The organism is bacterium (assembly GCA_024742285.1).
Lineage (GTDB): Bacteria > Myxococcota_A > UBA9160 > UBA9160 > UBA4427 > UBA4427.
The window spans coordinates 173,015-287,819 of sequence record JANSYR010000006.1 but is presented as its reverse complement, the minus strand read 5'-3'; the positions used below and the strand labels follow the sequence as shown (position 1 = coordinate 287,819).

At 69.0% G+C, this 114,805-nt stretch carries 106 protein-coding genes (2 of these 106 cut by a window edge); 71 read left to right on the top strand and 35 right to left on the bottom strand.

Annotated features, from left to right (window positions below):
• The 11 genes from NXI30_13610 to NXI30_13560 form a co-directional block, all read left to right on the top strand.
• Positions 1-968: the 3' end of a glycosyltransferase family 4 protein gene (locus NXI30_13610; protein ID MCR9095252.1), read on the top strand. The gene continues 1,111 nt to the left of window position 1, outside the view; only the last 968 of its 2,079 coding nucleotides appear in the window; its start codon lies off the left edge, out of view; its stop codon occupies positions 966-968.
• A complete protein-coding gene (locus tag NXI30_13605; protein ID MCR9095251.1) occupies positions 965-2,083 on the top strand; it encodes a hypothetical protein in 1,119 nt (372 codons plus the stop codon). The genes NXI30_13610 and NXI30_13605 overlap by 4 nt, the downstream gene beginning before the upstream one ends.
• A complete protein-coding gene (locus NXI30_13600; GenBank protein MCR9095250.1) occupies positions 2,080-4,239 on the top strand; it encodes a glycosyltransferase in 2,160 nt (719 codons plus the stop codon). Before NXI30_13605 ends, NXI30_13600 begins: the two co-directional genes overlap by 4 nt.
• Positions 4,240-4,285: 46 nt before the next feature.
• Positions 4,286-4,756, top strand: a complete 471-nt coding sequence (locus NXI30_13595; GenBank protein MCR9095249.1) for a hypothetical protein — start codon at positions 4,286-4,288, stop codon at positions 4,754-4,756.
• Positions 4,757-4,895: 139 nt separating this feature from the next.
• Complete coding sequence (locus NXI30_13590) at positions 4,896-5,531, top strand: TetR/AcrR family transcriptional regulator (protein MCR9095248.1); 636 nt, start codon at positions 4,896-4,898, stop codon at positions 5,529-5,531.
• A gap of 67 nt (positions 5,532-5,598) precedes the next feature.
• Positions 5,599-6,474 (top strand): SDR family NAD(P)-dependent oxidoreductase, encoded by an 876-nt coding sequence (locus NXI30_13585; GenBank protein ID MCR9095247.1) that lies wholly within the window; start codon positions 5,599-5,601, stop codon positions 6,472-6,474.
• 91 nt (positions 6,475-6,565) lie between these two features.
• Positions 6,566-7,828, top strand: a complete 1,263-nt coding sequence (locus NXI30_13580) for an amidohydrolase (GenBank protein ID MCR9095246.1) — start codon at positions 6,566-6,568, stop codon at positions 7,826-7,828.
• An 81-nt stretch (positions 7,829-7,909) separates the two neighbouring features.
• Positions 7,910-9,160, top strand: coding sequence for an amidohydrolase (locus NXI30_13575; protein MCR9095245.1), 1,251 nt, complete (start codon positions 7,910-7,912; stop codon positions 9,158-9,160).
• A gap of 58 nt (positions 9,161-9,218) precedes the next feature.
• Complete coding sequence (locus NXI30_13570) at positions 9,219-10,028, top strand: acetoacetate decarboxylase family protein (GenBank protein ID MCR9095244.1); 810 nt, start codon at positions 9,219-9,221, stop codon at positions 10,026-10,028.
• Between the two features lie 176 nt (positions 10,029-10,204).
• Entirely contained in the window at positions 10,205-11,635 is a 1,431-nt protein-coding gene (locus NXI30_13565) for a phosphotransferase family protein (GenBank protein ID MCR9095243.1), read from the top strand.
• Between the two features lie 25 nt (positions 11,636-11,660).
• Positions 11,661-12,932, top strand: coding sequence for an acyl-CoA dehydrogenase family protein (locus NXI30_13560; GenBank protein MCR9095242.1), 1,272 nt, complete (start codon positions 11,661-11,663; stop codon positions 12,930-12,932).
• A gap of 27 nt (positions 12,933-12,959) precedes the next feature.
• On the opposite strand, the gene NXI30_13555 is transcribed toward NXI30_13560, so the two are convergent.
• Positions 12,960-14,069, bottom strand: coding sequence for a hypothetical protein (locus NXI30_13555; GenBank protein MCR9095241.1), 1,110 nt, complete (start codon positions 14,067-14,069; stop codon positions 12,960-12,962).
• A 124-nt stretch (positions 14,070-14,193) separates the two neighbouring features.
• On the opposite strand from NXI30_13555, the gene NXI30_13550 reads away from it, so the two are divergent.
• From NXI30_13550 to NXI30_13485, 14 genes are all read left to right on the top strand, one after another.
• Entirely contained in the window at positions 14,194-14,754 is a 561-nt protein-coding gene (locus NXI30_13550; GenBank protein MCR9095240.1) for an RDD family protein, read from the top strand.
• A 71-nt stretch (positions 14,755-14,825) separates the two neighbouring features.
• Positions 14,826-15,620 (top strand): enoyl-CoA hydratase-related protein, encoded by a 795-nt coding sequence (locus NXI30_13545; protein MCR9095239.1) that lies wholly within the window; start codon positions 14,826-14,828, stop codon positions 15,618-15,620.
• Positions 15,621-15,673: 53 nt separating this feature from the next.
• Complete coding sequence (locus NXI30_13540; GenBank protein ID MCR9095238.1) at positions 15,674-17,095, top strand: amidase; 1,422 nt, start codon at positions 15,674-15,676, stop codon at positions 17,093-17,095.
• Between the two features lie 86 nt (positions 17,096-17,181).
• On the top strand, positions 17,182-17,949 hold the full coding sequence (locus tag NXI30_13535; GenBank protein ID MCR9095237.1) for a class II aldolase/adducin family protein: 768 nt from the start codon (positions 17,182-17,184) through the stop codon (positions 17,947-17,949).
• Positions 17,950-18,269: 320 nt separating this feature from the next.
• The gene (locus NXI30_13530; protein ID MCR9095236.1) at positions 18,270-19,031 is read left to right on the top strand and encodes a sigma-70 family RNA polymerase sigma factor; all 762 of its coding nucleotides are present in this window, start codon (positions 18,270-18,272) and stop codon (positions 19,029-19,031) included.
• A 2-nt stretch (positions 19,032-19,033) separates the two neighbouring features.
• Complete coding sequence (locus tag NXI30_13525) at positions 19,034-19,348, top strand: hypothetical protein (protein ID MCR9095235.1); 315 nt, start codon at positions 19,034-19,036, stop codon at positions 19,346-19,348.
• Complete coding sequence (locus NXI30_13520; protein MCR9095234.1) at positions 19,341-20,162, top strand: mechanosensitive ion channel; 822 nt, start codon at positions 19,341-19,343, stop codon at positions 20,160-20,162. The genes NXI30_13525 and NXI30_13520 overlap by 8 nt, the downstream gene beginning before the upstream one ends.
• 112 nt (positions 20,163-20,274) lie before the next feature.
• Complete coding sequence (locus NXI30_13515) at positions 20,275-21,123, top strand: amidohydrolase family protein (GenBank protein MCR9095233.1); 849 nt, start codon at positions 20,275-20,277, stop codon at positions 21,121-21,123.
• Positions 21,120-23,528, top strand: coding sequence for an efflux RND transporter permease subunit (locus tag NXI30_13510; GenBank protein MCR9095232.1), 2,409 nt, complete (start codon positions 21,120-21,122; stop codon positions 23,526-23,528). Before NXI30_13515 ends, NXI30_13510 begins: the two co-directional genes overlap by 4 nt.
• Positions 23,529-23,614: 86 nt before the next feature.
• The gene (locus tag NXI30_13505; protein ID MCR9095231.1) at positions 23,615-25,390 is read left to right on the top strand and encodes an amidohydrolase family protein; all 1,776 of its coding nucleotides are present in this window, start codon (positions 23,615-23,617) and stop codon (positions 25,388-25,390) included.
• A 370-nt stretch (positions 25,391-25,760) separates the two neighbouring features.
• Positions 25,761-26,765 (top strand): alpha/beta fold hydrolase, encoded by a 1,005-nt coding sequence (locus NXI30_13500; GenBank protein MCR9095230.1) that lies wholly within the window; start codon positions 25,761-25,763, stop codon positions 26,763-26,765.
• A 19-nt stretch (positions 26,766-26,784) separates the two neighbouring features.
• Positions 26,785-28,140 carry an MFS transporter gene (locus NXI30_13495; GenBank protein MCR9095229.1) on the top strand — a complete coding sequence of 452 codons (1,356 nt, stop codon included), beginning with the start codon at positions 26,785-26,787 and terminating at the stop codon, positions 28,138-28,140.
• Between the two features lie 97 nt (positions 28,141-28,237).
• Positions 28,238-29,152, top strand: a complete 915-nt coding sequence (locus NXI30_13490) for a TIGR03620 family F420-dependent LLM class oxidoreductase (protein MCR9095228.1) — start codon at positions 28,238-28,240, stop codon at positions 29,150-29,152.
• 12 nt (positions 29,153-29,164) lie between these two features.
• Entirely contained in the window at positions 29,165-31,636 is a 2,472-nt protein-coding gene (locus NXI30_13485) for an efflux RND transporter permease subunit (GenBank protein ID MCR9095227.1), read from the top strand.
• Here the strand turns inward: NXI30_13485 and NXI30_13480 are convergent.
• The 3 genes from NXI30_13480 to NXI30_13470 form a co-directional block, all read right to left on the bottom strand.
• Positions 31,633-32,484 carry a class I SAM-dependent methyltransferase gene (locus NXI30_13480; protein ID MCR9095226.1) on the bottom strand — a complete coding sequence of 284 codons (852 nt, stop codon included), beginning with the start codon at positions 32,482-32,484 and terminating at the stop codon, positions 31,633-31,635. The genes NXI30_13485 and NXI30_13480 overlap by 4 nt on opposite strands.
• A gap of 28 nt (positions 32,485-32,512) precedes the next feature.
• Complete coding sequence (locus NXI30_13475; GenBank protein ID MCR9095225.1) at positions 32,513-33,379, bottom strand: LLM class F420-dependent oxidoreductase; 867 nt, start codon at positions 33,377-33,379, stop codon at positions 32,513-32,515.
• 66 nt (positions 33,380-33,445) lie between these two features.
• On the bottom strand, positions 33,446-35,857 hold the full coding sequence (locus NXI30_13470; protein MCR9095224.1) for an MMPL family transporter: 2,412 nt from the start codon (positions 35,855-35,857) through the stop codon (positions 33,446-33,448).
• A gap of 126 nt (positions 35,858-35,983) precedes the next feature.
• On the opposite strand from NXI30_13470, the gene NXI30_13465 reads away from it, so the two are divergent.
• The 4 genes from NXI30_13465 to NXI30_13450 all read left to right on the top strand — a co-directional run bounded on the left by NXI30_13465 (position 35,984) and on the right by NXI30_13450 (position 39,842).
• Positions 35,984-37,072: a dihydrodipicolinate reductase gene (locus tag NXI30_13465; protein MCR9095223.1), complete on the top strand. Its 1,089-nt coding sequence runs from the start codon at positions 35,984-35,986 to the stop codon at positions 37,070-37,072.
• A gap of 50 nt (positions 37,073-37,122) precedes the next feature.
• Complete coding sequence (locus NXI30_13460; protein MCR9095222.1) at positions 37,123-38,007, top strand: alpha/beta hydrolase; 885 nt, start codon at positions 37,123-37,125, stop codon at positions 38,005-38,007.
• Between the two features lie 61 nt (positions 38,008-38,068).
• Positions 38,069-38,605 (top strand): hypothetical protein, encoded by a 537-nt coding sequence (locus NXI30_13455; GenBank protein ID MCR9095221.1) that lies wholly within the window; start codon positions 38,069-38,071, stop codon positions 38,603-38,605.
• A 16-nt stretch (positions 38,606-38,621) separates the two neighbouring features.
• Entirely contained in the window at positions 38,622-39,842 is a 1,221-nt protein-coding gene (locus tag NXI30_13450) for a cytochrome P450 (GenBank protein MCR9095220.1), read from the top strand.
• Here the strand turns inward: NXI30_13450 and NXI30_13445 are convergent.
• Positions 39,796-41,046 (bottom strand): MFS transporter, encoded by a 1,251-nt coding sequence (locus NXI30_13445; protein ID MCR9095219.1) that lies wholly within the window; start codon positions 41,044-41,046, stop codon positions 39,796-39,798. The two genes, NXI30_13450 and NXI30_13445, sit on opposite strands and share 47 nt — an antisense overlap.
• A 445-nt stretch (positions 41,047-41,491) precedes the next feature.
• On the opposite strand from NXI30_13445, the gene NXI30_13440 reads away from it, so the two are divergent.
• The 3 genes from NXI30_13440 (at position 41,492) to NXI30_13430 (ending at position 46,301) form a co-directional block, all read left to right on the top strand.
• Positions 41,492-42,256, top strand: coding sequence for a FliA/WhiG family RNA polymerase sigma factor (locus NXI30_13440; GenBank protein ID MCR9095218.1), 765 nt, complete (start codon positions 41,492-41,494; stop codon positions 42,254-42,256).
• A 113-nt stretch (positions 42,257-42,369) separates the two neighbouring features.
• On the top strand, positions 42,370-43,218 hold the full coding sequence (locus NXI30_13435) for an MOSC N-terminal beta barrel domain-containing protein (protein ID MCR9095217.1): 849 nt from the start codon (positions 42,370-42,372) through the stop codon (positions 43,216-43,218).
• Positions 43,215-46,301: an autotransporter domain-containing protein gene (locus NXI30_13430; protein MCR9095216.1), complete on the top strand. Its 3,087-nt coding sequence runs from the start codon at positions 43,215-43,217 to the stop codon at positions 46,299-46,301. The genes NXI30_13435 and NXI30_13430 overlap by 4 nt, the downstream gene beginning before the upstream one ends.
• A 1-nt stretch (position 46,302) precedes the next feature.
• Here the strand turns inward: NXI30_13430 and NXI30_13425 are convergent, their stop codons facing one another.
• From NXI30_13425 to NXI30_13410, 4 genes are all read right to left on the bottom strand, one after another.
• Complete coding sequence (locus NXI30_13425; protein MCR9095215.1) at positions 46,303-46,863, bottom strand: hypothetical protein; 561 nt, start codon at positions 46,861-46,863, stop codon at positions 46,303-46,305.
• A gap of 19 nt (positions 46,864-46,882) precedes the next feature.
• Positions 46,883-47,482: a hypothetical protein gene (locus tag NXI30_13420; protein ID MCR9095214.1), complete on the bottom strand. Its 600-nt coding sequence runs from the start codon at positions 47,480-47,482 to the stop codon at positions 46,883-46,885.
• A 124-nt stretch (positions 47,483-47,606) separates the two neighbouring features.
• Positions 47,607-48,716, bottom strand: coding sequence for an aromatic ring-hydroxylating dioxygenase subunit alpha (locus NXI30_13415; GenBank protein MCR9095213.1), 1,110 nt, complete (start codon positions 48,714-48,716; stop codon positions 47,607-47,609).
• A 17-nt stretch (positions 48,717-48,733) separates the two neighbouring features.
• Positions 48,734-49,258 (bottom strand): hypothetical protein, encoded by a 525-nt coding sequence (locus NXI30_13410; protein ID MCR9095212.1) that lies wholly within the window; start codon positions 49,256-49,258, stop codon positions 48,734-48,736.
• 274 nt (positions 49,259-49,532) lie between these two features.
• Here NXI30_13410 and NXI30_13405 point away from each other — a divergent pair, with 274 nt between their 5' ends.
• Positions 49,533-50,435, top strand: a complete 903-nt coding sequence (locus NXI30_13405) for an SDR family NAD(P)-dependent oxidoreductase (GenBank protein ID MCR9095211.1) — start codon at positions 49,533-49,535, stop codon at positions 50,433-50,435.
• Between the two features lie 69 nt (positions 50,436-50,504).
• Here NXI30_13405 and NXI30_13400 read toward each other — a convergent pair whose 3' ends face one another.
• Together NXI30_13400 and NXI30_13395 are read right to left on the bottom strand one after the other, a co-directional pair.
• On the bottom strand, positions 50,505-52,046 hold the full coding sequence (locus NXI30_13400; GenBank protein ID MCR9095210.1) for an AMP-binding protein: 1,542 nt from the start codon (positions 52,044-52,046) through the stop codon (positions 50,505-50,507).
• A 25-nt stretch (positions 52,047-52,071) separates the two neighbouring features.
• Positions 52,072-53,106, bottom strand: coding sequence for a zinc-binding dehydrogenase (locus NXI30_13395; protein ID MCR9095209.1), 1,035 nt, complete (start codon positions 53,104-53,106; stop codon positions 52,072-52,074).
• A gap of 266 nt (positions 53,107-53,372) precedes the next feature.
• On the opposite strand from NXI30_13395, the gene NXI30_13390 reads away from it, so the two are divergent.
• The gene (locus tag NXI30_13390; protein MCR9095208.1) at positions 53,373-55,928 is read left to right on the top strand and encodes an ATP-binding protein; all 2,556 of its coding nucleotides are present in this window, start codon (positions 53,373-53,375) and stop codon (positions 55,926-55,928) included.
• Positions 55,929-55,964: 36 nt separating this feature from the next.
• Here NXI30_13390 and NXI30_13385 read toward each other — a convergent pair whose 3' ends face one another.
• The 3 genes from NXI30_13385 to NXI30_13375 all read right to left on the bottom strand — a co-directional run bounded on the left by NXI30_13385 (position 55,965) and on the right by NXI30_13375 (position 60,201).
• The gene (locus NXI30_13385) at positions 55,965-57,239 is read right to left on the bottom strand and encodes an aminotransferase class I/II-fold pyridoxal phosphate-dependent enzyme (GenBank protein ID MCR9095207.1); all 1,275 of its coding nucleotides are present in this window, start codon (positions 57,237-57,239) and stop codon (positions 55,965-55,967) included.
• Positions 57,240-57,385: 146 nt separating this feature from the next.
• A complete protein-coding gene (locus NXI30_13380; GenBank protein MCR9095206.1) occupies positions 57,386-58,591 on the bottom strand; it encodes a hypothetical protein in 1,206 nt (401 codons plus the stop codon).
• A gap of 200 nt (positions 58,592-58,791) precedes the next feature.
• Positions 58,792-60,201, bottom strand: coding sequence for an aldehyde dehydrogenase family protein (locus tag NXI30_13375; protein MCR9095205.1), 1,410 nt, complete (start codon positions 60,199-60,201; stop codon positions 58,792-58,794).
• A gap of 206 nt (positions 60,202-60,407) precedes the next feature.
• Here NXI30_13375 and NXI30_13370 point away from each other — a divergent pair, with 206 nt between their 5' ends.
• Positions 60,408-61,931, top strand: a complete 1,524-nt coding sequence (locus tag NXI30_13370) for an acetyl-CoA carboxylase carboxyltransferase subunit (GenBank protein MCR9095204.1) — start codon at positions 60,408-60,410, stop codon at positions 61,929-61,931.
• 48 nt (positions 61,932-61,979) lie between these two features.
• Positions 61,980-63,200 carry a CoA transferase gene (locus NXI30_13365; protein MCR9095203.1) on the top strand — a complete coding sequence of 407 codons (1,221 nt, stop codon included), beginning with the start codon at positions 61,980-61,982 and terminating at the stop codon, positions 63,198-63,200.
• 13 nt (positions 63,201-63,213) lie between these two features.
• Here NXI30_13365 and NXI30_13360 read toward each other — a convergent pair whose 3' ends face one another.
• Positions 63,214-64,407: an acyl-CoA dehydrogenase family protein gene (locus tag NXI30_13360; GenBank protein ID MCR9095202.1), complete on the bottom strand. Its 1,194-nt coding sequence runs from the start codon at positions 64,405-64,407 to the stop codon at positions 63,214-63,216.
• On the bottom strand, positions 64,404-65,534 hold the full coding sequence (locus NXI30_13355; protein ID MCR9095201.1) for an acyl-CoA/acyl-ACP dehydrogenase: 1,131 nt from the start codon (positions 65,532-65,534) through the stop codon (positions 64,404-64,406). Before NXI30_13355 ends, NXI30_13360 begins: the two co-directional genes overlap by 4 nt.
• A gap of 209 nt (positions 65,535-65,743) precedes the next feature.
• Between NXI30_13355 and NXI30_13350 the strand changes: the two genes are divergently transcribed.
• From NXI30_13350 to NXI30_13305, 10 genes are all read left to right on the top strand, one after another.
• A complete protein-coding gene (locus NXI30_13350) occupies positions 65,744-67,381 on the top strand; it encodes an OB-fold domain-containing protein (GenBank protein MCR9095200.1) in 1,638 nt (545 codons plus the stop codon).
• Positions 67,382-67,413: 32 nt separating this feature from the next.
• Complete coding sequence (locus NXI30_13345) at positions 67,414-68,229, top strand: enoyl-CoA hydratase (GenBank protein ID MCR9095199.1); 816 nt, start codon at positions 67,414-67,416, stop codon at positions 68,227-68,229.
• Positions 68,230-68,298: 69 nt separating this feature from the next.
• Positions 68,299-69,495 (top strand): amidohydrolase, encoded by a 1,197-nt coding sequence (locus NXI30_13340; GenBank protein ID MCR9095198.1) that lies wholly within the window; start codon positions 68,299-68,301, stop codon positions 69,493-69,495.
• 31 nt (positions 69,496-69,526) lie between these two features.
• The gene (locus tag NXI30_13335) at positions 69,527-70,729 is read left to right on the top strand and encodes a cytochrome P450 (protein ID MCR9095197.1); all 1,203 of its coding nucleotides are present in this window, start codon (positions 69,527-69,529) and stop codon (positions 70,727-70,729) included.
• A 22-nt stretch (positions 70,730-70,751) separates the two neighbouring features.
• Positions 70,752-72,152 (top strand): amidohydrolase, encoded by a 1,401-nt coding sequence (locus NXI30_13330; GenBank protein MCR9095196.1) that lies wholly within the window; start codon positions 70,752-70,754, stop codon positions 72,150-72,152.
• Between the two features lie 13 nt (positions 72,153-72,165).
• The gene (gene nthB / locus NXI30_13325; protein MCR9095195.1) at positions 72,166-72,798 is read left to right on the top strand and encodes a nitrile hydratase subunit beta; all 633 of its coding nucleotides are present in this window, start codon (positions 72,166-72,168) and stop codon (positions 72,796-72,798) included.
• Positions 72,795-73,403 (top strand): nitrile hydratase subunit alpha, encoded by a 609-nt coding sequence (gene nthA, locus NXI30_13320; protein ID MCR9095194.1) that lies wholly within the window; start codon positions 72,795-72,797, stop codon positions 73,401-73,403. The genes nthB and nthA overlap by 4 nt, the downstream gene beginning before the upstream one ends.
• A 148-nt stretch (positions 73,404-73,551) precedes the next feature.
• Entirely contained in the window at positions 73,552-74,406 is an 855-nt protein-coding gene (locus NXI30_13315) for a mechanosensitive ion channel (GenBank protein ID MCR9095193.1), read from the top strand.
• A 53-nt stretch (positions 74,407-74,459) separates the two neighbouring features.
• Positions 74,460-74,681 (top strand): hypothetical protein, encoded by a 222-nt coding sequence (locus NXI30_13310; GenBank protein ID MCR9095192.1) that lies wholly within the window; start codon positions 74,460-74,462, stop codon positions 74,679-74,681.
• A gap of 21 nt (positions 74,682-74,702) precedes the next feature.
• Positions 74,703-74,978, top strand: a complete 276-nt coding sequence (locus tag NXI30_13305; GenBank protein ID MCR9095191.1) for a hypothetical protein — start codon at positions 74,703-74,705, stop codon at positions 74,976-74,978.
• 21 nt (positions 74,979-74,999) lie between these two features.
• On the opposite strand, the gene NXI30_13300 is transcribed toward NXI30_13305, so the two are convergent.
• Complete coding sequence (locus tag NXI30_13300; protein MCR9095190.1) at positions 75,000-75,902, bottom strand: fumarylacetoacetate hydrolase family protein; 903 nt, start codon at positions 75,900-75,902, stop codon at positions 75,000-75,002.
• A gap of 193 nt (positions 75,903-76,095) precedes the next feature.
• On the opposite strand from NXI30_13300, the gene NXI30_13295 reads away from it, so the two are divergent.
• The 3 genes from NXI30_13295 to NXI30_13285 are packed head-to-tail and all read left to right on the top strand — an operon-like array spanning position 76,096 to position 80,184.
• Positions 76,096-77,655 (top strand): long-chain fatty acid--CoA ligase, encoded by a 1,560-nt coding sequence (locus tag NXI30_13295; GenBank protein ID MCR9095189.1) that lies wholly within the window; start codon positions 76,096-76,098, stop codon positions 77,653-77,655.
• A gap of 37 nt (positions 77,656-77,692) precedes the next feature.
• Positions 77,693-78,694: a glutathione S-transferase family protein gene (locus tag NXI30_13290; GenBank protein ID MCR9095188.1), complete on the top strand. Its 1,002-nt coding sequence runs from the start codon at positions 77,693-77,695 to the stop codon at positions 78,692-78,694.
• Positions 78,691-80,184 carry an arylsulfatase gene (locus NXI30_13285; protein MCR9095187.1) on the top strand — a complete coding sequence of 498 codons (1,494 nt, stop codon included), beginning with the start codon at positions 78,691-78,693 and terminating at the stop codon, positions 80,182-80,184. The genes NXI30_13290 and NXI30_13285 overlap by 4 nt, the downstream gene beginning before the upstream one ends.
• Here the strand turns inward: NXI30_13285 and NXI30_13280 are convergent.
• Positions 80,181-80,690, bottom strand: a complete 510-nt coding sequence (locus NXI30_13280) for a hypothetical protein (GenBank protein MCR9095186.1) — start codon at positions 80,688-80,690, stop codon at positions 80,181-80,183. The genes NXI30_13285 and NXI30_13280 overlap by 4 nt on opposite strands.
• Positions 80,691-80,803: 113 nt before the next feature.
• Here NXI30_13280 and NXI30_13275 point away from each other — a divergent pair, with 113 nt between their 5' ends.
• From NXI30_13275 to NXI30_13245, 7 genes are all read left to right on the top strand, one after another.
• On the top strand, positions 80,804-81,583 hold the full coding sequence (locus tag NXI30_13275; GenBank protein ID MCR9095185.1) for an SDR family oxidoreductase: 780 nt from the start codon (positions 80,804-80,806) through the stop codon (positions 81,581-81,583).
• Between the two features lie 137 nt (positions 81,584-81,720).
• A complete protein-coding gene (locus NXI30_13270) occupies positions 81,721-82,089 on the top strand; it encodes a VOC family protein (GenBank protein ID MCR9095184.1) in 369 nt (122 codons plus the stop codon).
• Between the two features lie 95 nt (positions 82,090-82,184).
• Positions 82,185-83,450, top strand: a complete 1,266-nt coding sequence (locus NXI30_13265; protein ID MCR9095183.1) for an ACS family MFS transporter — start codon at positions 82,185-82,187, stop codon at positions 83,448-83,450.
• A 120-nt stretch (positions 83,451-83,570) separates the two neighbouring features.
• Positions 83,571-84,587 carry an aldo/keto reductase gene (locus NXI30_13260; GenBank protein ID MCR9095182.1) on the top strand — a complete coding sequence of 339 codons (1,017 nt, stop codon included), beginning with the start codon at positions 83,571-83,573 and terminating at the stop codon, positions 84,585-84,587.
• Positions 84,588-84,609: 22 nt separating this feature from the next.
• A complete protein-coding gene (locus NXI30_13255) occupies positions 84,610-85,461 on the top strand; it encodes an LLM class F420-dependent oxidoreductase (GenBank protein MCR9095181.1) in 852 nt (283 codons plus the stop codon).
• A complete protein-coding gene (locus NXI30_13250) occupies positions 85,458-87,011 on the top strand; it encodes an arylsulfatase (protein MCR9095180.1) in 1,554 nt (517 codons plus the stop codon). The genes NXI30_13255 and NXI30_13250 overlap by 4 nt, the downstream gene beginning before the upstream one ends.
• Positions 87,012-87,066: 55 nt before the next feature.
• On the top strand, positions 87,067-88,425 hold the full coding sequence (locus NXI30_13245) for a cytochrome P450 (protein ID MCR9095179.1): 1,359 nt from the start codon (positions 87,067-87,069) through the stop codon (positions 88,423-88,425).
• 34 nt (positions 88,426-88,459) lie between these two features.
• Here NXI30_13245 and NXI30_13240 read toward each other — a convergent pair whose 3' ends face one another.
• On the bottom strand, positions 88,460-89,224 hold the full coding sequence (locus NXI30_13240) for a glutathione S-transferase family protein (protein ID MCR9095178.1): 765 nt from the start codon (positions 89,222-89,224) through the stop codon (positions 88,460-88,462).
• Between the two features lie 143 nt (positions 89,225-89,367).
• On the opposite strand from NXI30_13240, the gene NXI30_13235 reads away from it, so the two are divergent.
• The 8 genes from NXI30_13235 to NXI30_13200 all read left to right on the top strand — a co-directional run bounded on the left by NXI30_13235 (position 89,368) and on the right by NXI30_13200 (position 96,405).
• A complete protein-coding gene (locus tag NXI30_13235) occupies positions 89,368-89,787 on the top strand; it encodes a hypothetical protein (protein MCR9095177.1) in 420 nt (139 codons plus the stop codon).
• Between the two features lie 146 nt (positions 89,788-89,933).
• A complete protein-coding gene (locus NXI30_13230) occupies positions 89,934-91,817 on the top strand; it encodes an aldehyde ferredoxin oxidoreductase family protein (GenBank protein MCR9095176.1) in 1,884 nt (627 codons plus the stop codon).
• Positions 91,818-91,826: 9 nt separating this feature from the next.
• The gene (locus NXI30_13225; protein MCR9095175.1) at positions 91,827-92,090 is read left to right on the top strand and encodes a MoaD/ThiS family protein; all 264 of its coding nucleotides are present in this window, start codon (positions 91,827-91,829) and stop codon (positions 92,088-92,090) included.
• Positions 92,091-92,196: 106 nt separating this feature from the next.
• A complete protein-coding gene (locus NXI30_13220) occupies positions 92,197-92,985 on the top strand; it encodes an enoyl-CoA hydratase-related protein (protein MCR9095174.1) in 789 nt (262 codons plus the stop codon).
• A gap of 41 nt (positions 92,986-93,026) precedes the next feature.
• The gene (locus NXI30_13215; protein ID MCR9095173.1) at positions 93,027-94,226 is read left to right on the top strand and encodes a CoA transferase; all 1,200 of its coding nucleotides are present in this window, start codon (positions 93,027-93,029) and stop codon (positions 94,224-94,226) included.
• Positions 94,227-94,471: 245 nt separating this feature from the next.
• A complete protein-coding gene (locus NXI30_13210; GenBank protein ID MCR9095172.1) occupies positions 94,472-95,791 on the top strand; it encodes an ammonium transporter in 1,320 nt (439 codons plus the stop codon).
• A 138-nt stretch (positions 95,792-95,929) separates the two neighbouring features.
• Positions 95,930-96,070 carry a hypothetical protein gene (locus tag NXI30_13205; GenBank protein MCR9095171.1) on the top strand — a complete coding sequence of 47 codons (141 nt, stop codon included), beginning with the start codon at positions 95,930-95,932 and terminating at the stop codon, positions 96,068-96,070.
• Positions 96,071-96,153: 83 nt separating this feature from the next.
• Entirely contained in the window at positions 96,154-96,405 is a 252-nt protein-coding gene (locus NXI30_13200; GenBank protein ID MCR9095170.1) for a hypothetical protein, read from the top strand.
• Here NXI30_13200 and NXI30_13195 read toward each other — a convergent pair.
• Positions 96,402-97,793: an SDR family NAD(P)-dependent oxidoreductase gene (locus NXI30_13195; GenBank protein MCR9095169.1), complete on the bottom strand. Its 1,392-nt coding sequence runs from the start codon at positions 97,791-97,793 to the stop codon at positions 96,402-96,404. The two genes, NXI30_13200 and NXI30_13195, sit on opposite strands and share 4 nt — an antisense overlap.
• A 27-nt stretch (positions 97,794-97,820) precedes the next feature.
• Complete coding sequence (locus NXI30_13190; GenBank protein ID MCR9095168.1) at positions 97,821-97,946, bottom strand: hypothetical protein; 126 nt, start codon at positions 97,944-97,946, stop codon at positions 97,821-97,823.
• A gap of 121 nt (positions 97,947-98,067) precedes the next feature.
• Here NXI30_13190 and NXI30_13185 point away from each other — a divergent pair, with 121 nt between their 5' ends.
• On the top strand, positions 98,068-98,994 hold the full coding sequence (locus NXI30_13185) for an L-threonylcarbamoyladenylate synthase (protein MCR9095167.1): 927 nt from the start codon (positions 98,068-98,070) through the stop codon (positions 98,992-98,994).
• A 3-nt stretch (positions 98,995-98,997) separates the two neighbouring features.
• Here the strand turns inward: NXI30_13185 and NXI30_13180 are convergent, their stop codons facing one another.
• Positions 98,998-100,275, bottom strand: a complete 1,278-nt coding sequence (locus tag NXI30_13180; GenBank protein ID MCR9095166.1) for an amidohydrolase — start codon at positions 100,273-100,275, stop codon at positions 98,998-99,000.
• Positions 100,276-100,560: 285 nt separating this feature from the next.
• Between NXI30_13180 and NXI30_13175 the strand changes: the two genes are divergently transcribed.
• Positions 100,561-101,445, top strand: coding sequence for a hypothetical protein (locus NXI30_13175; GenBank protein ID MCR9095165.1), 885 nt, complete (start codon positions 100,561-100,563; stop codon positions 101,443-101,445).
• The gene (locus tag NXI30_13170) at positions 101,442-102,803 is read left to right on the top strand and encodes an MFS transporter (GenBank protein MCR9095164.1); all 1,362 of its coding nucleotides are present in this window, start codon (positions 101,442-101,444) and stop codon (positions 102,801-102,803) included. The genes NXI30_13175 and NXI30_13170 overlap by 4 nt, the downstream gene beginning before the upstream one ends.
• A gap of 72 nt (positions 102,804-102,875) precedes the next feature.
• Here the strand turns inward: NXI30_13170 and NXI30_13165 are convergent, their stop codons facing one another.
• The 7 genes from NXI30_13165 to NXI30_13135 all read right to left on the bottom strand — a co-directional run bounded on the left by NXI30_13165 (position 102,876) and on the right by NXI30_13135 (position 107,214).
• Positions 102,876-103,979 (bottom strand): methyltransferase domain-containing protein, encoded by a 1,104-nt coding sequence (locus tag NXI30_13165; GenBank protein ID MCR9095163.1) that lies wholly within the window; start codon positions 103,977-103,979, stop codon positions 102,876-102,878.
• Positions 103,980-104,074: 95 nt separating this feature from the next.
• A complete protein-coding gene (locus NXI30_13160; protein ID MCR9095162.1) occupies positions 104,075-104,803 on the bottom strand; it encodes a peptidase E in 729 nt (242 codons plus the stop codon).
• Between the two features lie 84 nt (positions 104,804-104,887).
• The gene (locus tag NXI30_13155; protein MCR9095161.1) at positions 104,888-105,160 is read right to left on the bottom strand and encodes a DUF4404 family protein; all 273 of its coding nucleotides are present in this window, start codon (positions 105,158-105,160) and stop codon (positions 104,888-104,890) included.
• 22 nt (positions 105,161-105,182) lie between these two features.
• Positions 105,183-105,308 (bottom strand): CBS domain-containing protein, encoded by a 126-nt coding sequence (locus tag NXI30_13150; GenBank protein ID MCR9095160.1) that lies wholly within the window; start codon positions 105,306-105,308, stop codon positions 105,183-105,185.
• A gap of 338 nt (positions 105,309-105,646) precedes the next feature.
• Positions 105,647-106,096: a hypothetical protein gene (locus NXI30_13145; GenBank protein MCR9095159.1), complete on the bottom strand. Its 450-nt coding sequence runs from the start codon at positions 106,094-106,096 to the stop codon at positions 105,647-105,649.
• Positions 106,097-106,261: 165 nt separating this feature from the next.
• Positions 106,262-106,738 (bottom strand): DUF4920 domain-containing protein, encoded by a 477-nt coding sequence (locus NXI30_13140; GenBank protein ID MCR9095158.1) that lies wholly within the window; start codon positions 106,736-106,738, stop codon positions 106,262-106,264.
• A 50-nt stretch (positions 106,739-106,788) separates the two neighbouring features.
• The gene (locus NXI30_13135; protein MCR9095157.1) at positions 106,789-107,214 is read right to left on the bottom strand and encodes a DoxX family protein; all 426 of its coding nucleotides are present in this window, start codon (positions 107,212-107,214) and stop codon (positions 106,789-106,791) included.
• Positions 107,215-107,334: 120 nt separating this feature from the next.
• Between NXI30_13135 and NXI30_13130 the strand changes: the two genes are divergently transcribed.
• Both NXI30_13130 and NXI30_13125 read left to right on the top strand, forming a co-directional pair.
• Entirely contained in the window at positions 107,335-108,831 is a 1,497-nt protein-coding gene (locus NXI30_13130; protein ID MCR9095156.1) for a YdiU family protein, read from the top strand.
• Positions 108,832-108,890: 59 nt separating this feature from the next.
• Positions 108,891-109,796: a TauD/TfdA family dioxygenase gene (locus NXI30_13125; protein MCR9095155.1), complete on the top strand. Its 906-nt coding sequence runs from the start codon at positions 108,891-108,893 to the stop codon at positions 109,794-109,796.
• Between the two features lie 46 nt (positions 109,797-109,842).
• On the opposite strand, the gene NXI30_13120 is transcribed toward NXI30_13125, so the two are convergent.
• The 6 genes from NXI30_13120 to NXI30_13095 form a co-directional block, all read right to left on the bottom strand.
• The gene (locus tag NXI30_13120; GenBank protein ID MCR9095154.1) at positions 109,843-110,481 is read right to left on the bottom strand and encodes a hypothetical protein; all 639 of its coding nucleotides are present in this window, start codon (positions 110,479-110,481) and stop codon (positions 109,843-109,845) included.
• A gap of 45 nt (positions 110,482-110,526) precedes the next feature.
• The gene (locus NXI30_13115) at positions 110,527-110,721 is read right to left on the bottom strand and encodes a hypothetical protein (protein MCR9095153.1); all 195 of its coding nucleotides are present in this window, start codon (positions 110,719-110,721) and stop codon (positions 110,527-110,529) included.
• 40 nt (positions 110,722-110,761) lie between these two features.
• Entirely contained in the window at positions 110,762-111,337 is a 576-nt protein-coding gene (locus NXI30_13110) for a universal stress protein (protein ID MCR9095152.1), read from the bottom strand.
• Between the two features lie 150 nt (positions 111,338-111,487).
• Entirely contained in the window at positions 111,488-111,778 is a 291-nt protein-coding gene (locus NXI30_13105; GenBank protein MCR9095151.1) for a hypothetical protein, read from the bottom strand.
• On the bottom strand, positions 111,775-112,731 hold the full coding sequence (locus NXI30_13100) for a DnaJ domain-containing protein (protein MCR9095150.1): 957 nt from the start codon (positions 112,729-112,731) through the stop codon (positions 111,775-111,777). The genes NXI30_13105 and NXI30_13100 overlap by 4 nt, the downstream gene beginning before the upstream one ends.
• Positions 112,732-112,994: 263 nt before the next feature.
• Positions 112,995-113,762 (bottom strand): glucose 1-dehydrogenase, encoded by a 768-nt coding sequence (locus NXI30_13095; protein MCR9095149.1) that lies wholly within the window; start codon positions 113,760-113,762, stop codon positions 112,995-112,997.
• Between the two features lie 97 nt (positions 113,763-113,859).
• On the opposite strand from NXI30_13095, the gene NXI30_13090 reads away from it, so the two are divergent.
• Both NXI30_13090 and NXI30_13085 read left to right on the top strand, forming a co-directional pair.
• Positions 113,860-114,723: an SDR family NAD(P)-dependent oxidoreductase gene (locus tag NXI30_13090; protein MCR9095148.1), complete on the top strand. Its 864-nt coding sequence runs from the start codon at positions 113,860-113,862 to the stop codon at positions 114,721-114,723.
• Between the two features lie 62 nt (positions 114,724-114,785).
• Positions 114,786-114,805, top strand: partial view of a nuclear transport factor 2 family protein gene (locus tag NXI30_13085; GenBank protein ID MCR9095147.1) — the start only. It continues 619 nt past the right edge of the window; the window shows 20 of its 639 coding nt (coding positions 1-20); it begins with the start codon at positions 114,786-114,788; its stop codon lies off the right edge, out of view.

Below are 114,805 nucleotides of genomic sequence, written 5' to 3'. Positions count from 1 at the left end.
TCGAGAACCCGGAGCGCCTGGCGGGGCTCGAGAAGGGCACACCGCTCGCGACTGCGCCCCTCGGAGACTTCTACGAGCGGCCTCGAGCGCTCCGCCCGATCGCGCGGGAAACCGAGGTGCGTCTTTACGTCACGACGATCGTCGAGGTGCCGCTCGCGGCGACCGAGCCCCAGATCGAGGCCACCGTCGGCGCCGTCCGCGCGCAGATGGAGGAGGGCGACCGGCTCCTGCTGGCCTATCACGACGAGGACCCACGAGCGCCGGAAGCGGCGAGCGGCGTCCGCTGGCTCGGAGCGACCCGACGTGTCGCGTCCGCGAACGGCGAGCCGGCGGCTCTGGCGAGCGTGAGGACACAGGACGCGCTCTGGCTTCTCGTTGCCGGCGATCATCCGGACGACGACTTCCTCGCGCTCTGTCGGGGCGCCCTCGAACGCAACCCGAGCATGGGCTTTGCCGGCACCTGGTTCCGCGACTTCGAAGGGCGGCTCGTGATCTCGGCGCTCGACCTCGTCCCCGAGCGCTACCCCTTCGACTTCGGTGCGCGCAGGAGTCGAGCGCTGATCCGAACGCGTCCCGAGACGCTCCTCGTCGAGCTCTTCGATTCCCAGGCCGGCCACTACGGGGAAGTCGGCGTCCTCTGGCGTGCCCAGGTCGACTACGGACGCGGCTCCCTGCTCGCCCAGGCCCGACTCACGGCGAGCAGTGCCGAAGAGGAGATCCGCGAGCCCGGGCAGCTGGCCTTCCTCGTTCAGGCCGCGGCGCCCGGCGCGATCCGGGAGAGGCTCTCGCTGCTCGCGCTCTCGGAGGACGGAGAGCGCCCCGCAGCGGTTCCTGCACCGGCGCTCGACGAGGCGCGGGCGCGGAGGATCGCCAGCGATCACCTGAACGGTACGACGTTGCTGCGCATGGCGTGGACCAAGCTCCGCCGAAAGCTCCTGGGGCGCGCGGTCTCGCGGTCGGGAAGATGATCGGCCGCGCGCGCGCAGGCCTGGCTCGTTGGGGCGCTCGAGCTCGGCGCGGACGGGTCGACTGGACGACGGCCGGGATCGACGGCTGCGAGGACGGCACGGTCGCGATCGCGCCGGGCGACTATCTCGGTGTCTCGGCCGCGACGCGGCGCCTGTTTCCGGCGACCGTCGACGTCGATGGGGCCGCGCTCGTCCTCGCTTCCGATCGCCGCGGGCTCGTCGCTGCGATCCTCGATTCCGCCGCCGAGCGGATCGTCTTCTCCGGCTGGGTCGACGGCTACGCGGCGGTCGCGCGCGCGCTCGCAGCGCGCGCGCCGGAACGTTTTCTCGGCGTGCTCTGGCACGGCTCGCCGATGCAGCTCGCCGACGCCGACGAGCGGAGGCACTACGCGGAGGTCATGGCCCTCGCGGCGGAAGGCGTGATCGATCGGATCGGGTTCTTCAAGTCCGGGGAGGGCGGAGCGCAAGCGAGCAGAGGCCTGCCTGCCGTGGACGTCTTCAACCCGCCGCCGACCGGCTCGCCGGAGCGAAGCCCCCGCCCTGGTGATGGGAAGGAGGCGACGCTTCGCCTGGGACTCTTCGTCGCAGGTCCCTCCTGGCGGAAGAACCCCTACGCGATGCTCGCCGCGGTGGCCCGCCTCGAAGAGGCCCGGCTGACGGGCGTACTCGACGCGCCGGCGCAGGCCCACGCGCGAGGGCTCGGGATCGCGCTGGCCCACGTCCGGGCCCATCCCTTCGACGCGCCGGCGCTCGTCGGCCTTCTCCGCGCCCAGGACTGCAATCTCTACGTGACGCTCTCGGAGTGTTCACCGCTCCTGCCGCTCGAGAGTCTCCATCTCGGCGTGCCCTGCCTGATCGGCGCATCCAGTCACCTCTTCGTAGGGACGCCGGTCGTCTCGACGCCCGCGGTGGACGAAGCGGCGCAGCTCCTCGAGACACGTCTCGTGGTGCCGCGCGCCGACGATCCCCGCGCGATCGAGGCCGCGATTCGACGGGCGGTCTCGGATCGGGACGCGATCCTCGACGCGTACGCGGTCTGGGCGCCTGCCTACGCGGAGGTCGCACGGGCTTCGATCGATCGCTTCCTCGCCGACGGATCGGGGCACCGAGCATGAGCCTCACCCGAATCGCCTTCGTGACGGACGAGTGGGGGGGCGAAACGCGCGGCGGGATCGGCGAGGCCGTGCGAGCGGAAGTCGAGCGGGATCCTGCGCGCGCGCTGGTGGTCCTCGATGCGTCGGCCTCCGTCGTGACGCGCGTTCGGAAGAGCGTTCCTGCGGAAGCGCGGGTCGAGCACGTGGCGGCGCGGGGGCAGGGCATGCTTCCCCGGCGCGTCTTCCGATCCCGCGCGCACTGGCGCTCCCATCGCATCTGGCTCGCGCTGTGTTCGATCGTCGAGTCGGAGGCGGTCGAGTCGATCGAGTTTCCGGACTTCGATGGTCCCGGCTTCGTCTCGATCAAGGCGCGCCGGCTCGGACTCGGCCCCCCGCTTCCGCCAGTCACGGTCCGCCTGCACGGAACGGTCGCGCGGGTCTCCGCGGCGGACGATCGGGCCATGCTCTCCCTGGAAGACAAGCAGCGACTCGCGATCGAACGCTATGCGCTCCGCCACGCCGATCGAATCGTCGCGCCGTCGGCGGCGGTCCTCGACGAGTACGCCGACGCGCAGCCGCTCGCGCCGAATCGCGCGATCTCGCCGCCCTCGTTCGAAAGACCGGGAATCGCGTGGTCGCCTCCGCCGATCGCCGAGGGGCGGCCGCTTCGGATCGGGTTCCTCGGCAAGCTGCAGCCGCTGAAGGGGCCGGAGACCTTGCTTCGAGCCGCTTCGAGCGTGTTCGAGGCGCGGGGCGGGGACGCCCTCGAGCTGCATCTGGTCGGCGCGGACGAGCCCGGTCGTTTTCGGGCGAGTCACGCGGAGGAGCTGCGTCGTCTGGTCGCTCCGGAGCACGCGGGCCGGGTCCACTTCCATGGGGCGTTGCCGCGCGAAGCGGCGTTGCGTCGGATGGCCGATTGCCATGCGGCGGTCGTACCGAGTCGAACGGAGACCTTCGGCCTCGCCGCGAGGGAGCTCGCCTCGATCGGGCTCCCGCTCGCCGTGACGGATCTGGGGGCGTTCCGCGATCTCGGAGACGGAGCGTCCGGGGGATCGATCGACCGTTTTCCGGTCGACGCCGTCGATGCGCTCGCCCAGATCCTGGACCGATGGTGCCGCGCGCTCGACGCCGGCGAGTGGCCAGCCGCGCCGCGGGGCGGGGGAGGGGACCCCGTTCGTGCAGTCGATCCCCCGCGCGCTCCCGCGACGCCCGAGCGCGAACCCCCTCGCGCCGAACCGGCGCTCGTGTCGATCGTGATTCCCTTCTACGAGATGCAGGCCTACCTCGAGGCGTGCCTCGATTCGATCGTCGCGGATCCCCATCCCCGCAAGGAGATCCTCCTCGTCGACGACGGTTCACCGTCCCCGGAAGCGCGCGACCTGCTCGATTCGATCGCGTCCACCTTCGACGCGTGCGAGCTGCGAGTCGTGCGCAAGGCCAACGGCGGGCTCGCGAGCGCGCGCAACGCCGGCGTCGCCGAAGCGCGCGGGGAGTTCGTGCTTCCGCTCGACCCCGACGACCTGATCGTGCCCGGCTACCTCGGTACCGCCGTCGCCGCGCTCGACGCGCACGAAGAGCTCTGCTGGGTGAACGGCATCTCGGCGGCCTTCGCCGACGGGGACGATCCGGCCCTCGCCAGCGATTGGGTCGTGCCCTACGACCCGACGCCCGGGATGCTCTTCTACGAGAACGGATGCGGAACCGCAGCCGCCGTCTTTCGGCGTGAGACCCTCGAGGCGTTCCCCTACCGGGAGGAGCTGCCCGCCTACGAAGACTGGGATCTCCAGCTCCGACTCGCGGTCGCGGGGCATGCGGGGGAAGGGTTGCCGGCGGTCTTCCACCGCTACCGCCAGCGCCCCGCCGGACTCGCCGCCGCCGCACACGTGCGGCACGCAGACCTCGTGGCGCGCATCGTCGCGCCCCACCTCGAGACGCTTCCGCCGGAGCTGCGGAGCGCGTTCGAGGTCTATCTGGCGAGCGCTTCCGACCTGCGCGGCCTCGGGGCGGCGCGCGCCGGTCCTTCGGGGCGGGCGTACGCGTGGGCCGCGGACCTGTATCGGCATCACGTGAAGGACGCCCTCGGCAACTGGGTCGGCGAGGTCTCTCGTGATCGATGGGTGCACGCCCTGCGGCGTCGCTGGCTCGAGGCCTCCGCGCGGCGCCGATCGGGGCGCTAGTCTCGCACGGCGGCTCGGTGGACCCGGGTCGAAACGAGGAGGTGACATGAGCGAATCCGTACCCATGGCCAAGCTCGAGATCCGGAAAGGACCCGACGCCGAGGTCGCCGCCGGCGGCCTTCGCTTCGTCGCCTGTCGTCGCGAGGTCGGTGACATCGACGGCGGGATCACGCTCTACGTCTGGGGTCGGGAAGCCGACGCCGCCGACGAAGTCGAGGTCCTGCGCATGGATCTCTTCCGCGAGCGGCCCCACTACCACGCGCCCGCGGAGCGGAAGGAAGAGACCCGGATCGAGGCCGGCGATGCCGTCGACTGGGGCATCGACGCGCTGACGACCCGCGCGCCCGCGCTCGCCGAAGAGGCCGGCTACGCCGGGCTCGGCTCGGCCCTCGATGGCGCGGCCTTGCGAGACTCGGGGCCGCTGCTCCGGGACCTCTTCGCCGGCCTCGAGGAGCCGAACGAGGTCTCGTACTTCGAGATTCCGCAGTCCGTGCTCGATGGGCTGGCCGGCGGCTAGTCCGGAAAGCCTTGATTCGACAGGGGATTCTCGGCCGGCGGGGCGATTCGCCACGAAACGTGGTGCTTCGGGGTTGACGGGGCCGTTCCTGAATGGCATTTAAATGCCACTTGGCGGCTGCTCGCCAAGAGGACCTCGAATGCCGACCGACTCCCCCCTCTCTACCGACGCCGAGGCGTCCTCGCCGCCGGGCCGCGGCGATCGACGCGTCCAGGAGTTTCGCGCGCGTGTCCTGACGACCGCGGAGGAGCTCTTCACGGAGCGCGGGATCGAGGCGACGAAGATCGACGACATCTGCGAGGCGGCGGACGTCGCGAAACGGACCCTCTGCAACCACTTCCCGACCAAGGCCGACATCGTCCAGGCGCTCTCCCGCGAAGCGGTCTCCAGGATGGTCGCGAGCATCGACGAAGCGCGCGTCGCGGGGGCGACGACCCGGGAGCGGATCACCCTCCTCTTCGACGGATTCTTCTCGGGCGATTTCGAGATCGGCCCGGTCCACCGCGAGTTCGTCGGCGCCTTCTTCGGCGCCGCCCACGGCACCCCGGACGCGAGCGAAGGGGAGATCCGCGTCTCGGACGCGATCCAGGCCCTGCTCGCCGAGGGCGGGCCGGATCAGCTCCCGCCCGGCGCCTCGATCGAGACCTTCGCGGAGGTCGTGCTCGGCTCGATCTACGCGACGACCCTCGAGTGGGTCCATCGCGACGACTACGACGTCGAAGCGCGGACGTCGGAAGTCGGCCGCTTCCTGGCGAGCCTGCTTCCGCGCCGTTGAATTCCCGCGTCGGGAGACGCGGGCCCCCTGAGTACGCAGACGTACTCGAACAGGAGACGACATCGAGATGAAGGATTTCAAGGACAAGGTCGCGGTCGTGACCGGCGGCGCCGGCGGGATCGGCAAGGCCCTCGTCAAGGCGTTCGTCGGTGTCGGCATGAAGGTCGTGATCGGTGACGTCGAAGAGCCGGTCCTGAAGGCGACCTGCGAAGAGCTCGGGGACGCGGTCAGCGGCGTCGTGACCGACGTCTCGGATCCGGCCTCGGTCCAGGCCCTCGCCGACTACACGTTCGAGAAGCACGGCGCGTGCCACATCCTCTTCAACAACGCCGGGGTCTCGGCCCCGAACCTGGACGTCTGGGAGACCGAGCCCTCGGACTTCACGTGGGTCCACGGCGTGAACGTCGCGGGCGTCGCCCATGGCATCCAGGCCTTCGTACCGCGCATGATCGCGTCCGGTGAAGAGGGTTACGTGCTGAACACGTCCTCGGGTGACGGCGGGATCTCGCCGCTCGCGCAGCAGGTCGTCTATGCCTCGAGCAAGGCCGCCGTCTCGACGATGACCGAGTGCCTCGCGGCGCAGCTCATCGGCCGCGGGACGAACCTCCGCGCGGCGATCTTCTACCCCTCCGGCGGGATGCTCGACACGGGCATTTGGACGACCAAGCGGAACCGACCCGCGGAGCTCGCGCGCGAGAACGAGGTCGACGCGTCCCAGGAGACGACCTTCGACGCCTTCATGGAGGGCGCGAAGGCGGCGGGCTTCGAGATGCCCGTCCAGGATCTCGACGAGCTCGCGCAGTTCTGCCTCGAGGGCATCCGCAACGAAGACTTCGTGATCATGATCGGTCGAGAGACGATGGAGGCCACGCTCGTCGAGCGGGCGAAGAAGCTCGCCGCCGGAGAGTGCCCGATCGAGCTCGAGCACATGGGGCTTTCCTAGGCCCGAAGCGCGACGAGCGGATCGCCCGTCCCGCTTCTGTTTTCCTGATATCCGAAACGAGTCGCGACCCGAAATTCGAGGAGTCCACGCCATGAGCGCAGACACGAACGATCCCGTCCTGATCATCAGCTCGGACTGCCACGCCGGTACGCTGCCGTCCGGTTACAACGAGCACATGGATCCCCGGTACCACGACGCCGCCAATGCCTGGTGGGTCCAGTACACCCGCGAGATGATGAATCGCGTCGGGACCTTCTTCGACCAGGAGGCGGTCGAGGCCTACAGCGAGGGCGCGGGCGAGCAGGGCGGCAATCGCATGAAGGCGATGTCGGACCCGAACGTCGCTCCGAGCGACCAGGACCTGCTCGACATGCTCTCCGACCCGGCCAATCCCTTCGCGCCGAGGCCGGGGGAGTGGGACGCGACGGTCCGAATGAAGGAGCTCGACGACGACGGCGTCGCAGGAGAGATCATCTTCCCGCAGATGGCGCCCTTCGGCGCGGGGCTCATGCAGTATCGCCACGACGTGAGCCCCGAGCAGAACCTCGAAGGCTGCCGCTCCTACAACCGCTGGCTGGCCGACTTCTGCAGCACCCACCCGGAACGGATGGCCGGCGTGGCCCTCATCAACGTCGACGACATCGACGTGACGGTGCAGGAGATCCGCGACGCGAAGGCGATGGGACTCTGGGGCGGCGTGCTTCTGCCCTCGAGCACGGGGACGCACCCCTTCTACCACCATCCCCGCTACGAGCCGATCTGGGCCGTCTGCGAAGAGCTCGACATGCCGCTCCAGACCCACTCGGGCTGGGCGCCCGACTACGGCGACGTCGAGTGCGCGACGGCGATGTTCATCAGCGAGGTGGACATGTGGGCGCAGCGACCCTTCACCGCGCTCATGTGGTCGGGGGCCTTCGAGCGACACCCTGATCTCAAGTACATCCTGACGGAGGTCGGGGTCGGCTGGATCGTCGAGAAGCTCCGGGTCCTCGAGTTCAAGGCGGCGGACCCGATCTTCAAGCACTTCACGAAGGACCTCTCGAAGAGCCCGACCGGCTACTACGAGCAGAACTGCTTCGTGGGCGCGTCCTTCCTCCGCCCGCACGAGGCGAAGTTCAAGGACGAGGTCGGCGTGGACAAGCTGATGTGGGGCACGGACTACCCGCACCTGGAAGGGACCTGGCCGTCCACCATGAAAGAGCTCCAGGAGACCTTCGGGACGTACCCGGAGCAGGAGATCCGGGACATCCTCGGCCTCAACGCGGCTCGGATCTACGGCTTCGACGAGGACAAGCTCCAGCCGATCGCGAACGAAATCGGCCCGACCATCGCGCAGATCCGCGGCCAGGGCTGACGCCCCGCCGCCCACGGCGCACGTCCTACGCGCCTACCAAGCGCCTCCTCCGCAGCCGCCCGACGCATCCAGGAGACGACCATGACGGATCGCTATCTCGTGATCTCTTCCGATGGCCACGCCGGACCTCGGCCGGAGGTCTATCGCGACTACCTCGACCCGCAGTACCGGGACGAATTCGACCGCCAGAACGAAGCGCGCATGAAGGCGCTCGAGCTCGCCGGCGAGCGCCTCGAGATGCGCCAGGAGAGCCAGCAGTGGGCCTCCGACAAGGCCCACGGCCTGGCGGGCGCGTGGGACGGCGACCGGCGCAACGAGGTCCTGGACGCAGACGGCGTCGCGGCGGAGATCCTCTTCGTCGACGGCCTGACGGAGGAGAACTCGCCGCCCTTCGGCGGCGACCTGGGGCTGATGCCGGTCGGCGTCGACCCGGAGCACCAGTGGGCCGGCTGCCGCGCGCACAACCGCTGGATGTCCGGGTTCTGCTCGGAGAGTCCGGAGCGGCGCTACGGCCTCGCGCTGATCACGCCCTTCTGGGGTGTCGACCAGGCGGTCGCCGAGATCGAGTGGGCGAAGGAGAACGGCCTTCGCGGAATCATGTTGCCCCACATGTTCACGGGCCAGGATCCCTACCACCACCCGAAGTACGACCCGATCTGGCGCGCCTGCGCCGAGCGCGCGATGGTGATCCACTTCCATTCGGGCGCCGCGCCGATGCACGAGTACTACGGGCTCGACATCTTCCGCGCCCGGGATCCGGAGCAGCTCTCGGAGCCGCCGGTCGAGCTGCCCGGGGCGCTCGGCATCTACGTGACCGAGGTCGCGTGGTGGCTCACGCGTCCGCTCGTCTACATGATCTGGGGCGGTGTCTTCGAACGCTTCCCCACGCTCAAGACCGCCGTCACCGAGGGCTCGACGATCTGGGTGCCGGAGCTGCTCCACCTGATGGATCAGCGCTACGGCGACCACCACTTCTCGGCCAAGCTCGGCACGGGATACAAGAAGCACCTTTCGATGAAGCCCTCGGAGTACTTCCGGCGGAACATCAAGGTCGGCAGCTCGGCCATGTCGCGCCGGGAGGCGGAGCTCCGCCACGAGATCGGTCTCGGGACGATCATGTGGGGGTCGGACTACCCCCATCCGGAAGGGACCTGGCCCGCGACGCAGAAGATGATGGTCGAGGTGCTCGGCGGGCTCCCGGAGGAGGAGATCGCCGCGATCCTCGGAGGCAACGCCGCCGAGTTCTACGGCTTCGATGTGGCGGCGCTCCAGCCCCTCGTCGACCGGATCGGCCCCGAGAAGAGCCAGTTCCAGCTGGAGCAGCCGGCCTAGGCCGCACTACACTTCCTTGCGTCGACGCGCCGCGGCGACCCAAGAACAGGAGGACGCCATGTCCATTCCGAACGACGCCTTCAAGATCAACCCCGGCGAAGTGCTCGGTTGGCCCAATCTCCGGATCAAGTATCCGACCGACCCGGCGAAGCTCGCCGAGCTGCTTCCGCCGGGGCTCGAGCCCTCGGACACCTCGAACGTGCACCTCAACATCTATCTGATTCCGGTGCCGGACGAGCCGGAGTTCGGCGTCGTGATCGACGTCGACGCGGACTACCGGGGACAGAAGGGCCGGTACTGCCTCGGGTACGGGATCGACCAGGAGAGCGCGATCTACATCTCGAAGGACATGAACGGGCAGCCCAAGTTCCCCTGCGAGATCGAGTACTACCGGATCGGCGAAGCGGTCAAGGCGCGCTGCACACACCAGGGATACACGTTCCTCGAGTACAAGGGACGGACCGCGGGCGCCCTCGAGATGCCGGAGGAGGAGCACGACTTCCAGTGGTGGATCAAGTGCTCCCGCGCGGTCGGCGGCGCCGAGAAGGCCTACGACATCGAACCCTTCGTCGTCTCCGTCGAGTCGAGGACCCAGCCGGTCTACCGCGAGAAGGTCGAAGGCGAGCTGCTCCTGCGGGAGAGCCCGTGGGACCCGATCGCCGAGCGGCTCCCGATCCTGGGTGAGGTCGAGGCCTATCTCGCGATCGGCAAGCCGATCCAGCGCGAGATCTCGCGCCAGGGCGCGCTCGACCCGGATGCGTTCTGGCCCTTCGTCGACACGATCGGCAGCTCGCGCTGGCCCGGCAAGATGGGCGGGCCGATCCGCGAGATCGACTGGAGCAGCTATCCGGAGGAGTACCGCTCCTGAGCGGAGGAGTACCGCTTCTTCCGAAGCGTACGGGGGAAGCGCCGGCGGCGCGTCGACTTCGGTCGTCGCGCCGCTCGTGTTTCGACCGTCCGCCTGAGCCTTCGCGTCGCGCGGCCGGCGCGTGTACTCCGCGTCCAATGCGGGGGGGCGTGGCGTTCGACTAGAGTCGAACGCCGATGGAAGACTTCGACGCCCGACTCGCCGCGGCGCTCACGCGCGGACTCTCCGACTTCGCCGCGCTCGTGTCCGTTCGTCGACTCTCCGGCGGAGCGAGTCAGGAGACCTATCGCGTCGAGATCGAGGCGACCGGCGGGCCGCGGACCCTGGCGTTCCGCCGCGCGGCCGGTGGTGGTTCGAAGGAGCGCACGGGCGCGAACCCGGGACCCGGTCTCGCGGGCGAGGCGCGGCTCATGCAGGTCGCCCGGCAGGTGGGGGTGCCGGAGCCTGCGGTCGTACTGGTGCTCGAGGAGGACGACGGCCTCGGCGAGGGCTTCCTCATGGAGTGGCTCGAGGGCGAGACCCTCGGCGGAAAGATCCTGAAGGATCCGGCGCTCGAGGCCGTCCGTCCGACGCTGGCCTTCGAGTGCGGTCGGATCCTGGCGCGGATCCACGGTGTCGATCCCGTCGCCGCCGGGCTGTCTTCGTTCCTCGAAGAGCAGTCGACCCGGGCCTACGTGGAGCAGCTCTGGGCGGGCTATCGCGCCTACGACACCCCGCAGCCGATGATCGACTACACGGCGCGTTGGCTGCTCGACCATCTCCCCGAGCCGATCTACGACACGCCGCGCCTCGTCCACAACGATTTCCGGAACGGCAACCTGATGATCACGCCGGACGGGATCATGGCCGTGCTCGACTGGGAGGTCGCCTATCTCGGCGACCCCGTACGCGACCTCGGCTGGATCTGCACCAACTCCTGGCGCTTCGGTCGCCACGACCAGCCCGTGGGTGGCTTCGGCTCGCGCGAGTCGCTCCTCGAGGGCTACGAAACCGAATCGGGGATCCGGATCACGCCGGATCACCTTCGCTGGTGGGAGGTCTTCGGTTCGTTCTGGTGGGCGGTCGGGACGCTGCAGATGGCGGCGATGTATCGGGGCGGCGTGGACGCGAGCGTCGAACGACCGGGGATCGCGCGACGCAGCTCCGAGTGTCAGGTCGACTGCGCGAACCTGATCATCCCCGGTCCCGTCGAGCTCGTCGCGGAGGGACCGGCGGCGAGCTCGCTCGACATGCCGCGGACCGACGAGCTGCTGGAGAGCGTGCGCGACTTCCTGAGGAACGACCTGCGCGGGCGACTGAAGGGGCGGGATGCGTTCCTGTCGCTCGTGGCCTCGAACTCCCTCGACATCGTGCTTCGCGAGCTCACCCGCGGACCCGCCCACGTCGCCGCCGAGCAGGCGCGTCTCGTCGCGCTGCTCGGAGCCGAGGCCGCCGAGCCGATCGACGCGCTTCGGCGACGCCTCGCCGAGGGGCTGCGCGACGGCTCCGTCGCGCTCGATCGTCCCGGTCTCGCGGATCACCTCCGCGTGACCGTCGTGAACCAGCTCGCCATCGACCAACCCCGCTACTCGGGACTCGCCGCCGCGCTCGCGGCGAACGAGGACTGAACCCCGCACGCCGGAGGGCACGATTTTGGATTTCGAGATTCCGCAGGACCTGCAGGACTACCTCGACGAGCTCGACCGCTTCATCGAGGCCGAGATCCGGCCGCTCGAGGAGGAAAACGACAACGTCCGCTTCTTCGACCATCGGCGAGAGGACGCGCGCACAAACTGGGAAGAGGGCGGGCGACCGACCGAGGAATGGGAGGCGCTCCTGAGAGAGGCGAAGCGGCGCGCGGACGCGGCCGGTCATTATCGCTACGCCTTCCCCGAGGAGTACGGCGGCCGGGACGGCACCAACCTCGGGATGGCCGTGATCCGCGAGCACCTCGCGCGGAAGGGGCTGGGGCTCCACAACGACCTCCAGAACGAGCACTCGATCGTCGGGAACAGCGTCGGCCTCCTGCTGCTCCTGCACTACGGAAGCGAGGAGCAGAAGGCGAACTGGCTCGAGGACGCTGCGGCCGGGCGGCGCGGCTTCACGTTCGGCATCACCGAGAGCGCTCACGGCTCCGACGCGACGCACATGGAGACGAGCGGCGTCCGCGATGGCGACGACTGGATCCTGAACGGCGAGAAGAGCTGGAACACCGGCATCCACAACGCCGCCCACGCGATGGTGATGGCGCGGACCGACGGCGGGCCCGGCGACGGCCACGGGATCACCGCGTTCCTCGTGCCGACGGATAGCGAGGGCTTCAAGGTCGAGGAGCTCCTCTGGACCTTCAACATGCCGACGGACCACGGCCGCTTCACGATGCAGGACGTCCGGGTTCCGCACTCGTCGATCTTCGGGGAAGAGGGGCGGGGCCTGCAGGTCGTCCAGCACTTCTTCAACGAGAACCGGATCCGTCAGGCGGCGTCGTCTCTCGGCGCCGCCCAGTTCTGCATCGACGAGTCGATCGAGTATGCGAAGACCCGCGCGCCCTTCGGCAAGCCCCTCGCCACGAACCAGGGCATCCAGTTCCCGCTCGTCGAGCTCCAGACCCAGTGCGAGATGCTCCGGGCGCTGATCCACAAGACGGCCTGGCAGATGGACCAGTACGGGGCCTTCTCGGTCTCGGACAAGGTCTCGATGTGCAACTACTGGTCGAATCGGCTCTGCTGCGAGGCGGCGGACCGCGCCATGCAGGTCCACGGCGGTCTCGGCTACTCGCGCCACAAGCCCTTCGAGCACATCTACCGACACCACCGCCGCTACCGGATCACCGAGGGCGCGGAGGAGATCCAGATGCGGCGCGTCGCGGGCTACCTCTTCGGCTTCATGAAGCAGAGGGCGCCGAAGGGCGTGCAGGAAGACTGAGCGGGCGCGCAGACCCGCCCGCGCGGGTCAGGGCGCCATTGTGCCCGGTTCGTCGAACCCGTAGGGTCGATAGATCCCGACGATGAAGTTCTCGTGCATGCCGTAGCCGACGTCGCCGTTGCTGGCTTCGAAGCGGCAGAGGGTCTCGTTCAGGCCGAAGACTTCGGCGCGCTTCGCCGGGGTCGAGACGTCGTACTTGACGCCCTCGACCTTCTCCTTGCCCTGGTAGACGCCGTGGCCCCAGCCGTCGGTGTTGATGTAGCCCGAGCCCATGCCGAGGTTGACCGTCCGGAGCGGGACGTTCTCGACGGTCAGGTCGCTGTTCGCGTAGCCGATCGTCGCGCCGGCGACCTCCCGCGTGCCCGAGTGGTACCGCATCTTGTGGTTCGGGGAGCCGAGGATCTCGTTGGGCTTGTCGATTCCGTAGTTCCAGACCTTGATCCCTTCCTCCATCTGGCGCTCGCCGTCGGGGCCCTCCTCGATGAAGGTCTTGATCATGTAGTCGTCGAACTGCATCGGCATCCAGTTGTGGAAGAAGCCGTGGGCGCGCTCCTCGGTCACGCGGATGCCCGGCGGCTCGGGCTCGCCCACGCCGCGTACGCCCCAGGAGCGGTCCCGCGCGCCCTTCCATTTCGTGGGCTCGACCGTGTAGTGCTGGCCGTCGATCTCGAGGGAGCCCGTGTAGCAGCCGGTCTGGGCGAAGCGCGCGTTCTCCATGACCGTGCGGTTGAAGCTCTTCTTGATCGACTTGGGCTCCTCGAGCGGAGGCTGCGCGCCGTCCCAGGTCACGTCGAAGGCGAGGCCCCACTCGTTGTCGTCGCACTGGATCCGGAGCTTCTTGAGTCCCTCGAGGACCTCGAACTTGAAGGGGCCGCAGGACGTGTCCATCCGGTCGCTGCCGAGCTCGCGGGACGCGCGAACCGTGTACTGGGTGTCGCCGTGGGAGATCGAGGCGAAGGCGTCGGTCACCCCGAGGTTCGGATACTGGCCGAGGCCGAAGACCATGAAGAGCTCGTCGCTCGACGCGTGGAGATTGAAGTAGTAGCGGTCGAAGAAGTTGCGGTCGCTCGTGAAGACGTGGTCGAAGGTGTCGGTGGTCTGGTGGGCGAGGTAGTCGTCCATGGGGCTGATCGGCATGCTGGATCCTCTGCGCGGGTGTGCGATTCGGGGCGCGCGGGCTCGCGACGTGTCCCGTCGAACGACCGACTCTAATACAGCCGCGGACCGCGGGCAGACCCTCCCTCCTGCTAATCTCGGCGGCGTGTCGGATCCGCTGGACGCTCACGCCTACGACCCCCCGCAGTCCTCTCTGCTCCCCGACGAGGCTCGCACGACCGCGGACGACGCGAGCCGCTCGTCGCGGTTCGTCGCCGCGTCCATCGACGCCGTTCTCCAGATGGCCATCTACTTCCCGCTCATGTCGTTGCTCGGCCGGCTCGAGCTCTCCGAGGCGTCCGCCGTTCCGCCGGAGACGGCCGGAGAGGTGTTCGGGGCGCTGTTCACCTTGCCCGCCCTGGTCGATGTCTTCATCGACAACGCCCTCTCTCTTGCGCTCTTCGTGACGCTCCATGGCTATCTGCTCGCCGATCGGGGTCAGACGATCGGGAAACGCATGCTCGGGATTCGTATCGTGGGTGTCGACGGGCGGCTGGTCTCCTTCACCCGCGTGTTCTGGATCCGAGAGGCCTCGCTCTATGCGGTCGCGGTCGTGCCCGTCGTCGGATCCTTCGTCGTGCTCTTCGAGCTGCTGCTGATCTTCGGCTCGGCTCGCCGCTGCGGACACGACCATCTGGCCGGCACGAGAGTCGTCGTCGCCGACTGATCGAGCGGGACTGGCTACCTCGGGGTGCATCCGCCATCGTTGTCGGCCCGGACGAACCGGACGGAGAAGACATGAGCGACGAATCCCGCGTGCTGACCGACCTCGACGAAGAGGGCGTGCTGCTGATCACGATGAATCGGCCCGAGAAGAAGAACGCCTTCGACGAGGATCAGTGGGACGCCTTCTGTCAGGCGCTGCGGGACGCGGAAGCCGACCCGAAGGTGGCGGTCGTGGTCCTGACCGGGGCCGGTGGGAACTTCTCTTCGGGGGCCGATCTCGGGGGCTTCGGCGGGGGCGAGCGCCCGCCGCGGGAGGACGGCTTCGCGAGCGGCTTCTTCGCCGCGGAGGCGACGGTGCTGGCCTTCGGCAAGCCGCTGATCGCGGCGGTCCCCGGAGTGGCCGTGGGGGGAGGCTGCACGATCGCGATCGCCTCGGACATCGTCTACGTCGGCGAGAGTCTGCGGGCGCGGCTCCCCTTCGCGAACCTCGGCCTCGTGCCCGAGATCGCGAGTAGCTACACGCTCCAGAGCTCGATCGGCCGACAGCGCGCGAACGAGCTGATGTTCACCGCGGAGTGGATCGATGCGGCGAAGGCCGTCGAACTCGGGATGGCGGCGCGGGCCTACCCGGACGACGCGCTCCTGGCGGCGGCCCTCGAGAAGGCCCGCGAGATCGCGCAGTGGCCGATCTCGGCGCTGGTCGCGATCAAGAAGATCATGAACCAGGCCCACCGGGCCGGAATCGCCGCAGCCCTCGACATCGAGCACGACGAGATGTCGAAGGCCCAGGGCTCGCCGGAGAACATCGAGGCGATCAAGGCCTTCATCGAGAAGCGTCCCGCCGACTTCAAACAGTTCCGGAAGTAGGGGCACGCGGGTCGGTCGGGTACGCTGCGGGCATCGATCGGGAGGATCTGCACGTGGATGGCTACGAGGACCATGATGCCCTCGCCCTCGCGGCGCTCGTCGCGAGCGGGGACGTGACGCCCCACGAGCTGCTCGACGCAGCGATCGCGCGGGTCGATGCCCGCGACGAAGTCCTGGGCGCGGTGGTCGCCCGATTCGAGGACGACGCGCGCCGGGCGATCGACGACGGTCTTCCCGACGGGCCCTTCCGCGGCGTGCCCTTCCTCCTCAAGGACCTCGCGCTGGCGATCCCCGGGTCGCCCCTGACCCACGGCAGCGCCCTCTACGAGGGATACGTCCCGACCGTCGAGAGCGAGCTCGTCGCGCGCTACCGCCGCGCGGGCCTCGTCACGTTCGGACGGACCCATTCCCCGGAGTTCGGGTTGACCACGTCCACCGAGTCGCGCCTCTTCGGGCAGACCCGCAATCCCTGGAAGACGACCCACACCTCCGGTGGCTCGTCCGGCGGCGCATCCTCGGCGGTCGCCGCCGGCTACCTGCCTCTCGCGAACGCCAGCGATGGAGGCGGCTCGATCCGGATCCCGGCTTCGTGCTGCGGCCTCTTCGGGATGAAGCCGGCCCGCGGGCGCACGCCGATGGGACCGCAGCTGGGTGAGAACTGGTCGGGGATGAGCACGATCCACGCGGTCTCCCGCTCGGTCCGCGACAGCGCGGCGCTCCTCGACGCGACGTCGGGGGCCGATCCGGGTGCGCCCTATGCCGCGCCGCCGCCGGCCCGTCCGTTCCTCGAGGAGGTCGGGGCGGATCCCGGTCGGCTGCGGATCGCGGTCCAGCGTCTCGGCTTCAACGGTGTGGCACCGCACGAGGACTGCGAGGCTGCACTCGACGAGGCGATCGCACTCTGTCGCGTGCTCGGGCACGAAGTCGAAGAGGCGCCCTTCGAGAACCTGCCGGAAGGGCTCGCCCTGGCCGGCGTCACGATCATCAGCGCGAGCACCCGGGCCTCCCTCGAGGAGCGTGCCGCGGATCTCGGTCGTCCCCTCGAGCAGGGCGACGTCGAGCTCGGCACCTGGGCGATGGTGGAGCTCGCCGGCTCGAGGACGGCCACGGACTACGTGAATGCGGTCCGGACGATGCACGCCGCAGGTCGCGCGCTCGCCGAACACATGACGCGCTTCGACGTCGTGCTCTCGCCGACGATGGCGATCCCGCCGGCGCCGCTCGGGGTGCTCTCGCTCTCGAATCCCGACCGGGAGGCGCAGACGCGGACGCTGCTCCAGACCACGGGCTACACCCAGCTGGCGAACCTGACGGGCAATCCGGCGATGTCGGTCCCGCTCCACTGGAATGAAGAGGGACTGCCGATCGGGCTGCAGTTCATGGGGCGAACCGACGACGAGGCGACGCTCTTCCGACTGGCGGGACAGCTCGAGCGGGAGCGCCCCTTCTTCGATCGTCGTCCCCCGCTCGACTGAAGCGGCGAGGCGGTCACGGGCGACCGGACCTCGCTACGATCTCGTCTCGCGAGTTCACGAAGAAGACGACGAGGAGAGGACCGGACATGGCCGAAGCAGCAACGATCGACCTCGGCGGCGACCGCGCCGAGGACTCTCCCGAAGCGGTCCGCGCCAGGCGCAAGCGCGACGTCGCCCTCGGCTACCGCATCCTCGCGGCCCAGCGCTGGGGCGACACCGGCGACGGTCACATCAGCGCGCGCGATCCCGAGCGGACGGACCATTTCTGGGTCCTGCGCTGGGGCGTGTCCTTCCATCAGGCGACCGTCGCCGATCTCGTGCTGATCGGCCCCGACGGCAAGATCGTCGAAGGCGAGGGCGCTGGCGGGATCAACGTCGCCGCCTACTACATCCACGGGCCGATTCTGGCCGCGCGCCCCGAGGCGGTCAGCGCCACCCACGTCCACACGGGCTGGGGGACGCCCTTCGCCGCAGAGCGGCGTCCGCTCCTGCCGATCACCCAGGAGTCCTGCATCTTCTTCGAGGACCACGCGCTCTTCGACGACGAAGAGGTCCAGATCCAGGACACCGACGGCGGGCGCCGGATCGCCGAGGCGCTCGGCCAGAACCGGTCCGTCATCCTGGCGAACCACGGCCTGCTCACGGTCGGACAGAGCGTCGCCGAGGCGGTCGGCAGCTTCGTCCTGATGGAGCGGGTGGCCGAGGCCCACATGAAGGCCCGGGACGCGAAGCCGATCTCGGCGGCGGCCGCGCGCTACGCGAAGGCCGACCTGATCCAGTACGGCGCCGGGGTGCCCGCCTTCCATTCGCTGGTGAGCCGTCATCTCGGGGACCCGAGCGTCGTCGAGACCTGAGCCCGCCTTCGCCGCCGCGCCGAGGCCTGATCCCGCCTTGCGCCGCCGCGCCGCGCCGAACCGCCGGCGGCCGACCGGGAGCGGGGGGCGGTGACGCTTTGTTACGCCCCCGCATTTCCCCTCCCGACAGATGGGGGGTGCGATGGACGAGGGATCGGCGTCGGACGAGATCGAAGGACTGCTCAGGCAGGAGGCCTCGCGGGACGCTCCGCAGCCGCCCTCCGACCTCGCCGCGCGAACGATTCGTAGAGTCCGAAACTGGATTCTCGTAGGAGATCTGCTTCGTCTGGTCACCCTCGAGGGGCTCTGGAGATCGGCGAATGGTCACGATGGCGGTGCGTCCGGGCGGCGGGAGCGGCAAGATTCGTGATCGCGAATCGCTCGCGCGCCCCCGCGCGGGGCGTGCGACGATCGTCGAGCGAACGCGAACGGCGAGCTTCGTGGGACGGGAGAGCAGGGCGGCGATTGTGAGCGAGGACGACCTGCAGGGGCAGGAGGGAGACCCCGATCGCGAGCTCGTGGAGCAGGCCCAGGCGGAGCTGCCCTACGGCACTTCGGCCTACAACGAGCTGGTGCGCAAACACTCGGGTCGAGTCTACGCGCGTTCGTACGGGATCCTCCGCTCGACCGCCGACGCCGAGGAGGCCGTCCAGGACGTCTTCCTCGCGGTCTTCCGCAACCTGCCTCGGTTCCGCTTCGAGCGCCCCTTCGTCCACTGGCTGAACACCGTCACCCTGAACGCCTGTCGGATGGTGCTCCGCAAGCGCGCCAGCGAGCAGCGCAAGCGCAAGGCGGCCGAGGAGCAGGCGCCGCCGCCGGAGCGACCCGAGGCGCCGGACGTCGCGCTCCGCAAGCTCGTCCTCGAGCTCCTCGACGCGCTCGATCCGGGCACCCGCGTGCCGCTCCTCCTACGCTACGTGGAGGGGTACAGCTACCCGGAGCTGGCCCGGGAGCTCGACCTGTCCGAGTCGGCGGTCAAGATGCGCGTCTCGCGCGGCACGAAGAAGCTGAAGGCGCTCTACGAAGCGCGCGTCGGCGGCGAGGCGGCCGCCTTCGGTCGCAAGCGCAGGGGAGGGGCGTAGCGATGTCGAACGACGACCGCCGTGAGCCCTTCGACTTCGATTCCGACGAGGACTTCGTCCGCGATCTGCTCGGAAGTCTCGAAGGCGACCGACCCGCACCGCCCGAGACCCTCGACGACCAGACCATCCGCAAGGTCCAGGCCGAGCTCACGAGCCGCGACCTGATCGACCTCACGACCTTCGTCTTCCTCATGCGCTTCTGCGCGCCCCTCCTCGACCTGCTGGCGGCCTTCTTCGGCCACGATCCGCTCTCGCCGCCGCAGTCGATGGGCGCGCCGCGAACGCGAACCCACGATCGGAGTGACCCCGATGAATGAACAGTTTTCCGAGATCCAGACCCTGCTCGTCGACATGCTGAACGGCGTGGCGGCCTCGGCGATCGAGTTCCTGCCCAAGGCGGTCGGCGCGTTCGCCGTCTTCATGCTCGGCTGGCTGATCGCAAAGCTCGTCCGTGCGGTTCTCGTGCGTTCCATCCAGGTCTCCCTCGATGCCCTGCTCGAGCGCTCCGGCTTGATGGAGGCCCTCGAGCGGGCCTCGATCAGCGCCCAGCCCTCCCAGATCGTCGGTGGCCTCGCCTACTGGCTGATCCTGATCCTCTTCGTCATGGGCGCCGCCGAGATCGTCGGCCTCCACGCGGTCACCTCCGCGATCACCCGGATCCTCGGCTACATCCCGAGCGTGATCTCCGCCGCGCTGGTCCTCGCCGCCGGCGTCTTCCTCGCGCGCTTCATCGGAAACGTCGTGACCTCCGCCGCGAGCGCCGCGGGCCTGTCCTACGCGAAGGGTCTCGGGGCCGTCGCCCAGACGAGCATCGTCGTGATGGTCGTCGTCGTGACCCTCGAGCAGCTCGGGGTCGATACCCAGATCCTGATCACGGTGATCACCGTGACCGTCGCCGCGATCACCGCCGGCATGGGCCTCTCCTTCGCCCTCGGCTCCCGGGACATCGTGACCGCCATCCTGGCGGGCCACTATCTCCGGCAGACCCTGCCCGAAGGCGAGGCGGTCGAGGTCGACGGGCGCCGGGGCGTCGTCGACCAGATCGGGCCGATCGCGACGACGTTCCGGGACGGGGAGTCGAAGTGGTCGATCCCGAATCGCCGCCTGATGGACGAGGTCATCGGGCAGTAGGCGGCGTCCCCCGCCCCCGAAGCGCAGCCCGCGCGCTGGACTGCGCGCCGTCGCCCCGTCTCGCTATCGTCGCCGCCGACGGCCCCTCGTCGGGGCCGGAGCGGAGGCGTGGATGCAGAAGGCGATCGACTGCTGGATCAACGTCGACATGGGCGACCAGGCCGACGTCGACTACCTGAAGCGGGTCAAAGAGGACTACCTCAAGGGCGGAGACGACTTCTTCCGGAGCTTCGAGCCGGGCGAGCTGATCCCCGAGATGGATCGGCTCGGGATCGAGCGGGCGATCGTGACGCTGAACGTGGCGAAGCCGTCCGAGCGCGTCCTGCGCTTCGTCGAGAAGGCGCCGGAGCGTTTCTCGCTCGGACTCTCGGTCGACCCCGGTCAGATGCCGATCATGAAGGGGCTCTGGGAGATGGAGGCCCTGGCCCGCAACCACCCGACGGTCTGCGCGAAGGTCGTGCCCTTCTCCTCCGACGTCCCGCCCTCCGACGAGCGCTACTACCCGCTCTACACGAAATGCGTGGAGCTCGATCTGCCGCTCACGATCAACACCGGGCTCCCCGGTCCCCCGGTCGCCGGCGAGTGCCAGAACCCGATCCACCTCGACCGGGTCTGTGTCCGCTTCCCGGAGCTCAAGATCTGCATGGCCCACGGCGCCGATCCCTGGTGGGGGATCGCGACGCGGCTCATGATCAAGTACCGGAACCTCCACCTGATGACGTCGGCGTACTCGCCGAAGCATTTCCCGCCCGAACTCATCCACTTCATGAACACGCGCGGCAAGGACAAGGTCCTCTTCGCCTCCGACCACCCGGCCCTCGACTGGGAGCGATGCGTGAACGAGGCGCGGGCGCTCGACCTGCGCGAGGGCGTGCTCGAGAAGTTCATGTACGGGAACGCGAATCGCTTCTTCTGGGGCGAGCGCAACCCGCGCTACGGGGAGCTCGCGCCGGTCGCATGAAGGATCGAATCGAGGCGGCGCTGGGGGCCTGGGGGCGTTGGGTCGTCGCGCATCCGTGGACCGTGATCTTCGCCGTGCTCGTCCTGACCGGGGCGCTCGGGACGCAGATCCAGCACTTCTATCTCGAGACCTCGAACGACGCCTTCTTCCACAAGGACGATCCGATCGTCCTCCAGAACGACGCCTTCAAGGAGGTCTTCGGTCGGGACGCGGCGATGGCCGTGGCGCTCGAGCCTGCGGGCTCCGTCTTCGATCCGGCCTTCCTCGAGGTCGTGCGGGACACGCATCTCGCGATCGAGGACGAGGTGCCGCATCTCGTCGAGGTGACCAGTCTCTGGAACGTGCGCGAGACGCTCGGGAACGAGGAAGGACTCGACGTCCGGGACTTCCTCGAGGACTGGCCCGAGACGCCGGAAGCCCTCGCGGCCCTCGAGGAACGCGCCCGATCGAACGCGCTCTACCGGAACTTCGTGCTCTCCGAGGACGGGCGCGCGACGATGATCGTGATCGAGACCGAGGCCTACTCGCAGCTCGGCGAGATCGACGCGCTCGAAGGCTTCGACGACGTGAGCGAAGAGACCGCCGCGGCCTCCCGCCAGCTGATCACGGGGGAGGAGGACGCCGAGATCCTGTCCGCGATCGAGGCGGTCCTCGCGAAGACGGTCCCGGAAGGGGTGGAGGTGCACGTGGCCGGGATGGCGGCGTTCACGACGGTCCTCTCCCGGACGCTGATGCCGGACATGGCGCAGGCGACCGTCCTGTCGATCGTCGTGGCGGCCGTTTTCCTGGCGATGCTCTTCCGGAGCGTGCTCGGGGTCGTGCTGCCGCTGCTGACGGTCGGCCTCTCGGTCTTCTCGACGATGTCGCTGATGGGCGCGGTCGGCATTCCGATCATGGCGCCGACCCAGATCATCCCGTCCTTCCTGCTCGCGGTCGGGATCGGCGGTGCGGTGCACCTGGTCGCGATCTACTACCAGGGGATCCGCGCCGGAATGGATCGCCACGAGGCGGTCCCACACGCGCTGGCGCATTCCGGACTCCCGATCCTGATGACGTCCCTCACGACCGCGGGCGGCCTGCTCTCGTTCATCCCCGCGGCCCTCGCGCCGATCTCGCATTTCGGGATCATCAGCCCGATCGGCGTGCTGCTCTCGCTCGCCTACGTGCTGGTGCTGCTCCCGGCGTTGCTCGCCATTTCGCCTGTCCGGCGCGTGACCGAGGCCGCAGCGGGAACCGAAACAGTCTCCCAACGCCTGCTCCTCTCGGTCGGTCGCTTCTCGACCCGGCGATCTGGTCTCGTCCTCGCGGTCTGGGCGGCGATCCTGTTGGCGGCCGGCGTCGGGATCCCGCGCATCCACGTCGGGCACGACATGATCGAGTGGTTTCCCGAGGACTCGGGCCTCTTTCAGGCGGTCGACTACACGAACGATCATTTCGGCGGGGCGGTGACCTACGAGGTCCTCGTGTCGACGGGCGCCGACGACGGGCTCCACGAGCCCGCTGTCCTGCGAAAGCTCGAAGAAGTCTCCGATCACATGCTCTCGGTGGAGGCCGCGACGCTCCGCGCGGGCAAGGTCGTCTCGATCGTGGACATCGTGAAGGAGACCCATCGGGCGCTGAACGAGAACCGCCCGGAGTTCTATGCGATCCCGGACGATCGGGAGCTCGTCTCCCAGGAGCTGCTCCTCTTCGAGAACTCGGGCAGCGACGACGTCGAGGACCTGGTGACGAGTGACTTCGAGACCGCGCGTCTGACCGCGCGCGTGCGCTTCGACGACGGCGCGTTCGTGAAGCCCTACCTCGACGCGGTCGAACCCGGGATCGCCGCGATCCTCGGCGAAGGGCTCGACTACGAGATCACCGGGGAGTTTCGTCTCGTCGGCAACACCATCGCGGCGGCGCTCACGACGATGCTGCGCAGCTACTCGACTGCGCTCGTCGTGATCACGCTCCTCATGATCCTGTTGATCGGTCGGGTGCGGCTGGGACTGCTCACGATGATCCCGAACCTCGCGCCGGTCATCTTGTCTCTGGGCCTGATGGGCTGGTTCGGGTTTCCGCTCGACATGCTCAGCCTGATGACCGCCTCGATCGTGATCGGGCTCGCCGTCGACGACACGATCCACTTCATGCACAACTTCCGGCGGGAGTTCGAGGCCGGCGAAGCGGTCGAGCCCGCCGTCGACCACACCCTCCAGAGCACCGGTCAGGCGCTCCTCTTCACCTCGTGCGTCCTGTCCTGCAGCTTCCTCGTGTACACCCAGTCCTACATGCTCAACATGTACGCCTTCGGCGTCGTCATCTCCTCGGCGATCGCCGTCGCCTTCCTGGCGGACGTGACGCTCGCTCCAGCGCTCGTTGCGCGCTTCGCGGGACGCCTCGCAGGGCGGTCGGACGACCGCTGAATTGGCTGGATCGGGGGTGTGAGGCGCGCGCGCGGGCGCTCTATGCTCCGTAGGACACGATTCCGCAGAGAAGGAGCCGCGCATCCATGGCCACCCCGAATCCGACCTACGACATCGTCATCCGCAACGGCATGATCGTCGACGGTGCCCGCAACCCCCGGTACAAGGGCGACGTCGGCATCAAGGACGGCAGGGTCGCCCGCATGGGACGGATCCCGGCCGGGCAGGGCGCGCGGGAGCTCGACGCGGAGGGGCTCGTCGTCGCCCCCGGCTTCATCGACCTCCACACCCACTACGACGCGCAGGTCTTCTGGGACCCCTACCTGACGACGAGCGGCTGGAACGGCGTGACGAGCGTGGTCGTCGGCAACTGCGGCTTCGGCTTCGCGCCGTGCAAGAAGGAGCTGCAGCACCGGGCGATGGAGTCGATGACGAAGGTCGAGGCGATCCCGATGGCGACGATGGAAGCGTCGATTCCCTGGGACTGGGAGAGCTACCCGGAGATGCTCGACTCGATCGACCGCGTCCCGAAGGCGGTGAACCTGCTGCCCTACGTGGGCGTGAACCCGCTGCTCATCTGGGTCATGGGCCTCGAGGACGCGAAGGCCGGCCGCAAGCCCACCGAGGCGGAGACGGAAGAGTTGAAGCGACTGCTTCACGAAGCGATGGACGCCGGCGCCTGCGGCTGGTCGTCGCAGACCCTCGGTACACCCGGAGATCCGAAGGCGCCGACCGCCGGCGGGGCCGCCCAGTCGGACTTCGACGGGACGCCGATGCCCTCGGACGTGATGTGGCCCGAGACCCAGCTGGCGCTGGCGGAGGTGCTCGGCGAGCGGGGCGAAGGCTTCATCGAGCTCTCCGGCGCGACGATGCCGCGGGAGCACTGGGAGAAGCTCGCCGAGGTGTCCGGCGCGCCGATCATCTACCAGGCGCTGCCCGCGTCGAACGTGATGATCGAGATGCACGAAAACCTCTTCGCGTGGTTCGATTCCTGCGGTGAAAAGGGGCTGCGGATCTACGGGCAGGGCATCACCCAGAACCCGCCGCTGCTCTTCACCTTCGACTACTGGGATCTGTGGGGACCCGTCTGGGAGGAGGTCGCCGGGCCCGAGGTCTCGAACGACGTGATCCTGAAGAACCTCGCCGACGAGTCGGTCCGCGAGCGGCTGCGCGCCGAGCCCCTCAAGTACCAGTTCATCGGCGGCGTCGACGAGGCGCGGGTCGTCTCGGTCGCGAAGAGCGAGAACGAGCAGTGGGTCGGCAAGAGCGTCCAGGAGATCGCCGACGCGCGCGGCGTCCACCCGGTCGACGCGCTCTGTGACCTCGTCGTCTCCGACGACCTGAAGACGAGCTTCCAGGCACCGCAGTTCGACATCGGTCTCGAGGGAATCAAGCAGCTCCTCGACAATCCGTGGGTCATCCCGGGCCTCTCCGACGGCGGCGCGCACCTCAAATACCTGGCGGCGGGGAGCTACGCGACCGAGCTGATCTCCCGGTACGTGCGCGAGCACGGCTTCCTCTCCCTCGAAGAGGCGCACTGGCGTCTCTCGGCGCTGCCCGCCTTCTGTGCGGGCTTCCAGGACCGGGGCGTGCTGCGCGAAGGCGCGGCCGCAGACATCGTCGTCTACGACTTCGAGAAGCTCGACTACGAGTTCCCGAACTTCCGCCACGACCTGCCGGGAGACGAGTACCGCGTCGCGTCCGCCGGAACCGGCTACCGCTACGTGCTCGTGAACGGTGAGGTCACGATCGAGGACGACAAGGAGACCCAGACCTACTCTGGGAAGCTCCTACGCGGCGGCGAAGGCGGCGGCGAAGGCGGCGGCGAAGGCGGCGGTCGCGGGAGCGCGGCCCAGGCATAGACGATCCGGCCGAGGTCAAGGCGGCGCGGGCGTCGTCGTCGCCGTGGGCGTCGCGCGATGCCCGGGCCGGAGAGCGTCCGTCGTCCTCCGGCCCAGGCGGGTCGGGTCCACCCTTCTCCCGGAGAAAGGATCGGGATGGAACCAACCGGTCACGGCGTGGTCGCGGCGCGGGAGCGCCGCCGAAAACCCCACGCATCATCGGTGAGCTGCCGTCCGCGGTCTGTATACCGGTTGACATCGATTCCCGAAGGCGACCGCTCCCTTGCCGAAACTGTTTTGATTTCGGGGTCTTGGGGCATCGGAGGCATTTCGGTGGAGCCACCTTTCGCCGGTGACGTCCCGGGGCGAAGCTCTCTGCCGGAGGTCCCGCTTGCCCACGTTTCTCGTCGTGTTCCTGGCCATGCTGATCGCGCCCCCGCTGCTCCTCTGGGGCGCCCACCAGATCACCCTCGATCGGGATCGCACCCACACGAAGGAGACGGCCGCGCTGCCGTTCCTCGAGGAAGAAGGGCGGACGGCGAGCCGGGTCGACGGCGGGTCGCTCGTCCGGATCCCCGCGCGCGGGATGGAGTTCCGTGCGCGCGTGGCGGGGCTCGACGGGGACGGCCCGGCGCTCGTGCTGCTCCACGGCTTCCCCGAGACCTCGATCATGTGGCAGCCGCTCCTGCGTCGCGCCGCGGAGGCCGGCTTCCGCGTCGTGGCCTTCGATCAGCGCGGCTACAGCCCGGGGGCGCGTCCCGGCGCGATCTCGGACTACGCCGTGCCCGTGCTCGTCGACGACGTCATGGCGGTGGCGGACGCCGTCGGCTTCGACCGCTTCCATCTGGTGGGCCACGACTGGGGCTCGATCGTCGGGTGGGCGGCGACGGGGACCCGTCCGGACCGCGTGCTCTCGTGGGCCTCGCTCTCGATCCCGCATCCAGGGGCGATTCCGGAGCCCGACGTGGCGCCCTCGGTCCCGACCTACATCAAGGTCTTCCGCGTGCCCGGGCTCGCCGAGACGTTGCTGGGGGCAGCGGGCCGTCGGATGCTCCATCGCGTAGCCTGGCAGACGATGACCGATGAGCATCATGACGAGTACGACGCCGTGTTCTCCGAGCCCGGCGCGCTGACCGCCGCGCTGAACTGGTATCGTGCGCTCGCGCCGGAAGGGCCGCCGGGCGGCGACCTGCCGCCCGTCTCGCAGCCCGTCCTCTACGTCTACGGAAAACGGGACATCGCGGCCTTCGTGAACGAGCGCGTCCAGGCGCGTCTGCGCGACTACGTCGAAGGCCCCTTCGAGCACGTCGCCCTCGACGCCGGCCACTGGCTCATCCAGGACGAGGAGGCCGTCATCGTCGATGCCGTGATGGCCCACCTGGCTCGCGTGCGCTGATCGGGGAACGAAGAGACCGATGAGCAGCCCGACCCCGGACGTCCCTTCCGCCGCCTATCGCCGCTACCTCTTCGCGGTCATCGTCGGTGTGATGATGCTGAACACGGTGGATCGCCACGTCGTCGCGATCCTCGTCGACCCGATCAAGGCCGATCTCGGGCTCTCCGACAGCCAGATGGGTTGGATCCTCGGTCCGAGCTTCACCCTCGTCTACACGCTGGCGGTCCTCCCCCTCGCGCGGTGGGCGGATCGCGGCGTGCGGCGCAACATCATCGCTCTCGGCCTCACGGTCTGGAGCCTCTTCACGATGGCCACCGGCTGGGTCCAGGGCTACGTGCAGCTCTTCGCGATGCGGATGGGCGTGGGGATCGGCGAGGCCAGCGCCAGCCCGGCGATCCAATCCCTCATCGCCGACACGGTTCCGCCGGAGCATCGGGGCCAGGGACTCTCGTTCATCTCCGTCGGCGCGGTGCTCGGGCTCGCCGTCGGGATGGCCGGCGGCGGATGGGCGAGCGAGCTCTGGGGATGGCGGACCGCCTTCGTGATCGCGGGCGCACCGGGCGTCCTGATGGCGATCGTCTTCCGGCTGACGATCCGGGAGCCCGCGCGCGGCCAGAGCGAGGGCCGTACGGCCCGGAGCGAAGCGCGCAGCTCGCTGCTCGACGACGGGCGCTATCTCTGGTCGCTCCCGGCGATGCGCTGGCTGATCGTCGCCCACGCCTTCGCGCTCCTCTACACGTCCGGGAAGGGCGCGTGGGAGCCGTCCTTCATCATCCGGACCTTCGACATGGGGACGGGCGCGGCAGGGACCTGGTACTTCCTCACGACGCCGATCCCGTCCATGTTCGGGCTCTGGCTCGGCGGCTGGCTCTGCGATCGTTGGTCCGCCCGAGATGAACGCGCCTACCTCTGGGTGCCGATCCTCTCCTTCCTGAGCTCGCTTCCCTTCATGGTGCTCTTCCTGCTCTGGCCAGAGGACCATCGGATCGATCTCGGCGGCGGACTGCCGCTCTTCCCGGTCGCGTTCGTCTGGAGCGTGGCGAGCTCGATCCTCGGCGCGATGCACAGCGCGCCCTTCCTCTCCCTCGTGCAGGGACTCGCGAAGGTGCGCATGCGGGCCTCCGCCGCCGCGCTCTTCTCGCTCACGGGGACCGGCGTGGGCAGCGCGATCGGTCCACTCGTCGTCGGCTATCTGAGCCAGTCCTTCGCGGTGGCCTACGGCGACGACTCGCTGCGCTGGGGGCTCGTCTGGCTCTCGTTCGGATTCGTGCTGGCCGCGGGGACCTGCGTCTTCGCGGCCCGGACGGTTCGCGAGGATCTTTCCCGCGCCCGGGCCGAGCGCGCCGTCGAGGCGGCCGCGCCCGACGGCGATTGAGGCGGGATGCCGCGCGAGAACGGCCTCGCGGACCCGCGATCCGCCTGACATACTTGGCGACCCCGAGACGGAAGGTCTCGGCAGAAGAGAGGATCCCATGGAGCTCGGCCCGCGCGGCATCTGGGTCTCGCTCGAAGCCCTCGACTCGAAGGGACGAGCCGAGGCTGCGAAGAAGATCGAACGCCTCGGCTACACCGCACTCTGGCACCCGATGGCGATGCAACGCGATCTGATGGTCGTCGCTTCGCAGCTCCTCGCCGAGACGCAGGACCTGGTCGTCGCGACCGGGATCATCCCCATCTTCGAGCGGGCTCCTGCGGTGATGGCGGCGGGCCACTTCGCGTTGAACGAGCAGTCCGGCGGGCGCTTCCTGCTGGGGCTCGGCGTGTCCCACGCGCCGATCGTCGAAGGGATGCACGGCCTGACCTACGGCCCGCCGCTCACGTCGATGCGGAACTATCTCGACGCGATGGACCGGGGGCCGGACATGAGCGTCCTGCTCGGGCCGGAGGCGGCGCCCTCCGACGCGCCGCCGGTCCAGACCGGGCCCCCGCGCGTCCTCGCTGCCCTCGGTCCGAAGATGCTCGCGCTCTCCCGGGATCGCGCTCAGGGCGCGCATCCCTACTTCATGCCTCCGGCCCATACCGCGGAGGCGCGCGAGATCCTCGGGTCCGAGCCGCTGCTCGTCCCCGAGGTGAAGGTCGTCCTCGAGTCCGATCCGACGAAGGCGCGGAACGCCGCGCGCGCGGCGGGCGCGACCAACATCGCCCTCGAGAACTACCGCAAGACCTGGCGGAAATACGGGCTCGAAGACGCCGACTTCGAAGACGGCGGCTCCGATCGTCTGATCGACGAGACCGTTGCCTGGGGAACCGAGACGCAGATCGAGGATTTCCTGCAGCGTCACCTGGACGCGGGGGCGACCCAGATCTGCATCCACTTCGTGGATCCAGAGGGCCGGTACGGTGAGGTTCCCTGGCGCGCGATCGAAGCGCTCGCTCCGAGTCGGTGATCGGAGCGACGCTTGAGCGAAGCGAATTCGGAGGGGGTGCCGCAGGGACGACTGCGGCAGGGAATCGAAGACGGTCTCGGGCGATGGGCCCACCTCGTCGAGCGATTCCGCTGGCCGATCGTCGCCGCCGTCCTCGTGCTCACGGCGGGGCTCGCGTCGCTCATCCCGCAGATGGAGGTCAAGATGGCCTCCGAGGATTTCCTCTTCGAGGACGACCCGGTCCGCGCGGTCTACGACGCGTTCCGACACGACTTCGGTCAGGATCAGGTCACCATCGTCGCGATCTCGCCGCCTGAGATCTTCGACCTCGGCTTCCTCGAGAAGCTCGAAGCCTTCCACCGGGACCTCGAGGACGAGCTTCCCTATCTCGAGGAAGTGACGAGCCTCGTGAACGTCCGCTCGACCTACGGCCGCGGCGACGAGCTCGTCGTCGAGGATCTGCTCGACGAGATGCCGACCAACGCCGAGGAGCTCGCGGCGTTCGAGGAGCGCGTGCTGAACACGCCCTTCTACGTGAAGACGGGGATCCTCTCGAGCGATCGGAAGATGACGGGGGTCCGGGTCGAGGTCGCGGTCTATGGCGACGGCTCTCCGGGTGAGGCCGCCGGCGAGGACGATCTCGATCTGGGGGGCTTCGAGGAGACGGCAGGCGACACGGCTTCGACGAAGCGGGCCTTCCTCTCGGGCACGGAGAACGCCGCCGTGATCGAGGCGCTCCACTCGGTCGCGGCCCGGCATGCGAGTCCGGATTTCCCGATCCTGACCGCGGGCGGGACCATGCTCACCTACGAGCTGACCAAGCAGCTCGGCGTCGACGTGCCCCGCTTCTTCGGCGGTGGCCTGGTGATGATCGCAGTCGTCCTCTTCGCGCTCTTCCGCCGAATCGCGCCGATCTTCCTCTGCGTGGGCGTGGTCGTCCCCGCGACGATGGCCACCTTCGGCCTCGCCAGCTATTTCCATCTCCCCTTCAGCGCGCCGGCGCAGCTGATTCCCTCGTTCCTGCTCGCGATCGGGGTCTCGTACTCGGTTCACCTCCTGACGATCTTCCTGACCGACCTCGGAGAGGGAAGGGAGCGCGTCGCGAGTCTCGAGCATGCCCTCCGGCACACGGGCCTGCCCATCCTGATGACGGGACTGACGACCTCGGCGGGGCTGCTCTCGTTCCTGGTCGCGCCGATGAAGCCGATCGCGGAGATGGGGATGATCTCGGTGATCGGTGTGATAGTGATGCTCTTCTACTCGCTGGTCTTCCTTCCGGCGATGATGGTCCTGCTCCCGATGAAGGGCCGGGCGAGGCGGGAAGGAACCGCCGCGGATCGGGTCCTGGCGAGTCTAGCGGCGGTCTCCGCGCGTCATCCCTGGCCGATCGTCGGCGCGACCTTGCTCCTGCTGGTCGCTGCGGTCGCGGGATCGACCCGGCTCTACGCGAGCTCCGATCCCACGAGCTGGTTCCCCGCCGACCATCCCTATCGCGTGGCCTCCGAGCTCGTGAACGATCGCTTCGGGGGCACCTCCGCGATCGAGGTCGTGGTCGATACGGGCCGTGAGGACGGGCTCAAGGAGCCCGCGGTCCTCGCGCGCCTCGAGGAGGTCGACGCGCTCGTCGCGGAATATCGATCGTCCGGGGCCCGGCTCTCGTACTCGAACTCGCTCGTCGACATCGCCAAGGAGACGCACCAGGCGCTGAACGCGAACGACGCCGCCTACTACGTCGTCCCCGGCGATCGGCGTCTGCTCGCCCAGGAGCTCTTGCTCTTCGAGAACTCCGGGAGCGAGGACCTCGAGAAGGTCGTCGATCCCCAGTTCAGCCGCGCGCGCTACACGATCCGGTCGGGCTGGACCGACGGGATCTTCATGCGGCCCTTCCTGGCCGACTTCGAACCGCAGCTCGCGTCGGTCCTCGGCGACGTCGGCTCGTACTCGCTGACGGGCATGTCCTCGCTGATCGCGCGGACCGTCGATGCGATCTACGAGAGCATCCTGCGGAGCTACGTCCTCGCGCTCTGCCTGATCACGCCGCTCATGATCCTCCTGATCGGGAGCCTGCGGTCCGGGCTCGTCTCGATGGTTCCGAACCTGGTGCCGATCGCGATGACCCTGGGCCTCATGGGGGCGATCGGGATTCCCCTCGACATGTTCACGCTGCTCGCCGGGTGCATCGCGATCGGCCTGGCCGTCGACGACAGCATCCACTTCATCGCGGGCTTCCGGCGCTACCTCGCCCAGGGCCTCGACCCGGTTCGGGCCGTCGAAGAGACGATGCAGTCGACGGGACGCGCGCTGCTCTTCACCTCGATCGTGCTGACCTCGGGCTTCGGTGTCCTGACGATGTCCGAGATGCTGAATCTCTGGAACGTCGGGGTCCTCACGTCCTTCGCGATCGGCGCGGCGTTCCTGCTCGACGTGACCGTCACCCCGGCGCTCCTCGTCCTGACCCATCGCCGGGAGGCCGACGCCCACCAGCAGGCCGCGCGCGCCGACTAACGTGTGGCGATCGCCAGGAAGAAGCGTTCCGAGAGCGGCGACGCGGGTTCTCCGCTCGCGTAACGGGCGTAGAGCGACGGGACGTCGATCACGGCAGTCTCGTCGAAGCCGGCGGCGCTCGACGCGTCGACCAGCTCCGGCGGCCGATAGCGGTTCTTCTGGGGCTCTCCGGCCCCCTTCAGCCAGGCCACCATCTGCTCGCGGATCGCCTGGTACCGCTCGGGCATCGCCTCCCAGGGGAGCATCACGTCGAAGACGAGCTCGCTCCCGGGCGCCAGGATCTTCGCCAGATCGGCCATCGCGTCGGCCGCGGTCTCCCGCTCCAGGTAGTAGATGACGCCCATCCACGAGACGACGGTCGGTTGCGCCGGGTCGAAGTCCGTCGCGGACAGCGCTTCGGACGCGCTCGTGGCTTCGAAGTCGCAGGCGACCATCCGCGTGTTCGCGGGGGTCGGCCAGCCGAGACCGGTCAGACGATCGGCCTTCCACTGCTGGGTGGCCGGATGATCGACCTCGTAGATCCGGAGCTCGCCCTGGTCCTCCGGCTGCCGCCAGGCGTAGGAGTCGAGGCCTGCACCCAGGATCACGTACTGACGGACGCCCCGTGCGTAGGCCTCGGCCAGCCGGTCCTCGACCAGGCGTGCGCGAAGCGGAAGGAAGAGGCGGTTCTCGAGCAGGATCCAGGGCGCCTCGTCGCCGTAGGTCTCGACGAGGGCGAGCCCCGCCTCGTCGAGCAGCGACGCCGCGTGGACGTCGTCGAGGATCGGCGGTCCGGCATCGAAGCGTCGGTGGGCCTCGCGGGCCGCGGCGACCTGCAGGGCGGTGTCGCTCGGACGTCCTTCGATCACGACGGATCCTCGCTCGGGACCGTCACGATCAGTCCGCCAGGTCGCCCACGGCGTCCCAGACGCCCTTCAGGGCATCGATGTGCGCGGTGGGTCCGCCCAGCCCGAGGTTCATCAGCGAGTAGGAGACGTGGCTCACGCCCAGGTCCGCGAGCTCCTTGATCCGGTCGCGGGCGGCATCGGGCGTCGCCGACGGCGGGATGATGCACTCGATGCCGATCTGGTCGGGGTCACGACCGGCGGCCTTCGCAGAGGCGCGCATGCGGGCGATCTCGTCGGGGAGCGTCTTCTGCGCCATCGGGAGCCAACCGTCCGCGATCCGCCCGACGCGCTCGGCGATGATCGGGGCCATCCCGCCGATCCAGATCGGGATGTTGCGGCGCGGGGGGAGCGGCAGGATGCCCGCGTCGGGGATCGAGTGGAACTCGCCCTCGAACTCGACCTCCGAAGCCGCCCAGAGCTTCCGCATGACCTCGATCTGCTCCTCGCTCCGGCGGCCGCGATTCTTGAAGTTCTCACCGAGGGCGTCGTACTCGACCTCGTTCCAGCCGATCCCGACACCGAGCCGCAGCCGCCCGCCACACAGCACGTCGAGGGACGCGGCCTGCTTCGCGACCAGGGCCGTCTGGCGCTGGGGCAGGATCAGGACGCCGGTGGCGAAGCCGATCGTGCGGGTGATCCCGGCCAGGAAGCCGAAGAGGACGAAGGGCTCGTGGAAGAGACTCTTCGACGTGTAGGGACCGAACCAGTCGGGTCGGCTCGCCGTGTTCGCGCCGAGCACGTGGTCGTAGGCGAGCAGGTGGCGGTAGCCGAGGGACTCGGCGGTCGTGGCGAAGGCCGCGACGTGCTCCGGATCGTCGCCGATCTCGGTCTGGGGGAAGACGGCGCCGATCTGCATGAGCTCCTCCTCGCGGTGCGACGAGTCGACCGCTCGGGGGAGCATGGCACGCGTGGGGAGCGGCGACTACTCCGACTTGTCGCGGGCCACGCTGCTCCAACGCGCCATGATCTTCATCAGTGCCGGCGCGAAGAGGACGTCGGCGAAGAAGGCCATCGTGACCGAGAAGGCCGTGAAGAGCCCGAAGCGCCAGAGATTGTTCATCTCCGAGAAGAGGTAGACGAGGAAGCCGCAGGAGAGCACGACGCTCGTGAAGAGGAGGGCCTGTCCCGTCGTCTGGAGGGTCTCGCGGACCGCGATCTCGACGCTCCCCGTCGCGGCGTAGGTCCGCCGGAAGCCGTGCATGAAGTGGATGGTGTCGTCGACGGCGAGCCCGAGCGCGACGCTGCCGATCAGGAGCGAGAACATCTCGAGCGGCTGACCGGTCCACCCCATGAGACCCAGCGTGAGGAAGATCGGGAAGAGGTTCGGGAGCATCGCCACCAGTCCGAGGCGGAAGCTGCCCAGCAGGAGCATCATGAGTGGCGTGATCACGAGGAGCGCGATCCCGTAGGACCGCACGATCGTCTCCATCGATGCACCGAAGGTCCGGCGCGAGACCATCATCATGCCGGTCAGGCTCGCCTCGACGTCCTCGGGCAGCGTCTCGCCCATGATCCGCTCGACTTCTTCGGCGAAGTCCTCGTAGAAGAGGGCGTCGACCATCGGCGTCCGGATCGTGAATCGTCCCATCCGGAACTCGGTGTCGACGACGTCCTGGAGGTCGTCGCTCCCGCTGTTCTCGAAGAGGATCAGCTCCTGCGAGACCAGCGTCCGGTCCTCGGGCACGACGCGCGCCTCGGGGCGGCCCTCGTTGAGGGCCTGGTGGATTTCCTTGATCACGTCGACGAGGGAGAGGCTCGGCCCCGCGGTGATCTCGCCGGTCTCCAGGCCGTCGAGGGTGTGATGGGCGCGGTCGATCGCGCCGAGGAGCTCGGGATCGTGGAGCCCGTTCGCCTCCCCCGCGTCGATCACCATCTCGAGGGCCATCGAGCCCCCGAACCGCTCGTCGAGGAGGTTCGCCGCGATCTTTGCCGGCATCTCGTCCGGGAACCACTCGAGGCTGTCGAAGGAGACCTTCAGCTGGAGGATGCCGATCAGGGCGACCACGGTCAGCGCGGCGCAGGTGATCAGGACCCAGGTCGAACGGGCCAGCGCAAACTCGCCCGCGGCGGTGAGGAGTCGGATCGAGAGCGAGGCGTCGCCCTTCGGTCGGGGCGCTCTCTGCCGCATGGGCGCGATCGCGAGGAGCGCCGGCGTGAGCAGCAGCGTGAGCACCAGACAGAGCAGGATGCCGAGCGGCGCGACGACGCCGAACATCGCGACCGGGCGGAGCGCGGCGACGCTGAAGGAGGCCAGCCCGCCGGCGGTGGTGAGTCCGGTCATGATGATCGGGAGGCCGGAGTGGGCGAGGGCGCCGGCGATCGCGTCCTCCCGGGAGGCGCCGGCCTCGACGCGTTGGAGGAAGATCGCGATCAGGTGGACGCTCGCGCCGACGCCGATCGCCAGCAGGAAGGAAGGCACGATCTCCGAGATCGGGAGGAAGGGGATGCCGAACGTGCCCATCACGCCGAGGGTGCTCGTCACCGCGAGCAGCGAGACGGAGAGCGGGATCAGCACGCCGAGCGCCCGCCGCAGGACGAGCACCAGGAAGAGCGCGATCAGGCCGGTCGAGAGGATCGTGAACGTGACGACGTCCGTGACGAGGCCGCGCATCATGGCCGTGTTGAGGACCGGGGCGCCACCGGCGTGGAGACGGAACCCGTCGGTGTCGAATCGCTCGACGATCTCCTCGAGGGCAGCGACCGCGGCGCGCTCCTGCTCGCTCGTCAGGCGCACGTCGTCGCCGGCCGGCGCCTCGCCCGAATCGTCGTCGAAGCCCGAGAAGGCGCTCGCGTCGTCGAACTCCTCCGCGAAGGCCTCGAGCTCGACGGTCAGGAGCGTGAGGTCGCCGTCGCGCGTCAGGAAGAAGTCGACGTAGAGCGGGTTTGCGAGGGCCCGCGCCTTCAGGTCTTCGACCTCCGCCTCGCTGGTCGGCCAGTCTTCGAGGAAGTCGCCGACGACGAGGGTGTCGTCCTCGCCGCGGGTCTCCCGCAGGTTGACCAGGCTCTGGACCTCGCGGACCCAGGGCACCTCGTCTTCGATCGCCTGGTGGAGATCGCGGACCCGCTCGAGGGCCGGGAGCGAGAAGAGGCGCTCCGCCTCGATGACGATCATGATGATGTCGTCGCGGCCGAACTGTTCGAGGAACTCGTCGTAGGCGATCTTCGTGGCGTCGTTCGGATTCAGGAAGTCGTCGATCGACGTCTTGACTTCGATCTTCGCGATCTGGGTCGCGCCGGCGGCGATCAGCAGGAGGGTCGCAAGGAGGATCGGCCACGCCCGTCGATAGGCGAGGTGACCCAGGGCTTCGAGCAGGCTTTCGATGTGGGCTCTCACGGCGCGAGGAATCTAGCCCGAAAGGCCCGCCCGCGGGCGACGGATCCCGGAAGCCGGGTCCACTTTCTCCGCCGCGACGGCTAGCATCCGGGGCGCGTGTTCGAATCGAACGAGAGGACCTGTGGCGTGACGTACAAGGTGATCCAGTGGGCGACCGGCGGTGTGGGTCGCGCGGCCATCGAGGGCATCCTCGACCATCCCGAGCTCGAGCTCGTGGGGTGCTGGGTTCACAGCGAGTCGAAGGAAGGGCGCGACGTCGGCGAACTCATCGGCCGCGATCCTGTCGGCGTGGCGGCGACCCGCGACGCCGACGCGCTGCTCGGGCTCGGCGCGGATTGCGTCTGCTACAGCCCGATCGTCGCGAATCCCCGGGAAGTGTGCCGGATCCTCGAGGCCGGGATCGACATCGTGACGCCGCTCGGCTGGGTGTATCCGAAGCACGTCGACACCGCGGACATCGAGGCGGCCTGTGCAGCCGGGGACAGCACGCTCCACGGAACCGGCATCCACCCGGGCGGGATCACCGAGCGGTTCCCGCTCATGGTGTCGGGGCTCTCGCGCGCGATCACCCACGTGCGGGCCGAGGAGTTCTCCGACATCCGGACCTACGCCGCCGCGGAGGTCGTCGGCGAGATGATGCTCTTCGGGAAGACGCCGGAAGAGGCGAGGACCAGCCCGATGGGGAAGCTCCTCGCGGGCGGCTTCTTCCAGTCGATCGACATGGTCGCCGACGCCATCGGCGTGACCCTCGACGCGGAGAAGCGGACGACGCATTCGATCGCGATCGCGACCCAGCCGATCGAGGCGCCGATCGGCGTGATCGAGAAAGGCCGCGTCGCCGCCCAGCGCTTCTGCTGGCAGGGCCTCGTCGACGGCGAGCCCGTGATCACGGCGGCGGTCAACTGGCACATGGGCGACGAGGGCTTCGACCCCGTGCCCGGCGCCGATCCCGACGCGCCCTGGACCTGGGGCGAGCAGGGGCCGCGCTTCGAGGTCGGGATCAGCGGCGATCCGGATACGTTGCTCACGTTCAAGGGCTGGCATCCGCACTCCGTCGCCGAAGGACTCGTCCGCAACGAAGGGATCGTCGTGACGGCGATGCACTGCGTGAGCGCGATCCCCTACGTGTGCGAAGCCAGCGCCGGGATCAAGACCTATCTCGATCTCCCGCTGATCGCCGGGCGGATCGCCCCGGAGCTCGCCCGCGGCGGCTGAGCGCGCGCCGATCGATCGACATCCACGCACCCCACGAGAGAGGAATGCACATGCCCAGCCAGGAACACGAAGAGCTCGTCGAGATGATGCGGACCACGAACCCGCTCGGGAGCGGGGAGATCGAGACGATGCGCGCGTTCATGGACGCGGCGCCCCCCTACCCACAGCCGGCGGACGTGGCGTGGGAGGCGGTCGACGCCGACGGCGTGCCCTGCGAATGGAACGTGCCCGACGACTGCGCGGACGGACGGACGATCGTCTACTACCACGGGGGCGGCTACGGCATCGGCTCGGTGAAGGGCCACCGGGGCCTCTGCTCGAACCTCGCCCGCGCGGCGCGCGCCCGCGTTCTGTCGGTCGACTACCGCCTCGCCCCCGAGCACCCGTTCCCCGCCGCCGTGGACGACGCGCTGACCGCGTATCGATGGGCGGTCCGGCAGGGGGCGGATCCCGCGAAGACGGCCCTGGCCGGGGACTCCGCGGGCGGCGGGCTGACGGTCGCGACGCTGATCGCGCTCCGCGACGCCGGGGACCCGCTCCCGGCGACGGGACTGTGTCTCTCGCCGTGGGTCGACATGACGTGTTCGAACCCGCGGATCGAAGAGGTCGCGCCGAGGGATCCGATGCTCTCGCCTCCGGTCCTGAAGGTCTTCGCAGAGGCCTATCTGGCCGGTGCCGACCCGAAGACCGCGACGGCGAGCCCGGCCTTCGCCGATCTCGCGGGCCTGCCGCCGCTCCTGATCCAGGCGGGTACGGGGGAGATCCTGATCGGAGAGATCGAGGCCTTCGCGAAGGAGGCAGAGGCGGCGGCCGTCGACGTCCGGCTCGAAGTCTGGGACGACATGCTCCACGTCTGGCAGACCTTCGCCGACATGCTGCCCGAGGGCCGGCAGGCGCTCGCCGACATCGGCAAGTACGTGGAAGGCCGGATCTAGGCGCCACCGAATCGCCGGGCGTGATAGAAAGGAGCGAACGAACGCTCCCCTTGGAGGCCCCATGCGCGCGCTCTTCTCGTTCCCTTTCCTGGTCGCCCTTATCGTCATCGGTCTGGCTTCGACGCCGGCGGCGGCGGTGACCCCCACGCCGGGCGACATCTTCACGAATAGCGGGTCGGCTCTCTTGCACTGGGATACCGAGACGGACGTGACGACGATCGTCTCGTGTTGGTCGACTGCCCAGTGTGACTCGATCATCGGGTCGGGCCCCATCGACCCCGCGTTCGCGCTCTTGGGCGACGTCAAGGTCGGGCCCAACGGACTCGTCCACGTGGTCTGGAGCGGCGACGCGTTTCCCAACGGGGTGATGCGGATCGACCCGGAGACCGGCGATCGTGAGCTCACGGGGGCGACGATCCCTGTGCTGGACCAATTCGAGGTCTATCCCGCGCCAGGCGCCCTGTTCGCTCCCACGGTCGCTGGGCTCGGCACGACGGGGCTCGCGCTGCTCGTGGTGGGGGTCCTGCTCGGGATGAATCTCCGGCTCCGAACCACTCCGCGCGTCGCCGGGATGGGGCGCGGCAGGACGCTGGCCTAGGGCGAGTGATATGAAGATCGATCTCCTCGACCCGAAGAGCTACGACGGCGGACAGCCCCACGAACAGTTCGCCTGGCTGCGCGAGCACGATCCGGTCCATCGCCACGCCGAGAGCGACGGCGGCCCGGGCTACTGGGCGATCACGCGCTACGAGGACATCCGCGCGATCAGCCGGAACCACCCGGTCTTCTCGAACGAGCCGTCGATCATGATCGCGGATCCGCCGGCGGATGCGCCGGTCACCGACGACAAGATGATGCTGATGTGCGACCCGCCGTATCAGACGCAGCTGCGGCGGATCGTGAGCGGGGCGTTCACGCCGAAGGCGGCCCGGGCGCTGAAGCCGCGGGTCGAGCGACTCGCGACGCAGATCGTCGACGAGGTCATCGAGCGCGGCGAGTGCGACTTCGTGGCCGACGTCGCCGGAGAGCTCCCCTCCTACGTGATCGCGGAGCTCCTGGGACTGCCCCTCGACGACGGGCGAAAGCTCTACCAGCTGACGGAGACGATCCACTCGTCGACGGACGCGGTCGGCCAGGACGCGCAGGTCGCGGCGGGGATCGAGATGTTCTCCTACGCGGCGCGGGTCGCCGCGGAGAAGCGGGCGAATCCCGGCGACGATCTGGCCACGCAGCTGCTGCACGCCGAGGTCGACGGCCATCGGCTGAGCGACATGGAGTTCAATCTCTTCTTCATGCTGCTGGTGGATGCCGGCGGCGACACGACGCGCAATCTGGTGGCGGGCGGCATGCTGGCCTTGCTCGAACGACCGGACGAACTCGCCCGCCTCCGAGGGGACCTGGATCGTGTCCTGCCGACGGCGCGGGAAGAGCTCCTCCGCTTCACGAGCCCCGTCGTGTACATGCGCCGGACCGCGAAGCAGGACACGGAGGTCGCCGGACGCCCGATCCGCGCGGGCGACAAGCTCGTCCTCTACTACGGGAGCGCGAATCGCGACCGGTCGGTCTTCGACGAGCCCGATCGGCTCGACGTCACACGAACGCCGAACCACCACGTGGCCTTCGGCGCGACGGGCGCGCATTTCTGCCTGGGCGCGCAGCTGGCGCGGGTCGAGATCGACGCGATGCTGCGGGAAGTGCTGACGCGGATGCCCGACCTCGAGCTCGCGGGGGAGGCTTCATGGCTCCCGTCGAACTTCATCTCAGGGCCGCGCGCGATGCCCGTCCGATTCACGCCCGGGGCGCGCTCCGCGGGGGGCGACAGAGGACGATCGTGAGGGCGCCCGCAACGGAGAGTCCGGACAGCGCGAGGAAGCTCTCCTCGTAGGAGCCCAGCCGGTCCGCCGCGGCGCCGGCCCAGCGCGGCGCCAGCCAGCCGGCGACGCCGGTGATCGCGATCCGCAGGCCGTTCGAGGCCAGGAACGCGCGGATGCCGAAGAGCCGTGCCATCACGATCGGCTCGCAGGTCATCGCCACGCCGTAGCCGATCCCCAGAAGACCGACGCAGAGCGTGGCGAGGGTCGGGCCGGTCGCCAGGGCGAAGCCGATCAGCCCGGTGGCCGTGATCCCGAGGGCGCCGGCGAGGACGAAGCGCGGATCGATCACGTCGGCGAGGCCGCCACAGAGACGCCCCGCACCCGAGAGGCCGACGCGCAGGCCGAGGATCCCGGCGGCGGCCGCGGCGGCGAAGCCCAGGTCCTCGAGGTGGAGTCGGCCGTGGGCGGTCACGACGCGCCAGGGCACGGTGTTCGTCAGGCAGGCCAGGCTTGCGAAGGCGAACTGGGGTGCGAGGAGTGCCCGTCGCGGATCGAGGTCGGGACCGGTCGTCGGCGTCGCCGGGGCGGCCAGCGTCTCGGGGGTCTCATCCCCGTCCGGGTGGAGGCCGACGTCCTCGGGGCGGTCTCGCAGGAGCGCGGCGGAGAGGATGCCGACCGCGAGGAAGATGCCGGCGACGACCTGGAAGACGAGGCGCCAGTCCGCGACCTCGACGCCCCAGGCGGCCGCCGCGGGGACGAAGGCGCCGACGACCCCGGCGCCGAGCAGGACGATACCGGTCGCCAGGGCTCGGAAGCGTCGGAACCACCGGACCGCGAGGGTCTGCACCGGAAGGAGCGTCGCGAGGCCGATCCCGAGGCCGCCGACGAGCGCGTAGGCGACGATCGCTTCGTTCGCCGTCGTTGCGAAGCTCGTCCAGGCGAAACCCGCCGCCCCGATCACCGCCCCGAGCCCCACGACCGGCCGCAGACCGATCCGCTCGATCGCCCAGGCCGAAAGGGGGCTCGTCACGGCGAAGGTCAGCGTAAAGAGGCCGAAGCCCGAGCCGATCTCTTCCCGGGTGAGCTGCAGATCGTCGATGATCTCGGGGGCGAGGAAGCCCCAGGCGTAGTAGGCGGGGGCCATGCCGAGGCCGTAGAGGGCGAAAGCGAGCGCGACCATGCCCCAGCCCAGGAAGGGCTTGCGAAGCTTCCGGCTGGCGGACACCGATCCTCCCCCCGCCCGGGTGACCCGGGTCGGCCCGACGCTATCCCAGCCCGCCGCCGGAGCCACGATCCAAGGGCCCGATCGGTCCGCGGGCGTGCGCGGAGGTTCCGATCCGAACATCGCGCGCCGCCGGCGTCGAGGATCTGTCACTCGCGACGGGAACACGACGCCCGACGCGGCAGCGGGGACGGAGGTGGATTCGACTGAAGCGAAAAATGCCGGTTTCCCTCCAGATCGCGAAAGATCCCGGTGTTGAAGGGGAATTCGGCCTCTCGTCGGCGAACAAGGCGCTTTCGGAGAGCAAAACCCGGTGTTTCCCCCATTCAGTTCGGCAGCTTGGCACGCGGCGTGCTTTTCACCTTCCGCGAAACGACGGCGAGGTCCTCGACCCGAGCTCCTGGGGGAGGAGCAGGGGACACGCCGCGCGACCAGGAACACCACCGATATGGAAGCCCTTCTCGATCAGGCCCAACTCGAAGGCGGACCGATTCCGCAGGATCTCAAGGAACAGGTCGTCCTCGAGCACGAGCCGCTCATCCGATACATCGTGAACCGCCTCGCGGTCCGACTGCCAAACCACATCGACCTCGACGATCTCTACAGCACGGGCGCGATCGGGCTGATGGACGCGATCGAGAAGTTCGATCCGAGCAAGGGGTGCAAGTTCAAGACCTACGCGGAGTTCCGGATCAAGGGCGCCGTCCTCGACCAGCTCCGTTCCCTCGACTGGGTGCCGCGCTCGGTTCGTCAGAAGGGCCGCAAGCTCGACCAGGCCTACAGCGAGGTCGAGCAGCGCCTCGGTCGCGCGGCCAGCGAGGACGAGGTCGCCGATTCCCTGGGTCTCGAGCTCGACAAGTTCCACACGATGGTCAATCAGGTGCGTGGCATCTCGCTCGTGAACCTCGAGGAGGTCCGCGGGACGAACTCCGACGGCGACACCGCCGGGACCTTCGCCGACGTCGTCGAAGACGTCACCGCCGAGAACCCCTTCGCTTCGCTCAAGTCGATGGAGACGAAGCATGTGATCTCGGACACGATCAACTCGCTTCCGGAGAAGGAGCGCCTCGTGGTCAGCCTCTACTACTACGAGGACCTGAACATGAAGGAGATCGGAAACATCCTCGGCATCACCGAGTCGCGGGTGTGTCAGATCCACACGAAGGCGACCTCGCGGCTCTCGAGCAAGCTCCGGGGGCTCGTCGACCGCTAGGCGGCCCGCTCCGGGCGAGCCCCGCCCGGACGCCGTCCCTTGCGACGGGCCCGCCCCCGTCCCAACCTCTGCTCTCGGTCCCCAGCGCTCGCGGGGCCATCGAGGAGGGACCTGTGGGACGACTGGGCACGGTGGAATCGCTCTTCCGATATCCCGTGAAGAGCATGCTGGGCGAGTCCGTCGACCGCGCCCTCGTCGGGCCGCTCGGCATCGCGGACGACCGCGGCTGGGCCGTGCGCGACGAGCGCCGCGGAGACTTCTTCACGGCCAAACGGCTCGGCGCGCTGATGGGCTGTCGCGGCATCGGAGGGCAGGGCGGCGCGGTCCCCGAGATCGAGCTGCCCGACGGCACGCGCTTCGCGGCGGACGCAGACGAAGCCGCGGAGCAGCTCTCCAAGGCCCTCGACCACCCGGTCTCGCTCCACCGCATGGGCGAGGCCGCGCCGCCGCCGGACGAGGTCGAGACGCCCGAAGATCCGCTGGCGGACTTCAACTCGATGTTCGCGCGCAAGGACGCGGAGCCGGTCCCGGATTTCTCGACGACGCCCGAGTCGTTGATGGCGCACATGACGCGACCGGATCGCCCCTTCGTCGACCTGGCGCCCCTGCTCGTGATGACACGTCAATCGATCGACACCCTCGCGGCGGCGGCGCCCGATTCGGTGATGGACGATCGCCGCTTCCGACCGAGCCTGCTGATCGACGCGGAGAGCACGGACCGTTTCCCCGAGCAGGCCTGGATCGGCCGTCGTCTACGGATCGGCTCCGTCCTGATCGACGCACCGATGACCTGTCCGCGATGCGTGATGACGACCCACGGCTTCGCGGACCTGCCGAAGGACCCGAAGGTCATGCGGAACCTCGTGTCCGAGGCGGACGGGAATCTCGGCATCTACGGCGCGATCGTCGAGCCTGGTGAGATCCGGGTCGGCGATCCGGTCGAAGCGGTGGAGCCGGAGTGAAGCGAGTCGTCGCCTCCGCGCTCCTCGTCCTGGGCGCTGCGCCCGGATTCGCCCAGGTGGTGGATTCGCTCGAAGATCCCGACCCGAGCGTCGACGGCACACTCCGCTTCGAGATCGACAACGCGGGCCCGGGCGACGTGATCGACGTCCAGGTGGGTGCACCGGACGCGGTCGAAACGATCAGCCTGCGCGAGACCCTCGTCTTCACGCAGGATCTCGAGATCGACAACTCGAGCGTGGACACGGGCGTCATCGACGTTCTCGCACCCGCCGGTTCGGCCTTCCTCGAGATCCAGGACGGCGTGAACGTCACCCTCCGCGACGTCGGTCTCTCCGGCCTGGACAGCACGTCGGGGGACGACATCGAGCTCGGGACGGGCAGCCTGCTCACGCTCGATTCCGAGCGGATCCAGCAGGTCCTCACGATGGACATCGTCGGGATGGGCGCCCTGCGCAAGGAGGGCATTCAGCAGATCCAGCTCACCGGGATCAACACGTTCGAAGGCGGCCTCACGATCGACGACGGCGACGTCGTCGGCGAGGTCCGGTCCTTGGGGGCGGGCACGATCGACCTCGCGCCGGATGCGTCGTCGAAGACGGCGCGACTCGTGTTCGAGTCGTCCGGGACGGACATCCTCGGCGCGACCGGACCGGTCATCGCGGATTCGCGCAGCGGCGGCGGCAACGCCGGGATCGTGAAGCGCGGTTCGGGCACCCTCGTCGTCACGAACGCGACGATCGCCTCGACCCTCGACTTCGACATCGAGGAGGGGACGCTCCGGGCCGGTGCGACCCAGCTCTTGAACGGCCACGATTTCGACGTCGGTCCGACCGCGACCCTCGAGCTCGACGCGGTCGCCGGCACGGTCGCTTCGTCCGCTGTGCTGACGGGCACGGGCACGATCGACGTGGAGGCGGACGATCTCACCTTCACCGCCGATCCCTCCGGCTTCACGGGCACCTTCGACGTGAACGATGGGCCGGGCGCCGGGGCCGGCGACGGCGCCCTCGTCCTCGACATCGCGGCGACCCCCGCTGCTTCGCTCCGATTCGACGCGACCGCCGACGGGGCGACGTTCACGCTGCGGGACGCGGTGGGCGTCCGCTGGTCCGGCGACTTCAGCGGGACCGGTGTCTTCGTGAAGGCCGGGGCCGGAACCACGACGCTGACCGGAACCCACAGCCAGACCGGCGAGACCCGCGTCCTCGCGGGCACCCTCGTCGGAAACACGTCGAACCTTCCTGGGGACATCGCACTCGCCGGCGGGGCGGCGGTCGTCTTCGACCAGGCGAGCAACGCGACCTACGCCGACACGATCCGCAACTTCTCGGCGGGGGCGCACACCGTTCGCAAGCTCGGCGGCGGCGTCCTCACCCTCGCGGGCGACCAGACCTTCACCGGCACCTTCGAGGCGATCCGCGGCGGTCTCCACTTCGCCCACGGCGCCGACCTGACCGGGGCGGGGCTCACGGTCGGCAACGGGTCCTCGGGCGTCGTCACGACCGTGACGGCGGACTTCGATCCGACCGGCACCCTCGACAACACGATCTCGGTCAACGGACCGATCACGTTCTCCTCCGACGCACACGTCACCGTCGGAGTGTCGAGTCCGGGTTCCGGCGGTGGGGCCCTGCGCAGCACCGTCTTCGCGGCGACCGGCGCCGTCGACATCCAGCCGGGCGCGGTGCTCGTGGTCGAGCCGACGACCGGGACCCCCTCGGCGGGGGACCAGTGGGACGTCGTGACCGGGGCGGCTGTGACCGGCGCCTTCGACATTGAGCAGACCCTCTTGTTCTTCGTGATCAACCAGACGATCGAAGGCGGAAATACGGTTCGCCTCACGCTGGCACCGAGCGGAGCGATGCTCGAGACGGAGGCAACGACCTCGAACGGGCGCGTGATCGGTGCCCAACTCGACGAATTCCTGGGGGAGACCTTCGCTCCGATGTCCCGGGAAGAGGAGTACCAGCAGGCGATCACCGGCATCGGGGTTGCGGACGTGGATGGGCTGCTCGAGAGCGTGTCGCCGGATGACCTCGCGGCGGGGACGCAGATCCAGCTCGCCAATGCGCAGCGGACCTGGCGCGGGATCTCCGACCGCCTCGCGCTGCGGCGCATCGGCGGGGTGGGGCGCGACGAGGGCTCGCCGCGACCGCGCCGGACGCGTCCGAGCGTATCGGCGTCGCCGACGTCGCGCGCGGCCGGGCCGGACGGCGAGCGGCCGCCGCGCGAGGAAGCCGACTGGCAGGCGTGGATCGAGGCCAGCGGGCTCTTCGGCGAGCTCTCGTCGAACGAGGCTCGGGAATACGACTACGTGAGCGCGGGCCCCCTCGTCGGAGCCGATCGCGCCCTCGGCGAAGCAGTCCGGCTCGGCTTCGCGCTCTCGGGCGGTAGCTACGCGTACGACACGAGCGAAGGCGACAACGAAGGCGACGGCGGCGGTGTCGAGGGGACGGTCTACGGCGCCTACGTCGGCGAGCCGGTCGAAGTCCTCGTCGGCGCCCGCGCCGGATGGTCGCGGATCGACACGGAGCGGACGCTGTCGGTCGGATCGATCTCGGATCGGGTCGACGGCGAGCTCGAAGGCGAGGTCTACGGGGTCTTCGTCGAGCTGACCCGGGGCTTCGATCTCCCCGGCGCGGTCGAGATCGCGCCGCTCGCGAGCCTGGCCTGGACCGGCGTCCGCTGGGACGCGTTCGACGAGAGCGGATCGAGTCCGCTCGCCGTTCGCGTGGAAGAGCAGGAGATCGACTCGATCCTGACCTCCCTCGGCGTTCGGCTGCAGGGCGAGCGACGCATGGACGAGAACATCTGGTTCCGACCCCGCTTCCGGGCCCTCTGGAGCCGGGAGTGGGGGGACACCGAGCGTGAGGTCTCCGGCGCCTTCGCGAGCGCCCCCGCCGCCGGGCTCGGCGCCTTCACCGTCGATGGCGCCGAGGGCCCCACCGATCTCGGCGAGATCGCGCTCGGTTGGGACGTCGGCTTCACGACCAACGCGAACCTCTTCTTCGACTGGCGAGGCCGTTTCGGAGACGACCTCGTCGAGAACACGATCAGCGCGGGCGGTCGGATCGTCTGGTAGGTCACGGGCCGTCGAGGGGGCGCTCTTCGACGATCGTGAAGGTCTGCGCCGCCGCGCTCGGCGCGCGCGTGTAGAGGGCGAGTCGGTCGACCAGGACCGTCGCACCGATCTCGCCGACCGCCTGCGACCAGGCGAGCCCCGCCTTGCGCTCCGCGCCTCCTGCGCGCCGTCGCACCCGGCCCAGGGTCACGTGGGGGCGCATCGGCCGGCTCTCCGCCGGCACGTCCGCCGCCGCACGGCCGCGATCACGCGGGCCCGTGAGCAGGTCCGCCAGACCGGGGGTCGGCTCGCCCGCGTCGAAGATCTCGGCGGACAGGGCGCTCCACCGCTTCGGGGGCCCCATCGGGACGATGCGACCGAGGGTGATCTCTCGCGGCGGAATCCTCTCGTCGCGGAGCGCGTCGAAGGCACGCCGCGCGCGGGAGGCTCCGACGGCGCCGAGAAAGGCGACGGTCGCGTGCAGGTCGTCCGGGTGGAAGGGGCGAACGGCGTCGGGGGGCGCGCGGAGGGCTTCGAACCAGGCGCCGGGGGCGACGGGAAGGGCGATGAACCAGTTGGCCACGAGTGACGGGCTCGACGGCTCAGGGCGTGGCCAGCGGGCCCATCCGGAGCGCCACGTTCGATTCGAAGCGGTCGTCGCCGAAGATGCCGAGGGCGACGGCGATCCGCTCCGCCGCGTACTTGTCCTCCCGGAGGAGCGACACGTGCTCGACGAGTCGCTCGTCATCGATGACGGCGGCGACGACGCAGGCTTCCTCGCCGCCTCGCAGGAGCGTGACGGTCCGGGCCGTCGAGATCCCGTTGCGTTTGGCCTTGTCTCGCCCCATCGTCGCCCAGATCGCCCCGTCGTCGTCGATCACCCAGAGCCTGAGCGCGCCACCCCGGGTCTCGCCACAGCCGGGCCGGACGACGACGACCTCCTCGACTTCTGCGAGGGTCGCGAAAGCGGCCAGGTAGAGCGCGAGGAGGCTCGTCAGCAGGAGCGCACCCTGCGCGACTCCGCCTCCGCCTTCCGAGGGCAGGACGTCGAAGAAGATCAGCGCGCCGCACGCGAGGGCGAGCAGGCCTCCGACGAGATTGCCGCCCTCGGGAAGGAAATAGGGCCCCTCGTGCTGGAGACGGATCAGGAAGACCGTGAGGCCCAGCAGGAAGAGGGCGATTCCGATGATCTTGCGCGGCATGCGCGGCGTCTCCGAAGCGGCGAAAGCCGAAGTGTAGGCATCCGCTTCGTCCTCGACAACGCGGCGTCTCGTCGCGAACCGTCCCTTCGCGTGCGCCGGCCGCGAGCGAGCGGGTCCGATCCGCCTAACGGAGCATCCGTTCGCACCACCACTGGTTGAACTGCCAGATCGACTTCTCGAGGAGCGCGAGGGGCCCGCGCTCGAAGCGTCCGCTCGTGAGCCCGGCCATCACGGCCTCGCAGGCGCCGATGTCCTGCTCGTGGATGACCTTGAGGATCGCGTGCGACTGGGCGCGGGCCTCCTCGGACAGGTCCTTCGGAACGCAGTCGTAGATGCGGAGCGTGAAGCGGTCGACGCTCTCCGGCAGGAACTGGTACCAGGCCATGCTGTTCGGGCCCGGGGCGAAGAGATGGAAGGGGAAGACGACGGCGGCGATCAGCCCGGGTTGCTCCTCGTCCGAGAGCCCCGGGAGCGACTGCTTCGGCATGATCGCCTCGCCGTCCTCGTTCGTCGGCATCACGAGGACCGAGTAGGGCCCCTCGCTGTCGGTGACGTGCGAGCGGGTGGCGGGGAGGATCGGCTGGAGGGTGTCCGCGTGGGTCGCGATGTGATGGTAGGCCTCCATGAAATTGTCCACGAGGACCTTCCAGTTGAAGGGCGAGTCGAAGGTCGCGGTCTCCTCGGCGACGAGCTCCCCGATCCGGTAGTCGGCGAGCAGCGTCGACAGCGGCGCGAGCCTCGGGCCGAGCGGCTCGGCTTCGCCGTCGAGGTTCACGAACACGAAGCCCTCCCAGATCTCCGACCGGATCTCCGGGAGCGCACACGTCGAGGCGTCGAAGCCCGGCACCGCCTCCATGTGCGGCGCGCCGATCAGCTCGCCGTCGAGGCCGTAGGTCCAGAGGTGGTAGGGGCACTGGAACGAGCGCGTGTTCCCGGATCCGTTCACCAGCTCGGCGGCGCGATGGCGGCAGATCCGGGACAGGACGCGGATCCCGCCGGTCTTGTCGCGCACGACGACGAGCCGGTCCCCCAGGAGATCGAGGCTCAGGTAGTCGCCCGGATTCGCGACCTGCTCCACGCGCCCGGCGCAGAGCCATTCCCCCCGGAAGAGTCGCTCGACTTCTTCGGCGTAGATGGCTTCGTCGGTATACGCGCGGGCGGGGAGCGTCGTCGCCTCACCGAGCGGGGCGAGGGCCGAGGCGAAATCGGTGGGATCGAGGGAGGCGTTCGGCATGGCGCGACCCTTCTGTCCTAGCCGCGCGGCGCGACTTCGTAGAGCCAGGCGTCGCCGTTCGCGATCGCGGTGTCCGGGTCGCCGAGGCTCGTGCCCTCCGGCAGGTACTTGTCCGCGATCATCTGGAGGACGGGCGCGACCATGGGCCCTTCCATGATCCGGACGAGCTGCCGCTCGTAGATCGTGTCGTCGACCCGGAGCAGGATCCGGTTGTCCTTCTCGACCTCGTGGGGCCACTGCTTCCAGATCTTGCCGAAGGTCGTGTTCATGTAGCCGGACACGATGTAGACCTTGTTCTCGTGCTCGGCGACCCAGGTGATCCGCGAACGCGGGGGATCGAGGAGCTGGAACTCGACCTCGTCGCGGGTCCGCATGAACGACCAGTCGGGCTCGGGGCCCGTGTAGCGCTCGCCGCGCTCGAAGGGGCCGCCGGGGACGATGGCGATCGGCCCGTCGTGGATCCGGGCGTAGCCGAGGAAGAGGACGAGGACGAGAACGATCAGGCCGACGAGGCCTGCGGTGATCTTGAGGGCAGTCTGCATGGGGACCTCTCGGCGCGCGGACGGGGCGTGCGGAAGAACGCGCCCCGCGGAGTCTGCCGGACCCCGGTGAACCGCGGAAGGGGGGCTTCGGCGGCCCCGGGTCGGGTCCTCTCGGCCTCACCGCTCCTGTGCTACCCCCTTCCGCGCTCCGGCGAAGAATCGCCCGGCGTCGTCTTGCGCGGTCCGCCATCGCCCCGGGCCCACGACCCGGGACCGGCGCCGCGAGATCCCGGCCCAATCCCTGTCCACAGAAGAGAAATCGAGGAGAAGATCCATGGGAGTCCTGAATGATCGCGTCGCATTGGTGACGGGCGCTGGCCGAGGCATCGGCGCGGCGGTCGCCGAGGGCCTGGCCGCCGAAGGCGCCGGCGTGGTGGTGAACGACCTGGGGGTCGATCTCGAGGGCGGCGGGACCGATCCCGGCCCGGCCAAGGAGGTCGCGGATCGGATCGTGGCGAACGGCGGGACCGCGATCCACGACGGAACGAACGTGACCGACTTCGACGGCGTCGAGGCGATGATCCAGCGGACGGTCGAGGAGCTCGGGCGGCTCGACATCCTGATCAACGTCGCGGGCATCGTGCGCGACGGCATGATCTTCAAGATGACCGAGCAGCAGTGGGACTCGGTCATCGACGTCCACCTGAAGGGCACGTTCAACACGACGCGCCACGCCTCGGTCCACTGGCGAGAGAACCGCGGCGGCGAGTTCCGCCTGATCAACTTCATCTCGGGCTCGGGCCTCTTCGGGGCGCCCTCCCAGCCGAACTACGCGGCCGCCAAGGCCGGGATCGTGGGGCTCACCTTCTCCTGCGCGAACGCGCTCCGGGGCTACGGCGTGACCTCGAACCTGATCGCGCCGGTCGCGACGACGCGCATGACCGAGGGCCTCGGTGCGCAGGGCTCCTTCAACTATTCGAAGGAGAACAAGCAGCTCTCGCCCGAGAACTGCGTGCCCGCGATCGTCTACATGGCGAGCGAGGCGTCGAGCTGGCTGAACCGTCGGGTCGTCAGCTCGGGCAACGGCAAGATCGGCCTCCACTCGAACTTCGACATGCAGATGGAGCTCGAAGCGTCGGCGGACGACGGCGTCTGGACGAACGAGGAAGCGGCGAAGGCGATGGAGGCGGGCTTCAAGGACGCCCCCGAGCAGATGAACCCCTGGGGCCGGAAGTAGGCGGGTTCAGCGCTCTCCGTGGAGCGCTCAGCGGTCTCCATGGAGCCTTCAGCGCTCTCCGTGGAGCCTTCAGCGCTCTCCGTATAGTGCGCGCAGGTCCTTCTTCAGGATCTTGCCCGCCGGATTTCGCGGGATCTCCCCGATCAGCTCGAGCTGTTCGGGGAGTTTCTGTTTCATGAGCTCGCGTTCGAGCAGGAACGAGACCATCTCGTCGAACTCGAGGGTCTCGCCCGGGGCGCACTGCACGACGGCACACACCCGCTCGCCGCTCGCCGGGTCCGGTAGGCCGATGACCGCGACATCGGCGATCTTCGGGTGCTGGTAGAGCAGGTCCTCGATCTCCTGGGCGCTGATGTTCTCGCCCTTGCGGATGATCACGTCCTTGAGGCGTCCGGTGATCACGACGTAGCCGTCGTCGTCGAGATAGCCGAGATCGCCCGTCCGGAAGAAGCCCTTCTCGTCGAAGGCGGCTTCGTTGAGGGATTCGTCGACGTAGCCCTTGAAGAGCTGGGGGCCGAAGGCGCGGATCTCGCCCTCGACGCCGGGGCCGGCTTCTTCGCCGGCCAGGGTCACGATCCGCATCGTCGCTTCGGGCGGGTTCACTCGCCCCTCGGTGTGGGCGAGCTTCTCGGCGGGACATCGCGTCGTGTTCATCGCGATGATCGGGCACTCCGTGAGCCCGTAGCCCGAGACGATCCCCACGCCTCCCATCTCCTCGACGAGGTCGTAGTGGAGCTGGGGCGGCTTGGGCGCGGCGCCACCCGGGAAGGTCCGGATGCGTGGGAAAAGCGGTTTGGTCGGATCTCGGCGTTGGTGCTCGAGATAGGCCTGGTGGAAGACGGTGCCCGCGGTCGCCTGGGTCACGCCGTGGCGCGCGAGGATCGGGATCGTCTCTTCCGGCGCGAAGATCTCGATCATGATCATCGCCGCGCCGGACATCAGCGTGCTGTAGAGCCAGCCGATCCCGCCGATGTGCGCCATCGGGAAGACGAGGGCGATCCGGTCGTCGTCCTTCAGGTCGAGCACATGCGCCATGCCCAGGGATTTGGCGTGGAGCGTCGCGTCCGTGTGTCGGGCGCCCTTCGGGTCCGACGTCGTGCCCGACGTGTAGAAGATCCACCGGACCGGAGCGTCCTGCGGCGTCGTCTCCGCGGGCGGGGCGGGGAGCGTGGCAGGGTCGCCGTCCGGGAGTCCGTCCGACAGATCGAGGATCGCGAGCTCGGGTTGGTCCGCCTGGAGCAGCGCGGCGAGGGCGCGGTAGTCGACGCCGCGGAACTCGCCCGGGTGCACGAGGAGCTTCGCCCCGGTCTGCTTCGTCACGAAGGAGAGCTCGCGCTCGCGATAGATCGGCAGGCACGGGTTCTGGACGACGGAGAGCCGGGCGAGGGCGCAGACGAGCAGGATCGTGTCGATCCGGCTCGGCAGGACCCAGGAGACCGCGTCGCCGGGGCCGACCCCCGTGGCCTGCAGGCCTGCGGCGATCCGCTCTGCCTGATCGCGCAGCGACGCGAAGGTCACTTCCCGGTCGCTCTCGTCGACCATGACCAGGGCGTCCGGCGTCGCCTGCGCGCGCTTCTCGAGGAGGGACCAGAAAGTCGGGGCTTCGAGCATCGAATCGTCCTCGCGTCGCTTCGTTCTAGCGACCGAGGTCGGTGATCACGGCGCGGCCGACGTACTTCCCCGCCTCGAGCTCGTCGAAGACCGCGGGCAGCTCCGAGAGCGGGCCGGTCCGGCCGATGTGGCTCTTGACCTTGCCCGCGCCGGCGAGATCGACCAGCTCGCGCATGTCCTGCACATTGCCCACTGCCGAGTAGATCAGGGTCGGGTCCTTGAAGAAGAACTCGAAGGGGTTGAGCTCGAGGTTGCCCTCGGCGGTCGCCGGCAGGCCGACCGCCACGAAGAGCCCGCTGCGTCGCAGCAGCTGGAGGCCGAGCTTGAACCCGACGAGCTTGGCGGTGAAGGCGATGCTCGCGTGGACACCGCCGTCCTTGAACTCGCTCGCGACGAGCCCCGGCGCATCTTCCGGCGAGACCGCGTAGTCGGCGCCCAGGGACTCGACGAACTTGAGCCGCTCCTCGCCGACATCGACCCCCACGACCGTGTAGCCGAAGGCCTTGGCGATCTGGACCGCGTAGTGGCCGAGGCCGCCGGCGGCGCCGACGATCGCGACGGGGCTGCCCGGCTGGACGCCGTGCTTGAAGAGCTTCTTGACGGCGCCGTACGCGGTCAGGCCGCCGCAGGCGAGGGGGGCTTCTTCGTCGCCGACGCTGTCGGGCAGCTTCACGAGTCCCTTGGCGAAGGTGCAGAACTCCTCGGCGAAGGTGCCCATCACGCCCTGGGTCTGCGCGCAGTGGCGCGGCTCGCCGCTCATGCAGAACTCGCAGGCGCCGCACCAGTAGCCGCCGCCGGTTCCACCGAGACCGAGGATCACCCGGTCGCCGACCTGGATCGACGGGTCCGCGTTCTCGCCGAGGGCCGTCACGACGCCGATCGCTTCGTGGCCGACGGGGCTCGTGTCCGGCACGCCGGCCCAGTCTCCGCGTACGATGTGGAGATCCGAATGGCAGACCCCGGCGGAGGAGATACGGATCCGGGCCTGGTCGGGGCCGGGCTCGGGGAGCGGCATGTCCTGGATCTCGAGGGTTCCAGCGTTCAGGAGGGCGGCTTTCATCGGGGACTCCGTGGGTGACGTCGAGTGGCAGGCCCCGTCCGATCGCGTTCGGACGGGACTCCCGATTATGGCAGCCCGGTGGTCGACCGCCACGCGGCGGGTCCGAGTGGGGAAATCCGCCGTCCATTCGAGGCCCGGGTCGCGGGGACGCCGAGGCCCCGGCGACCCGGAGCGGGGCCGACACGATCGAGTGTCGGTTCGTCCGGGGCGGGTCGAAGTGGTCTCGCCCTCGTGTGTGGGCGTCGGCGCGGCGGTATCCTCGCGTCGTGTCGTCTCCTTCCGCCAAAGGAAGCCTCGGTTCGGCGATCGCGCACGAGCCCGCGCGGTCGGATCCCGATGCCGAGGTGCTCTGGATCCGCCCGTCGGGTCGCGCCTTGTCCGTGACGCTGTGCTCGGTCGCCTACTTCGCGAGCGGCTGGCTGGCCCTGCAGACCCACCAGCCGGAGTCGGAGATCACGCTCCTCTGGCCGCCGCCCGGAATCGCGATCTTCATGCTGGCGCGCTTCGGTCGCGGCACCTGGCCGGCGATCGCGGTCGCCTCGATGGCGTTGAACCTCCAGATCGGCTCGCCGCTCGTCTCGGCGGTGGTCATCACGATCGGCAACGTCTCCGGCCCGCTCCTCGCCGTCCATCTCATGTCGAGGCGGCTCCCCCCGCGCCCCTATGACGGCGTCTTCGGTTCCATGCGGGTGGTGGCGATCATCGTCGGGAGCATGGTCGTGCCGGCGATCTTCGGTCCGACCTCGCGCATCCTCGGCGGCCTGATGGAGTGGCCGCGTCTCGGGGAGGCGATCGTCGTCTGGTGGGCGGGCTACGCACTCGGTGCGGTGCTCGTCGGGTCCCTGTTGCTCTCGTATCGACCTTCGACGGCCCGCGCGCTCCGCACACCGCAGGGGCTCGCGCTCTACGCCCTCTCTGTGGGCGGCGTGGGTCTGGCGAGTGCGCTGGCCTTCTACGGCGAGGGCATCCTGTCCTTCGTCTTCGCGACGCTGCTCGTGCTCGCGGTGGTCAGCGTGCGGGAGCCGCGTTTCACGAGCGCGAGCGCGGTCCTGGTGGGTGCGCTGGTCGCGATCGTCGCGACGACGCAGGGAATGGGGCCCTTCGCGCGGGATTCGATCCATGCCGCGATGCCCATCGCCCTGTCCTACGTCACGATCCTGCTCGCGCTGCAGATCGTCGTGCAGGGCATGGTCGCCGACCGCCGCGCGTTGACGGAGGCCGAGCAGGAGAAGCGCCGATTGCTCGAGGCCACGCCGGATTCGATCATGCTCGTCGGCCTCGACGGTCGAATCGTCGACGCGAACGACCGGGCGTGTCAGAGCTTCGGGTGCCGACGTCGAGAGCTGGTCGGGCGCCTCGCCTCCGACTTCGATCAGACGGGGACGCCCGAGATCGTCGCCGGGCTCGTCCGGCGCGTCCTCGACGAGGGAGAGTTCACCTTCGAGACCGAGCACCTCGACGCCGCCGGTCAGCCCTATCCGGTCGAGATCCACGTCTCGCCCTATCGCGTGGGCGACGTGGAGTGCGCCGTCGCCGTGTCCCGCGACATCTCGGATCGCAAGGAGGCGGAGCGCCGCCTTCACCAGAAGCAGCGGGTCGAAGCGCTCGGCAGTCTCGCCGGCGGAATCGCGCACGACCTGAACAACACGCTGTCCCCGGTCCTTCTTTCGGTCGACGCGCTCTACGAGCGCCTGGGCGCGAACGATCCGCTCGTCGCGACGGTCGAGAAGAGCGCGGAGCGGGCGGTCGACATGATCCGTCACCTGCTCGGCTTCGCGCGGGGCGCCGAGGGCACGCGTGACGACGTGGATCCCTTCGAGCTCCTCGACGAGCTCGATCGGATCGTGACCGCGACCTTCCCGAAGACCCTCGACTTCGAGATCGAGGCGCCGGACGCGCTTCCGATGCTGCGCGCCGATGCGACGCAGCTCCACCAGGTCTTCGTGAACCTCTGCGTGAACGCACGGGACGCGATGCCGGAAGGCGGGACGATTCATCTACGGGTGACGACGACGCAGGTCGGGCCCGGCGAGATGGACCGGGAGGAGGGGCCTGCGATCGCGAACCCCGGGCGCTTCGTCGTCTTCGAGGTCGAGGATTCCGGGCCGGGGATCCCGGAAGCGATCCGGCCGCGGATCTTCGAGCCCTTCTTCTCCACGAAGCCGGCGAACGAAGGGACCGGGCTCGGCCTCGCGAGCGCCTCGGGCATCGTCGGGAACCACGGAGGCGCGATCCACGTCGGCCGCTCCGAAGCGGGCGGTGCGCGCTTCCGCGTCTACCTGCCGGCCCTCGAGCGCGAAGCCCACGCGCCCGAGGAGCCGGAGCGCCACGCCGTAGAGGCCGTCCTGTCCGATTCCGGAGCGCTCGCCGTCGGGGGACACGCGCCGCCGAGCGAGGCCGGGGACGCACGGCGTGCGTCTTCGTCCGGGCCCGAGCGAGGCCGCGTGCTCCTGGTCGACGACGAGGCCTCGATCCGGGAAGTGGCCGAGCAGGCGCTCCGGCGTTTCGGGTTCGAGGTGTACGCGGCCGGCGATGCGCACGAGGCGCTCGCGCTCTTCGATCGGGTCGCGCCTCTCGACGCGGTCGTCTCCGATCTGCGGATGCCGGGGATGAGCGGGGAGGCGCTGATCGAGGCGTTGCGAGAAAGGGCCCCCGGTCTGCCCGCGGTCCTCACCTCCGGCTACATGGGAGACGCCGAACGGGTCTCGGGGACCCGGGTAGACGCACCCGAGGTCGTGCGGCTGAACAAGCCCTACCGGATCCGTGCGCTTCGGAAAGCGCTCGACCGAGCACTCGGCGAGACCTTGCCGAAAGAGGGCTGACGGAGGACGGGCTCCGCGCGCGCTCCCTTCGTCTCGTCAGGCGCCGGGGGGCGTCGGCTTGAGACCGAAGCGACGTGCCACGTCGTCGAGGTCCAGATCGTGATCGGCGAGGACCTCGGGCAGCGCGTCGGCGATCGCGTCGACGAGGTCCTCGAGATCCTCCCGCGTATGATGGCGCGTGACGGTGAAGCGGAGACCGGTCCGGTCCGGCGGCACGGCCGGGAAGAGCGCGCAGCCGGCCATGAAGCCGCGCCGGACCAGCGCCTCGGCCATCTCGATCGACGCGTCCTGGGGGCCCACACCGACGAAGCGGATCGGCGCGACCTCGTCTCCATGGAGCAGCGGAAGGCCCGCGGCCCGGGCGAGGGCGTTCAGCGTCTCGACCCGCTCCCGAAGCTCCGCCTGGAGCCGGGGCAGGTCCGCCCCGCCGTGCACGCGCGCCGAGGCGAGGGCGGCGCCGAGCATCGGGGGCTGCATCGGGCCACCGAAGTTGGTGGGCCCCGACACGTGCCGGACCCGCCGCTTCATCTCTTCGTTCGGGAAGCAGAGCGCGCCGCCGCCCGCGGCGAAGGACTTGTTGAGCGAGAGCGCGACGACGACCCGGTCGTGTTCACCGAGCCGTTCGAGGGCGAGCCCGCGTCCGTGTCGCCCGGCCCAGCTCGTTCCGTGGGCGTCGTCGACGTAGAGGTGGAGCGCCGGGTACGCAGCGAGCAGGCACTCGAGCGCATCGAAGGGCGCCGCGTCCCCGTACATGCTGAAGAGTCCGTCGAGGGCGAGCCATACGCGTCGGTGGGTCGCGGAGAGTTTGCGCGTACGGCTCTCGACCCGGTCGAGCGCTCCGTGGGGGACGGTCTCGACGTGGACCCCGGTTGCGGCGAGGGTCGGGAGCACGCTCTGCACGGACATGTGCACCTGCTGATCCAGCAAGAGCGCATCGCGCTCGTCGAGGAGCGAGGGCAGCGCTGCAGCGGTGGCGAGGGAGGTGGTCGGCAGAACGAGCGTGGGGCGATCGGTGTTGGCCTCGAGCGCTTCTTCGAGGGCCGCATAGGGCGGAGCGGAGACGAAGGCCCGGGACATCGAGAACTGCGTGCCGTAGCGCCGGGTCGCGTCGATCGCGCCTTCGATCAGCCGCTCGTCGAGCTCGAGGCCCAGATAGCTGCACGAGGAAAAGTTGCGCAGCGTTCGTCCGTCGATCTGGAGCGTTCGCCCGTCGAGGCGTTCGTCTTCCGCGTCGAGCAGACCGAGGCGGCGCTCGCGGGCGAGTGCGCCCACGCGATCGCAGGCATCGAGGATGTCGGAGAACCTGGGCATGGCGGACCGTCATGGCGCGCGTCCCGACGAGCGAAACGTGCGCGAGGGTGCTTCCCCTCGTCGTCGCCGTGGACGTCTCCGTCTGTGATCCCGCGCACGGTCCAGCGAAGGCGCACCGAGCCTGCTGCCCCCTTGCCGCTCGGAGATCAGTCGGCCGAATCGTCCGAGGCCGGCAGGTCGAGGTGGGCGACGAGGCGTTCGAGCCGCGATTCCATGTCCTGCCAGTCGGCCGTGTTCTCTTCGAGCAGGCGCCGGAGCTGCGCGTTCAGCGCACGCGCCCGTCCGAACTCCAGCGCGAAGGCGATCCACGCTTCGAGGGGGGCGATGCTCTCGAGGTCGTCGCCCTCGAGCACGGCCCACAGCGCGATCTGGCCGATCTCGCGCTCGCCGACCCGAAGCGCGACGGTGCGTTCCGGCGATCCGCTGCGTCGTCCGCCGCGCGCACTTCCTTCTTCTTCCCCTTCGGCGGACCGGAGGGTGAGCGAGGCCCCGGCGATCTCGTGCCGCTCGAGCAAGAGGGACACGAGGCCTTCGAGGAGCGACTTGGTCGAATCGGAATCCCCGAGGAGGAGGTCGGCCAGGTTCTGGAGCGTGGACTTGTCGCGTTGCTCGCGGTCCAGCTCGGCGGAGACGAGATGGAGGCTGCGTCGTTCGGTGAGCAGCGCCTCCCGCGCGAATCCGATCTCCTCGATCTCGTCGAGGGCCGAGCGCGCGCGGAGAGTCGCTCCGACGCCGGAGGCGCGCTCCACGGGCCGCGTGCGCCAGCGGTCGCGGAAGCGGCGTCGCGGCGGTGGCGTGATCAGGAACTCGCCTTCGCGTCCGTCGTGGTGGACCTCGACGAGGGCATCCGTCTGTCCGGTGAGACGCGGAATCGCGCGGAGCGTTCCCGTCAGCCCCGAGAAGAACTCGGGACAGGCCTCGTGCTCGGGATGGATCTTCACGATCTCGCGCAGGCGCCCGTCGGGAAGGGTCTCGCACACGCCGTGGGTTCCCTGGAAGACCCAGGGACCCCACCATCGGGGCGCGAGATGGAAGAGCGGTCGGGAGTCGGCGAGTCGGGGGAGGATCCGACGGATGGCCGAGGGAACCGAATCGACGACGGCCTCCGAGGCCAGGTCCCGGATCACGTCTTCGCCGAGCATCCGGGTCGCGCGCGCGGCGAAGGGAACGAAGGACGTCCAGGGCACGCGGCCGCGCCGGTCTTCGAAGCGCTCGATCGCGGCGCCCGTGCCCTCGGCGAGGGCGCGCACGTCGAATCCACGGGCGCGGGCTTCGGCGACGATCGGCGCGCTGCAGACGCCGGCGACCTGGCCGGTCGAGAAGTCGGCGAGGGTGGCGGTGGGCGAACTCAAGACGGACTCCTCCGATCACCCCCGAATTCCGCCAGTCTAGACCGTGAGTTGCCGGTCGGCAGCCGGCACGCCCCGGAAAGGCGCGCGCTTCGCGGCGGGTGCTGCGATCCCGCCCCAGTTCGCGGGCGCCGTCGTCGCTCGTGCGTCGATCACGGGTCGGAAACGGCCCGTCTACCCGGACCACGCCGGGTGCGCCGACCTCAGCCCTTCTTGATGTTCAGGACCTGGGACGACGTGAATTCGGCAAGGCCCCACGACCCGTTCTCGACCCCCATGCCCGATTCCTTGACGCCACCGAACGGAAGGAAGGGGGAGAGGTTGAAGTGCTGATTGACCCAGGCGGAGCCCGTCTCGAGCCGGCCGGCCATCTCCGTCGCCTTCTCCGTGTCTGCGCTCCAGACGGACCCGCCGAGTCCGAAGCGCGTGTCGTTCGCGCGGTGCAGGACGTCCTCGTCGGACTCGAAACGGATCACGGGGAGGATGGGGCCGAAAGGCTCTTCGTCGACGAGGCGATCGCCGTCCGTGAGGTCGGCGACGATCGTGAGCGGGAAGAAGTAGCCCTTGCCTTCGTGGGGCTCGCCGCCCACCAGGAAGCGTCCGCCGTCCGCTCTGGCGCTCTTCGCGAGATCGCAGACGATGTCGTACTGCATGGCGTTCTGGACCGGTCCGTAGTCCGTTCCCTCGGCCATGCCGTCGCCTACGGTCTTCTCGTTGGCGCGGGCCACGAGCGCGTCGCACATCTCGTCGTAGAGGTCGTCGTGAACGTAGAGGCGCTTGATCGCGCCGCAGACCTGGCCGCTGTTCTGGAAGGCCATGTCGAAGATCGGTCCTGCGATCTCCTCGGGGTTGGCGTCGGCGCGCACGATCGCGGCGTCGTTGCCACCGAGCTCGAGGGTGATGCGCTTCAAGTTGCCCGCCGCGCTCGCCATGATCTTCTTGCCCGTCGGCCCGGAGCCCGTGAAGGAGATCTTGTCGACGTCCGGGTGCTCGGTGATCCAACGGCCGAGGTCGTCGCCGCCGCACACGACGTTGAGGACGCCCTTCGGCACGATCTCGCGCACGATCTCGCCGAAGCGCATCACCGCGAGCGGCGTGTAGGGCGAGGGCTTGAGGACCATCGTGTTTCCGGTGAGCAGTGCCGGCGCGACCTTCCACATCGAGAGCAGAAGCGGATAGTTCCACGGCGTGATCGCTCCGACGACCCCGAGCGGTCGACGGTGGAGCTCGACGCGGGTCGCGTCGTCTTCGGAGATCACCTCGACCGGGAGGTCGAGGGTCGCGAGCGCCCGCATCCACATGGCCGTGCCGCCGACCTCGAACTGTGCGTGCTGGAGCGCCTTGCCCTGCTCGCGCGTCAACAGCGCGGCGAGGGTCGACAGATCCGCCTCGATCGCGTCCGCCATGGCGAGCAGGATGGCGCGGCGCTCGTCCAGGGACTTCGCGCGCCAGGCCGGGAAGGCCGCGCGGGCCGCGGCGACCGCGGCTTCGAGGTCTTCGCGGGACGCGTCCGGAGCCTGCGCGAAGACCTCCTCGGTCGCGGGATTCACGACGCCGAAGGTGGTGTCGGTCGGAACGGCCTGGCCGTCGATCAGGAGCGTGGCGTCGGACATGTGCGGGACCTCGGTCGCGGTGGAACGCGGCCGAGAATAGTTCATTCGTGCCGCGCGAGCGGGGAAGGGAACTCCGCGTCGATCGGGGCCAGGGCCGCTCGTGAACCTCCTCCGACTCGATCGTCGCGGGGGAATCGGGCTTCGCGCGGCGTGAACCTGCGCGATACGATCGGGATCCCTTTGAACCGCCACGCCCGGAGCCCCGAATGAGCGACCGCAAGGAAGAAGAACGACGTGCCAACGCCGAGGCCTGGGAGGAGACGCTCAAGGATCTCGAGCAGCGTCGCGTCGCCGCCCGGGCGATGGGGGGCGACGAGCGCCTCGCGAAGCACCATGGCCAGGGCAAGCTCGATGCGCGTGCGCGGATCGACCATCTGCTCGACGACGGATCCTTTCGCGAGCTCGGCACCCTCGCCGGCAACGCCGACACGCCGTCGGACGCGGTGGTGATCGGGGCGGGCGAGGTCGACGGTCGTCCGGTGATCGTCGCCGCCGAGGATTTCACCGTGAAGGCCGGCACGATCGGGCGCGCGTCGAACTCGAAGCGCTATCGCGTGGCCGAGCTCGCGCTGCGCGATCGCGTGCCGCTCGTGATGATGCTCGACGGCGCGGGGCATCGTCCCGAACCCGGCGCCCACGCCCGCACCCCCGTCGACATGATCGCGCAGTTCGCCTGCTCCGGTCGCGTCCCGCTGATCACCGCCGTGTTGGGCTCCTCTGCGGGCCACGGCGCCCTCGTGGCGCCGGTCTCGGACTTCGCCGTGATGAGCAAGCACGCGGCCGTCTTCACCGCCGGACCACCCGTCGTCCGGGAGTCGCTCGGCGAGACGGTCACGAAGGAAGAGCTCGGGGGGCCCAAGGTGGCCCTCGCCAGCGGGCTGATCCACAACGCGGGAAAGGACGACGCCGAGGCCCTCGATCTCGTGCGACGCTACCTGCGCTACGTGCCCTCGTCCGCCTGGTCCTATCCGCCGGACGTCGACACGGGCGACACCGATCGCCGGCTCGTCCCCGAGGCGCTCGAGATCGTCCCGCGGAACGGGCGCAAGCTCTACGACATCCGCCGCCTGATCGAGGTCGTCTTCGATCGGGACTCGTTCTTCGAGATCCAGCCGAAGTTCGGCAAGACCGTCGTCTGCGGCCTGGCCCATCTCGGGGGGCACCCGGTCGCGATCATGGCGAACCAGCCCAAGGTGATGGCGGGCTCCGTCGACGTCGACGGCGCGGACAAGGCCGCGCACTTCGTGAACGTCGCCGACTCGTTCCACCTCCCGCTGGTCATGCTCGCGGACAACCCGGGCGTGATGCCGGGGACCGCCTCCGAACGGAAGGGGATCCTCCGTTCCGGCGCGCGCATGTTCGCGGCCCAGTCGAACCACCGCGGCCCGAAGCTCCAGGTCACGCTCCGGAAGGCCTACGGCTTCGGCTCCATGGTGATGGGGATGATGGGCTTCGACGGGCAGTCGGGCGTCTTCGGCTATCCCGGCGTGACCCTCGGCGCGATGGGTGCGGGGGCGCTCAGCGCGTCGCGCAAGTCCGACGAGGACGAGGCGGCGATGCTTCGCGAGATCGAGCTCAAGGCGTCGTATTCGTCGGCCAGCTCGCTCGGCTTCGACGAGATGATCGACCCTCGCGAGACGCGGAACGTGCTGCTCGACAGTCTCGAACGCGCGCTGTCCTCGCGACAAGCCGCGCCGGAGCCGGTGGCCCGGGTGGGGATCATGCCCTGACCCGAAGCCGACGCGACGACCCAACCCCGAAATGAGGAGGCCAGGCCGATGACCGAAGTGATGAAGGGGATCACGATCCTCGAGGTGGCGGAACACACCTTCGTACCTGCCGCGTCGGCGATCCTGGCGGACTGGGGCGCGACCGTCATCAAGGTGGAGCACGCCGAACGCGGGGACGCGATGCGCGGGCTCGGCAAGACCGGCGTGATCAGTCTCGACGGGGACGTCCACATCCTGAACGAGCACTCGAACCGCGGGAAGCAGTCGATCGGGATCGATCTGACCAGGCCCGAAGGGCGGGACGTGCTCTACCGCCTCGCGAAGCAGGCCGACGTCTTCCTGACGAACAAGCTGCCCAAGGTGCTCGAGAAGCTCGAGATCTCGCCGGAACGGATCCGCCAGGAGAATCCGGACATCGTCTACGTCCGCGGCACGTCGTTCGGCGCGCGCGGTCCCGACGCGAATCGAGGCGGCTACGACATGACGGCCTTCTGGTGTCGCGCGGGCAATGCGGCGACGGTCACGCCACTCGAGATGGAAGGCATCCTCGGACAGCCGGCGCCCGCGTACGGGGACTCCCTCGGTGGCATGACCATCGCCGGCGGGATCTGTGCGGCGCTCCTCCAGCGCGAGCGGACCGGTCACGCGCCGATCGTCGACGTTTCGCTCCTCGCGACCGGCGGCTGGGCCCTGTCCGCCGCGATCGCGCTCTCGAAGCAGAGCGGCAACCGCTGGTCGACGGGCATGCCCGGCAAAGCCCAGGGCTTCAACCCGCTCGTCCACGTCTACCGGACGAAGGACGATCGCTACATCTCCTTCGTGATGCTCCAGGCCTTCCACTACTGGCCGGACTTCTGCGAGCACATCGGTCGTCCGGATCTCGTGACCGACCCGCGCTTCGATTCGAACGAGAATCTCACGAAGCACACCGCGGAGGCGATCGCCGAGATCGTGCCGGTCCTGGCGAGCCGGACCTTCGCCGAGTGGACCGAGACGTTCCAGACCCTGAAAGGCCAGTGGGCGCCGGTTCAGGACACCCTGGACTTCCCGAACGATCCGCAGGTCGTCGCCAACGGATACATGACGCAGACCGAGACGAAGGAGGGCACGCCCTTCGAGCTCGTGACGACGCCGGTCCAGTTCGACGAGGAGCCCGCCCAGACGAGCCGTGCGCCGGAGTTCAACGAACACGGCGACGAGATCCTGTCCGGCCTCGGGCTCAGCGAGGAGGAGATCCTCGAGCTGCGGATCGCGGGGGCGGTCACCTGACCGCGCCCGCGCGTCATTCGCGCGGGAGCCCGAGGACGCGTTCGGCGATGATGTTCCGCTGGATCTCGGAGGAGCCGGCGGAGATCGTTCCGCCGAAGGTGCTGAAATAGCCTTCGAGGGCGCCGATCGCGCGCCGATGGTTGCTGCGGCCGCTCGTCGTCGCGAGGGCGTCGCTTCCGTTCCACTCGGCGGCGACGCGCGCCAGGTCGCGACTCGTCTCGCTCGCGTAGGCCTTCATGAGTGCCTGTTCGGGCGCGTTCCCGCCCTTCACGAAGCGGGCGAAGCCGCGATAGCCGAGGGCGCGGAGCGCCCTGGTCTCGATGTACAGCCGGACCACGTCGTCCGCGGCCAACGCACGCTCGGCGGGGGTGAGGGCCGGCATCCAGTTCTTCGACAGGTCGAGGAGCGACGTCATCGATCGCTCGATCGCGAGGACCGAGTCGAGCCAGACCATGCTTCGCTCGTGGGCGAGGGAGCCGTTCGCCATCCGCCAGCCGTCGTTCTCCTCGCCGACGAGGTTCCGGGTCGGGACACGGACGTCGTCGAGGAAGACCTCGGCCAGGTCCGGCGTGTCCGGATGGACGATCTCCTTGAGCGGCTTCACCTCGAGCCCGGGCGTATCCATCGGGACGAGGATGATCGAGATGCCTCGATGCTTCCGCGCGTTCGGGTCCGTGCGGCAGAAGAGAAAGCAGAAGTCCGCGTACGCGGCGCCGGAGGTCCAGACCTTCTGCCCGTTCAGGACCCATTCGTCGCCGTCGCGGACGGCGGCGGTCTTCAGATTCGCCAGGTCGCTGCCGGCGTCGGGCTCGCTCATGCCCAGGCACGCGGTCCGCTCGCCGCGCAGGACCGGCATCGCGAACTCCTCGACCTGATCCGGCCGACCGTAGTCCAGAATCGAAGGCGAGATGATCCCGAGGCCCTGCGGGTTCGTCGTGCGCGGCACGCCGGCTTCGGTCAGCGCTTCGAGATAGACGAGGGTCTCGACCGGGCCCGCGTTCCGTCCCCCGAGCTCCGGCGGCCAGCCGGGCACGAGCCAGCCCGCGTCGAACATCCGCCGTGCCCAACGCCGCGCCCAGTCCGGTGCGTGTGCGCTCGAGACGGCCGGATCCGCCTCCATCTCCTCGGCGGAGGGCCGGTTCTCCTCGAGCCAGGCCAGGAACTCGTCGCGAAAGGCGAGGGTCGCCTCGTCGAACTGCAGCTTCATGCGGATTCGCCCCCCGTCGACGTCGTCCGACCGAGTCCCAGGCGGTCGGCGAGGACCGTGCGGTGCCAGGCGCTCGTGCCGCAGAGCACCTCGCCGGCCTTCGCGCGCTTGAGCCAGAAGTGGAGGTCCTGCTCCCAGGTGAAGCCGAGGCCGCCGTGGAGCTGGAGTCCGTCCTCGGCGAGGAGGCGCTGGCAGTCGCCCGCCGCGGCCTTCGCCAGGTGCGCGACTTCTCCGCGGGAAGCGTCGTTCTCGGCGATCGAGACCGCCGCGAAATAACAGAGCGCAGTCGCGCGTTCGACGGCGAGGTACATCTCGGCGAAGCGGTGCTTGAGGGCCTGGAAGGAGCCGATCACGCGGTCGTACTGCTTTCGGATCTTCGCGTAGGCCAGCGTCTCTTCGAAGATCAGTCGACACGCGCCGACCATGTGCAGCGCGAGCGCGACCGTCGCGGGCTCCATCACCCGGGCGAGGCGGGCCTCTGCGTCGGCGGCGGGGGCGATCAGGACGCGGGCCGGCGCGTCGGGGAAGGTGACGTCGGCGATCAGCAGGGCGGGGTCGAGTCCCGGGAGCGCTTCGACCCGGGCGTCGCGCCGATCGACGGCGAAGAGGCCGGGGAAGCCCGTCTGCGCGTCGCGTGCGACGACGGCGAAGAGCTCCGCGGTCGCACCCGCGAGCACGCCGTCCTTGGTGCCCGTCACGCGCCAGTGCCCGTTCTCGGAGGTTGCGAGGCAGCCGAGGCGCGCGAGATCGAAGCGCCCCTGTTCTGCGAGAGCGAGGGTGCCGCGAAGCTCGCCGGCCGCGACACGCGCGAGGGTTTCGTCGTCCTCCGCCTCGACGAGCGCGGGGGTCAGCTGCGTCGCGGTCGCCAGGAGCGTGGCGGGCGCGGCCGCCCGCCCGAGCTCCTCGGCGAGCAGGGCGGTCTCGACGAAGCCGTAGCCGAGCCCGCCCGCGGATTCGGGCACCGAGAGCGAAGGCCAGCCGAGCTCGACCTGCTGCTTCCAGAGCGCTTCGCCGTCTTCGCCGTCCTCGTAGATCGCGCGGACGAGTGCCGGTGGGCAGCAATCCTCGAGGACCGAGCGGAAGTTGTCGCGGAGCTCCGCCTGTTCGTCGGAGAGCTCGAGATCCATCGCGTCTCTATCGCACCTCCGCGCTGCCTCGCCCCCGCCCTCGGAGCGCGGGCGCGCGCCGGCGGCTCGGAACCGTTGCGAGCGACGTTCGCATAGCGGCGAAGTGCTCGCTAACGCCGACGGTCCCGTCGATCCGGCGCCTGAAATCGACCGGACACGGGCGGTCGGATCTGCGTATCATGCGGGGGACACGAAACGAGAGGACGACGATGCGACCGCTGCCCCAGCTCACGCCCGAGAACGAGTTCTTCTGGACGAGCGGAGCGGACGGGACCCTTCGGATGCAGGGATGCGACGCGTGTGATCGACTCGTGCATCCGCCGCAACCCTATTGCCGCTACTGCGGGAACGACGTCGTGATCCGGGACCTGTCCGGCCGGGGGACGGTCGTCGGATTCACCGTCAACCATCAGCAGTGGTTGCCGACGATGCCCGTGCCCTACGTGCTCGTGATCGTGGCGCTCGACGAAGACCCGCTCGCGCGGTTGACCAGCCTCGTCGTCGACGCCGAGCCGGACGACGTCGGGATCGGGACGCGGGTCGAGGTCGACTTCGAGGAGCACGAGGACGTGTGGCTTCCGGTGTTCCGTCTGTCTGGCGAGCCGGACGACGAACGTCCGGTCTGGCCCGAGCCGCCGGTGGCACCGGCGCCCGCGCGCGCGACGGGCGAGAAGTACGAGTCGAAGGTCGCGATCACGGGACTCGGGATGTCGGAGGTGGGGCGGCGGCTCGAGCGCAACCCGCTCTCGATGACCGTCGACGCCTGCCGCGCCGCGATCGAGGATGCCGGGCTCTCGCTCGAGGACATCGACGGGCTGTCGACCTATCCCGGCGCCAGCGCGGGCAACGGGATGGGCGAAGGCGGGATCGCGGCCGTGATGGAGGCCCTCGACATCCGTCCGGTCTGGTTCGGGGGCGGGGTCGAGCAGGCGGGGCAGGGCGGCTCGGTGACCAACGCCATGATGGCGGTCGCCGCCGGCGTCTGCCGTCACGTGCTCTGCTTCCGGACGGTGTGGGAGACCACGTACGCGCTTCGCGCGCGCCACCGCTCCGCCGCCGGGATCAAGTCCGGGTCGCGGGTGTCGGGGGAGATGGAGTGGCGCCTGCCCTACGGCGCGATGTCCGCCGCGATGTGGATCGGAATGCAGGCGAACCATTACATGCACCGATTCGGGATGACCCGGGAACAGCTCGCCTGGATTCCGATGACGGCCCGAGCGCACGCCGCGAGGAATCCGGACGCGATCTACCGGGACGAGATGGGTCTCGACGACTACCTCTCCGCGCGGATGATCACGACGCCTTTCGGGCTCTTCGATTGCGACGTGCCCTGCGACGGGGCGGTCGCGCTGATCGTGTCGGCGGCGGAGACCGCGGCCGATCGACCGAATCCGGCGGTCCGGGTCGAGGCGGTCGGGACGCACATGGCAGAACGCTTCTCCTGGGACCAGGGGACGCTCCTCCACGAGCCCTTGGTCGAAGGTCCGGCCCGTCATCTCTGGTCGCGGACCGACATGACGCCGGCCGACGTCGACATCGCCTGTCTCTACGACGGGTTCAGCTTCAACTGCCTCTCGTGGATCGAATCCCTCGGCTTCTGCAAGCTCGGCGAGGGCGGCGATTTCGTCGACGGCGGCAAGCGGATCCGCGAGGGCGGCGACTTCGTGTTGAACCCGCACGGTGGGCAGCTGTCCGCCGGGCGCCTGCACGGGTACGGCTTCTTCCACGAGGCGGTCCTGCAGCTTCGGGGCGGAGCGGGGGATCGGCAGGTCGCGGACGCGGCGACGGCGGTCGTGACGACCGGGGGCGGTCACCCGGGCGGGGCCGTCCTCTTGCGCAAGGACTAGGCGCGCGGCGCGCGCGAGAAGGAGAACCGGACATGGCCTACGTCGAGTACGCGACGAAAGAACGGGTGGCGACGATCACGCTGACCCGCGCCGACAAGGCGAACGCCCAGAACGAACGGATGCTCGACGAGCTCCACGAGTCGTTCCTGCGCGCGGAGGCGGACGACGAGGTCCGTGTGATCGTGCTGCGCGCGGAAGGCAAGCACTTCTCCGCGGGCCACGACCTGGGCGGGAGCGGCGACGAACAGGACCGAGACCGATTCGGCGAGGACGGGAAGTACTACCTCGACCGGCTCTACCGCTGGGAGGCGAAGAAGTACCTCGGCTACTCCTGGTACTGGCGGAACATCCCCAAGCCCACGATCGGCGCGATCCAGGGCAAGGCGATCGCCGGTGCCTTGAACCTGATCTTTCCGCTCGACCTCCTGGTGGCGGCCGAGGACGCGCAATTCTCGGATCCGGTCGTACTGATGGCGATCGGCGGCGTCGAGTATCACGGACACACCTGGGACATGGGCGCGCGGCGCGCCAAGGACATGCTCTTCACGGGTCGGGTCTTCACGGCGGAGGACGCGCGGGAAATCGGACTGGTGCGCGAAGTCGTTCCCAGGGACGAGCTCTGGGAGCGGACCGACGCGCTCGCGAACCAGATCGCGACGCGAAACCCCTTCGGCCTCGCCCAGGCGAAGCGTGCCGTCAACCAGACCCTGGACGTCCAGGGCTACTACACGGCGCTCCAGTCCGTTTTCGACATCCACCACACCGGTCACGGGAACGCGATCACCCACACCGGGTACCCGATCCTGTCGGACCTCTCGCAGATGAAGACCGAGCTCTCGAAGAAGTAGGGGGCGAATTGCGACCCCCGCGGCCGGGGGTGATAATCGTTCCTCCCCTCTCGGGGAGAGGAGGTGACCATGTCCACCGATCCGCTGACCTGTCCCGTCTTCGACGCCGACAATCACCTCTACGAGACGAAGGAGTCGTTCCTTCGATATCTCCCCGAGCATCGACGCGGTGCGATCGACTACGTCGAAGTTCGCGGGCGGACGAAGATCGTCATCAAGGGGCATATCTCCGACTACATCCCGAACCCGACCTTCGAAGTCGTGGCGGCTCCCGGCGCGCAGGAGGAGTACTACCGGAAGGGCAACCCGGAAGGGAAGAGCCGGCGCGAGATCTTCGGCGCGCCGGTGAAGTCGATCCCGGCCTGGCGAAACCCGGAGGATCGGCTCGCGCTGATGAACGAGCAGGGGCTCGATCGGACGCTCCTCTTCCCGACCCTCGCGAGCGTCCTCGAAGAGCGGATGCGGGACGATCCGGAGCTGATCCACGACGTCGTCCATTCGTTCAACCAATGGCTCTTCGAGACCTGGAGCTTCAACTATCGGGACCGGATCTTCTCGACGCCGGTGATCTCGCTGCCCATCGTCGATCGCGCGATCGAGGAACTCGAATGGGTCGTCGAGCGCGGCGCGAAGGTCGTGTTGATCCGTCCCGCGCCGGTCCCTGGACTCCAGGGCTCGCGCTCCTTCGGCCTGCCCGAGTTCGATCCCTTCTGGGAGAAGGTCGTGGAGCACGACCTCCTGATCGGGATGCACTCGTCGGACAGTGGCTACACCCGCTATACGAATGACTGGCTCGGCTCGAGCACGGAGTTCCTCCCCTTCCAGCCCCAGGCCTTCTCGATGCTCCAGGGCCGGCGGGCGATCGAGGACTCGGTCTCGGCCCTGATCTGTCACGGGGCGTTGTCGCGGTTCCCCGAACTGAAGATCTCGGTGATCGAGAACGGGAGCTCCTGGGTCGCCCCGCTCCTCGCGAAGATGAAGGACGTGTACAAGAAGGAGCCGCAGGGGTTCCCGGAAGATCCGGTCGAAGTCTTCAAGCGGAACATCTATGTGAGCCCCTTCTGGGAGGACGATCTGCCGGCACTGGCCGAGCTGATCGGCGAGGAGCACGTCCTCTTCGGGAGCGACTATCCCCACCCGGAAGGTCTTGCCGACCCGGTGAGCTACGTCCACGAGCTCGGGGATGCCTCGGAGAGCGCGATCCGGAACATCATGGGCGGCAACGTCGCGCGCCTCATGAACGTGCCGAACGAGAAGCTGGTCTGAGGAATCGACCGGAAGAGACGAGAAGCGATCGATGGCCGCCGCCCCGCCCGACCCCTACTACGACCCCTACGACTTCGAGATCGACGAGGACCCGTATCCGGTCTGGCGACGGCTCCAGGACGACGCGCCGCTCTACTACAACGAGAAGTACGACTTCTACGCGCTGTCGCGCTTCGACGACGTCGAAGCGGGGCTGAAGGACTGGCAGCGGCTGAGCTCGGCGCGCGGGTCGGTCCTCGAGATCATCCGGAACGGCGTCGAGATCCCGCCCGGCTCGATCCTCTTCGAGGACCCGCCGAGCCACGATCTCCACCGAAGCCTGCTCGCGAAGCTGTTCACGCCGCGCCAGATCAATGCCCTCGAGCCGAAGGTCCGCGCTTTCTGTGAACAGAGTCTCGACCCCCTGGTCGGGAGCGGCGGATTCGACTTCATCGCGGATCTCGGAGCGCAGATGCCGATGAAGACGATCGGCATGTTGCTCGGCGTTCCCGAGGAGGACCAGGAAGCGATCCGGGATCGGATCGACGCGGGACTGAAGCTCGAAGGCGGCGAGATGCCCGAGGCGCCGGGCGGTCGGAAGGGCGGTCTCACGTTCGGCGGCTTCGAGAAGTACATCGACTACCGGATGGAGAACCCGTCCGACGATTTGATGACCGAGCTGATCCGGGCCGAGTTCGTCGACATGCACGGCGAGACGCGGCGACTCGGGCGTCAGGAGATCGTGGGCTTCGTCGGGCTGCTCGCCGGCGCGGGAAACGAGACGACGACCCGGCTGATCGGTTGGGCAGGGAAGGTCCTCGCCGAGAATCCCGACCAGCGGGCCCGCCTGGCGGCGGATCCGAGCCTGATCCCCCAGGCCGTCGAGGAGTTGCTCCGCTACGAAGCGCCGTCCCCGATCCAGGCGCGCTACGTCCTCGAGGACGTCGAGTACCACGGGCGGACGGTGCCGCGGGGGAGCATCCTGGCGCTCCTGAACGGCGCGGCGAATCGCGATCCCCGCCGATTCGACGACCCGGACCGGTTCGACATCGACCGGAAGATCGACCACCACCTCTCGTTCGGGTTCGGCATCCACTTCTGTCTCGGCGCCTCGCTCGCCCGCCTCGAAGGCCGTGTCGCCCTCGAGGAAGTCTTGAAACGATGGCCCGAATGGGAAGTCGACTGGGACAACGCCGTCCAGGCGCACACGTCGTCGGTTCGGGGGTGGGAGAAGCTTCCCGTTCGAACCGCCTGATCATCCTGGAGGAGGAGCCGCCATGGAAATGAACGACATGATCCTCGTGAGCGTGGACGATCACGTCTGTGAGCCGCCGGACATGTGGGACGGAGTCCTCACGCCCGAGTGGAAGGCGAGGGCGCCGAAGCTGGTCACGCGCAACGACGGCACGAACGCCTGGGTCTTCGAGGGACAGCAGATCCCGAACGTCGGCCTGAACGCGGTCGCGGGGCGACCGCCGGAGGAGTACGGGATGGAGCCGACCGCGCTCTCCCAGCTCCGGAAGGGTTGCTACGACGTCGACGCCCGGATCGACGACATGAACGTGAACGGCGTGCTCGGCTCGCTCTGTTTCCCGTCCGTACCCGGTTTCTGCGGTGAGCTCTTCGGTCGCAACGACGACAAGGAGCTGGCCCGGGTCATGATCCAGGCCTACAACGATTGGCACATCGACGCCTGGTGCGGCGCACATCCCGGTCGTTTCATTCCCCTCGCGATCCCCATGATGTGGGATCCGAAACGATTGGCCGACGAGGTACGGCGCGTGGCGAAGAAGGGGTGTCACGCGATCTCCTTCGCCGATACGCCGACGGGCCTGGGCCATCCGTCGCTCTTCGACGACCACTGGGAACCCTTCTGGAAGGCCTGCGCCGACGAGGGGACCGTGATCTGCATGCATATCGGCTCCGGAACGGGGATGTCGCTCAACGAGATGGACGCCCCGATCGAGATCATGATCACGGGCACGCCGATCACGCTCTTCGGGGTCGCCACGGAACTCACTTTCTCGGACGTGCTCCGGCGATACCCGGATCTCAAGTTCGCGATGTCCGAAGGCGGCGTCGGCTGGATCCCGTACTTCCTGGAGCGGGCCGACTACGTCTACGAGCACCATCACAAGTGGACCCACCAGGACTTCGGCGGAAAGCGGCCCAGCGACGTGTTCAAGGAGCACTGCGTCACCTGCTTCATCGACGACGACGCGGGCGTCCGCAATCGCGACCTGATCGGAATCGACACGCTCACCTGGGAGTGCGACTACCCCCATTCGGATACGACCTGGCCGCTCTCGCCGGAGAAGCTCTGGCGCTCGATGAAGGACGTACCGAAGGAAGAGGTCGACAAGATCACCCACCTGAACGCGATGAAGCATTTCCAGTACGACCCCTTCGCGGTCATGCCGCGGGAGGAGTGCACGGTGGGCGCGCTCCGCGAGAAGGCGAAGCACGTCGACCTGGCGCCGATCGCCGGAGGCGGAGGCAAGCCGCCTTCCGACTACGCGAAGGGCTACGTCACGATCGGGGATGTCGTCCAGCAACTGTCGAGTGCCTACAGCGTCGCGTGGGACAACGCCCCGGACAACGCCCCGGACGACGCCGTCGACAACGCCGCCGACAACGCCGCGCACGACGCCGCAGACGGCGCCCCGAAGAACGACTAGCGCCGGGGGCACGATGAACGGGATCCACGATCTCGGGGGCATGGAGGGCTTCGGCGCGATCGAGATCGAGGCCGACGAGCCGACGTTCCACGAGCGTTGGGAGGGGCGCGCCTTCGCGCTGAACATGGCCGGGATCGGGATCCTTCGGGCCTACAACGCGGATGAATACCGCCACGCCGTCGAACGGATGGCGCCGGCGGACTATCTCGGCGCCTCGTACTACGAGCGGATGCTGACCGGCGCCGCGACGCTGCTGGTCGAGAAGGGCGTCGTCGATCGCGCGAGTCTCGAATCTCTCGCCGGCGCGCGGTTTCCGCTCGCGCGGCCCGTCGCCGACGTGACGCCACGGGAGGTCGCGGAGCCCGCGACCGCAACCTTCGCGGTCGGCGACCGAGTGCGCGTACGCGAGGCCCAGTTCCGAGGGCACACTCGGGTCCCGCGCTACGTGCGGGGGAAGACCGGCGAGGTGATTCGCGTGGCTCCCGCGTTCTCCTTTCCGGACACCTCGGCCCACGGGTTCACCCCACGAAGCGAGCCCACCTACCACGTGGAGTTCGAAGCGCGCGAGCTCTGGAGGGAGGACGACTGCGCGGGCGAGTCCGTCCTGGTCGATCTCTGGCAGAGCTACCTGGAGCCGGTCGAATGAGCGATCGGGATCGCGTGGCCACGCCCGTCGAGCGGGTCGAGGCTCTCGAGCGGGCCCTCGCGGACGCGGACCGTCTCCCGGACGGGGCGATCGACCGCCTGGCCGAGAACGCCGGGCAGGAGTTCGACTGGAGGAACGGCGCCCGGGTCGTGGCGAAGGCGTGGAGCGATCCCGACTATCGGGCACGACTCCTGGTCGACGGCACGAAGGCCTGCGCCGAGCTCGGCTTCGAGGGGCCGCAGGGCGAGTACATCGTCGTGCTGGAGAACACCCCGACGCTCCACAACGCCGTCGTCTGCACCCAGTGCTCCTGCACCGCCTGGCCGGTCCTCGGTCTTCCGCCCGACTGGTACAAGGCGCCGGCCTACCGAGCGCGGATCGTGCGCGCCCCGCGCGGCGTCCTGCGCGAGATGGGGGTCGAGCTGGCGGAAGACGTCCGCGTACGGATCACCGACACCACCGCCGAGACACGCTTCCTCGTCCTGCCGCTCCGCCCGGACGGCACCGAGGGCTGGAGCGAGGACGAGCTCGCCGCGATCGTGACGCGCGAGTCCATGATCGGTGTGGCGCTGGTCTCGCTCCAGGGGGTGGCGCCCGCGGACTAGTCGTTCCAGATCACCCGCAGCATCGGGTCCTCGCCCAGCGGTCCGATCGGGTCGGACTCGCCGTGGCCTCCGACCCTTTCTCGGGCGTGACGGATTCGGTTCACTCCGCATTGTGACGGACGAGCCTCGAAACGACGTGGAGACGAACGTGGAAGAACTGATCGAAACCCTCGACATCAACGAGTATCTGCCGACCGCCCTCGAGTGGGCGACGAACGTGCTGCTCGCGATCGTCATTCTGATCATCGGCTACTGGATCGCCGGCCGGATCGGCCGTCTGATCGTCGGGCTGGGCGAACGCCACGACCAGCTCGACAGCACGCTCTTCACCTTCCTCGGCAGCATCGCCCGCTATGCCGTGCTCGCCTTCACCTTCATCGCGGTCCTCAATCGTTTCGGTGTCGAGACCACCTCGATCGTGGCCCTCCTCGGTGCCGCGGGTCTCGCGATCGGCCTCGCGCTCCAGGGCGCCATGACGAATCTGGCGGCGGGCGTGATGCTGATGATCTTTCGGCCCTACAAGGTCGGGGACTTCGCGGAGGTGGCCGGGCTCTTCGGCCTCGTCGACGGGATCGATCTCTTCACGACGAACCTCAAGACCTTCGACAATCAACATGTCATCGTGCCCAATGGCAGCATCTGGGGCGAGAAGATCGTGAATCACAGCCACCACCCGGTGCGCGGTGTCGACATGCGTTTCGGCATCTCGTACGACTCGGACATCGACACGGCCCGCGCGACGATCGACCGGGTCCTCGCGGCGCATCCACACGTCCTCTCGGATCCCTCGCCCTTCGTCGAGATCGAGACCCTGAACGACAGCTCCGTCGACTTCCTCGTGCGGCCCTTCTGCGAGGGAACCCACTACTTCGAGCTGCTCTACTCGCTCCCGGAGCAGATCAAGAAGGCGCTCGACGCCGCCGGCGTCGAGATTCCGTTCCCCCATCGCAAGGTGATCGTCTTCAACGGAGACGAGCCGGGCCGACCGATCGGGGCCTCCTAGGGCCCGACTGGGGTAACGTCCGGGCATCGGCCAGGCATGGCCCAGGAGGCAGTATGAGCGAGCAATCGAATCCGTTCCGAATCAGTCCGGTCGAGGGCCCGGAGGGCAAGGGCGTCCGAATCGAGTTCGACGTCGAGACGGTGCGCGGCCCGAAACAGTTGAAGCGGGCGACGTTCGGGGCGTTCGAGATCCTCTGTGACGAGGGCGCCATGATCGGTGGCGACGACTCGGCTCCCCCGCCGCTCGCCTACTTCGCGTCTTCGATCGCTTTTTGACTGCTCACGCAGCTCGCTCGGGTGAGCGAGGCGAAAAAGATCGAGTTCGATCACTTGTCGTTGGTGGTCACCCCGCGCTTCGAGCAGACCGGCTCGATCGGCGCAGGGAACGCGACCAGTCGACTGGTCGATGTGGAGACGAAGCTCGAACTCGAGTCGAGCGCCGATGAGGCGGTGGTGGCCGCCGTCGTCGCCCAGGCCGAGAAGATGTGCTTCCTGATGGACGCGATCCGGAATCCGCGGACCGTGACCGCGACCGCGACTCTGAACGGGGCGACGCTCGCGACGGCGGACTGATTCCTCTGCTCGCGCGCCGGCCTACTTGCCGGCGAGGAGCGGCTTCATCGGCTCGGGCAGGAAGTCCGCGCGCGGGTGATCGCTCGTCCGCACGCAGCGATTCGTGATCGTTCCGAGGCCTTCGATCGCCGTGGTGACGACGTCGCCGTCCTTCAGCAGCTTGTTCTGGAACACGCCGACGCCGCCGGGCGTGCCCGTGAAGATCACGTCGCCGGGAAGCAGCGTAAGGATCCCGGACAGGTAGGCGACGAGCGTCGGAACGTCGAAGATCAGATCGCCGGTGCTGTCCTTCTGTCGGACTTCGCCGTTCACTTCACACACGAGCTCCATGGCGTCGCGGCTCGCGAGCTCGTCCGGCGAGACCAGTACGGGACCGATCGGTCCGTAGGTGTCGAAGGACTTGCCCAGGTTGAACTGGGGCGGGGCCGAGGTGAACTGTGCCGGCCGGTCCGAGATGTCCTGGCCGACGCAGAGTCCCGCGACGTGGTCCCAGGCATCCTCGACGGCGACGTCCTTCGCGGTCTTGCCGATGACCGCGACGAGCTCGCCCTCGTAGTCGACGTAGTCGCTTCGCATCTCCACGTCGTCGTTCGGGCCTGCGATGCAGGACGGGAACTTCGCGAAGACGAGCGGGGCCTCGGGGATCGCCATCCCGCCTTCCTCGGCGTGATTGCGGTAGTTGAGGCCGATCCCGAAGGAGTTGACCGGGCGAGGGGAAGGCGGGCCGAGCTTCGCGTCGGCGAGCTTGCCGGTCGGCGTCTGGTCCGCGAGGCTCGCCGCGATCTCCGAGAGCTGGTCGCAAGCGGCGAGCGCCCCCATCGGATCGCTGCCGAGCTTGCCGCCGGAAGCCTTCTCGAGGTCGTAGTAGTCGTCACCGAGGACGAGGGCCGCGCGGCCCTCGATGTTCGCGAGTCGGAATCCCATCGGTTCTCCCTCCGATCGAGCGTCGAGCAGGATCGGCGCCCGGGTTCGGCGCGATGCTAGCCGGTTTCGATCGCAGTCGAGCGAACGCGGAGATCCCGACCCCTCGACCCCGAAGGGGCCAGGCGCCGGCTTCGTTTCGATCGTCCGACTACGATCGCGTACCCTCGTGTCTTCGAACCCGAGAGGACCCGAGATGCGCAACAACATCGGCCTGCTGCTCGCGAAGCGCGCGCGCCTGAACCCGGACCTCGAAGCCGTCTTCGACGTCGCCTCGGGCCGACGCTTCAGCTACCGCGAGACGAACGACCGCTGCAATCGTACGGCGAATGCCCTCGCCGGGCTGGGCGTCGGCAAGGGCGACCGGGTCGGGCTTCTCGCGATGAACAGCGTCGAGTTCTTCGAGACCTTCTTCGCGATCGCGAAGCTCGGCGCGGTCTGCGTTCCGCTCAACTGGCGGCTCGTACCCGACGAGCTCGAGTTCATCCTGAGCGACTCGGGCGTCTCGACCCTCGTGTACGGCGAGGAGTTCCTGTCGGCGGTCGCGGACCTGCAGCAGCGACCGAAGCTCTCGGGGCAGGGCGACGGCGCGACGACGATCGCGAGCTACCTCCAGATCGGCGGCGAGACGGTGGAATTCGCGAAGGACTACGACGCGACGTGTGCCGCCGCATCGACGGAGGAGCCGGCGATCGTCGCCGAGGACGAGGACGAGCTCTACATCATGTACACGTCGGGCACGACGGGGCTGCCCAAGGGCGTGGTTCACACGCATTCGACGGCGCTCTGGGGCTGCATCACGATGATGGCGACCTCCGAGGTCGCCTTCGGCGATCGCTACATCGTCGCGCTGCCGCTCTTCCACGTCGGCGCCCTCACGCCGATGACGGGCAACGTCCACCGCGGCATGTCCAACATCATCCTGCGCGCCTTCGACCCGTCCCTCGTCTGGAAGCTGATCGAGCAGGAGAAGGTCCAGTGCATGCTCGCCGTTCCGGCGATGCTGAACTTCATGCTCCAGGTCCCCGACAAGGACACCGTCGATCGGAGCTCGCTGCGCTGGATCATGAGCGGCGCCGCCCCGGTCCCGGTCGCGACGATCCAGGCCTACGACGCGATGGGGATCCCGATCCATCAGGTCTACGGGATGACCGAGACCTGCGGTCCCGCGTGTCTCACGAGTCCCGAGGACGCCGTCCAGAAGATGGGTTCGACCGGCCGCCCCTTCGTCCACACGGAGGTCCGGATCGTCGACGACGAGGGCAACGACGTGCCGCCCGGTGGGACGGGGGAGGTCTGGATCGCCGGTCCGCACATGATGAAGGAGTACTGGAACCGGCCCGATGCGACGGCGGAGACCCTCGTCGATGGCTGGGTCCGCTCCGGCGACGTCGCGACGATCGACGAGGACGGCTGCATCTACATCCAGGACCGCAAGAAGGACATGATCATCTCGGGGGGCGAGAACGTCTATCCCGCCGAGGTCGAGAACGTGATCCTCGGGATGGAGAACGTGGTCGACGTCGCGGTGATCGGGATGCCTTCGGCCAAGTGGGGCGAGTCCGGTCTCGCGGTGGTCGTACGGGGGGCCGAGAACCTCCAGGCACAGACGGTCCTCGACTACTGCCAGGGCAAGCTCGCGCGCTTCAAGCAGCCGGTCGCGGTCGAGTTCGTGGACGAGATCCCGCGGAACCCGAGCGGGAAGGTCCTGAAGCGCCTGCTCCGGGAGCGATACCCCGGACCGGCGGCCGAGTAGCGTCCGGCGGTTCGCTCTCGACGGGGAGGGAAGAAGGATGATCCATGTCGTCGGCGGGCTGCTCGTGCTCGCGATCGGCTGGTTTCTCTTCGAGAAGCGCCGGCGCCGCACCCATTCGGTTCCGCCGGGCCATCAGCCGGATCTGCTCTTCCCCCACGTGGCCGAGTGGGAGCTCTATCACAACGCACTCTCGCTGTGTTCGATGAAGACCCGGGTCTGTCTCGCCGAACTCCAGATCCCCTACGAAGGACACCACATCGACCTGATCGAGACCGGCGCCTACGAGACCCTCCGGCCCGAGCTGCTCCGGGTGAATCCTGGCGGGACGGTGCCGGTCCTCCTCCACCACGGACACCCCATCTACGAGTCCCACGAGCAGATCCGCTATGCCGCCCGGTTCGCGCCCCCCGGCGCCGCGTCCCTGGTTCCGTCGGACCCGGCCGAGCGAGCGGAGATGGAGGCCTGGGTCGACCGGACCTCGCTCACCAATCCGCTCGAGGAGCCGGAGAAGTCGGCGGGCAACGCGGTTCCCGGCCAGACGCTCCCGCTCTTCTGCACCATGGTCGAGAAGATCCCGTTCCATCTGATCCTGGAAGGACTCCTCTTCCACTTCGACAAGCGTCGCCCGATCATGTTCATTCTCTTCAAGCTGCTGGGAATCGAGCGACTTGCTCGCCTCGGCCCGGTCCCGGACGCGATCGGCCAGACGCGAGAGATCCTCCTCGGCTTCCTCGACGAGCTCGAGGCACGCCTCGAGACGAACGGCGGGCCCTGGATCATGGGCGAGCAGTTCACCCTGGCCGACGTGGGATGGGTCGTGATCTTCGAGCGGATCCGGCAGGCGAGCGCCGAGAACGTCTTCCTCGATCCGTCGAAGCGCCCGTTGGTCGCCGCCTACTGGGAACGACTGAGGGCTCGACCCTCGTATCGGCAGGCGATCCTCGATCACGACCACCCCCTGATCGACTACGGCCGGGACCGGATCGCCGAGGCCAAGGCCGCTCACGCCGACGTTCGCATCCTGCTGGAAGGCGTATGACCGTGCTGGCCCGATTCGTGCTCGCTTCCTTCGTCGTCGTCCTGGCGACGACGGTCTTCGCGGAGGAGGAGGGGGCGAAGCGTCCCAACATCGTCGTGATCCTCGCCGACGACCTCGGTTGGAACGACGTCGGCTACCACGGAAGCGAAATCCGCACGCCGAACCTCGACCGCCTGGCACGCGAGGGCGTCGAGCTCGACCGCTTCTACGTCCAGCCGAGCTGCAGCCCGACCCGTTCGTCCCTGATGACGGGAAAGTCCTCGCGGCGTCTCGGGATCCATCGCCCGCTGGGTAAGAACGAAGGCGATGGGCTGGGTCTCGACGAGCGGATCCTGCCTCAGTATCTGGGCGCCCTCGGCTACCAGCCGGTCATGGTCGGGAAGTGGCACCTCGGCCACTTCATTCCCGACTACTTCCCCCAGTCGCGCGGCTTCGAGCACTTCTACGGCTACCTGACGGGCGGGATCGGCTACTGGGACCACAACCACGGTGGCGGTCACGATTGGCAGCGCAACGGCGAGACCCTCCGGGAGGAGGGCTACAGCACCCGACTGCTCGCGGACGAGGCCGTCCGCCTGCTGCGCGGACGAGATCGGACACGGCCGACCTTCCTCTATCTCGCGCTTCCCGCACCGCATCTCCCCAACGAGGCGCCGGAAGAAGTCGTGGCGACCTACCCGCGGATCGAGAACGAGCAGCGTCGCCTCCACGCCGGGATGGTGACGGAGCTCGACGCGGCGATCGGGCGCGTGCTCGACACCCTTGCGGCGGAGGGCATGCTCGAGCACACCCTCGTCTTCTTCTCGAGCGACAACGGAGGACTCTCGCCGGAGGCGCGCTTCCCGCTCTTCGCGCGGGCGAGCGAGCTGGCCATGCGGGTCTTCGACCGCCCGATGCCGATCGCGTCTCTCGAGTTCATGGCCTCGAATACCTTCGATGGCGCGAGCGACAACAGGCCGCTGCCCGGGGGCAAGATGACGATCGCGGAAGGCGGCGTGCGCGTGCCCGCGTCGATCTGGTGGCCGGGTCGGCTCGAAGGTGGTCGGCACGAGCGCTTCATGACGATCTCCGACGTCCTGCCGACGCTGCTCGAAGCGGTCGGGGCACCGGGCGAGATTCCCGAGGACCTCGACGGGGCGAGCCAATGGGGCGTCCTCAGCGGGAGCGGGCCGAGCCGGACGCCGGACTACGTGATCGGGGATACGGGCGCGATGGCGCTCTACCGGGCGCCCTGGAAGCTGGTGCTCTCGGGCGACGAAACGCGGCTCTACGACGTGTTCGTCGACCCCTTCGAGACCCGCGACGTCGCGGCCGGTCACGCCGATGTCGTGACCGAGATGACGGCGGCGGCGGAGGCCTGGCCGCGCCACTCGCGACCGGGCGAGACGTCGCCGCTCCGCTTCCTCTGGGACCCCGATGGGTTCGGTGGGCCCGAGGATCGGGAACCCTGGGCCGACGTCGCGCGGGATCGCGCCCGAAAGGCACGTTAGTCGGCGGGCGCGCGCTCCGAAGCGGCGGCGAGTGCCCACCAGGCCATCGGCGGCGAGACGAGGGCGGCCAGAGCACCGGCCCACAGGGCCTTGAACGTGACGAAACCGCCGAGGGAGACCGGCTGAGCGCTCGCGAGGTCGAGGATCGCGACCAGCGGAACCGAGCCGCAGAGGGTGGCGAACCCGGCGAGGACCAGGCCCCGGACGAGGGCCGGCCGGCGGTGCAGTCCGCGGGCGGCGACCATCTGACGATCCAGGGGCGGAAGCGCGCCGCTCGCGACCTGTCTTCCGATCACGTGCGAGACGATCAGGGTCATGAGGACCGGGAGGAGCACTCCGGTCGCCAGGAGGTCGGGCCCCATCGCCGCCTCGCCCCAGAGCGGGATCGTCTCGTGTCCGCGAAGAATGCCCCAGGCGATCGCGCCGTTGATGGCGACGTTGATGCCGAAGGCGTGCACGAACTGTTCGTTTCGGAAGAACTGGCGATGGCGATCGGAGAGTTCCACGGGCGTTCCTCGCGGTTGCGGTGCGTTCGGCGCGGTCGCCGGCGGTGACTTGACGACCGAACGGAAATCCTAGTTCATTGACGGGTCCGATCGAGGACGGGGAAAGGGGCGGAATGGATCTCGGAATTCGTGGCCGCAAGGCGATCGTGTGTGCGTCGAGTCAGGGGCTCGGGGAGGCGTGTGCCCGCGCGCTGGCGCGCGAAGGGGTCGAGCTCGTCGTGAACGGTCGCGACGCCGGCAAGCTGGCGACGATCGCCGACCGGATCGCGACGGAACACGGGGTCCGGGTCACGCCCGTCGCCGCGGACCTCAACGTGCAATCGGAGCGGGAGCGCCTCATCGCCGCCTGCGCTGACGCCGACATCCTGGTGAACAACAACGCCGGGCCACCGCCGGGCAACTTCTTCGAGATGGATCACGCGAAGTGGCTCGAAGCGCTCGAGGCGAACCTGCTCGCGCCGGCGATGATGATCCGCGGCCTCCTGCCCGGAATGCAGGCGCGCGGTTTCGGGCGGATCGTGAACATCACGAGCGCGATGGTGAAGACGCCGGTCGGGATCATGGCGCTCTCGACGACGGCCCGGACGGGGCTGACCGCTCTCTGCAAGTCGATCTCGAAGGGCGCCGTCCAGCACAACGTGACGATCAACAACCTGCTGCCCGAGCGGATCGATACGCCGCGGCAGGAGCAGATGGCGCAGGTCGCCATGAAGATCGGGGGCCTCTCCTACGAGGAGGCGCGCCAACAGCAGGTCGACAGCATCGCCGCCGGGCGCCTCGGCCTGCCCAGCGAGTTCGCCGACGCGTGCGCTTTCCTGTGCAGCGCGCAGGCGGGCTACATCTCCGGCCAGAACCTCCAGCTCGATGGCGGATCCTACGACGGACTGATCTGAGACGCGCCTTCTCCTTCGGGTCCGCTGCAGTCGGAGTCGCCCCTGCTTTGCTGCTCGAGGGTTCGGCGATTGGTCGCTGGTCGTGCCACGGCTATGCTCGCGCGTCCGCAATCCATGAACCCGAACGGGAGACCTCCATGTTCAGCCACGTGATGCTCGGTACGAACGACATCGAAGCCTCGAAGCGCTTCTACGACGCCGTGCTCGGCACCCTCGGCATCGGCCCCGGCGTCGACAACCAGGGCCGTTACTTCTACATCAGCCCGCAGGGCATCTTCGCCATCACGAAGCCCATCGACGGCGAGCCCGCGACCCACGCGAACGGCGGAACCGTCGGCTTCCTCGTCGAGAGCGACGAGCAGGGCGACGCGTTTCATGCGGCCGGACTCGCCAACGGCGGCACCGCGATCGAGGATCCGCCCGGTCGCCGCGAGAACGGGATGTACCTGGCGTACCTGCGCGATCCCGACGGCAACAAGGTCTGCGCGCTCGGGCGCCCTGCCTGATTCGCTGGTCCGAAGGGCCGAGCCGGTGAGCGCCGGCTCGGCCCTTCTTCTTTCGTCCGCCGCGCTCGCTCGGCCGCTGCAGGATCGGAGTGCCCATGTCCGTCTTCTCCGACTGGCCGCGCCGCTACACCGTCGTCGCGCTCTCGTTCCTCGCCGTCACCATCTGCTACATCGATCGCGTCAACATCTCCGTCGCGATCATTCCGATGGCCGAGGACCTGGGCTGGGACCTCGAGACCCGTGGCATCGTCCTCGCCTCCTTCGCCGCGGGCTACATCACGCTCCAGATCATCGGTGGACGCCTTGCCGACCGCTTCGGAGGCAAGGTCGTGCTGGGAGTGGGCGTCGTCCTCTGGTCGCTCTTCACCCTGCTCACGCCACCGGCCGCCTTCCTCGGTCTCGGCGCGCTGCTGATCGCCCGGATCGGTCTCGGCGCCGGCGAGGCCGTGACCTATCCCTCCTTCTTCAGCCTCTTCGGGCGGTGGGTTCCCGAGAGCGAGCGCGTCCGGGCCGTCGGACTCGCGAACAGCGGGATCCCGCTCGGCACCATCTTCGGTCTCGTGGTGACGCCGCTGGTCATCTCGGCCTGGGGCTGGGAGTGGGCGTTCTATCTCTTCGGGCTCGTGGGCTTCGTCTGGTTCGTGCCCTGGTGGTTCCTGGTGCACGCGACGCCGGCGCAGCACCCGTCCATTTCGTCGGCGGAGCGTGCGCTGATCGAGGCCGAGATCCCGGATCGCGAGGGCGAAGCCCTCCCGTCGCTGGGAAGCTTCCTCCGGAGCCGGTCGGTCTGGGCGATCGTCGTCGCGCACTTCTGCAACAACTGGTCGCTCTACATCCTGATCACCTGGCTCCCGACCTTCGTGAGCGAAGGTCTCGGCGTGCCCTTCGAGTCGGTGGGCTGGCTCACGATGATCCCCCACGTCGCTTCCTTCATCTTCATCAACGTCGCCGGGCAGATCGCGGACCGGATGCTCGCTGCAGGCCTGCCCGTCGTGCGGGTGCGGAAGATCATGCAGACCATCGGGTGCTTCGGGACGGCGATCTCGCTCCTCGTCGTGGGGCAGATCGAGACGGCCTGGGCCGCCATCGTCGTGATGTCGATCGGAACTGCGGTGGGCGCGTTCGTGACCGGCGGCTTCGCCGTAAATCACATCGACATCGCCCCCCGCCACGCGGGCACGGTCATGGGGCTGACCAACACCGCCGGTACGATCCCCGGAATGGTCGGCGTCTACACGACCGGCATGATCCTGCAGGCGACGGGGTCCTGGAGCCTCGTCTTCGGTGTCGCGTCGGGGATCACGCTCGTCGGCTGGCTCGCCTTCGTCCTCTTCGCGAGCGGGGAGCGCGAGTTCGACTGACGGGACGCGTCCGCGCGTGGCAGGGGGGGGCGGCCGGAGCGACGCTCAGCAGGACGCACGAGCGACGCCGCGTTCTGTATGCTCGCGTTGCGCCGCGTCGGCGGCGGCGGAGGAGATCGCATGCAGAGTCGTCGCCTCGGAACCAGCGCCCTCGTCGTCTCGGACCTGTGTATGGGAACGATGACCTTCGGCTCCCATGCGGACGAGAAGACGAGCCTCCGGATCCTCGACCACGCCTACGACGCGGGGATCAACTTCTACGACACGGCGGAGAACTACCCGGTCCCACCGGACCCGGCCTATGCAGGCGAGACCGAGCGGATCGTCGGCAAGTGGCTCGCGACGAAAGACCGAGACTCGGTGATCCTCGCGACGAAGGTCGCCGGGCCCTCCCACGGTTGGCTCAAGGCCGCGGTCCGGTCGGGGATGACGACCCTCGACCGGCACAACATCGTGCGCGCGGTCGAGGCGAGCCTGGAGCGCCTGGGAACGGACTACGTCGATCTCTACCAGACGCACTGGCCCGACCACGACCAGCCCTACGACGACACGATGGAGGCCCTCGACGAGTTGATCGTCGCGGGCAAGGTCCGCGTGATCGGCTGCAGCAACGAGACGAGCTGGGGCCTCATGAAGAGCCTCGAGACGTCGCGCCGGCTCGGGGTCGCCGAGTACCAGACGATCCAGAACAACTTCAGCATGAACAATCGTCGCTTCGAGGACGAGCTGGCCCAGGTGTGTCGCAAGGAAGGGGTGAGTCTGATCCCGTACTCGCCGATCGCCGGCGGCGTGCTGAGCGGGAAGTACAACGGCGGTGCCTGGCCCGAGGACGCGCGCTTCTCCCGCTACAAGGCGATGGGAGGAAGGCAAGGGGCGATGGCGAGCCGTTTCGTGAGCGATGCGGCCCTCGCGTCGACCGAGCGCTTCGAGGCGATCGCCGCCGAGGCCGGGCTCTCCGTCGTGACGCTCGCGGTCGCCTGGTCGAAACAGCACGACTTCGTGGCCTCCACGATCGTGGGGGCGACCAAGGAGGAGCAGCTCCCCGAGATCTTCGCGGCGAGCGACCTCGTCCTCGACCCCGAGGTCATGAAGGCGATCCACCGCGTCACGCGTGAGATCCGCTACCCGATGGGGTGACGGCGGGGCGAAGGAACGAGCGATGGAAGTCGGGATCTTCTTCACTGCCGGCGAGGGCGCGATCGACATCGCCCGCGTGGCCCGGACCGCCGAGGCGCTGGGCTTCGGTTCGCTCTGGGTCGGCGAGCACGTCGTCCTGCCCGTCGAGTACGAGCGCGTCTACCCCGCGTCCGAGAGCGGAGAGCCGCCCGCGTACGCGGGGCTGCTTTCCTCGCCGATCGTCGCCCTCGCCCGGGCGGCCGCCGTCACGTCGACGCTCCGCCTCGGGACAGGCGTCTGCCTGCTGCCGCTCCACGAGCCCATCGCCTTCGCCAAGGACATCGCGACCCTCGACGCGGACTCGGACGGCCGCTTCCTCTTCGGGGTCGGCGCGGGATGGATGCGGGAGGAGACGGAGATCCTGGGCGGTGACTTCGACCGACGCTGGGCGCAGATCCGGGATCAGGTCGCGGCCATGAAGGCCCTGTGGACCCGGGAAGAGGCCAGTCACCACGGTCCCTACGTCCGGTTTCCGGCCGTCCGTTCCCATCCCAAGCCCGTGTCGAAGCCGCATCCGCCCGTTCTGCTCGGGGGCGCGTCTCCGCGCATCTTCGAGCGGATCGCCTCCTGGGGCGAGGGCTGGATCCCCGGAATCGCCACCGTCGACCAGATGCGCGTCGGGCTCGCCTCGCTCGAGGAGGCGATGCTGCGCGCGGGGCGCGATCCCGCGCGTCTCACGCGCGTGGCCTTCGGATTTCCCGGCTGTCTGCGGAGCCGGGCGGAGATGGACGAGCTCGGGGCACTCGGCGTCGAGCACGCGACGATCTGGCTGGACGGCCGCGGTCCGGAAGTACTCGACGAGCTCGAACGCGTCGCGAAGGAGACGATGGGGTGAGGAGTGTGCGTCGCGCGCGCGCGGGTTCCGTCGCGCTCCTCGTCGTCGGCCTGATCTTCCCGTGTCGCGTCCCCGCTACGGCGGTCGCCGCCGAAGCGGACCCGCCCAACATCATCGTCCTGCTGAGCGACAACCTCGGCTACGGCGAGATCGGCGCCTATGGCGGGGGCGTCCTGCGCGGGGCGCCGACGCCGCGCCTCGACGCGCTGGCGACGGAAGGACTGCGGCTCACGAATTTCAACGTGGAGGTCGAGTGCACGCCGTCGCGCTCCGCGCTCATGACCGGACGGATGCCCATCCGATCGGGCACCTGGCGCGCGGCGACGCCGGGACTTCCGGGCGGACTGGCGCCCTGGGAGGTGACGATCGCGGAGACGCTCTCGAACGCGGGCTATGCGACGGCGATCTTCGGCAAGTGGCACCTGGGTGAGACGGAGGGGCGCTTCCCGACGAACCAGGGCTTCGATACCTGGTGGGGCTTTCCGTTCTCGACGAACGTGGCGATGGACACGGTCGCGGTCGGCTTCGACCCGACCGTCGCGCGCGTGCCCCACCTGCTCGAGGGCGAACGCGGCGGACCCGTCCGCGAGGTCGAGCCCTACGACCTCGGCAATCGACCCTTGATCGACGGCCGGATCGCGGAGAAGTCCGTCCGCTGGATCGCCGATCGCGCCGTCGACGATCGTCCCTTCTTCCTCTTCGTGTCCTGGTCGAATCCCCATCATCCCTATCTGCCGCATCCCGACTTCGCGGGACGAAGCGGAAACGGCGACTTCGCCGACGTGATCGTCGAGCACGACCATCGGGTCGGGCAGGTCCTGGATGCGATCGACGAGGCAGGGATCGCGGACGACACCATCGTCCTCTACGCGAGCGACAACGGCCCGGACTCGGCCCACTATCCGCAGGGGTCGAACTCGGGGCCCTTCCGCGGCTATCTGGGGAGCGCCTTCGAGGGATCCATCCGGACGCCGGCGATCGTCCGCTGGCCGGGGCGCGTCACCCCCGGTCGCGTCTCGAACGAGATCGTCGCGCTCGTCGACGTCTTTCCGACTCTCGCCGCGCTCGCGGGCGCGAAGATGCCGAGCGGTCGCGTGATCGATGGCGTCGACCAGTCCGCGTTCCTGCTCGGCGAGACCGAGCAATCGGCCCGGGAGTACGCGCTCTTCTTCTCGGGCCGGACACTTCTGGCGGCGAAGTGGCGACGCTTCAAGGTCTTCTTCACCGGGGACGATCCCGCGCCGCGGGACCGTGCGTGGCGTCGGCTGTGGGCGCCTCAGGTCTTCAACGTCGAGCAGGATCCGCGCGAGGAGACCGACGTCTTCCTCTACAACATGTGGCTGCTCGAGCCGGTCATCACGAAGGTCTACGAGTTCCTGTTCAGCGTGGACGGCGAGGGGTTGATCCTGCCCGGCGGCATGCGGCCGGAGTCGGCGACCGTCGAGATTCCCTTCCAGAGCCAGGACGAGATCGAGAAGAGCATGTCGGCGATCAAGCGGCAGTTCATCAAGAAGAAGGTGAAGGAGACCCTCGGTCTCGACGGGCGCTAGGCACGCTCGCGGGCAGGGAGTATCCTCCGGGTCTGCCCGCCCCTCGGAGGATCTCATGAGCCAGGCCGTCGCGACCGAATCCGAAGCCTTCGCCAATGCAGACGATGCCTGGTCGAAGCTCCCGCCCCGCCCCTCGACGCCGCAGGTCCGGGGCGAGACGCCGAAGCCGACGGGGCAGGTCGGCGCGGATCCCGAGACCTACCCCCTCGACCGGATCGATCCCTCCGATGGCGAGCTCTTCGCGGCCAACGAGTACCACGGGTACTTCGCACGGCTCCGTCGGGACGACCCCGTCCACTACACCCCGGAGAGCGCCGAGAGTCATTTCGGCGCCTACTGGTCCATCACGAAATTCGACGACATCGTGACCGTCGAGAAGGATCCCGACACCTATTCCTCGGCCCGGGCCATCTCCATCAGCGACCCGCTCCCGGACTCGCCGATGGATTCGAGCTTCATCTCGATGGACGGCCCGCGGCAGATCGCCCACCGCAAGACCGTCGCGCCGGCCGTCGGCCCCCGGAACCTGAAGCGCCTCGAGCCGATCATCCGCGAGCGCGTGATCCAGATCCTCGACGGCCTGCCGATCGGCGAGACCTTCGACTGGGTCGACCGCGTGTCGATCGAGCTGACGACCTCGATGCTCGCGAACCTCTTCGATTTTCCCTACGAAGAGCAGCGCAAGCTGACCTACTGGTCGGACATCACGACGACCCAGCCGAACCTGCCGGGACCGGACTCGATCACTCACGAAGAGCGGCACGCCGTCCTCGTCGAGTGCCTGAACCACTTCCAGGGCCTGTGGAACGAGCGGAAGGGCAAGGGACGCACCGGCGACTTCGTCAGTCTGCTGGCCGACGGCGAGGCGACGAAGGACATGGATCCTCGCACCTTCCTCGCGACCCTCGTCCTGCTGATCGTCGGTGGCAACGACACGACCCGCAACTCGATCAGCGGCGGCGTGCTCGCCCTGAACGAGCATCCGCTCGAGTACGACAAGCTCCGCGCGGACCCCTCCCTCGTCACGAGCATGACCAGCGAGATGATCCGTTGGCAGACGCCGCTGGCGCACATGCGACGAACCTGCACCCGCGACACGGAGCTCGGCGGCAAGTCGATCAAGGCCGGGGACAAGGTCGTGATGTGGTACGTGTCGGGCAATCGCGACGAGACGGCGATCGACCGGGCGAACGAGTTCCTGATCGACCGCAAGGACCACCGGAACCATCTCTCGTTCGGCTGGGGCCGCCACTTCTGCGTGGGGAGCCGGATCGCCGAGCTTCAGGTCCGCGTGCTCTGGGAGGAGCTGCTCCAGCGCTACCAGATGGTCGAGGTCGTCGGGCCGCCGGTCCGCACGCGATCGTGCTTCGTGAACGGGTACACCGAGCTGCCCGTCCAGCTCCACGCGCGATAGCAGCCCACCGGCCCGAGCGCGCCGAGTCCGAAGGTCACGCCGCGAACTCGGCGAGTCGCTTCTTGAGCACGCCGAGGGCGCTCTTGTTGGCGCCCACGATCCGCTCCATCGACGGGGCCTCTTCGCTGATGTCGCCGAGCTCCGCGAGCACGGTGTGGATGTCGTCGTGGGCGGGGACGTCGTGCATCCGCGCGAGCCACGCGCTCACGTTCGGGAAGGGCGTGAAGTCGAAGACGTTCGTGTACCCCGCCTGGAGCTGACCGAGCTCGGCGTAGGCGCCGAGGTCGGCGATCGTGAACGACTCGCCGCAGAGGTAGGGCGAGTCCGCGAGCCAGCCGGTGTCGAGGGCTTCGAGGGCTCGGGTGACCGTCGCCTGCGCCGCGCTCTGCATCGCCTCGGGGATGTCGAGGTCCTTTCGGATCTTCGGTGCCACGAGACCGAGCGAGGCGTCCCGGATGTTGCGGTGGTGGTAGTGGAGGTACCAGTCGACCCGGGCGCGCGCCTCGGCGTCCTCGGGATAGAGGTCCGTCCAGCCGTGGCGGTTGCAGAGGTAGGCGAGGATCGCGTGGGCCTCGGCGAGGACGAATCCGCTCTCGCGATCCTCGATCGTGGGAATCGTGCCCGCCGGATTCTTCGCGAGGTAGCCCGGATGGCGGCTCCCGTTCTCGCCCTTGGAGCCGGGGTTGATGAGCACCATCTCGAAGGGTGTGCGCTTGATGAAGAGGAGCCAGAGGACGGCTCGCACGGGTTGGGAGAACGGCACGCCGTAGAGGATCAGGGAGGGCTTCGCGTCGGACATCGGATCTCCATTGGGTGGGGGCGGGGGAGCCGGGGCGCCGGCCAGCGGCGGAAGCGTAGCTCGCCGAGAACGTGCGACCCGCCGTCCGGAGCAGCGAGGGCGCGAGTCGCTAGATTGCCCGGCGCGCCAGGAGGTCCTCCGTCATGCGTTCTCCGCTCCGTTCGTCGTTCCCTTCCATCTCCGTGACCCTCTCCTTCGTGCTCGTCGCGTTCGTCGCCGGATGCGGCGGTCCCTTCTTCATGCTTCCGGGTGGGGAGCTCAGCGGCGAGGTCGCCGAGGCGCCCGTCGACGACTGGAGCTTCGTCGACGATGCCTTCGTCGACATCGAGTTCCGGCCCGACGATCCGTACTCGGTCGAGCTGAACTACTTCGTGAGGAACGGCCAGCTCTACATCGACCCCGCCGAGGGACGGACGTGGCTCGAGTACCTCCGTGAGGACCCGCGCGTCCGCGTCCGATTCGGCGACACGATCTACGAGCGGACGGCCGTCCTCGTCGAGGACGAAGCCGAGCTCGAGGGCTTCGATCCGAAGCGCCTGGTGTATCGGCTCGACCCGCGCTGAGGCCCTTCGCCGCGATCCTTCTCGCTGCTCTCGCTGCTCTCGCCGCGCTCGCGGGGCTGACGCGCGGTCGCCACTGACGTCTGCGGTGATCGCGCGGGGTCTCGTAGAATTCTGGGGTCGCGCGATTCCCGCGCCAGGAGAGCCGCATGATCAAGGGCTACGCCGGACGCGTCCTCGAGATCGATCTCGCGACCCGCGAGCTCGCCTGGAAGCCCCTCGACGAGGACATCGCGCGGGACTACATCGGCGGCAAGGGCTACGGCACCCGCCTGCTCTACGACCGGACCGAAGCCGGGATCAATCCGCTCGCGCCGGAAAACCCGCTGATCTTCGCGACCGGGCCTCTGAACGGCTCCGTGGCGCCCCAGAGCAATCGCTTCGCAGTGGTCTGCAAGAGCCCGCTCACGGGCGGGATCGGCAACGCCACCTGCGGCGGGAACTACGCCTACGGGATGAAGCGCGCCGGAATCGACGTGATCGTCGTCTCGAACCGGTCCGAGCGCCCGGTTCGGATCGAGATCGACGGCGACCGCGACGAAGTTCGCTTCATCGACGCCGACGATCTCTGGGGACTCGGGACCTACGAAACCCAGGCGAAGCTCGGCAAGAAGCTCTCCCACGCCGTGATCGGTCCGGCCGGGGAGAACCAGGTCCTCTACGCGGGGATCGTGTCGAACGAACGGATCGCCGGTCGAACCGGCGTCGGCGCCGTCATGGGCTCGAAGCGCCTCAAGGCGATCAGCGTCACGGGCTCCCGCAAGCTCGAGATGGACGACCCGGACGCATTCAAGACCTACACGAAGGAAGTCCGCGCGCTCTTCAAGGACCACCCGGTGCTCGGCAGCTCGATGAAGCGGTTCGGGACCGGCGGGATCGTCAACACGACGAACGGCCGGGGCATCCTGCCGACGCGAAACTTCCAGAAAGGTCACTTCGACGACGCCATGACGATCAGTGGCGAGTACATGGAGGATCACGAACTCGTCGGGGTGAAGACGAGCTGTATCCACTGCCCGGTGACCTGCGGCCGCGACGTCGAGATCGAGGGGAAGGGGCGGGTCAAGGGACCCGAGTACGAGACCCTCGCACTCCTCGGCAGCAACCTCGAGATCTCGGACCTGGGGGAGATCAACGTCTGGAACTATCTGGCGGACGATCTCGGGATGGACACGATCTCACTCGGCGCGAGCCTGTCGTTCGCGATGGAGCTCGCGGAGCGGGGGATCTGGGATGCGGGCATCCGCTTCGGGGATCCGGACGGCATCAGCTCGCTCATCGAGGACATCGGCCATCGTCGCGGCGCGGGCAACGAGCTCGCCGACGGGACGAAGCGGATGAGCGAGAAGTTCGGCGGACACGCCTTCGCGATGCACGTGAAGGGGCTCGAGATGAGCGCCTACGATCCGCGCGGCTCCTTCGCCCAGGGCGTCGAGTACGCGACGACGAATCGGGGCGGCTGCCACGTGCAGGGGGCGTCGATGTACATGGAGTCGACCGGACCGCTCACGATCAATCCCCAGAACCTGAAGCTCAAGGCCGACATCCCGGTGCTCATGCAGAACAACGCCTGCGCCATCAACTCGATGGTGCTCTGCATCTTCACGACCTACGGGATGATCCCCAAGCAGCTCCACGAGATGGACCCGAGCTCGCTGTCGTTCCGGGCGATCTCGAAGGTCTTCGAGAATCTCGGACCGATGATGCGGATCGCCATGGGGATGAAGGGGAGCCCGATGCTCTGGTTCGAGAAGTGGCTCACCTACATCACCGGGACGACGTTCTCCTCTGGTCATCTCCAGGAGATCGGCGGTCGGATCTTCAATCTCGAGCGCATGTACAACCTGCGCGAGGGGCTGACCGGCAAGGACGACACGCTCCCGCCGCGCATGCTCGAGGAGTCGATCTTCGACACGATGGATGCGGGCCACCCACTCGGCGAGCTGCTGCCGCGCTACTACACGCTCCGCGGCTGGGACGCCGACGGTGTTCCGCTTCGCAGCACGCTCGAGAAGCTTCGGGTCGAGGTCTAGGAGGCGGCGATGGGCATCCGGGTCGAGCTCACCTACGACATGGGCAAGGCGATCGGCGAGCACGCGTTCGAGCTGGACGCGGCGACGACGGTCGCCGACGTCGTCGAGCAGACACGGGCGCGCTTCGGTGCGGGCGGCGAGGAGTTCGCGAAGCTCGCGCGGGTGGCGCGGGTCGCGGTCAACGGCGTCCTCGTCTCCCATCGCAAGGGCATGAAGACGAAGCTCGCCGACGGCGATCGTGTGGGCTTCGTGAAGGCGGCCGCCGGAGGCTAGGCGGCCTCGTGCCGAACGTGCCGAACTCCCCGAACGTGCCGAACGCGGGGTCGCCGGCGAAGCCCGTCGATCCATGCAATCCTGCGACGTCCAGCAGGAGGACCGCATGAGCGACGCCTTGATCGTCGAGCGCGAAGGCCGGGTCGTGACCCTCATCAACGACGACGCGCCGCGCAACCGGATGAGCCTGGATTTCCTCGATGCGCTCGAGGAGCAGGTCGACGCCCTCGCGAAGGACGATTCAGTCGGTGCCGTCGTGATTCGGGGTGCCGGGGACGAGCATTTCTCGGTCGGCATGAACCTGAAGCAGATTCCCGAGGGCGCGAAGCGGAAGGGCAGCTTCGAGGCGCTGCTCGACCAACGGCTGCGCGTGATCTCGAAGATCGAGAACATGAGCAAGCCGTGGATCGCGACGATGTACGGCTACTGCCTGGGCGGCGGGCTCGAACTCCCCCTCGGCTGTCATTTCCGTCTTGCGGCGGAGGAGGGTGCGAAGATCGGGCTGCCCGAGCTCGATCTCGGAAGCATTCCGGCGTGGGGCGGGACGGCGCGACTCACCAGGGCCGTCGGCCGCGCCGCGGCCCTCGACATCATCCTGCGCGTCAAGATGATCTCGGGCCCCGAGGCCCTGCGGATCGGCCTCGTCCACGAAGTCTGGCCGAACGACGAGCTCCAGCAGCGCGCGCAGGACCTCGCCCACGAGTTGGCGGCGAAGCCGCCGAACGCCGTCGCGTCGGTACTCCGCTGCGTCGTCGGCGCCGAGGGGGCGAGCCTCGACGAAGCGCTACGGATCGAACGCCAGGAAGTGCGTCGCACCCAGGGCAGCGCCGAGATGCAGGAAGGGATGCGCGCCTTCCTCGAGAAGCGCGAACCGAACTTCTTCCCCGACGCCTAGCGTCGTCCCGTCCCATGCGGGCGGCCGGAGACGAGTCGATCATGGCAGGACCGCTCGACGGCATTCGCGTCCTCGACGTGAGCGAGGTGATCTCGGGGCCGCTCGCGGCGATGGTCCTCGCCGATCAGGGGGCCGACGTGATCAAGGTCGAGCCGCCGCGCTACGGAGAAGAGAGTCGCCAGCCCGTCAACTACCGCGCCGGGATGGCGGCCCTCTACGCGAACTGCAACCACGGCAAACGCTCGATCGGGATCGACCTCAAGACCGAGGAGGGCCACGCGCTCTTCCTCGAGCTCGTCGCGACCACGGACGTCTTGATCCAGAACTGGCGACCCGGGGCCGCCGAGCGACTCGGGATCGGCGAGGACGATCTTCGCAAGGTCAAGCCCGACCTGATCTACGGTTCGATCACGGGCTACGGCGACGATGGCCCCTACGCCGAGCGGCGGGGCTACGACCCGATCTTCCAGGCGCTCACGGGCCACGTGGCCGCGCAGATGAATCCCGAGATTCCGATTCCGGATCTGATCCGGAACGCCGTCGTCGACAAGGCGACGTCGCTCACCCTCGCGCAGGCGATCACCGCCGCGCTCTTCGCCCGCGAGCGGGGGCAGGGCGGGCAGCACGTCCGGGTCGCGATGCTCGACGTCGGCCTCGCGTTCTTCTGGCCCGACGGGATGCTCCGACACACCCTGGTCGGCGATGACGTGTCGACCTTCGTGGTTCCGGGTGAGCGCTATCAGCTCACCCCGACGAAGGATGGCCAGATCATCTACTGGATGGGGACGGCGGAGCAGATGCGCGGGGGATTGCGCGCGGTCGGGCGTACCGATCTCGCGGAATCCGAGCGCCACCGGGGCATCGCGTCCGGCGAGGAGGCCAACGCCCTCGAGCGTGCCGAGGTCATGAGTTCGGGGCTCGCGAAGCTCACGAGCGTGGAAGCCTACGAAGCGCTCCTCGCCGAAGAGGTTCCGGTCGCGCCGGTGCTCGAACACAAGGACGTCCTGCAGGACCCGCAGCTGGTGCACAACGGCGCGGTCGTCGAGGCCCGGCATCCGGTCTACGGGACCTACCGTCGGGCCCGGGCCGCAGCGCGCTTCTCCGGAACGCCGTCGGAACCGAGTGGGCCGCCGGCGCTCTACGGCGAGCACACGGACGAGATCCTCTCGGAGCTCGGTCGCGACGAGGCCGCCCGGGCAGGCCTGCGCGAGCGCGGCGTCGTCCCGACCCCGCGCGACTGACCTGGACGGGGTGCACGCCGTCGACGCGAGGATGTGTCGATGGCGGCGCAGTTCGCGCTGTCTGAGTGCTCAATCGCGCGCCATGCGTGCCTGCGATTCGAGCAGGCTCGCGCGCGGCTCGCGCGCGACCGCGCTCTCATTCGCGTAGGTCCACGCTCAAGCGCGCCGAGGTTGGCGCATTTCTTGCTGAACCCAGAACGAATCCGGAATCCGCGGCACCGCGCCGCGCAAGGAGGCTCCGCCCGATGCCCGCTCTTCCCGCACGCCTCGCCCGCGCCCTTTCCCGCGCCGCGGCGATCCCGACCCTCACGACCGTCGTCCTCTTCCTGTCGACCGGCACCGCCCACGCCGAGGACACGATCGACACCGGCGATACGGCCTGGATGATGACCTCGACGCTCCTCGTCCTGATGATGGCGCTGCCGGGTCTCGCTCTCTTCTACGGCGGGTTGGTTCGCACGAAGAACCTGCTCTCGGTCCTCATGCAGTGCATGTTCTCCGCCGGCATGATCGGCGTCCTCTGGGTCGTCGTCGGCTACTCGCTGGCCTTCGGTGAGGGCGGCGCGTTCATCGGGGACCTCTCGATGGTCGGTCTCTCCGGCATCACGCCGGACAGCGTCTCGAGTACGATCCCGACCTACGTCTTCGTCATGTTCCAGGGCATGTTCGCGATCATCACCCCGGCGCTCATGCTCGGCGCGTTCGCGGAGCGCATGCGCTTCAGCGTCTACGCCATCTTCATCACGATCTGGGTCTTCGTCGTCTACATCCCGCTCGCCCACATGGTCTGGGGCGGAGGCTACATCGCGACCGAGATCGAGGCCCTGGACTTTGCCGGCGGTCTCGTCGTCCACATGTCGAGCGGCTTCTCGGCTCTCGTCGCCGCGATCATCGTCGGCCCGCGCCTCGGCTACGGCAAGGAGCCGATGGCGCCGAACAGCCTGCCGCTCACGGTGATCGGCGCGGCCCTGCTCTGGGTCGGCTGGTTCGGCTTCAATGCCGGGTCGGAGCTCGCGGCGGACGGCGTCGCCGGCCTCGCGTTCCTCACGACCCAGACCGCGACGGTCACCTGCCTGCTCGTCTGGACGCTGATCGAGTGGTTCCACCGCGGAAAGCCCACCATCCTCGGCGCCGCGACCGGAATCGTGGCTGGCCTCGTCGCGATCACCCCGGCCTGCGCCTTCGTCGGTCCGCTGGGCGCGATCGCGATCGGAGCCGGAGCGGCGGTCATCTGTTATGCAGCGGTCACGATGCTCAAGCCGGCTCTCGGCTACGACGACTCCCTCGACGTCTTCGGCGTCCACGGCGTCGGCGGGGCCTGGGGCGCGCTGGCGACCGGCATCTTCATCTCGGAGGCCACCGGTCTCGGCTACGGCGGCCAGATCTGGGCTCAGGCGGTCTCCATCGGGATCACCGCGATCTTCGCCTGCGGTGCGACCGCGATCATCCTCTTCGGCCTGAAGGCGGTCATGGGCGACCTGCGCGTCACCGAGGAAGAGGAGTTCGAGGGCCTCGACCTCGCGGCGCACTCCGAGACCGCGTACGGACAGGGCGGCTCCAACTGAGACCGCCGCGCGCCGGAAGGCTCGCGGCGAGTTTCCAGGAGGCCCGGCTCTCTCCGCGTTCGCGGAGGAGCCGGGCCTCTTCGTTCGGCGATCCCGAGGCGCCCGGATGCTACGTTCGACCGTCCTCCGGGAGGCCCCATGCAGATCACGAAGACCCGCTCCGCCGTCGGTGCCGAGATCGACGGGCTCGACCTCACCCTCGAAGGCGGACCGCTCCAAGCGGCCTCGGCGGGGGGCAACTTCGTGCTGGGCCTCGAGACAATGCCCGTCGCGTTCTAGCGCCTCCTGTCGCTTCTCGGCTCCTCGCAGCCTCCGCGAGGCGACGGTGGAGCGTCGTGCGCCAGCGCGCTAACGCTCTCTCCATGCAGAAACAAAGCGTCTGGGTCATCTGGGTCGGGTCCATCCTCGCGATGGTCCTCGGAAGTGGGTGGGTCGCGACCGTGGGGCAGGTCCTCTTCGGTCTGACCTTCGTCGCACACGTGGTCGAGTTCTTCATGAAGCGATCGCTCTTCGAGCAGGTCGGCGGGTCGATGGGCCACCACTTCGTGCAGACGATGATCTACGGGCTCTTCCACTGGAAGCCGCTCGAAGAGGCGCAGGCCGGCGACGGCTAGCCCAGGCCGAAGGACGTCGTCGGATCGGGCTCGGCGCCGCCGCAGAGCGCCCAGAGAGCCTCCCGGTCCGCCTTCGTCTCGCGGGTGATGGGCAGCCAGTGGGTTCGGACCGCCTCCCGGTCGAAGTGGAACCGTCCGGTGTTCCGCCGCGCGGCTTCGGAGGCCGCGAGCCACACGACCGTGTCGGCACCTTCTTCCGGCGTGCGGAGGATTGCCTCGGTCACCCGATGGAAGCGCGGCAGCGACGACGCCACCGCCGGCGTGTCCGCCCAGCCCGGGTGCATCGAGTTCACGACCACAGGGCTCCCCGCGAACGCCTCGGCCCAGAGCTCCGCCAGGATGACCTGCGCTCGCTTCGTCTCGGCATAGGCGCGAACGCCGTCGTACTCCCGATCCCGCCACTGGGGATCGTCGAGCCGGAGTCGGGTCGTGAGCATGCCGCCGGAGGAGACCCAGACGACCCGTCCCGCGTCGCTCGCCTCGAGCGCGCGCCGGAGGCGCGCCGTCATGAGATGCGGGCCCGCGACGTGGGTCGCGAAGGTGAGCTCGAGGCCGTCGGACGATTCGATCCGATCGTCGGGCAGGACGCCGGCGTTGTGGATCAGGACGTCGATCGGCTCCTTCGCGAGCTGCTCGCAGGCGACCACGACGTCGCCCAGGTCCGACACGTCGACGGTCAGCGACGTGACGCGACGACTCCCCGTCTCTTCGCGGATCCGCTTCACGGCGGCCTCGGCCCTCTCCGGATTGCGGCAGAGGAGAGTCACGTCGGCACCCAGGTCCGCCAGGGTGCGGGACGTCGCGAAGCCGATCCCCGAGTTCGCGCCGGTCACGACCACGCGGCGGCCGGTCAGGTCGACGTCGAGGTCCGACGGATCGAAGGCGGCCGCGTGTCGCGCGAAGCCGAGCCGGTCGAAGGACCCGACCGGGGACACGTCGAGAACGGAGCGCGTCGCGCCGGCGACCGCGGCCAGCGGGGACGCCTTCGGTGGTCTCTCTTCGATCGGTTCGTCGCGCGCCAGGGCGTCGTCGATCGCTGCGGGCGAGACGTGATCGCCCGCCGATTCGCTCCGATGGGCGAGCAGGAGATCGCCTCCCTTCCGGAAGACGAAGGCGCCGCCCAGCTGCCACGCGTCCCCCTGCACGCCGCCCTGGCGTGCCCCGGAGCGGGTCGCACGCAGGGCGTCGCCGAAGAAGCGGCGGGAGAGGATCGCCTCGGCGCCGCGACGGAGACCGGCAGCGCGGTATGCCACCAGGTCCTCGTCGACCCGGACCGGGCAATCGAGCTCGAAATCTTCGCGGAAGGCCTGCGCGAACGCACGGGTGCCGTTGCCGACGAGGGCGACGCGGATGCCTTTTTCCTGCCAGCGCCGAATGTCGTCGCGCAACTGCGCGACCTGCTCACGGCAGAACAGTCAACCGAAGTGGCGGATGAAGATGACGACCGCCGGGCCGTCCGACCAGAGCTCTCCGAGCGGAGAGCGATCGCCGTCCTGGGCGTCTTCGAGGGCGATGGATTCGAGGCGTGAGGCGAGTCGCAAGGCGCAGTCCTCTCTACCGGGCCGGCGGACTCTAGCCGCAGGAGGACGCATGGAAAGGCGGGAGGCCGGTGCGCGCTCGGAGGAGGGTCACGACCCGCAGGGAGCGCGATATGCTCGCCCCATGCCTGCCCGGATCCTCGCTCCCGACGAAGCCGCCTACGCCGAGGCGGCCCAGATCCTAAGGGCGGGCGGCCTGGTCGCGTTCCCGACGGAGACCGTCTACGGGCTCGGGGCGAACGCGCTCGACGCGCGTGCGGTCGCGCGCATCTTCGAGGCCAAGGGGCGCCCTTCGGACAACCCGATCATCGTGCACGTCGCCGACGCGCAGGCGGCCCGCGAGCTCGCCTCCCGCTGGCCCCCCGCCGCGGAGCCGCTGGCAGAAGCCGGTTGGCCCGGCCCGCTCACCCTCGTCGTGGAGAAGGCCGACGTGATCCCGGACATCGTGACCGCCGGCGGACCCACCGTCGGCCTGCGCGTCCCCGATCACCCGGTCGCGAATGCGCTCCTGCGCGCGTCGGCGCTCCCGATCGCCGCGCCGAGCGCCAACCGGTCCGAGGCCGTCTCTCCGACGACCGCCCGACACGTCGCGGATTCACTGGGCCCCTTCGTCGACGACCTGCTCATCCTCGACGGCGGCCCGTGCGCGGTCGGGATCGAGAGCACGGTCGTCGACGTGACCGACGAGACGCCCGTGACGCTCCGTCCGGGCATGTTCCGGCTGGAGGAGGAGGAAGCGGGCCTCGAAGCGGAAGCGCCCGGCACGAGGAGCGGAGGCCCCGCCCGTTCCCCCGGCCAGAAACCGCGGCACTACGCGCCGAGCAAGCCCCTCGTGCTCGTCGACGAGGGCACGGCCGAGCGTGCCCAGCGACTGGGCGATGCGTTGCTCGTACTCGGCGACGATCCGGAGAACGCAGCGGCCCGGCTCTACGCCGAGCTCCACCGTCTCTCCGCGGACCCGGACGTGGCCCGGATCCTCGTCGAACACCCGCCGCAGGACGCAGCCTGGGCAGGCATTCGGGACCGGTTGCGTCGCGCTGCGAGCGACTGAGCGCTAGCGGCCGCGCCCGCTCGTCAGCTCACGCCAGGCCTCGAGGTCCCGATCGCTCGCCTCGCGGCCGACGCGAGTGACCACGTCGACGTCCGGCGACTCCGCGCGAAGGGCGGCCGCGGTGCACTTCTCCTTCGGGCGGTGCTTGAACGGGTCGAAGCCGTAGATCGCCATCGCGTTCTCGTGCGTGATCTTGTTGATCAGCGCGTCGTCGAGGCCGCCGAGGGTCTCGACGATCCGCTCCGGTGCGTTCGGCCAGGTTCCGTCCGAGTGCGGGAAGTCCGACTCCCAGCAGATGTGGTCCAGGTTGAACGCGTCGATGTTCGGGATCCAGGTGTCGTCTTCGATGAAGCAGCACAGGATGTTGTTGCGGAAGATCTCGGACGGTCCCCCGGTCTGGCTGAAGTCGTGCTTCGTCCAGCCGCTGTGGCGTCGCTTCACGTGCTCCGCGCGCCAGAGGAAGAAGGGGATCCAGCCGATGTCGCCCTCGGTCAGCGAGAACTTGAGGGTGGGGAAGCGCGTCCAGAAGGTCGCCCAGACCAGGTCGATCAGCGTGTAGACCGTCGAGGCCGGCGAGCAGGTCATCGGCACGCCCGCCGGCGCGTCCGTCGCGTTCATCGGGGAGCGCGACGACGAGCCCAGGTGGCAGCAGAGCACGGTGTCGTGCTCGACGCAGGCGGCGAAGAGCGGATCCCACTGACCCGAATGGATCGACGGCATGTTCAGCGCTTCGGGGTTCTCGGAGAACGTCACCGCATGGCAGCCCTTGTCGGCCAGGCGCCGGATCTCCTGGGCCGCGAGCTCGACGTCCCAGAGCGGAAGGATGCCGCAGGGAATGAAGCGCTCCGGATAGGCGGCGCACCACTCGTCGACGTGCCAGTCGTTGTAGGCCTGGATCATCACCATGTTGACCTCGGGATCCGGCCCCTGGTTCAACACCTGGCCCGCGAAGCCCGTCCAGTTCGGGAAGTTGAGCCCCGCCAGCTGTCCGCCGGCGTTCATGTCGCGGACGCGCTCGTGGACGTCGAAGCAGCCCGGGCGCATCTCGTCGTAGCGGCTCGCGTCGACGTTGTAGAACTCCGGCGGCTTGCCAGCGACGGCGTTCAGCCCGAGGTTTCGACCCTTGAGGTCGCCGTACCACCACTGCTGGATCCCGCGATCGTCGGTCTCCACGCGCGGGGCGTACTGCTTGTATTTCTCGGGCACGTGCCGTTCGAACATGTCGGCGGGCTCGGCGATGTGGTCATCGACGCTAATCAGGATGACTTCGTCGGCGTTCATGGCGCGCATTCTCCTCGTGCGGTCCGCGAAGGATTGACGGTCCGCGGGGTCCACCTCCGACGCTATCTCCTCGTTCGGCGCGGGCAAGAGGTCGCCCTGCGACACGTTGCTGGATCCGTCGTAGGGCCGCGCTCGGGCGGGAGATGTCTCCGCCCGACCGAATTCACGCGGGTCGCGACGATGCGGCATGGATTCGCGCGGCGTCCGGTCCATTCGAGGCTAGGGTTCTGTGGTCGCGGATGCGGGCCGAAAAACCTCCCACCCGCTCCGAATCGGGAGGATTCAGTGAGGCAGGCCATTCTTCGACGGGCGACCCGGCGGAGGCACCGCGGCGGCGCGCGGGGTCTCCTGACGCTGGTCGTCGGGCTGCTTCTCGCTCCGTCGCTGGCGTCGGGGGCGGGCGAATCCGCGCTCGCCCGCGGCGACGCGGCCTGGGGCGCACGCGCCGAGCAGCTCGACGAGCAGGGCCGGCTCGCCGAGCCCGCCGCGATCGAGGCGGCGATCGGCCACTACGAACGGGCGGTCGCCGCGGCGCCCGATTCCCTCGAAGCGCGCTGGAAGCTGCTGCGCGCACTCCACTATTCGATCGACTTCGCCGACCGGAGCGAGGCGGCCCGCGCGGCCAGCGCCGAAGCCGCGATCGAGGTCGCGAAGGAGAGCGTCGATCGGCTGGACGAGGTCGAGGGCGCGCCCTTCGATCGAGCGCGCGTCTACTTCTGGAGCAGCATCGCCTGGGGCGCGCGGGCCAGTCGCGTCGGCCTCCTCACGGTCGTGCGCGAAGGGGTAGCCCGGCGGATGCACGACTACGCCGAACGTTCGCTCGCGCTCGACGAAACGGTCGACCGGGGTGGGGCGCTTCGGCTGCTCTCCCGTCTCCATGCCACGTTGCCTCGCGTGCCCTTCGTGTCCGGCTGGGTCGACCGCGACAAGGCGATCCCGTACGCGGAGCGCGCGGTGGCCCGGGATCCGGAGCACGCCGGGAGTCGACTCGTGCTCGCACTCACGCGGCTCGACCTCACGCCGGAGCGTGAGGCCGAGGCGCGCGCCGATCTCGAGCGGGTCGCCGATCTCAGGCCGCGAAAAGACTTTCTCGTCGAGGACCTCGTGATCCGCGAGCAGGCGCGGGAGCGCCTGGCCGAGCTCGCTGGCGACGTGGCCAACGAGCGATGAGTTCGTCTTCGCCGGAACGCCTCTCCGCCGCGCGCCTGGTCGCCTACTCGGCGCCGTCCCTGGTGACGTCCGTTGCGGCGCTGCCGATGGCACTCTTCGTTCCCGCCTTCTATTCAAACGATCTCGGGGTTCCGCTCGCGGCGGTCGGGGGCGCGATCGCCGCGTCTCGGCTGCTCGACGTCGTGACGGATCCGCTGATCGGTACGCTGTCGGACCGGCTCCGCCTGCCGTTGGGTCGCAGGAAGGCCTGGATGGCGCTCGGGCTTCCGATCTTCCTGCTCTCGCTCTGGAAGATCTTCGTCCCGGGGGAGGACGTCTCCGCGGCATCGCTGCTCGGCTGGTCGGCGGCGCTCTATCTCGGCTTCACCATGATCGACCTGCCCCACAAGGCATGGGGGGCGGAGCTGTCGACGGACTACGACGAGCGTTCGCGGATCGCGAGCTGGCGCGAGGCGATCTCGACGGCGGGGCAGGTCCTGCTGCTCGCGGCGCTCGTGGTCCTCTCCTTCCAGGGCATCGAAGACGACGCACTCCAGCTGCGCAGCATCGCGATCGCGGTCGTCTTCGCGCTGCCCGTGCTCACGCTCGTCTGCCTCGCGCTCGTAGCCGAGAAGGAGCCGGAGGTCGTTCGGATCGAGGAGCGGAGCCTCCTGGCGGGCCTCGCGCTCGTGGCTCGGAATCCGGCCTTCGTCCGCATGGTCGCCTGCGTGCTCTTCTTCGTGTCGGGGGTCGCGATCCAGGGCACGCTCCACCGGCTCGTGCTCGCGGACGTGATGCTCGACGAATCGCGCTTCCCGATGATGATCCTGCTCGAGAACGTCGCGACCCTCGCCGCCGTTCCGATCTGGCTTCGCGTTTCGGTTCGCTTCGGCAAGCCGCACGCGTTGATGGGCGCCGCGCTCTGGATCGCGCTGTGGAGCGTCCCGCTGACCTTCCTGCGCGAGGGCGACACCTCGATCCTGATCGCGCTGGTCGTGCTGCGTGGCTCGAGCTTCGCCTCGATCCTGTTCCTGGCGAACTCGATCGCCGCCGACGTGATCGACGTGGACACGCTCGAGAGCGGCGAGCAGCGCTCCGGACTCTTCTTCGCCGCCTGGGGCATGGTGATCAAGCTCTCGTTCGCGCTCGGCGTCGTCCTCGGCACGTCGCTCCCCGCTGCTGCCGGCTACGACCCGTCGGCCGAGGTCGTGGACGCGGGGATCCAGGCGAGGCTGATGGCGATCTACGGCATCGTGCCGGCGATCCTGATGGGGATCGGGGCCGTCTGTCTGCGCGGATTCCCGATCACGCGGGAGCGCCACGCCTCGGTGCGCGCCCAGATCGAGGCGGAGACCTCGGGGATCCCCACGCCGTCCTGAAGCGGGCTTCCTGTTCGGAGGAATGCGGTCGGAGGGATTCGGAGGCTCCGTCCGGCGGGCGGCCTCTCGGGCTCAGCGCGACGCGTCGGGACGGGTCGCGCTCACGATCTTCGCGAGGAAGGCCGTCTCCGTCTGCGAAGGGTCGAAGCCGGCGGTCTCGATCATCGGCTCGATCGGGTGGCGGGCGTAGTCGCGGTAGTAGGGCTCGTGGAACTGCTTCGGGAACTCGTCGAGCGCCCAGTCGAGGGCCGGGGCGTCCCCGTATTGCAGCGAATCGGCGACGACGTGGAGGCCCCCCGGCGCGAGCACGCGGAAGGCTTCGGCGAGCACCCGCACGCGTTCCGCCATCGGCAGCTCGTGGAAGAGGAAGACCGAGAACACCGCGTCGAAGCGCCCGTCGCGGAGATCGAGATCCGCGGCATCCCCCTGCATGAAGCCGATCCGATCGAAGCGTCCGAGTCGCTCGCGGGCGGCCCGCAGATAGGGATGACTGAGGTCGACGCAGGTGATTCGGGCTTCGGGAAAGGCACGCGCGACGAACCGCGTCGCCGTTCCGCAGCCCGCGGCGAGCTCGAGGATATGCAGTCCGCGCCCGTCGGTGTCGCCGAAATGCGCCTTGAGGGGTGGGATCACCATCCGGCGCATCGCGTCGGCCACCCCGCGGAAGAGGATCTCGACCTGGTGCTCGTAGAGATCGGCGGAGGCGTCGCTCAGGTAGCCGTCGGTCTGGAAGTGGAAGTTGCGCCGGTAGTAGTCCGGGAGCTCCGTCGCGAGATCGGCAGCGCGTCCGGCGAACTCCCGTGGCTTTCTCGCGCGCTTGCGCGTGGCGGCGCTCACGCTGTCGGCGAGGAGGCGCGCGTAGCGCGTGGCGTGCTCGAGCGGCGTGCGCTCCGGGGCGAAGACCGAGAGCGGGTAGAGCCCCGTCGCCACGTTCTCGGCGTCCCGCTCGGTGAGCGATCGCAGCGCCTCGAGGACCGCCTCCCGTTCCTCGGGGCCGAGCCGGTGCGGCCTCGACTTCGTTCCGCCGCCGAAGAGTCGCTGGAGCGCGAAGAGCGGGATCGATTCCGCGAGATAGAGGGAGCTCTTCGCCCCCGTCACCCCGGCGACGATCGGCGGTGCGAGCCAGCGCGCGAGGGCCTCCTGCGGGCGCAGGCGCGTTCGGGCAGCGGGACTCACGTGGGACCTCCTCGGGGCGCGTCTTTCCGGAATCGGGGCGGAGTCTAGCCGGCCGGGTCGGTGTCGGAGTGGTCGAGGAGGCCCGACGCGCGTGCCTAGCCCCCGATTCGACGCTCCCGGCCCCGGTCGAAGAGCCAGACCTCGCCGTGGGCGGTGAAACGATCGCCCTCGACGACGATTCCGCTGCCGTCCCGGCAGGCGTAGAGCGCCCGACCGCTCCGCCTCGAGTAGCGCGCGAGGGCGTCGCGGTATCGCTTCGAGCGACGGAAGTGCGGGAAGAACTCGAAGTCGACGAGGTCGAGGGCGCTTCGTGCGCGGCGGGAGAGACCGATCTCGTCTTCGTCCCGGTCGAAGTCGGGATAGGCGGCGAGGCCGATGTGGGGTGTGAGCAGGATCCCGCCAGCGGAGAGTCCCGCGACCACGCCCCCGCGTCGGGCGAAGCGTTCGATCGCGGAGAGCAGGCCCGAGCGGCGCAGGTGATGGAGGAAGTGGAAGGTGTTGCCACCCGCCAGATAGACGACGTCGCTGCCGTCGAGGTCGGCGAAGGCGCGTCGACGTGTCGGGCCATCGGCGGCGAGGGACGGATCGTCGGGGGCGATACAGTGGAAGTCCGTCGCGCCGAAGCGGCCGTAGCGCTTCACGAAGCGTCGAAAGAAGGGGCCGGCGCCGTCCGCCGTGAAGGGGACGTAGGTCATGCGGATGCCATCCTCCACGGCCGGGCGCCCACGGCGCAGGGCGAGGTCGAGCAGGCTCTCGTGGATCAGGCGGTTTCGGCGCTCCTGTCCTCCCGAGTAGAGGACGAGGCGACGGCGGTCGGGCGGCATGCGGGGCCTCGCGGATCGGTCCCCTCTCTTCGGTCGACGCCCGGAAGCGCTGAAGCGAGCTGCGGCCGACTTGCCTGCGGCGGCTCAGATCCCCAGCTGGCTCAGCCCGTCGACGATCCGCCCGATCACGATCGAGAGGTTCGGGTGGGCCTCCTCGATCCGGACGGATAGCTCGCGCAGCTCGTCGTAGATCGCTTCGCCGAAGCTGGGATCCTCCTGCTCCTCGTCGAGCATCTGCGTGACGTCGGCCAGGGTCTGGTCGAGGAGCTGCTGGTCCGCGGGGGAGAGCGGCTTGGGGTCCGCGAGCTCGCCCCGCAGATGCTCCACGGATTCCTTGAGGTGGGCATGGGTCGTCATGGATCTCTCTCTTCGTGACGCGTCAGACGGCCAGGGCGAGTCCGTAGCGAGGGACCGCCGCGACGATGTCGAGCGCGCTCACCACGCCGACGAGCTCGCCGGTCTCGGGCTCGACGACGGGCAGGCGATGGAGCTGATCGCTGGTCATGCGCTCCGACGACCGGGGCGCCGCTCACGCCTCGTTTGAAGAGCACCGTGTCCATCTGGAGCAGGTCCATCTCGGCCGTGAGCTTCGCGACGTTCGTCGACATGAGATCCGCTGCGGTGATCCCCATCCGGGTCGTCCTCCCCTGCACGGCCGGGTTCGGGGCCGCGCGTCTGCAGGTCGTCGGATTGCAGGAGGCATGCCAGCCGTCGGCTCGCGAGGATCGAGGCCGCATCGCGCACTTGTGGCCGGTCGCCTCATTGTGGGGCGGAATCGATCAGTCCGCCAACGCGGCGGCGCCCCGAGCGCGGCGCACGCTCGACGGCGACTCCGGGCGTGCGTCAGCTGCAGATGTCGTCGTCCGTCGGCTCTTCGTCATCCACGCCGGGCACCTGTGCCCAGGGCATGTTCCGCATCATCTTCTGCGTCTCGGTCATGCCCTTCGAGCACTCACGGAGCTGCTTGATCGTCGGGTCGTTCTGCATCTCGCGGGAAAGCTCGATCGCCTTCGCCAGGGCTTCCTTCTTCTTGCCTGCCGCGCAGAGCGCGTCGATCTCGTCGCCCGCCTGCTTGCCCTTCTTCTCGAGCGCTTTCAACTCGGCTTCGGAGATCTTCGCGAAGCAGGCCTGGGCGGCTTCGGCTTCGCGCTGCATCCGCTCCATCGCCGCGGGGTCCTGGAACTGCCGCATCATCGCGTTCGGGTCCATGCCCGGCGGCATGCCCTCCGGCATCTGGGCGAAGGCGAGCGTCGGCCACAGCACGACGGTGACGAGCGAGATCGATCGGAGCATGAGGTTCCCTCCTGAGTGAGCCCAGAGTGAACCAGAACGAGCGGGCACGGAAAGGGGCGTCGACCCGCGTTTCGCCTGAACGCCGCCCCCGTTTTCCTTTCGGCGACGCCGACTCGGATCCGCGAATCCCTCGCCTCGCTGGGAGGTCGCCCAACGGCGTGGCGGTCAGGGCAGGATGCGGACGCCGGTCGCGACGAAGCCGACCTCTTGCTGGGGACCGTGGATCTCTTCGGGGCGTCCCCCCTTCGTCTCCTCGGCGAAGTGGCGCGCCTCGCGCTCGCTCATCGTGCGGATGGTGACACGGCCCTCCACGAGCGCCTCGCGTCCGGAGACGTCCTTGGGGAGGAAGAATCCGTAGTCCGCGAACCGGACGCGGACCGTCGTGTCCTCATCGCGGAGGATCGTCCAACAGCCCTTTCGCTGGCAGACGTCGGAGATCCGCGCCCGAACGAGGACCGCGTCCTCGGTGTGCCGGGTCGGTTCCGCCATCACCTGCGACAGCGGCTGCGTGGCATCGAGGGTGATGCCCGCCCCGAAATCGTCGCCCGGCGGCAGCGCTCGCGCCGCACCCGCGACGAGCAGCGTGAGCAGGACCGCGCGGAGTAGGGCGCGCGCAAGGCGTTCGGTCGGTCGGGTCGGCAAGTAGAGTCTCCTTCGTTCGGAGGAACAGGTCGGGTCGACGCGGACGCTGCTCAGTCCCCGGCTGCGTCGATCGCGCGATGGGTCGCGCCCAGCTGGGTGATCAGCAGGGCGCAGCCGGTCATGGCGAGCCCCTTCAGGAAGAACGAGCGCTGGATGGCGCGCATCGTCGCGTCCTCCGCGTAGACCATCTCGAATCCGTGCACCGTGAACGTGACGGGAACCAGGAAGAGCACGATCAGCCATCCGCCCAGGCGCGCGTTCCGATCGAAGAGGATCATCACCGCCCCCGCGAGCTCGACGACGCCGGAGATCACCACCCAGAACTCGCGGAAGGGGATCGAGGGGTGCATCAGGGCGACGTAGCCGGCGACGTCCGTGAAATGGGTCACGCCGGACAGGAAGAAGATGAGGGTGAAGAGCAGGCGCGCAGCGAGGGTCAACGCCGGGTGATTCGGTAGTCGGGCTTCGTCGAGCATGTCGTCTCCGCGGTGGGGCTGGGCCGGTCGGCTCGGGCGGCTCGCGCCACCCACGTTGCCACCAGATCCTATCTCATCGGGTCGCTTGTCAGGCCGACCGCCGCACGCGAGAGTCTCCGGATGGCCGCTCCGAGCTTCGATTCGACCTACGCCGCGCTCCCCGAGCGTTTCCATGCACGCATCGCCCCGACGCCCGTCGCGGCGCCGAAGCTCCTGCGCCTGAACGAAGCGTTGGCCGAATCGCTCGGTCTCGACGCGGCCTGGCTCTCGAGCCCCGAAGGCCTGGCGATGCTCTCGGGCAACGGAGTGCCGGACGGGGCCCATCCCCTGGCCATGGCCTACGCCGGTCATCAGTTCGGGAACTTCGTTCCGCAGCTCGGCGACGGGCGCGCGATCCTGCTCGGAGAGCGTCGCGATCGCGATGGTCGGCTCTTCGACGTCCAGCTGAAGGGGGCCGGGCCGACACCCTTTTCGCGACGGGGCGATGGGCGCGCCGCGATCGGGCCCGTCCTTCGCGAGTACATCGTGAGCGAGGCGATGGCCGCGCTGGGCATACCGACGACCCGGGCGCTCGCGGCGGTGGCGACCGGTGAACCGGTCCACCGCGAGACGCCGCTGCCCGGCGCCATTCTCACCCGCGTCGCCCGCGGTCACCTCCGCGTCGGTACCTTCGAGTTCTTCGCGAGCCGGGGCGACACCGAAGCGCTCCGCACGCTCGTCGACTATGCGATCGAACGCCTCCACCCGGAGGCAAGGGGCGCCGACGATCCCACCCTCGCTCTCTTCGCCGCGGTGGTCCGCGCGCACGCCCGGCTCGTCCCGCTCTGGCTGGGCGTGGGGTTCGTCCACGGCGTCATGAACACGGACAATACGACGATCTCCGGCGAGACGATCGACTACGGACCCTGCGCCTTCCTGGACGCCTATCACCCGGGCCAGACCTTCAGCTCGATCGATCACGCGGGGCGCTATGCGTACGGCCGCCAGCCCGGGATCGCGGCGTGGAATCTGGCTCGCTTCGCGGAGACGCTCCTTCCGCTCCTCGGCGATACGCAGGAGGCGCAGGTGGCGGCGGCGCAGGGCGTGCTCGACGATTTCGAACCGCAGTTCCAGGCGAACTGGGGGGAGGTCCTGCGGCGCAAGCTGGGGCTCGCGCGGATGGACGAAGCCGGGCTCGCGTTGGCCGCCGATCTGCTCGACGGGATGGCCGAGCAGGAGGCGGACTTCACCCGGACGTTCCGAGCGCTCTCGACCTGCCTCGACGGCGGGGAGGACTCGCCGTCCGAGCTGGACGCGCGCGGCGTCGGCGCGTCGGTGGGTTTCGCGGATCCGGAAGTGTTCGCCTCGTGGGTCGCGCGGTGGCGCGACCGCCTCGACGAAGAGGGGCAGTCGCACGAGGCCGTGTCTTCGGCGCTCCGTGCCGCGAATCCCGCGCGCATCCCGCGCAACCACCGGATCGAAGAGGTGATCGTCGCGGCCCAGCAGGGCGATCCCGGTCCCTTCGAGCGAATGGTCGAGGGGCTCGCGAAGCCCTTCGAAGACGATCCGCGTTTCGCGGATCTCGCGGAGGCGCCCGGTCCCGACGAAGTGGTTCGTCAGACGTTCTGCGGAACGTGAGCCGGCGCGGTCCGGGAACCCGAGTGTTGCACGGGCCGCCACACCAGGAGGAGCCAGCGATGTCCATCGAAACCCGACCCCTGCACCCCCACGTCGGCGTCGAGCTTCCGAGCTTCGACCTGGGCGCCGAGCGGACCGAGGCCGAGCGCGCCGAGCTGCGCACACTCTGGCTCGAGCACGGGCTGCTGCTGATCCACGATCCGGGCGTGACGCAGGAGAGCCAGATCGAGTTCAGTCGCGCGTTCGGCGAGCTCGAGGCGCATCCGCTCGGCGACACGATCCGTTCCTCCGACCACGAAGAGCTGATGGTGCTCGACAATCGGGACGAGTCGCAGGCCTACGTCTCCTTCTACGACGGCCGTCCCCTGGCCGGACGCCTCTTCTGGCACAGCGACCTGATCTACACCGGCGCGCCGAATCAGGGCGCCGTCCTGCGCGCCGTCGAGATCCCGGAGGAGGACGGACTCACGGGCTTCGTCGACCAGGCGAAGGCCTACGATCTGCTCCCCGAGTCGACGAAGACCCGGATCAAGGGCCTCGAGGTCGTCTACCGTTGGGACGTCGACATGACGGCCAACCGCTACGTCGATCAGCGAGGCTACGAGCCGGGTCCCAAAGCGCCGAAGAAGTCCTCGGACATGAACTTCCCGGACTTCCCCGATTGCGCCTATCCCGTGGTTCTGGTCCACCCGGAGTCCGGCCGGGAGATCCTGAACGTGAGCCCGATGTTCCTCCACCGGATCGTCGGCCTCGAGGACGGCGAGAGCGATGCGCTCCTTCGAGAGCTCGTCGACCACGTGACCCGCCCCGAGCTCGCCTATTACCACCAGTGGAAGCCCGACGACGTGATCCTCTGGGACAACTGGCGATTCATGCATTCGGCGACGGGGACTGCACCGGGCGTGAAGCGGATCATCCACCGCACGACGATCCTGGGCGGCGCGCAGCTCGGCCGGACGCTCTGAACGAAGGGCGGGCCCGGCTTCTCGTCTCGGCCGGGAGCCCCGGCGCTCAGTCGCAATCGTCGCCTCGAAGAACGAGGTCGAGATCGATGAGCTCGGCGGCGATCGCCAGGTAGGCGTCGTCTCGCTCGCCTTCACTCAGCTCGGCCTCGGCGAACGCCTGTGCGGTTGCGCTCACCTCGCCGACGAGGTCGGCGTAGGCTTCCATCTGCTGGATGGATCGGTCGACGATCGCTTCGAAGGTGCCGCCGATCTCCTCGGCGACGAACGCCGGAAAGTGCGGTTCGCCGCCCTTCGCCGCTTCGACGAAGCCGGCTTCGTAGACCTGCTCGAGCGAGGACGCCGCGTCCCGGGCTTCCTTCGCGGTGGACGCCGCGAGCCGTCGGACGACGGCGCCGGCGCTCTCGTCCGTGTACGCATCTGCGTCCCCCCGGTCGGTCTCGTCGAGGAGTCGTCGCGCGAAGTCCCGGGGTGCCGGTACCCGGATTTCCTCGATCACCTGCGGGACGAACTTCCGACCGTTCCAGAGGGCGCCGACGATCACGGGCTTCGATCGTTTCGCCGTCTCAAAAAGAACGATGGAGTCCCCTTCCAGGCGCGGGAAGCAATCGGGTCTTGCCTCGGCCGTCGAAGCGAGGCCGAGCGCGAGGCCCAGGGCGAGCAGGGTCGAAGTCGGAGAGCGGTGCATGCGGGTGTCCTCCCGGGCGGGGAGATCAGCCGTCCCGCCTCGTGGCTACGGTACGGCGCGCGCGCTGCCCGATTGCATGAAGGGCTTCACACTTCCGACGATTCCGGGTCGCTTCCGGCTCGCTCGGTCACTCGCCGGGGCCGTCCGTCCGGACGATCTCCCGACGATCTTCCGGCCACTCGTCGAAGCTTCGAGTCCATGCTCGGCGATCCAGGCCGCGATCTCGTCGGTCGTGCTCATGGGGGCTTCGATCCCCTCGACATCGGTCGTGTCGTGCGATTCAGGGGGCCGGAACGGTCAGCACGGGGCAGGGCGCCGTTCGCACGACCTTGTCGGCAATGCTGCCGAGGGCGACGTGCTTGAGCCCGGTCAGGCCGCGGGTCCCCATGACGATCAGGTCGGCGTGGCGCTCGACGGCTTCGTTCACGATCGAGATCGCGGCCGGCGTTCGGACGGCGACGCCTTCGCAGACGACGCCGGTCTCGCTCACCTCGCTCGCGGCGGCCTCGACGCGATCGCGCGCCGCGCGTTCGACCTGCACGGCGAAGCCGTCCGGCAGGGCGTATCCCTCCATCGGCATCGAGGCGACCACCGGATCGTCGTAGGCGTGGACGAGCACGAGCTTCGAACCGAGCTTCTTCGCGTAGTCGATCGCCATGTCCGTGGCATGCGCAGCGCTCGTCGAGAAGTCCGTCGCGACGAGGATGGTCGCGACGTCGAGCTCCTCGGGCGCTTCCCCCCTTTCGGCGGCTTCGCGACGCGCACGCATCTTCTCGATCAGCCGGGCGTTCTCCTTCTGGAAGTACGCCTCCTCGAGCGCGTGTTCGCGTTCGTCCAGGGGCTTCTTGTAGGACATCGCCGGGGCTCCTTCCTTCCGACGCTCGTGTGCAGCGCCATCGCCTGCGGCGAACGCGCCGCGGGCGTCCGAGAATCATCGGCGGCTCCGACGGCCTGTCAACCGAGCCCTCCAGGTGGGCGGCTTCCGTCGCGCGCTCCCGGGGACGGATCAGCGCTCGTCGTTCCGTCTCGACTCGAGGACGCGGGTGAGTCGGTTCACGCGGGACTCGAGGGCGATCATGCGCCGCCGCATGTGCAGCGTGACGTGAACGCCGGCGGCGTTCACCCCGAGCTGCTCGATCAGGACGTGGGCGAGGCGGAGTTCCTCCGCCGCATCGGGATCGACCCGCTCTTCCTCGAAGAGCCCCTCTTCCCGGAGCAGCGCCAGGGTTCGGGGTGCGAGGCCGAGGTGTTCGATCACCTCCGCGAGCGGCGTGCTCTTCCGGTTTCTCCTCGTCATGCGCCCACCCCCTTTCGCGGATCCGGCTGCTCGAGGGCTTCGAGCTGTTCGCGGAGCGCGTCCGGGATCTCGTCAGGCACGACGATCTCCACTCGCGCGTAGAGGTCTCCGGCAGGGTGGTTGCCGTGGGCGGGGACGCCGCGACCTCGCAGCCGCAGGCGACGACCGCTCGACGTTCCGGCCGGGACCCGAAGCTGGACCGGGCCTTCCGGGGTCGGCACGTCGACCGTCGCTCCGAGGAGAGCCTCGCTGAGACGCAAGGGGAGGTCGAGCTCGACGTCCCGTCCCTTCTGGCGGAACACGGGATGCGGGCGCACACGCGGTCGGAGGAGGAGGTCGCCGTCGGGGGCGCCCCCCGCGCCGATGCCGCCCTTGCCCGGGATTCGCAGCGTTCCCTGGTCGGTCACGCCGGGCGGCACCCGCACCGAGACGGTCTCCGTCGTGACCGCTCCGTCCACCTGCGGTCGGCCGACGGTGATCTTCTGCTCGCCGCCGAGCAGTGCATCGAGGAAGTCGAGCTCGAGGGTCGCCTCGACGTCGTGGCCACGCATGCGGAATCGGGGAGCCCCTCCACCGCGACCCGCCCCTGGCCCGCCACCCTGCATGCCGAATCCTCGGAGCAGGTCGTCGAGGTCGGCGAACGAGAAGGCCCCCTCGAAGCCCGCTCCATCGGCGGCCCCGAATCGCTGCGAAAAAGCATCGCGCTCGGCGCGCGCACGCTCCGCATCGAAGCCGCCTTCGAGCGAGATCTCTCCGAACTCGTCGAAGGCCGCCCGCCGGTCCGGGTCGCTCAGCACGTCGTAGGCGACCGAGATCTCCTTGAACCGGGTCTCCGCCGCCTCGTCCCCCGGGTTCAGGTCGGGGTGCGTCTCGCGGGCGAGCTTCCGATAGCGCTTCTTGATCGTCTCCTGGTCGGCGTCGCGCGCGACGTCGAGGACGCGATAGGGATCCATGACGCTCCTTCCGTCGTTCTCTGAGCCTCGTCACATCGCGGTGTCGGTCAAGCGCTCGTCGCGTCGAAAGGCCGACTGCGGTTGACTTGCCGCTCAGTGCATCGAAGCTCACGGAAAGGACACGTCATGCCCTCATCAGACCCCCGCCCGGGCGCCCTCGACGCGCTCGAACGGCGCGAGACCGCCTTCGCGCGGATCTGCGCGGCGTTTTCCGGGTCGAGATGCCGCCCGAGTGAAGGCGGCCTGGCCCGCGCGCAGCGGGCTCAGGTCTCGGGGGGCGTCCACCCGAGCGGTCCGGCCATGACGCCGCCGTCGACCAGCAGGGCCGTGCCCGTGCAGTAGCTCGACTCGTCGCTCGCCAGATAGAGCGCAGCCTTGGCGATCTCTTCCGGGTCGGCGAGCCGGCCCGCCGGCATCCAGGAGTAGTCGACGCTCCGGCGCTCCTCCGGCGACCCGAGCATCGCCGTGTCGACGCCGCCCGGGTGGAGCGAGTTGACCCGGATGCGGTGGGGCGCGAGCTCGATCGCCGCCGTCCGCGTCATGCCCGTGATCGCGTGCTTGCTGGCCGCGTACGCGACCATCCGGGGGACGCCTTCGAGCCCGCCGGTCGAAGAGACGTTGACGATCGAGCCGCCGCCGCTCTTCGCGATGAGCGAGCCCGCCGTCTTCATGCCGAGGAAGCATCCGACCTGATTGACCTGGATGACCGCCATGTAGTCGTCGAGGCTCGTCTCGAGGAGCGGCGCCGACCGCGCGATGCCCGCGTTGTTCACGAGCACGTGCAGCGCGCCGAAGCGGGATTCGATCTCCTGGGTGCAGCGCTGCCAGGCCGCCTCGTCGCCGACGTCGAGGACGAAGGGCCACGCGGTATCGCCGATCGAGGCGGCGACCTCGGCAAGCTCCGCTTCGAGCACGTCGGTGAGGACGACCATCGCGCCTTCGCGGGCGAAGAGCCGGGCTTCGGCTTCGCCCTGGCCGCGCGCGGCGCCGGTGACGAGGGCGATGCGACCATCGAGGCGCAGATTCGTCATGGGCCGATGCTACCATCGCGCGTCCCATGACGTCGGGTGAGCGGACACGAGTCGGAGAGCGACCGGGCATGCTGCCTCGCCCCCACGAGCGGCGCGCGTGACGTCGCGCGTCGCCCTCGTCACCGGCTGCTCGAGCGGGATCGGCCTCGCCCTCGCGGAGGCCCTCGTCGCGTCGGGCTGGTGCGTCTATGCCGGCGCGCGCGACGCCGATTCCCTCGATCGCCTCGCCTCCCTGGGCGCGCTTGCCGTTCGCCTCGACGTGTGCGAGGCGGGGGATCGCGAGGCCGCGGTCGACCGGATCCTCTCCGAGCAGGGCGCGCTCACCGCGCTCGTCAACAACGCGGGGTTCGGACTCCACGGCGCCGTCGAGGCGACCGACCTCGACGCCGTCCGGCGGCAGCTCGAAACGAACTTCGTCGGCGCCGTCGGCCTGGTCCAGGCCGTCCTCCCGTCGATGCGCGCGAAGGGGAGCGGGACGATCCTCAACATGAGCAGCATGGGCGGGCGCCTGAGCTTTCCGGGCGGTGCGTTCTACCACGCCTCGAAGCACGCGCTCGAAGCCTTCAGCGACGTGCTGCGCTTCGAAGTCGCCGGCTTCGGCCTCCGCGTCGTCGTGGTCGAGCCTGGTCCGGTCGCGAGTCGCTTCGGTGCCACGGGAATCGACGGCGTCGCCGAAGGCGCGCCGGACGTGTACGCCGGTCTGAACGAGAGCATTCGCGCGGGGCTCACCTCGACCTTCGAGGGTCCCGGGAGCGAACGCTCTTCGACACCGGAGGAGGTGGCCCGGGTCTGCGTCGAGGCGCTCGAGAGCGACGCGCCCCGCTCCCGCTACGTCGTCGGGGCGATGGCCGAGGGTTTGATCCGACAGCGCGTCGAGATGGACGACGAAGCCTGGGACGGTTTCCTCGAGGGTCTCTACGCTCGACCGGGTCCCGTCGCCCGGGACGACGAGATCGACTGAGGTCGTGATTCCTTCCCTGCACACGTGTCTCGCGCACTAGACTGGCCCGGGGAGGAACAGGTATGAGTGAACCCACGCTCGA

What these genes read in the sequence shown, in the direction of transcription:
- NXI30_13605 (MCR9095251.1), top strand. Translation starts at nt 965, where the DNA reads ATGATCGGCCGCGCGCGCGCAGGCCTGGCTCGTTGGGGCGCTCGAGCT.
- NXI30_13600 (MCR9095250.1), top strand. Translation starts at nt 2,080, where the DNA reads ATGAGCCTCACCCGAATCGCCTTCGTGACGGACGAGTGGGGGGGCGAA.
- NXI30_13595 (MCR9095249.1), top strand. Translation starts at nt 4,286, where the DNA reads ATGAGCGAATCCGTACCCATGGCCAAGCTCGAGATCCGGAAAGGACCC.
- NXI30_13590 (MCR9095248.1), top strand. Translation starts at nt 4,896, where the DNA reads ATGCCGACCGACTCCCCCCTCTCTACCGACGCCGAGGCGTCCTCGCCG.
- NXI30_13585 (MCR9095247.1), top strand. Translation starts at nt 5,599, where the DNA reads ATGAAGGATTTCAAGGACAAGGTCGCGGTCGTGACCGGCGGCGCCGGC.
- NXI30_13580 (MCR9095246.1), top strand. Translation starts at nt 6,566, where the DNA reads ATGAGCGCAGACACGAACGATCCCGTCCTGATCATCAGCTCGGACTGC.
- NXI30_13575 (MCR9095245.1), top strand. Translation starts at nt 7,910, where the DNA reads ATGACGGATCGCTATCTCGTGATCTCTTCCGATGGCCACGCCGGACCT.
- NXI30_13570 (MCR9095244.1), top strand. Translation starts at nt 9,219, where the DNA reads ATGTCCATTCCGAACGACGCCTTCAAGATCAACCCCGGCGAAGTGCTC.
- NXI30_13565 (MCR9095243.1), top strand. Translation starts at nt 10,205, where the DNA reads ATGGAAGACTTCGACGCCCGACTCGCCGCGGCGCTCACGCGCGGACTC.
- NXI30_13555 (MCR9095241.1), bottom strand. Translation starts at nt 14,069, where the DNA reads ATGCCGATCAGCCCCATGGACGACTACCTCGCCCACCAGACCACCGAC.
- NXI30_13545 (MCR9095239.1), top strand. Translation starts at nt 14,826, where the DNA reads ATGAGCGACGAATCCCGCGTGCTGACCGACCTCGACGAAGAGGGCGTG.
- NXI30_13535 (MCR9095237.1), top strand. Translation starts at nt 17,182, where the DNA reads ATGGCCGAAGCAGCAACGATCGACCTCGGCGGCGACCGCGCCGAGGAC.
- NXI30_13530 (MCR9095236.1), top strand. Translation starts at nt 18,270, where the DNA reads ATGGTCACGATGGCGGTGCGTCCGGGCGGCGGGAGCGGCAAGATTCGT.
- NXI30_13525 (MCR9095235.1), top strand. Translation starts at nt 19,034, where the DNA reads ATGTCGAACGACGACCGCCGTGAGCCCTTCGACTTCGATTCCGACGAG.
- NXI30_13520 (MCR9095234.1), top strand. Translation starts at nt 19,341, where the DNA reads ATGAATGAACAGTTTTCCGAGATCCAGACCCTGCTCGTCGACATGCTG.
- NXI30_13515 (MCR9095233.1), top strand. Translation starts at nt 20,275, where the DNA reads ATGCAGAAGGCGATCGACTGCTGGATCAACGTCGACATGGGCGACCAG.
- NXI30_13510 (MCR9095232.1), top strand. Translation starts at nt 21,120, where the DNA reads ATGAAGGATCGAATCGAGGCGGCGCTGGGGGCCTGGGGGCGTTGGGTC.
- NXI30_13505 (MCR9095231.1), top strand. Translation starts at nt 23,615, where the DNA reads ATGGCCACCCCGAATCCGACCTACGACATCGTCATCCGCAACGGCATG.
- NXI30_13495 (MCR9095229.1), top strand. Translation starts at nt 26,785, where the DNA reads ATGAGCAGCCCGACCCCGGACGTCCCTTCCGCCGCCTATCGCCGCTAC.
- NXI30_13490 (MCR9095228.1), top strand. Translation starts at nt 28,238, where the DNA reads ATGGAGCTCGGCCCGCGCGGCATCTGGGTCTCGCTCGAAGCCCTCGAC.
- NXI30_13475 (MCR9095225.1), bottom strand. Translation starts at nt 33,379, where the DNA reads ATGCAGATCGGCGCCGTCTTCCCCCAGACCGAGATCGGCGACGATCCG.
- NXI30_13460 (MCR9095222.1), top strand. Translation starts at nt 37,123, where the DNA reads ATGCCCAGCCAGGAACACGAAGAGCTCGTCGAGATGATGCGGACCACG.
- NXI30_13455 (MCR9095221.1), top strand. Translation starts at nt 38,069, where the DNA reads ATGCGCGCGCTCTTCTCGTTCCCTTTCCTGGTCGCCCTTATCGTCATC.
- NXI30_13440 (MCR9095218.1), top strand. Translation starts at nt 41,492, where the DNA reads ATGGAAGCCCTTCTCGATCAGGCCCAACTCGAAGGCGGACCGATTCCG.
- NXI30_13420 (MCR9095214.1), bottom strand. Translation starts at nt 47,482, where the DNA reads ATGCCGCGCAAGATCATCGGAATCGCCCTCTTCCTGCTGGGCCTCACG.
- NXI30_13415 (MCR9095213.1), bottom strand. Translation starts at nt 48,716, where the DNA reads ATGCCGAACGCCTCCCTCGATCCCACCGATTTCGCCTCGGCCCTCGCC.
- NXI30_13410 (MCR9095212.1), bottom strand. Translation starts at nt 49,258, where the DNA reads ATGCAGACTGCCCTCAAGATCACCGCAGGCCTCGTCGGCCTGATCGTT.
- NXI30_13405 (MCR9095211.1), top strand. Translation starts at nt 49,533, where the DNA reads ATGGGAGTCCTGAATGATCGCGTCGCATTGGTGACGGGCGCTGGCCGA.
- NXI30_13400 (MCR9095210.1), bottom strand. Translation starts at nt 52,046, where the DNA reads ATGCTCGAAGCCCCGACTTTCTGGTCCCTCCTCGAGAAGCGCGCGCAG.
- NXI30_13395 (MCR9095209.1), bottom strand. Translation starts at nt 53,106, where the DNA reads ATGAAAGCCGCCCTCCTGAACGCTGGAACCCTCGAGATCCAGGACATG.
- NXI30_13385 (MCR9095207.1), bottom strand. Translation starts at nt 57,239, where the DNA reads ATGCCCAGGTTCTCCGACATCCTCGATGCCTGCGATCGCGTGGGCGCA.
- NXI30_13375 (MCR9095205.1), bottom strand. Translation starts at nt 60,201, where the DNA reads ATGTCCGACGCCACGCTCCTGATCGACGGCCAGGCCGTTCCGACCGAC.
- NXI30_13370 (MCR9095204.1), top strand. Translation starts at nt 60,408, where the DNA reads ATGAGCGACCGCAAGGAAGAAGAACGACGTGCCAACGCCGAGGCCTGG.
- NXI30_13365 (MCR9095203.1), top strand. Translation starts at nt 61,980, where the DNA reads ATGACCGAAGTGATGAAGGGGATCACGATCCTCGAGGTGGCGGAACAC.
- NXI30_13360 (MCR9095202.1), bottom strand. Translation starts at nt 64,407, where the DNA reads ATGAAGCTGCAGTTCGACGAGGCGACCCTCGCCTTTCGCGACGAGTTC.
- NXI30_13355 (MCR9095201.1), bottom strand. Translation starts at nt 65,534, where the DNA reads ATGGATCTCGAGCTCTCCGACGAACAGGCGGAGCTCCGCGACAACTTC.
- NXI30_13350 (MCR9095200.1), top strand. Translation starts at nt 65,744, where the DNA reads ATGCGACCGCTGCCCCAGCTCACGCCCGAGAACGAGTTCTTCTGGACG.
- NXI30_13345 (MCR9095199.1), top strand. Translation starts at nt 67,414, where the DNA reads ATGGCCTACGTCGAGTACGCGACGAAAGAACGGGTGGCGACGATCACG.
- NXI30_13340 (MCR9095198.1), top strand. Translation starts at nt 68,299, where the DNA reads ATGTCCACCGATCCGCTGACCTGTCCCGTCTTCGACGCCGACAATCAC.
- NXI30_13335 (MCR9095197.1), top strand. Translation starts at nt 69,527, where the DNA reads ATGGCCGCCGCCCCGCCCGACCCCTACTACGACCCCTACGACTTCGAG.
- NXI30_13330 (MCR9095196.1), top strand. Translation starts at nt 70,752, where the DNA reads ATGGAAATGAACGACATGATCCTCGTGAGCGTGGACGATCACGTCTGT.
- nthB (MCR9095195.1), top strand. Translation starts at nt 72,166, where the DNA reads ATGAACGGGATCCACGATCTCGGGGGCATGGAGGGCTTCGGCGCGATC.
- nthA (MCR9095194.1), top strand. Translation starts at nt 72,795, where the DNA reads ATGAGCGATCGGGATCGCGTGGCCACGCCCGTCGAGCGGGTCGAGGCT.
- NXI30_13310 (MCR9095192.1), top strand. Translation starts at nt 74,460, where the DNA reads ATGAGCGAGCAATCGAATCCGTTCCGAATCAGTCCGGTCGAGGGCCCG.
- NXI30_13300 (MCR9095190.1), bottom strand. Translation starts at nt 75,902, where the DNA reads ATGGGATTCCGACTCGCGAACATCGAGGGCCGCGCGGCCCTCGTCCTC.
- NXI30_13295 (MCR9095189.1), top strand. Translation starts at nt 76,096, where the DNA reads ATGCGCAACAACATCGGCCTGCTGCTCGCGAAGCGCGCGCGCCTGAAC.
- NXI30_13290 (MCR9095188.1), top strand. Translation starts at nt 77,693, where the DNA reads ATGATCCATGTCGTCGGCGGGCTGCTCGTGCTCGCGATCGGCTGGTTT.
- NXI30_13285 (MCR9095187.1), top strand. Translation starts at nt 78,691, where the DNA reads ATGACCGTGCTGGCCCGATTCGTGCTCGCTTCCTTCGTCGTCGTCCTG.
- NXI30_13275 (MCR9095185.1), top strand. Translation starts at nt 80,804, where the DNA reads ATGGATCTCGGAATTCGTGGCCGCAAGGCGATCGTGTGTGCGTCGAGT.
- NXI30_13270 (MCR9095184.1), top strand. Translation starts at nt 81,721, where the DNA reads ATGTTCAGCCACGTGATGCTCGGTACGAACGACATCGAAGCCTCGAAG.
- NXI30_13265 (MCR9095183.1), top strand. Translation starts at nt 82,185, where the DNA reads ATGTCCGTCTTCTCCGACTGGCCGCGCCGCTACACCGTCGTCGCGCTC.
- NXI30_13260 (MCR9095182.1), top strand. Translation starts at nt 83,571, where the DNA reads ATGCAGAGTCGTCGCCTCGGAACCAGCGCCCTCGTCGTCTCGGACCTG.
- NXI30_13255 (MCR9095181.1), top strand. Translation starts at nt 84,610, where the DNA reads ATGGAAGTCGGGATCTTCTTCACTGCCGGCGAGGGCGCGATCGACATC.
- NXI30_13245 (MCR9095179.1), top strand. Translation starts at nt 87,067, where the DNA reads ATGAGCCAGGCCGTCGCGACCGAATCCGAAGCCTTCGCCAATGCAGAC.
- NXI30_13240 (MCR9095178.1), bottom strand. Translation starts at nt 89,224, where the DNA reads ATGTCCGACGCGAAGCCCTCCCTGATCCTCTACGGCGTGCCGTTCTCC.
- NXI30_13235 (MCR9095177.1), top strand. Translation starts at nt 89,368, where the DNA reads ATGCGTTCTCCGCTCCGTTCGTCGTTCCCTTCCATCTCCGTGACCCTC.
- NXI30_13230 (MCR9095176.1), top strand. Translation starts at nt 89,934, where the DNA reads ATGATCAAGGGCTACGCCGGACGCGTCCTCGAGATCGATCTCGCGACC.
- NXI30_13225 (MCR9095175.1), top strand. Translation starts at nt 91,827, where the DNA reads ATGGGCATCCGGGTCGAGCTCACCTACGACATGGGCAAGGCGATCGGC.
- NXI30_13220 (MCR9095174.1), top strand. Translation starts at nt 92,197, where the DNA reads ATGAGCGACGCCTTGATCGTCGAGCGCGAAGGCCGGGTCGTGACCCTC.
- NXI30_13215 (MCR9095173.1), top strand. Translation starts at nt 93,027, where the DNA reads ATGGCAGGACCGCTCGACGGCATTCGCGTCCTCGACGTGAGCGAGGTG.
- NXI30_13210 (MCR9095172.1), top strand. Translation starts at nt 94,472, where the DNA reads ATGCCCGCTCTTCCCGCACGCCTCGCCCGCGCCCTTTCCCGCGCCGCG.
- NXI30_13205 (MCR9095171.1), top strand. Translation starts at nt 95,930, where the DNA reads ATGCAGATCACGAAGACCCGCTCCGCCGTCGGTGCCGAGATCGACGGG.
- NXI30_13200 (MCR9095170.1), top strand. Translation starts at nt 96,154, where the DNA reads ATGCAGAAACAAAGCGTCTGGGTCATCTGGGTCGGGTCCATCCTCGCG.
- NXI30_13185 (MCR9095167.1), top strand. Translation starts at nt 98,068, where the DNA reads ATGCCTGCCCGGATCCTCGCTCCCGACGAAGCCGCCTACGCCGAGGCG.
- NXI30_13180 (MCR9095166.1), bottom strand. Translation starts at nt 100,275, where the DNA reads ATGAACGCCGACGAAGTCATCCTGATTAGCGTCGATGACCACATCGCC.
- NXI30_13170 (MCR9095164.1), top strand. Translation starts at nt 101,442, where the DNA reads ATGAGTTCGTCTTCGCCGGAACGCCTCTCCGCCGCGCGCCTGGTCGCC.
- NXI30_13160 (MCR9095162.1), bottom strand. Translation starts at nt 104,803, where the DNA reads ATGCCGCCCGACCGCCGTCGCCTCGTCCTCTACTCGGGAGGACAGGAG.
- NXI30_13155 (MCR9095161.1), bottom strand. Translation starts at nt 105,160, where the DNA reads ATGACGACCCATGCCCACCTCAAGGAATCCGTGGAGCATCTGCGGGGC.
- NXI30_13150 (MCR9095160.1), bottom strand. Translation starts at nt 105,308, where the DNA reads ATGACCAGCGATCAGCTCCATCGCCTGCCCGTCGTCGAGCCCGAGACC.
- NXI30_13145 (MCR9095159.1), bottom strand. Translation starts at nt 106,096, where the DNA reads ATGCTCCGATCGATCTCGCTCGTCACCGTCGTGCTGTGGCCGACGCTC.
- NXI30_13135 (MCR9095157.1), bottom strand. Translation starts at nt 107,214, where the DNA reads ATGCTCGACGAAGCCCGACTACCGAATCACCCGGCGTTGACCCTCGCT.
- NXI30_13130 (MCR9095156.1), top strand. Translation starts at nt 107,335, where the DNA reads ATGGCCGCTCCGAGCTTCGATTCGACCTACGCCGCGCTCCCCGAGCGT.
- NXI30_13125 (MCR9095155.1), top strand. Translation starts at nt 108,891, where the DNA reads ATGTCCATCGAAACCCGACCCCTGCACCCCCACGTCGGCGTCGAGCTT.
- NXI30_13120 (MCR9095154.1), bottom strand. Translation starts at nt 110,481, where the DNA reads ATGCACCGCTCTCCGACTTCGACCCTGCTCGCCCTGGGCCTCGCGCTC.
- NXI30_13115 (MCR9095153.1), bottom strand. Translation starts at nt 110,721, where the DNA reads ATGAGCACGACCGACGAGATCGCGGCCTGGATCGCCGAGCATGGACTC.
- NXI30_13110 (MCR9095152.1), bottom strand. Translation starts at nt 111,337, where the DNA reads ATGTCCTACAAGAAGCCCCTGGACGAACGCGAACACGCGCTCGAGGAG.
- NXI30_13105 (MCR9095151.1), bottom strand. Translation starts at nt 111,778, where the DNA reads ATGACGAGGAGAAACCGGAAGAGCACGCCGCTCGCGGAGGTGATCGAA.
- NXI30_13100 (MCR9095150.1), bottom strand. Translation starts at nt 112,731, where the DNA reads ATGGATCCCTATCGCGTCCTCGACGTCGCGCGCGACGCCGACCAGGAG.
- NXI30_13095 (MCR9095149.1), bottom strand. Translation starts at nt 113,762, where the DNA reads ATGACGAATCTGCGCCTCGATGGTCGCATCGCCCTCGTCACCGGCGCC.